The sequence below is a fragment of the Kitasatospora sp. NPDC034023 genome (assembly GCF_055575795.1).
In genome coordinates this window covers 510,772-626,114 of record NZ_JBVIRY010000001.1, presented here as the reverse complement: position 1 = coordinate 626,114, position 115,343 = coordinate 510,772, and the positions used below count along the sequence as shown (strand labels likewise).

General features: G+C 72.2%; 97 protein-coding genes and 4 tRNA genes (1 of these 101 running past the window's edge). 43 read left to right on the top strand and 58 right to left on the bottom strand.

Annotated elements, in window-relative coordinates; all coding sequences use genetic code 11:
* Positions 1-76: 76 nt before the first annotated feature.
* From ACZ52R_RS02775 to ACZ52R_RS02755, 5 genes are all read right to left on the bottom strand, one after another.
* On the bottom strand, positions 77-1,543 hold the full coding sequence (locus ACZ52R_RS02775) for a hypothetical protein (RefSeq protein WP_465752546.1): 1,467 nt from the start codon (positions 1,541-1,543) through the stop codon (positions 77-79).
* Between the two features lie 83 nt (positions 1,544-1,626).
* Complete coding sequence (gene thiC / locus ACZ52R_RS02770) at positions 1,627-3,435, bottom strand: phosphomethylpyrimidine synthase ThiC (RefSeq protein ID WP_465752544.1); 1,809 nt, start codon at positions 3,433-3,435, stop codon at positions 1,627-1,629.
* Positions 3,436-3,754: 319 nt separating this feature from the next.
* Positions 3,755-3,955: a DUF5326 family protein gene (locus tag ACZ52R_RS02765; protein WP_360498092.1), complete on the bottom strand. Its 201-nt coding sequence runs from the start codon at positions 3,953-3,955 to the stop codon at positions 3,755-3,757.
* Between the two features lie 282 nt (positions 3,956-4,237).
* Positions 4,238-4,906, bottom strand: a complete 669-nt coding sequence (gene tenA / locus ACZ52R_RS02760) for a thiaminase II (RefSeq protein ID WP_465661618.1) — start codon at positions 4,904-4,906, stop codon at positions 4,238-4,240.
* Positions 4,907-4,964: 58 nt separating this feature from the next.
* Positions 4,965-5,282: a cupin domain-containing protein gene (locus ACZ52R_RS02755; protein WP_360498096.1), complete on the bottom strand. Its 318-nt coding sequence runs from the start codon at positions 5,280-5,282 to the stop codon at positions 4,965-4,967.
* 108 nt (positions 5,283-5,390) lie between these two features.
* Here ACZ52R_RS02755 and ACZ52R_RS02750 point away from each other — a divergent pair, with 108 nt between their 5' ends.
* Positions 5,391-5,771 carry a phage holin family protein gene (locus ACZ52R_RS02750; RefSeq protein WP_465615501.1) on the top strand — a complete coding sequence of 127 codons (381 nt, stop codon included), beginning with the start codon at positions 5,391-5,393 and terminating at the stop codon, positions 5,769-5,771.
* A 94-nt stretch (positions 5,772-5,865) separates the two neighbouring features.
* Here ACZ52R_RS02750 and ACZ52R_RS02745 read toward each other — a convergent pair whose 3' ends face one another.
* The gene (locus ACZ52R_RS02745; protein ID WP_465752543.1) at positions 5,866-6,291 is read right to left on the bottom strand and encodes an SsgA family sporulation/cell division regulator; all 426 of its coding nucleotides are present in this window, start codon (positions 6,289-6,291) and stop codon (positions 5,866-5,868) included.
* A 175-nt stretch (positions 6,292-6,466) separates the two neighbouring features.
* Here ACZ52R_RS02745 and ACZ52R_RS02740 point away from each other — a divergent pair, with 175 nt between their 5' ends.
* Positions 6,467-7,009, top strand: a complete 543-nt coding sequence (locus ACZ52R_RS02740; RefSeq protein WP_465615497.1) for an NUDIX domain-containing protein — start codon at positions 6,467-6,469, stop codon at positions 7,007-7,009.
* Between the two features lie 12 nt (positions 7,010-7,021).
* Here the strand turns inward: ACZ52R_RS02740 and ACZ52R_RS02735 are convergent, their stop codons facing one another.
* The 4 genes from ACZ52R_RS02735 to pdhA all read right to left on the bottom strand — a co-directional run bounded on the left by ACZ52R_RS02735 (position 7,022) and on the right by pdhA (position 12,400).
* A complete protein-coding gene (locus ACZ52R_RS02735) occupies positions 7,022-8,650 on the bottom strand; it encodes a globin domain-containing protein (protein ID WP_465752542.1) in 1,629 nt (542 codons plus the stop codon).
* Between the two features lie 233 nt (positions 8,651-8,883).
* Positions 8,884-10,260, bottom strand: coding sequence for a dihydrolipoamide acetyltransferase family protein (locus ACZ52R_RS02730; RefSeq protein WP_465752573.1), 1,377 nt, complete (start codon positions 10,258-10,260; stop codon positions 8,884-8,886).
* A 5-nt stretch (positions 10,261-10,265) separates the two neighbouring features.
* On the bottom strand, positions 10,266-11,261 hold the full coding sequence (locus tag ACZ52R_RS02725; protein WP_360498106.1) for an alpha-ketoacid dehydrogenase subunit beta: 996 nt from the start codon (positions 11,259-11,261) through the stop codon (positions 10,266-10,268).
* Positions 11,261-12,400, bottom strand: a complete 1,140-nt coding sequence (pdhA, locus tag ACZ52R_RS02720) for a pyruvate dehydrogenase (acetyl-transferring) E1 component subunit alpha (protein WP_360498108.1) — start codon at positions 12,398-12,400, stop codon at positions 11,261-11,263. Before pdhA ends, ACZ52R_RS02725 begins: the two co-directional genes overlap by 1 nt.
* Positions 12,401-12,548: 148 nt before the next feature.
* Here pdhA and ACZ52R_RS02715 point away from each other — a divergent pair, with 148 nt between their 5' ends.
* Positions 12,549-13,019 (top strand): Lrp/AsnC family transcriptional regulator, encoded by a 471-nt coding sequence (locus ACZ52R_RS02715; RefSeq protein ID WP_360498110.1) that lies wholly within the window; start codon positions 12,549-12,551, stop codon positions 13,017-13,019.
* A 190-nt stretch (positions 13,020-13,209) separates the two neighbouring features.
* On the opposite strand, the gene ACZ52R_RS02710 is transcribed toward ACZ52R_RS02715, so the two are convergent.
* Positions 13,210-13,794, bottom strand: coding sequence for a TetR/AcrR family transcriptional regulator (locus ACZ52R_RS02710; protein WP_465615492.1), 585 nt, complete (start codon positions 13,792-13,794; stop codon positions 13,210-13,212).
* A 169-nt stretch (positions 13,795-13,963) separates the two neighbouring features.
* On the opposite strand from ACZ52R_RS02710, the gene ACZ52R_RS02705 reads away from it, so the two are divergent.
* From ACZ52R_RS02705 to ACZ52R_RS02695, 3 genes are all read left to right on the top strand, one after another.
* Complete coding sequence (locus ACZ52R_RS02705; protein ID WP_465752540.1) at positions 13,964-15,226, top strand: hypothetical protein; 1,263 nt, start codon at positions 13,964-13,966, stop codon at positions 15,224-15,226.
* A 168-nt stretch (positions 15,227-15,394) separates the two neighbouring features.
* Entirely contained in the window at positions 15,395-17,095 is a 1,701-nt protein-coding gene (gene paaN, locus ACZ52R_RS02700) for a phenylacetic acid degradation protein PaaN (protein WP_465752538.1), read from the top strand.
* Positions 17,096-17,242: 147 nt separating this feature from the next.
* Positions 17,243-18,733 carry an FAD-dependent monooxygenase gene (locus ACZ52R_RS02695; RefSeq protein WP_465615486.1) on the top strand — a complete coding sequence of 497 codons (1,491 nt, stop codon included), beginning with the start codon at positions 17,243-17,245 and terminating at the stop codon, positions 18,731-18,733.
* Positions 18,734-18,849: 116 nt separating this feature from the next.
* Here ACZ52R_RS02695 and ACZ52R_RS02690 read toward each other — a convergent pair whose 3' ends face one another.
* A complete protein-coding gene (locus tag ACZ52R_RS02690) occupies positions 18,850-19,416 on the bottom strand; it encodes a CGNR zinc finger domain-containing protein (protein WP_465615484.1) in 567 nt (188 codons plus the stop codon).
* A gap of 256 nt (positions 19,417-19,672) precedes the next feature.
* Between ACZ52R_RS02690 and ACZ52R_RS02685 the strand changes: the two genes are divergently transcribed.
* The 5 genes from ACZ52R_RS02685 to ACZ52R_RS02665 all read left to right on the top strand — a co-directional run bounded on the left by ACZ52R_RS02685 (position 19,673) and on the right by ACZ52R_RS02665 (position 26,452).
* Positions 19,673-21,832 (top strand): S53 family peptidase, encoded by a 2,160-nt coding sequence (locus tag ACZ52R_RS02685; RefSeq protein WP_465615482.1) that lies wholly within the window; start codon positions 19,673-19,675, stop codon positions 21,830-21,832.
* 338 nt (positions 21,833-22,170) lie between these two features.
* The gene (locus ACZ52R_RS02680; RefSeq protein WP_360498124.1) at positions 22,171-23,223 is read left to right on the top strand and encodes an XRE family transcriptional regulator; all 1,053 of its coding nucleotides are present in this window, start codon (positions 22,171-22,173) and stop codon (positions 23,221-23,223) included.
* Positions 23,224-23,445: 222 nt separating this feature from the next.
* Positions 23,446-23,916: a VOC family protein gene (locus ACZ52R_RS02675; RefSeq protein ID WP_465752536.1), complete on the top strand. Its 471-nt coding sequence runs from the start codon at positions 23,446-23,448 to the stop codon at positions 23,914-23,916.
* A 48-nt stretch (positions 23,917-23,964) separates the two neighbouring features.
* A complete protein-coding gene (locus tag ACZ52R_RS02670; RefSeq protein ID WP_465752534.1) occupies positions 23,965-24,876 on the top strand; it encodes a pyridoxamine 5'-phosphate oxidase family protein in 912 nt (303 codons plus the stop codon).
* 223 nt (positions 24,877-25,099) lie between these two features.
* Positions 25,100-26,452 (top strand): peptidoglycan-binding protein, encoded by a 1,353-nt coding sequence (locus tag ACZ52R_RS02665; RefSeq protein WP_465615478.1) that lies wholly within the window; start codon positions 25,100-25,102, stop codon positions 26,450-26,452.
* Positions 26,453-26,549: 97 nt separating this feature from the next.
* Here ACZ52R_RS02665 and ACZ52R_RS02660 read toward each other — a convergent pair whose 3' ends face one another.
* The 5 genes from ACZ52R_RS02660 to ACZ52R_RS02640 all read right to left on the bottom strand — a co-directional run bounded on the left by ACZ52R_RS02660 (position 26,550) and on the right by ACZ52R_RS02640 (position 32,821).
* On the bottom strand, positions 26,550-27,302 hold the full coding sequence (locus tag ACZ52R_RS02660; protein WP_360498131.1) for a TrmH family RNA methyltransferase: 753 nt from the start codon (positions 27,300-27,302) through the stop codon (positions 26,550-26,552).
* Between the two features lie 35 nt (positions 27,303-27,337).
* Positions 27,338-29,452, bottom strand: coding sequence for an FUSC family protein (locus ACZ52R_RS02655; protein WP_465615475.1), 2,115 nt, complete (start codon positions 29,450-29,452; stop codon positions 27,338-27,340).
* Between the two features lie 9 nt (positions 29,453-29,461).
* Complete coding sequence (locus ACZ52R_RS02650; protein ID WP_465661611.1) at positions 29,462-30,769, bottom strand: HTTM domain-containing protein; 1,308 nt, start codon at positions 30,767-30,769, stop codon at positions 29,462-29,464.
* Positions 30,766-31,428 carry a DUF5819 family protein gene (locus ACZ52R_RS02645; protein WP_465661609.1) on the bottom strand — a complete coding sequence of 221 codons (663 nt, stop codon included), beginning with the start codon at positions 31,426-31,428 and terminating at the stop codon, positions 30,766-30,768. The genes ACZ52R_RS02650 and ACZ52R_RS02645 overlap by 4 nt, the downstream gene beginning before the upstream one ends.
* A gap of 130 nt (positions 31,429-31,558) precedes the next feature.
* Entirely contained in the window at positions 31,559-32,821 is a 1,263-nt protein-coding gene (locus ACZ52R_RS02640; RefSeq protein WP_465752532.1) for a rhodanese-like domain-containing protein, read from the bottom strand.
* Between the two features lie 278 nt (positions 32,822-33,099).
* On the opposite strand from ACZ52R_RS02640, the gene ACZ52R_RS02635 reads away from it, so the two are divergent.
* Entirely contained in the window at positions 33,100-35,877 is a 2,778-nt protein-coding gene (locus tag ACZ52R_RS02635; protein ID WP_465752530.1) for an ATP-binding SpoIIE family protein phosphatase, read from the top strand.
* A 32-nt stretch (positions 35,878-35,909) separates the two neighbouring features.
* Here ACZ52R_RS02635 and ACZ52R_RS02630 read toward each other — a convergent pair whose 3' ends face one another.
* Together ACZ52R_RS02630 and ACZ52R_RS02625 are read right to left on the bottom strand one after the other, a co-directional pair.
* The gene (locus tag ACZ52R_RS02630) at positions 35,910-36,623 is read right to left on the bottom strand and encodes a hypothetical protein (RefSeq protein ID WP_360498143.1); all 714 of its coding nucleotides are present in this window, start codon (positions 36,621-36,623) and stop codon (positions 35,910-35,912) included.
* A 256-nt stretch (positions 36,624-36,879) separates the two neighbouring features.
* Positions 36,880-38,649, bottom strand: coding sequence for a phosphatidylglycerol lysyltransferase domain-containing protein (locus ACZ52R_RS02625; RefSeq protein ID WP_360498181.1), 1,770 nt, complete (start codon positions 38,647-38,649; stop codon positions 36,880-36,882).
* Positions 38,650-39,049: 400 nt separating this feature from the next.
* On the opposite strand from ACZ52R_RS02625, the gene ACZ52R_RS02620 reads away from it, so the two are divergent.
* Together ACZ52R_RS02620 and ACZ52R_RS02615 are read left to right on the top strand one after the other, a co-directional pair.
* Positions 39,050-39,703, top strand: coding sequence for a response regulator (locus ACZ52R_RS02620; protein WP_465661761.1), 654 nt, complete (start codon positions 39,050-39,052; stop codon positions 39,701-39,703).
* Positions 39,700-40,845: a sensor histidine kinase gene (locus ACZ52R_RS02615; RefSeq protein WP_465615464.1), complete on the top strand. Its 1,146-nt coding sequence runs from the start codon at positions 39,700-39,702 to the stop codon at positions 40,843-40,845. The genes ACZ52R_RS02620 and ACZ52R_RS02615 overlap by 4 nt, the downstream gene beginning before the upstream one ends.
* An 80-nt stretch (positions 40,846-40,925) precedes the next feature.
* Here the strand turns inward: ACZ52R_RS02615 and ACZ52R_RS02610 are convergent.
* Positions 40,926-41,009: transfer RNA gene (locus ACZ52R_RS02610), tRNA-Leu, on the bottom strand.
* A gap of 419 nt (positions 41,010-41,428) precedes the next feature.
* On the opposite strand from ACZ52R_RS02610, the gene ACZ52R_RS02605 reads away from it, so the two are divergent.
* The 6 genes from ACZ52R_RS02605 to pknB all read left to right on the top strand — a co-directional run bounded on the left by ACZ52R_RS02605 (position 41,429) and on the right by pknB (position 49,947).
* Complete coding sequence (locus tag ACZ52R_RS02605; protein ID WP_360498147.1) at positions 41,429-42,289, top strand: DUF3662 and FHA domain-containing protein; 861 nt, start codon at positions 41,429-41,431, stop codon at positions 42,287-42,289.
* Positions 42,290-42,335: 46 nt separating this feature from the next.
* A complete protein-coding gene (locus ACZ52R_RS02600; RefSeq protein WP_360498149.1) occupies positions 42,336-42,893 on the top strand; it encodes an FHA domain-containing protein FhaB/FipA in 558 nt (185 codons plus the stop codon).
* A gap of 53 nt (positions 42,894-42,946) precedes the next feature.
* A complete protein-coding gene (locus tag ACZ52R_RS02595; protein WP_360498151.1) occupies positions 42,947-44,593 on the top strand; it encodes a PP2C family protein-serine/threonine phosphatase in 1,647 nt (548 codons plus the stop codon).
* Between the two features lie 160 nt (positions 44,594-44,753).
* A complete protein-coding gene (locus tag ACZ52R_RS02590) occupies positions 44,754-46,130 on the top strand; it encodes an FtsW/RodA/SpoVE family cell cycle protein (protein ID WP_360498185.1) in 1,377 nt (458 codons plus the stop codon).
* Positions 46,127-47,584, top strand: coding sequence for a peptidoglycan D,D-transpeptidase FtsI family protein (locus tag ACZ52R_RS02585; protein ID WP_360498153.1), 1,458 nt, complete (start codon positions 46,127-46,129; stop codon positions 47,582-47,584). Before ACZ52R_RS02590 ends, ACZ52R_RS02585 begins: the two co-directional genes overlap by 4 nt.
* Positions 47,585-47,844: 260 nt before the next feature.
* The gene (gene pknB, locus ACZ52R_RS02580) at positions 47,845-49,947 is read left to right on the top strand and encodes a Stk1 family PASTA domain-containing Ser/Thr kinase (RefSeq protein ID WP_465752528.1); all 2,103 of its coding nucleotides are present in this window, start codon (positions 47,845-47,847) and stop codon (positions 49,945-49,947) included.
* Between the two features lie 157 nt (positions 49,948-50,104).
* Here the strand turns inward: pknB and ACZ52R_RS02575 are convergent, their stop codons facing one another.
* From ACZ52R_RS02575 to ACZ52R_RS02555, 5 genes are all read right to left on the bottom strand, one after another.
* Positions 50,105-50,929 carry a class E sortase gene (locus ACZ52R_RS02575; protein WP_465661600.1) on the bottom strand — a complete coding sequence of 275 codons (825 nt, stop codon included), beginning with the start codon at positions 50,927-50,929 and terminating at the stop codon, positions 50,105-50,107.
* A gap of 37 nt (positions 50,930-50,966) precedes the next feature.
* Positions 50,967-52,073, bottom strand: coding sequence for a class E sortase (locus ACZ52R_RS02570; RefSeq protein ID WP_396289017.1), 1,107 nt, complete (start codon positions 52,071-52,073; stop codon positions 50,967-50,969).
* Between the two features lie 5 nt (positions 52,074-52,078).
* Positions 52,079-52,741, bottom strand: coding sequence for an aminodeoxychorismate/anthranilate synthase component II (locus tag ACZ52R_RS02565; protein WP_360498159.1), 663 nt, complete (start codon positions 52,739-52,741; stop codon positions 52,079-52,081).
* Between the two features lie 68 nt (positions 52,742-52,809).
* Positions 52,810-52,989, bottom strand: a complete 180-nt coding sequence (locus ACZ52R_RS02560; protein WP_360498161.1) for a hypothetical protein — start codon at positions 52,987-52,989, stop codon at positions 52,810-52,812.
* Between the two features lie 68 nt (positions 52,990-53,057).
* Positions 53,058-53,813, bottom strand: a complete 756-nt coding sequence (locus ACZ52R_RS02555) for a DUF881 domain-containing protein (RefSeq protein ID WP_465615860.1) — start codon at positions 53,811-53,813, stop codon at positions 53,058-53,060.
* A 173-nt stretch (positions 53,814-53,986) separates the two neighbouring features.
* Here ACZ52R_RS02555 and crgA point away from each other — a divergent pair, with 173 nt between their 5' ends.
* A complete protein-coding gene (gene crgA / locus ACZ52R_RS02550; protein ID WP_360498163.1) occupies positions 53,987-54,235 on the top strand; it encodes a cell division protein CrgA in 249 nt (82 codons plus the stop codon).
* 335 nt (positions 54,236-54,570) lie between these two features.
* On the opposite strand, the gene ACZ52R_RS02545 is transcribed toward crgA, so the two are convergent.
* Positions 54,571-55,464 carry a rhomboid family intramembrane serine protease gene (locus ACZ52R_RS02545; protein WP_465752526.1) on the bottom strand — a complete coding sequence of 298 codons (894 nt, stop codon included), beginning with the start codon at positions 55,462-55,464 and terminating at the stop codon, positions 54,571-54,573.
* Between the two features lie 227 nt (positions 55,465-55,691).
* Here ACZ52R_RS02545 and ACZ52R_RS02540 point away from each other — a divergent pair, with 227 nt between their 5' ends.
* Positions 55,692-56,405, top strand: coding sequence for a DUF5324 family protein (locus ACZ52R_RS02540; protein WP_465615453.1), 714 nt, complete (start codon positions 55,692-55,694; stop codon positions 56,403-56,405).
* A gap of 90 nt (positions 56,406-56,495) precedes the next feature.
* Here ACZ52R_RS02540 and ACZ52R_RS02535 read toward each other — a convergent pair.
* From ACZ52R_RS02535 to dnaA, 13 genes are all read right to left on the bottom strand, one after another.
* Positions 56,496-56,568, bottom strand: a tRNA-Ala gene (locus ACZ52R_RS02535).
* A gap of 169 nt (positions 56,569-56,737) precedes the next feature.
* Complete coding sequence (locus ACZ52R_RS02530) at positions 56,738-56,866, bottom strand: DLW-39 family protein (protein ID WP_014137031.1); 129 nt, start codon at positions 56,864-56,866, stop codon at positions 56,738-56,740.
* A gap of 348 nt (positions 56,867-57,214) precedes the next feature.
* Positions 57,215-57,288 (bottom strand) — tRNA-Ile (locus tag ACZ52R_RS02525).
* 85 nt (positions 57,289-57,373) lie between these two features.
* Positions 57,374-57,450 (bottom strand) — tRNA-Ile (locus ACZ52R_RS02520).
* 16 nt (positions 57,451-57,466) lie between these two features.
* Complete coding sequence (locus ACZ52R_RS02515) at positions 57,467-58,861, bottom strand: class I SAM-dependent methyltransferase (RefSeq protein ID WP_465615451.1); 1,395 nt, start codon at positions 58,859-58,861, stop codon at positions 57,467-57,469.
* A gap of 259 nt (positions 58,862-59,120) precedes the next feature.
* Positions 59,121-59,843 (bottom strand): DUF3566 domain-containing protein, encoded by a 723-nt coding sequence (locus ACZ52R_RS02510; RefSeq protein WP_465661598.1) that lies wholly within the window; start codon positions 59,841-59,843, stop codon positions 59,121-59,123.
* Positions 59,844-59,994: 151 nt separating this feature from the next.
* A complete protein-coding gene (gyrA, locus tag ACZ52R_RS02505) occupies positions 59,995-62,559 on the bottom strand; it encodes a DNA gyrase subunit A (protein ID WP_465615858.1) in 2,565 nt (854 codons plus the stop codon).
* Between the two features lie 113 nt (positions 62,560-62,672).
* The gene (gyrB, locus tag ACZ52R_RS02500) at positions 62,673-64,688 is read right to left on the bottom strand and encodes a DNA topoisomerase (ATP-hydrolyzing) subunit B (protein WP_465615449.1); all 2,016 of its coding nucleotides are present in this window, start codon (positions 64,686-64,688) and stop codon (positions 62,673-62,675) included.
* Between the two features lie 268 nt (positions 64,689-64,956).
* Positions 64,957-65,505 carry a DciA family protein gene (locus tag ACZ52R_RS02495; RefSeq protein ID WP_360502540.1) on the bottom strand — a complete coding sequence of 183 codons (549 nt, stop codon included), beginning with the start codon at positions 65,503-65,505 and terminating at the stop codon, positions 64,957-64,959.
* Positions 65,506-65,626: 121 nt separating this feature from the next.
* Positions 65,627-66,760 carry a DNA replication/repair protein RecF gene (gene recF / locus ACZ52R_RS02490; RefSeq protein ID WP_360502537.1) on the bottom strand — a complete coding sequence of 378 codons (1,134 nt, stop codon included), beginning with the start codon at positions 66,758-66,760 and terminating at the stop codon, positions 65,627-65,629.
* 58 nt (positions 66,761-66,818) lie between these two features.
* A complete protein-coding gene (gnd, locus tag ACZ52R_RS02485) occupies positions 66,819-67,694 on the bottom strand; it encodes a phosphogluconate dehydrogenase (NAD(+)-dependent, decarboxylating) (protein ID WP_360502534.1) in 876 nt (291 codons plus the stop codon).
* A gap of 188 nt (positions 67,695-67,882) precedes the next feature.
* Positions 67,883-69,013 (bottom strand): DNA polymerase III subunit beta, encoded by a 1,131-nt coding sequence (gene dnaN / locus ACZ52R_RS02480; protein WP_360502531.1) that lies wholly within the window; start codon positions 69,011-69,013, stop codon positions 67,883-67,885.
* A 967-nt stretch (positions 69,014-69,980) separates the two neighbouring features.
* Complete coding sequence (dnaA, locus tag ACZ52R_RS02475; protein ID WP_465615445.1) at positions 69,981-71,828, bottom strand: chromosomal replication initiator protein DnaA; 1,848 nt, start codon at positions 71,826-71,828, stop codon at positions 69,981-69,983.
* A gap of 354 nt (positions 71,829-72,182) precedes the next feature.
* On the opposite strand from dnaA, the gene rpmH reads away from it, so the two are divergent.
* From rpmH to ACZ52R_RS02430, 9 genes are all read left to right on the top strand, one after another.
* Positions 72,183-72,320 carry a 50S ribosomal protein L34 gene (gene rpmH / locus ACZ52R_RS02470; RefSeq protein ID WP_030392420.1) on the top strand — a complete coding sequence of 46 codons (138 nt, stop codon included), beginning with the start codon at positions 72,183-72,185 and terminating at the stop codon, positions 72,318-72,320.
* A gap of 18 nt (positions 72,321-72,338) precedes the next feature.
* Positions 72,339-72,767 (top strand): ribonuclease P protein component, encoded by a 429-nt coding sequence (gene rnpA / locus ACZ52R_RS02465; RefSeq protein ID WP_097236931.1) that lies wholly within the window; start codon positions 72,339-72,341, stop codon positions 72,765-72,767.
* On the top strand, positions 72,764-73,135 hold the full coding sequence (gene yidD, locus ACZ52R_RS02460) for a membrane protein insertion efficiency factor YidD (protein ID WP_465615442.1): 372 nt from the start codon (positions 72,764-72,766) through the stop codon (positions 73,133-73,135). The genes rnpA and yidD overlap by 4 nt, the downstream gene beginning before the upstream one ends.
* Complete coding sequence (gene yidC, locus ACZ52R_RS02455) at positions 73,132-74,283, top strand: membrane protein insertase YidC (RefSeq protein ID WP_360502524.1); 1,152 nt, start codon at positions 73,132-73,134, stop codon at positions 74,281-74,283. Before yidD ends, yidC begins: the two co-directional genes overlap by 4 nt.
* A gap of 82 nt (positions 74,284-74,365) precedes the next feature.
* Complete coding sequence (locus tag ACZ52R_RS02450) at positions 74,366-74,896, top strand: Jag family protein (protein WP_360502521.1); 531 nt, start codon at positions 74,366-74,368, stop codon at positions 74,894-74,896.
* A 176-nt stretch (positions 74,897-75,072) separates the two neighbouring features.
* Entirely contained in the window at positions 75,073-75,897 is an 825-nt protein-coding gene (gene rsmG / locus ACZ52R_RS02445; protein WP_465615439.1) for a 16S rRNA (guanine(527)-N(7))-methyltransferase RsmG, read from the top strand.
* Between the two features lie 220 nt (positions 75,898-76,117).
* On the top strand, positions 76,118-77,167 hold the full coding sequence (locus tag ACZ52R_RS02440; RefSeq protein WP_396289032.1) for a ParA family protein: 1,050 nt from the start codon (positions 76,118-76,120) through the stop codon (positions 77,165-77,167).
* The gene (locus ACZ52R_RS02435) at positions 77,164-78,243 is read left to right on the top strand and encodes a ParB/RepB/Spo0J family partition protein (protein WP_465615437.1); all 1,080 of its coding nucleotides are present in this window, start codon (positions 77,164-77,166) and stop codon (positions 78,241-78,243) included. The genes ACZ52R_RS02440 and ACZ52R_RS02435 overlap by 4 nt, the downstream gene beginning before the upstream one ends.
* Positions 78,244-78,376: 133 nt before the next feature.
* Positions 78,377-78,994, top strand: a complete 618-nt coding sequence (locus ACZ52R_RS02430) for a GNAT family N-acetyltransferase (RefSeq protein WP_360502510.1) — start codon at positions 78,377-78,379, stop codon at positions 78,992-78,994.
* A 91-nt stretch (positions 78,995-79,085) separates the two neighbouring features.
* On the opposite strand, the gene trxA is transcribed toward ACZ52R_RS02430, so the two are convergent.
* The 7 genes from trxA to ACZ52R_RS02395 all read right to left on the bottom strand — a co-directional run bounded on the left by trxA (position 79,086) and on the right by ACZ52R_RS02395 (position 89,734).
* Entirely contained in the window at positions 79,086-79,412 is a 327-nt protein-coding gene (trxA, locus tag ACZ52R_RS02425; RefSeq protein WP_360502507.1) for a thioredoxin, read from the bottom strand.
* Between the two features lie 137 nt (positions 79,413-79,549).
* Positions 79,550-80,515 (bottom strand): thioredoxin-disulfide reductase, encoded by a 966-nt coding sequence (gene trxB, locus ACZ52R_RS02420; RefSeq protein WP_465615434.1) that lies wholly within the window; start codon positions 80,513-80,515, stop codon positions 79,550-79,552.
* 173 nt (positions 80,516-80,688) lie between these two features.
* Positions 80,689-81,678: a hypothetical protein gene (locus ACZ52R_RS02415; RefSeq protein WP_465661590.1), complete on the bottom strand. Its 990-nt coding sequence runs from the start codon at positions 81,676-81,678 to the stop codon at positions 80,689-80,691.
* Positions 81,675-82,391: an RNA polymerase sigma factor SigM gene (sigM, locus tag ACZ52R_RS02410; protein ID WP_360502500.1), complete on the bottom strand. Its 717-nt coding sequence runs from the start codon at positions 82,389-82,391 to the stop codon at positions 81,675-81,677. The genes ACZ52R_RS02415 and sigM overlap by 4 nt, the downstream gene beginning before the upstream one ends.
* Before the next feature lie 47 nt (positions 82,392-82,438).
* Positions 82,439-84,466 carry a protein kinase family protein gene (locus ACZ52R_RS02405; protein ID WP_465661589.1) on the bottom strand — a complete coding sequence of 676 codons (2,028 nt, stop codon included), beginning with the start codon at positions 84,464-84,466 and terminating at the stop codon, positions 82,439-82,441.
* A 300-nt stretch (positions 84,467-84,766) separates the two neighbouring features.
* Complete coding sequence (gene murJ / locus ACZ52R_RS02400; RefSeq protein WP_465661587.1) at positions 84,767-87,265, bottom strand: murein biosynthesis integral membrane protein MurJ; 2,499 nt, start codon at positions 87,263-87,265, stop codon at positions 84,767-84,769.
* Positions 87,266-87,322: 57 nt separating this feature from the next.
* Complete coding sequence (locus ACZ52R_RS02395; protein WP_465752523.1) at positions 87,323-89,734, bottom strand: DUF6049 family protein; 2,412 nt, start codon at positions 89,732-89,734, stop codon at positions 87,323-87,325.
* 312 nt (positions 89,735-90,046) lie between these two features.
* Here ACZ52R_RS02395 and ACZ52R_RS02390 point away from each other — a divergent pair, with 312 nt between their 5' ends.
* Positions 90,047-91,543 carry a CCA tRNA nucleotidyltransferase gene (locus tag ACZ52R_RS02390; protein ID WP_396289928.1) on the top strand — a complete coding sequence of 499 codons (1,497 nt, stop codon included), beginning with the start codon at positions 90,047-90,049 and terminating at the stop codon, positions 91,541-91,543.
* Between the two features lie 156 nt (positions 91,544-91,699).
* On the opposite strand, the gene ACZ52R_RS02385 is transcribed toward ACZ52R_RS02390, so the two are convergent.
* The 5 genes from ACZ52R_RS02385 to ACZ52R_RS02365 form a co-directional block, all read right to left on the bottom strand.
* The gene (locus ACZ52R_RS02385) at positions 91,700-92,704 is read right to left on the bottom strand and encodes an LppU/SCO3897 family protein (protein ID WP_465661583.1); all 1,005 of its coding nucleotides are present in this window, start codon (positions 92,702-92,704) and stop codon (positions 91,700-91,702) included.
* Between the two features lie 56 nt (positions 92,705-92,760).
* Positions 92,761-93,390 carry an LppU/SCO3897 family protein gene (locus tag ACZ52R_RS02380; RefSeq protein WP_465615423.1) on the bottom strand — a complete coding sequence of 210 codons (630 nt, stop codon included), beginning with the start codon at positions 93,388-93,390 and terminating at the stop codon, positions 92,761-92,763.
* A gap of 107 nt (positions 93,391-93,497) precedes the next feature.
* Positions 93,498-94,817, bottom strand: a complete 1,320-nt coding sequence (locus tag ACZ52R_RS02375) for an MFS transporter (protein ID WP_465615421.1) — start codon at positions 94,815-94,817, stop codon at positions 93,498-93,500.
* Positions 94,818-94,943: 126 nt separating this feature from the next.
* The gene (locus ACZ52R_RS02370) at positions 94,944-96,026 is read right to left on the bottom strand and encodes an inositol-3-phosphate synthase (protein ID WP_360502482.1); all 1,083 of its coding nucleotides are present in this window, start codon (positions 96,024-96,026) and stop codon (positions 94,944-94,946) included.
* A 127-nt stretch (positions 96,027-96,153) separates the two neighbouring features.
* Positions 96,154-96,855 carry a PadR family transcriptional regulator gene (locus ACZ52R_RS02365; RefSeq protein WP_360502480.1) on the bottom strand — a complete coding sequence of 234 codons (702 nt, stop codon included), beginning with the start codon at positions 96,853-96,855 and terminating at the stop codon, positions 96,154-96,156.
* A 516-nt stretch (positions 96,856-97,371) separates the two neighbouring features.
* Here ACZ52R_RS02365 and ACZ52R_RS02360 point away from each other — a divergent pair.
* Together ACZ52R_RS02360 and ACZ52R_RS02355 are read left to right on the top strand one after the other, a co-directional pair.
* Positions 97,372-99,813 (top strand): transglycosylase domain-containing protein, encoded by a 2,442-nt coding sequence (locus tag ACZ52R_RS02360; RefSeq protein ID WP_465615418.1) that lies wholly within the window; start codon positions 97,372-97,374, stop codon positions 99,811-99,813.
* Positions 99,814-99,972: 159 nt separating this feature from the next.
* A complete protein-coding gene (locus tag ACZ52R_RS02355; protein WP_465615416.1) occupies positions 99,973-101,550 on the top strand; it encodes a glycosyltransferase family 87 protein in 1,578 nt (525 codons plus the stop codon).
* A 12-nt stretch (positions 101,551-101,562) separates the two neighbouring features.
* On the opposite strand, the gene ACZ52R_RS02350 is transcribed toward ACZ52R_RS02355, so the two are convergent.
* From ACZ52R_RS02350 to ACZ52R_RS02340, 3 genes are all read right to left on the bottom strand, one after another.
* Complete coding sequence (locus tag ACZ52R_RS02350) at positions 101,563-102,597, bottom strand: alanine racemase (RefSeq protein WP_360502474.1); 1,035 nt, start codon at positions 102,595-102,597, stop codon at positions 101,563-101,565.
* Positions 102,598-102,610: 13 nt separating this feature from the next.
* Positions 102,611-103,729, bottom strand: coding sequence for a lipid II:glycine glycyltransferase FemX (locus ACZ52R_RS02345; protein WP_360502471.1), 1,119 nt, complete (start codon positions 103,727-103,729; stop codon positions 102,611-102,613).
* Positions 103,730-103,925: 196 nt separating this feature from the next.
* Positions 103,926-104,225 carry a hypothetical protein gene (locus tag ACZ52R_RS02340; protein ID WP_360502469.1) on the bottom strand — a complete coding sequence of 100 codons (300 nt, stop codon included), beginning with the start codon at positions 104,223-104,225 and terminating at the stop codon, positions 103,926-103,928.
* A 318-nt stretch (positions 104,226-104,543) separates the two neighbouring features.
* Here ACZ52R_RS02340 and rpsF point away from each other — a divergent pair, with 318 nt between their 5' ends.
* The 4 genes from rpsF to rplI all read left to right on the top strand — a co-directional run bounded on the left by rpsF (position 104,544) and on the right by rplI (position 106,319).
* Positions 104,544-104,834, top strand: a complete 291-nt coding sequence (gene rpsF, locus ACZ52R_RS02335; protein ID WP_360502466.1) for a 30S ribosomal protein S6 — start codon at positions 104,544-104,546, stop codon at positions 104,832-104,834.
* Positions 104,835-104,930: 96 nt separating this feature from the next.
* Positions 104,931-105,539 (top strand): single-stranded DNA-binding protein, encoded by a 609-nt coding sequence (locus ACZ52R_RS02330; protein ID WP_360502464.1) that lies wholly within the window; start codon positions 104,931-104,933, stop codon positions 105,537-105,539.
* A gap of 79 nt (positions 105,540-105,618) precedes the next feature.
* The gene (gene rpsR / locus ACZ52R_RS02325) at positions 105,619-105,855 is read left to right on the top strand and encodes a 30S ribosomal protein S18 (protein ID WP_030059640.1); all 237 of its coding nucleotides are present in this window, start codon (positions 105,619-105,621) and stop codon (positions 105,853-105,855) included.
* Between the two features lie 17 nt (positions 105,856-105,872).
* A complete protein-coding gene (gene rplI / locus ACZ52R_RS02320) occupies positions 105,873-106,319 on the top strand; it encodes a 50S ribosomal protein L9 (RefSeq protein ID WP_360502462.1) in 447 nt (148 codons plus the stop codon).
* 72 nt (positions 106,320-106,391) lie between these two features.
* On the opposite strand, the gene ACZ52R_RS02315 is transcribed toward rplI, so the two are convergent.
* Positions 106,392-107,741, bottom strand: a complete 1,350-nt coding sequence (locus ACZ52R_RS02315) for an MATE family efflux transporter (protein ID WP_465752521.1) — start codon at positions 107,739-107,741, stop codon at positions 106,392-106,394.
* Between the two features lie 451 nt (positions 107,742-108,192).
* Between ACZ52R_RS02315 and dnaB the strand changes: the two genes are divergently transcribed.
* Positions 108,193-109,821, top strand: a complete 1,629-nt coding sequence (gene dnaB, locus ACZ52R_RS02310; RefSeq protein WP_465615410.1) for a replicative DNA helicase — start codon at positions 108,193-108,195, stop codon at positions 109,819-109,821.
* Here dnaB and ACZ52R_RS02305 read toward each other — a convergent pair.
* Positions 109,788-110,060, bottom strand: a complete 273-nt coding sequence (locus tag ACZ52R_RS02305; RefSeq protein WP_465661579.1) for a hypothetical protein — start codon at positions 110,058-110,060, stop codon at positions 109,788-109,790. The two genes, dnaB and ACZ52R_RS02305, sit on opposite strands and share 34 nt — an antisense overlap.
* A gap of 107 nt (positions 110,061-110,167) precedes the next feature.
* Between ACZ52R_RS02305 and ACZ52R_RS02300 the strand changes: the two genes are divergently transcribed.
* Positions 110,168-111,133, top strand: a complete 966-nt coding sequence (locus ACZ52R_RS02300; RefSeq protein WP_465661577.1) for a LysR family transcriptional regulator — start codon at positions 110,168-110,170, stop codon at positions 111,131-111,133.
* Positions 111,134-111,251: 118 nt separating this feature from the next.
* Here ACZ52R_RS02300 and manA read toward each other — a convergent pair whose 3' ends face one another.
* Entirely contained in the window at positions 111,252-112,451 is a 1,200-nt protein-coding gene (gene manA / locus ACZ52R_RS02295) for a mannose-6-phosphate isomerase, class I (RefSeq protein ID WP_465615404.1), read from the bottom strand.
* A gap of 328 nt (positions 112,452-112,779) precedes the next feature.
* On the opposite strand from manA, the gene ACZ52R_RS02290 reads away from it, so the two are divergent.
* Positions 112,780-113,544, top strand: coding sequence for a polyprenol monophosphomannose synthase (locus ACZ52R_RS02290; RefSeq protein ID WP_360502449.1), 765 nt, complete (start codon positions 112,780-112,782; stop codon positions 113,542-113,544).
* Positions 113,545-113,665: 121 nt separating this feature from the next.
* Here the strand turns inward: ACZ52R_RS02290 and ACZ52R_RS02285 are convergent, their stop codons facing one another.
* The gene (locus tag ACZ52R_RS02285; protein ID WP_465615402.1) at positions 113,666-114,076 is read right to left on the bottom strand and encodes a winged helix-turn-helix transcriptional regulator; all 411 of its coding nucleotides are present in this window, start codon (positions 114,074-114,076) and stop codon (positions 113,666-113,668) included.
* 105 nt (positions 114,077-114,181) lie between these two features.
* On the opposite strand from ACZ52R_RS02285, the gene ACZ52R_RS02280 reads away from it, so the two are divergent.
* Positions 114,182-114,814, top strand: coding sequence for an FMN-dependent NADH-azoreductase (locus ACZ52R_RS02280; protein ID WP_465615400.1), 633 nt, complete (start codon positions 114,182-114,184; stop codon positions 114,812-114,814).
* 121 nt (positions 114,815-114,935) lie between these two features.
* Positions 114,936-115,343: the start of an MBL fold metallo-hydrolase gene (locus ACZ52R_RS02275; RefSeq protein WP_465615398.1), read on the top strand. 579 nt of this gene lie beyond the right edge of the window; the window shows 408 of its 987 coding nt (coding positions 1-408); its start codon is at positions 114,936-114,938; the stop codon falls past the right edge of the window.

Sequence of the window (115,343 nt, the reverse complement as noted above, 5' to 3'; positions counted from 1 at the left end):
CTGAATGCGCCGACGTGATGCCTTCTGGGCGGCATCGGGGCGCGACTCGGGGACGGCTCGGCGTGCCGTGGCAGGGTCAGCGCCGCGGGTAGACGAGGACGGGGCCGATGCCGGTGTCGGTGCCGAAGACCGCGGCGTCCGCACCGATCAGGTCCGGGACGAGTGTCCCGGCCGGGAGCGCGGATGCCTGGCCGGTGGCCAGGACGACCGAGGTCGGTGTATCGCTCAGGCCGCCGGTGTTCTGGTCGGGTGTCTTGGCGTTGCCGTACGCCGTTCCGTCCTTGTCCACCGTGGTCAGTTGAACGGGGTTGCGGGCGCCGGTCGCCTCGAAGCAGTAGCCCTTCTTCGCCTGAAGGTCGAAGACCGCGAAGTCGGCGATCAGGTAGCGGCCGTCGGACGACAGTCGGGGCGTGGCCTTCTTCCCCGTGCACTCGACCGTGGCGAGCACTTGGCCGGTCCCGCCGTCGTGCACGGCCCAGACGGACCTGTCGTTGTCGTGCCCGGTGGACGGCCACGCGGCCACGACATGGCCATCGGGTGATCCGTAGGCCGTCACTGTGCTGGAGCCCACGATGGCGCTCGCCCCTGCGGGTACCACGTCGCCGCTGAACCAGCCGCCGAGCGCCCAGAAGGCGCCCCGGCCCTGAACCAGCGGGCCGGCCGGGGTCAGCGCTGTGACGCCCGTACTGGTGTTGCAGGAGCCGAAGGCCAGCTCGCAGGGCTTGGGGGCGTTCAGGGCGGCGTTGTTCCGGTCGTACGTGGTGACCTGGCCCGAGAGCACGTCCACCACGGCCGTGGACCGGCCCAGTTGCACCGCGGTGAGGCCGCCGTCGCGCTGAACGCCGTAACCGGTGGCCTTGTCCGGAACCGTGGTCTCCTTGACCGGCGCCGCCTCACCGCTGGACGCCGTGTCGTACGCGGCAAGCCGTGTGACGCCGCTCGCCCGGTTCACACCGTCCCCGCCTTCGGTACCCGTGACCGCGAGGACCACGTATTCCTTACCGGCCTTGTGCGTGACGAACACCATGGCGTCGGCGTCCAGGCTGTCGCGCGTGGGATTCGCGACCGGCTTGCTCCGCCAGCGGATCGCGCCGGTCTTCGCGTCGTAGGCGAGGACGCTCGCGGTCTTCTTGTCCTCGGAGATCGAACGGAACAGGATCAGTCCCGCGTCGGATGCGACAGCCGGACCACGCAGGTTCCCGTCCTTGCCCGCCTCGACCTCCCATCCCCTTGTACTGTCGAACGCCGCCGGAATCGGTTTGGCCGGCGCGGCAGACCGGGACGGCACGGCAGACTGGGACGGCACGGCAGCCGAGGTCTGCGTCCGGGACTCCTTGGGATCACCTGGACCCGACGAACCTCCACACGCGGTGAGTGAGAGTGCCGCGAGCGTCACGAACGCTCCCGCCTTCGCCACTGATCCGACCATGCGCTTCCCCCAAAACCAGCTCTGCGCAGCCACTATGACGGTACGACAGGTTTCCCATTTCCAGCACGGAGAACCGTCCCACCATGGCAGCACCCGGCCGCCCGCCTCGTCCACGGGATTTCGGGTGCCCGGAGGCAGCCCCGGAAACAGCGGAGCGCCGCCCCGAGGTGATCGGGGCGGCGCTCAGGTGTCCTGGGTCAGTCGGCCATCGGCAGGTAGACCTTGTTGCCGTGGGCCTTGAACTCCTCGGACATGGCCTTCATGCCCTCGACAGCCGTCTCGTCGTACTCCGGCGAGGCCTGGCCGTTGCCGAACTTCTCATTGATGGTTTTGCTGATCTTCATCGAGCAGAACTTCGGGCCGCACATGGAGCAGAAGTGGGCCGTCTTGGCGGGTTCGGCGGGGAGGGTCTCGTCGTGGAAGGCGCGGGCGGTCTCCGGGTCGAGGGCCAGGTTGAACTGGTCCTCCCAGCGGAATTCGAAGCGGGCGTCGGAGAGGGCGTCGTCCCATTCCTGGGCACCGGGGTGGCCCTTGGCCAGGTCGGCGGCGTGGGCGGCGATCTTGTAGGTGATCACGCCGGTCTTGACGTCGTCCCGGTTGGGCAGGCCCAGGTGCTCCTTGGGCGTGACGTAGCAGAGCATGGCGGTGCCCCACCAGGCGATCATCGCGGCGCCGATGCCGGAGGTGATGTGGTCGTAGCCGGGGGCGACGTCGGTGGTGAGCGGGCCGAGGGTGTAGAACGGCGCCTCGTCGCAGATCTCCTTCTGGAGATCCATGTTCTCCTTGATCTTGTGCATCGGGACGTGGCCCGGGCCCTCGATCATGACCTGGACGTCGCGCTCGCGGGCGATCCGGCCGAGCTCGCCGAGGGTCTGCAGCTCGGCGAACTGCGCCTCGTCGTTGGCGTCGGCGATGGAGCCGGGGCGCAGGCCGTCACCGAGCGAGAAGGTGACGTCGTAGGTGGCGAGGATGTCGCAGAGTTCCTCGAAGTTGGTGTAGAGGAAGTTCTCCTGGTGGTGCGCCAGGCACCAGGCGGCCATGATCGAGCCGCCGCGGGAGACGATGCCGGTCTTGCGGCGGGCGGTGAGGGGGACGTAGCGCAGCAGCACGCCGGCGTGGACGGTCATGTAGTCGACGCCCTGCTCGCACTGCTCGATGATGGTGTCCCGGTAGACCTCCCAGCTCAGCTCCTCGGCCTTGCCGTCCACCTTCTCCAGGGCCTGGTAGAGCGGCACGGTGCCGATCGGCACGGGGGAGTTGCGCAGGATCCACTCGCGGGTGGTGTGGATGTTGCGGCCGGTGGAGAGGTCCATGACGGTGTCGGCACCCCAGCGGGTGGCCCAGGTCATCTTCTCCACCTCCTCCTCGATCGAGGAGGTGACGGCGGAGTTGCCGATGTTGGCGTTGATCTTCACCAGGAAGTTGGTGCCGATGATGGCCGGCTCCACCTCCGGGTGGTTCACGTTGACCGGGATGACGGCCCGGCCGCGGGCCACCTCCGCGCGCACGAACTCGGGCGCCAGGCCCTCGCGCAGTGCCACGTATTCCATCTCGGGGGTCACCACGCCCCGCTTGGCGTAGGCGAGTTGGGTGACGGCGGCACCGCCGCGGCCACGCAGCGGGCGGCGCGGGCGGCCGGGGAAGACGGCGTCCAGGTTGCGCAGGTTTCCGCCGCGCGGCGCGGTGTGCTTGATCCCGTCGTCCTCGGGGCGCGCCTCGCGGCCGTCGTACTCCTCGACGTCGCCGCGCTGGCGGATCCAGGCGTCGCGCAGCGCGGGCAGGCCGCGTCGGACGTCGGGCTCGTACGACGCGTCGGTGTACGGGCCGGAGGTGTCGTACAGCGGGACGGCCTTGCCGTTGGTGAGCCGCACCTCGCGGTAGGGGACCCGCAGGTCGGGGCGGGATCCCTCGCGGTAGGCCTTGCGCCAGGCCGGGGTCGGGTAGCCGGTGCGCTCACTGCTGGGGGTGCTCTGGGCAGGCTGCGGCTGTGCTTCGAACGTGGTCATCTGACCTCTACTCCCTACGCCGGCATTACCCGGTCCAGGTTCCTGCGGTCGACGCAGCCGTCGGTCCGTCCGTCGACGGTCCGGTCAGCGTCCTCTCAGCCCGGTGCTCCGAGCTCCCGCGTCGCAGGCGGTGTTGCCTGCACATGACGCCCAACACCGTAGCGAGCCGATCGCCGCAGGTCCAGAGGGGGTCCACGGGTGACGCCACGGGCGGAGCGACGGGCACGCCCACCGGCGGATCCCCTCGGCTCGGGGAACGCCCGAGGCCCGGCTCCCCGTGACGGGGACCGGGCCTCAGGGCGGCGATGGAGGAGCGGGGTCAGCTCTTGGCGGCCTTCTTCACCAGGATCACCACGGCGGCCGCGATGCCGACCACCACCAGCAGCTTGATCGCGATGCTCAGCAGCGCCCCGACGACGCCGAAGACGAAGGCGACGACGTTCCAGGCCAGCACCAGGACCAGCACCGGGATGACGATGTTGCGCACCCACGAGGGCAGCGACTTCCAGAGCTCAGCCATGTCCGTTCCTCTTCTCCCCTTGGGTCGGCCGCCGTCCGGTGCCGCATCCCGCTTGCTTTCGATACTTCGATCGTACGGGGGCCCGAGTGCCGGAACGAGGCCCAACGGCCCGGAGAGAACCCCGAGATCACCCCGACCCCGACCCCCGGGGACACCCTCCGCCGACCTCCGGGGAGATCCCCTAGAAGGCCCCCGAGGTGGCCCGCGCCGCACCGGCCGGGAACCGGTCCACCGCCGGTCCGCCGCTGGTCGGCGGCCGGTCAGACGCCGGTCGGACGCCGGTCAGACCGGCCAGCGCTCGCCGCGCCAGGCGGCGTCCCAGAACATCCACTCGTAGCGCGAGGTGGTCACGAAGTGCTCGACCACCTTGCGGCGTTCGACCGGGGAGAGCTCCTCGCCGAGCCGGTCGGTGAGCGCCAGCACCCGGCGGACCACCGACTGGAACGCCTCGTCGCCGTAGGTGGCGATCCACTGGGCGTAGAGCGGGTCGGGGGAGCCCTGGGCGAGCAGCGCCTCGCCGACCCGGGCGTAGATCCAGTAGCAGGGCAGTACCGCGCCGACGGCCTCGGCGAAGGAGCCGCCGTAGACGGTGGCCAGCAGGTAACTGGTGTAGGCCCGGGTGGTGGGCAGCACCGGTTCGGCGGCGGCCTGCGCGGCGGTGCCGCCGAAGGCGGTCAGGAACTCGGCGTGCATGCCCTGCTCGGCGGCCAGCGCGCCGACCGCGTCGTCGGCGAAGGCCCGGACGTCCTCCTCGCCGGGCGCCTTGGCGGCGCAGACGGCGAGGGCGCGGGCGTAGTCGCGCAGGTAGTGCGAGTCCTGGACGACGAAGTGGCGGAAGGCCTCGCGCGGCAGGGTGCCGTCGGTGAGGCCGGCGAGGAAGGGGTGGGCCAGGATCTCGGCGTAGACCGGCTCGATGGCCGCCCAGAGTTCTTCGGTGAGGCTGCGGGTCATACGAACGACCCTAGACGGCCGGGCCGAAGCCCAGGCCCCGGTGTTCAGTCCCCGGGGTTCAGGCCTCGGGCGGCGAGAACACGACCAGGACCCGCAGTTCCTCGGTGATGTGGTGGAACCGGTGCGGGGTGCCGGCCGGGACGTACGCCACGGTGCCGCGCGCGACGGTCGCGGTCTCGGTGCCGACGGTCAGCTCGGCCCGGCCGCTGATCACCTGGTAGATCTCGTCCTGGTCGTGCGCGGTCTGCGGGTCGGTGTCGCCGGGGGAGAGCGCGTACAGCCCGGCGGACATCCGTGGTTCGCGCAGGAACCGCAGGTACGCGCCGTCGTTGGCCGCCCGTTCGGCGTCCAGTTCGTCCAGCCGGAACAGCTTCACCGGCGCCGTCCTTCCTCGTTCGTCCACCTCCGGAACCAGGGGCATTCAACACCAACCCGCCGTGGGGTGGTTCCCCCGGGAGGGTGGTGCCTGCCAGGCTTGGGCGGCATGAAGGGTTTCGTCATCAAGACACTGATCAACGCGGCGGCCATCTGGGTCGCCGCCTGGATCGTCAGCGGCATCCAACTCGCCCAGGGCAAGGCCGACTGGCAGCACAAGGCACTCACGGTGCTCGGCGTCGCCGTCGTTTTCGGCGTCGTCAACTGGCTGATCAAGCCGGTGGTCAAGCTGTTCTCGTTCCCGCTGTTCATCCTCACGCTGGGCCTGATCACCTTCGTGATCAACGCTCTGATGCTGATGCTGACCTCGTGGGCGTCAGGGCGGCTGGAGCTGGACTTCCATGTGACCAACTTCGGGGCCGCACTGGTCGGTTCGCTGATCATCAGCCTGGTGGCCTGGGGCCTGCACCTGGCCCTGGACGACGACTGACCGCCGTCGTGCGCGTACGCGCGAGGGGCCCGCACCCGGTGGACCGACCGGGTACGGGCCCCTCCGTCGTTGCGGCGACCGCACCCTCGGCCGCTCACCCCGCGTTCTCGCGCCCTCTGAGGATCTCCGCGAGCTCGGCGTCGAGCTCCCGCCCGGTGAGCTCCTGCCCCATCGGCACCAGCCGGTCGGTGCGCGCCAGGAAGGCGGTCAGCGGCGCCGACGGGGTCCGCAGCACCGCCTCGCCGTGGGGGGAGCTCAGCACGATGCGGACCTCCGAGAGCTCCTCGCCGACCGGGTGGACGTGCACGTCGCCATCGCCCGCCGGGCCGCCGATCCCGTCGAGCAGCAGCTCCCGCGCGAAGAACCAGGTGACCGGCGCGTCACCGGGCAGGTGGAAGGCGAACCGGACCGCGTACGGATCGTCGGCCCGGTACGTCACCTCCGCCGGGATGCGGACGGAGAGCTCGTGCGAGACCACGAGGTTCATCACCAGGTGACCCTGGACTGTGCTGTGCTGCATGGCGCCAGTACCTCTCGTTCTGCCCGGACGGCCGGTACGCCGGGTCCGATGGCGGCCGGACACGGTTCGACGGTTTTACGACGGTTTCGCGACGGCGTTTCGACCCATTCCCCGGGTTTCGACGCATTCCCGGCGCGGGAGACTTCCGCACAACGCTCCTGCCCCGGAGGTGGCCATGGACCCCGAGAACCGCACCCCGCCACCGCGCCCGGTCGTGAAGCGCACCGCGCGGGCGATCCTGCTGGAGCTGGACCCGGACGATCCGTACGGCCCGGCCTCGATCGTGCTGATCCGGCGGGTCCGGCCGGGCGCGCCGCACCCGTACTGGATCACCCCCGGCGGCGGGGTCGAGCGCGGCGACCGGACGGTGGTCGAGGCGCTGCACCGCGAGGTGGACGAGGAACTCGGCGGCAAGATCGTGGACGTGGTGCCCGCCTTCGTCGACACCATCAGCCACACCCACCACGACGACGGCACGCTCCTGCACCCGCACGGGGTCAAGGTGCAGCACTTCTTCGTCTGCCGGCTCGCCTCGATGGACCTCAGCCGGCGGCACGGGCCGGAGGTGACGGAGCCGAACGGCGAGTACGAGGTGGTCCGGCTGCCGTTCACCCGCGAGGGAGTCACCTCGGTCAACGTCGTCCCACCCCGGCTGCGGTCGTACCTGGCGGCCAACATCGAGGGCATCCGCGCGCTCCTCGCACCCGATCTCGGGTGATCACCCGGGTCCTCAGCCCGCCGCCAGGTCGCCGACCAGGTCGTGCCGGATCCGCTCGGCCGGCACGCCCGACCGCAGCAGCACCCCGACGCCCCGGCGCACCATCGCGGGCGGTCCGCTGAGCAGCGCGTCCCGGCCCGTCCACGGGCCGAACCGGCTCACCACCTCGGGCAGTTCACCGGTCAGCGCGCCCTCGGCCGGGCCGGTGCCGGACAGCACCGGGCGCACCGTCAGCCAGGGGTGGGCCCGGGCCAGCTCGCGCAGCCCGTCCAGCTCGTACAGCTCGGCGGCGCGGCGGGCGCCGTAGAACACCTCGACCCGGCGGCCGGACGCGCCGCGCTCGGCGACCTCCTCGACCAGTGCGCGGATCGGCGCGATGCCGGTGCCGCCGCCGAGGCAGAGCAGGTCCGCGCCGGCGGTGTGGTCGACGGTCATCGAGCCGGCCGCCGGTCCCAGCCGCAGGACGTCCCCGGGCGCGGCCCGGTGGACCAGCGCGTTGCTCACCCAGCCCGCCTGGACGGCCTTGACGTGGAAGGTCAGCAGCCCGTCCGGGCGGGGGGCGGAGGCGAAGGAGTAGTGCCGCCAGACCCGTGGCCACCAGGGCGTCTCCAGGCTGGTGTACTGCCCGGCGCGGAACGGGTACGCCTGGTCCGGGCGCACGGTGATCACCGCGACGTCCCGGGTGCGGCGCTCGTGCCGGACCACCTCGCCCTGCCACCAGGGCGGCGAGGTGCGGGCGGCCTCGTCGGCGGCCTCGATCATGATCGAGGAGATCAGCCGGTAGGCGCGGCGCCAGGCCAGCTCGGTGTCGGCGTCCCAGCGGCCGCCCGCGTACCGGGCCAGCGCCTGCACCAGGCACTCCCCCACCGGGGCGTAGTGGCCGGTCAGCGTGCCGTACCGGCGGTGGCCACGGCCGAGCCCGCCCAGCCTGGCGCGTAGGGCCACCGGGTCCTCGGCGCCGCGCGCGGCGGCCAGCAGGGCACGGAACAGCCGGTCGCGCTGGACGTCCATGGCGGCGGGGAAGAGCGAGCGGACCTCGGGGTGGTGCAGGAAGAGCAGCGCGTAGAAGTGCGCGGTGGCCCGGTCGGCGACCGGCTCGACGGCGGCGAGGCTGGCCCTGATCAGCTCGATGTCCCGGGCGGTGAGCGGCAGTTCGACGGCGGGGACTTCCACGGCGGGGACGGAGTGCTCAAGGGCGGGGACGGCGGGCGGGCGGGGCTCGGCGGACACCGGTACCGCCCCCCAGGCGTCGCTCCAACTATCGCCCGGACCAGACCAGTTGAGCCCGGGCGCATCGGCGAACAGCGGACGGAAGGCGGGCGAGGTGCCGGTGGTCGAGACCGCCTCCGGGTAGGTCGGCGCCGGGACGGCCGACGGTTCGAACGGGACGGCCGGCGGCACGGATGGCATGGCCGGGATCGCCGGGTTCAGCGGGCGGACGGCCTCCAGGTTTCCCACCGGTTCCGCCACCGGCGGCAGGTCCGGCGGGTCCAGCGGCATCGGCGGCCGTACGGTCCCCTCCGTCGACGGCGCCTCCGTCACCATCACTCCCTCGGGCGGGAGCTCCGGCAGGCCCGGGACGGAGGCGACCCCCGCCGAGCCGTGCCCGGTGCGGACCAGAAGTGTTCTGCGGGACTTCACCGCTACGTTTCGAGTACCCAAGAGAATCGTTTCGCCTCCGGCCGGCCTGCGCCACCACCTGGCTTGTCTCTGCTGACGCCTAGGCAGCGTGGCACGCCCGAACTGCTCATCCGACAAATCACGCGAAGCCCGGACACCCGGTCCGGGAACGCGCTACTCTCACTCGATCGCGGTTGCCCTGGGTGGCCCCCCGTCCACCCTGGGCAACCGCCGTCTGCTCGCGGCGGGCGCCCTCAGAGCTGCCGCAGTAGCATCCCCGGCTGCTCCACGCAGTCGGCGACGAACCGCAGGAAGCCGCCCGCCGTTCCGCCGTCGCAGACCCGGTGGTCGAAGGTGAACGACAGCTGCGTCACCTCGCGCACCGCCAACTCCCCGTTGTGGACCCAGGGCTTGGCGACGATCCGGCCGACCCCGAGCATCGCCGCCTCGGGGTGGTTGAGGATCGGGGTGGAGCCGTCCACGCCGAACACCCCGTAGTTGTTCAACGTGAAGGTACCGCCGGTCAGTTCGGCCAGCGTGGCCGAGCCACTGCGCGCCGCCTCGGTCAACCGGCCCAGCTCCTCGCCGAGTTGCTCGGTGCTGCGGGCCTGCGCGTCCCGCACCACCGGGACGACCAGGCCGCGCTCGCCCTGCGCGGCGAAGCCCAGGTGCACCGCCGAGTGCCGGACGATCCGCGAACCGTCCTCGGTCACCGAGGAGTTGAGTTCGGGGAAGCGCGCCAGCGCGACCGTGCAGATCCGCGCCAGCAGCGCCAGCACGCTCACCTTCGGTCCCGGCGTCGCGTTCAACTGCCGCCGCAGTGCCATCAGTTCGGTGGCATCGGCGTCCACCCAGCAGGTCGCGGCCGGGATCTCCCGGTGGCTGCGGCTGAGCTTCTCGGCCACCGCCTTGCGCAGCCCGCGCAGCGGGACGACACCCTCCTGGACGGCCGCCGGGAGCACCGCGGCGGGAGCCGCCGGCGCGGCCACCTTGGCGGCGACCGCCCGTTCGACGTCCGCCCGCATGATCAGCCCGTCCGGCCCGCTCCCGGTGAGCGCGGCCAGGTCGACCCCCTGCTCCCGGGCCAGCCGCCGCACCAGCGGCGAGATCACCGGCACCACGACCGGACCGGCGGGGACCGCCGCGACCACGACCGGAGCAACCGGAGCAGCCGGAGCAACGGGAGCAACGGGAGCAACCGGAGCGGCTACCGCCGAACCCACGCCGACCCGGCGCCGGCGACCGCCCTTCCCGGTCTCCGCGACGCCGTACCCGACCAGCGGCCGCTCGACCTCGGCGGAAAGCCCGGCTGAGGACCCGGCGGAGGACCCGGCAGTCGACCTGGCAGGCGACTCGACAGCAGGCACCTCCGAGTCCCCGCCCGCCGACGCCACCGCGACCGTCACCAGCGGCGCGCCCACGGCGATCTCCTCGCCCTCCTCGCCGTACCGCGCGGTGACCACCCCGCCGTACGGGCAGGGCACCTCCACCACGGCCTTGGCGGTCTCCACCTCCACCACCGGCTGGTCGACCGCGATGACCTCGCCGACCTCGACCATCCAGCGCACCACCTCGGCCCCGGTGAGTCCCTCACCGAGGTCGGGCAACCGGAACTCCCGCACGACGGGCATCATGCTCAGTCCTCCCACTGCAGCCGGGCGACCGCGTCCAGGATCCGGTCCACCCCGGGCAGGTGGTGGTGCTCCAGCATCGGCGGCGGGTACGGGATGTCGAAGCCGGTGACCCGCAGCACGGGCGCGGCCAGGTGGTGGAAGCAGCGCTCGGTGACCCGCGCGGCGATCTCCGCGCCGGTGCCGCCGAAGCCGCTCGCCTCGTGCACCACCACGGCCCGGCCGATCGAGCGCACCACCCGGCAGACCGTCTCGTCGTCGAACGGCACCAGGGTGCGCAGGTCGAGCACCGCGAGGTCCCAGCCCTCGGCCTTCGCCGTCTCGGCCGCCTCCAGGCAGACCGGCAGCGAGGGTCCGTAGGTGATCAGCACGGCGGACGTCCCGGTGCGCCGCAGCACTGCTCGGCCGACCGGTTCGACCGGCGCCGCCGGGTCGAACTCGGTCTTGCCCCAGTAGAGCCGCTTGGGCTCCAGGAAGATCACCGGGTCGTCGGAGGCGATCGAGGCGCGCAGCAGCCCGTACGCGTCGGCCACCGTCGCGGGCGTGACCACGTGCAGGCCGGGGGTGCTGGTGTAGTACGCCTCGGAGGCGTCGCTGTGGTGCTCGACCCCGCCGATGCCGCCGCCGTACGGGACGCGGACGGTGATCGGCAGCGGGAGCCGGCCCGCCGTGCGGTTGCGCATCTTGGCGACGTGCGAGAACAGCTGCTCCAGCGCCGGGTAGGCGAAGGCGTCGAACTGCATCTCGACCACCGGGCGCAGCCCGTACATCGCCATGCCGATCGCGGTGCCGAGGATGCCGGCCTCGGCCAGCGGGGTGTCCAGGCAGCGGTCCGGGCCGAACTCGGCGGTCAGGCCGTCGGTGATCCGGAAGACGCCGCCGAGCGCGCCGACGTCCTCGCCGAGGACGTGCACCGCCGGGTCCTCGCGCATGGCGTCCCGCAGCGCGGAGTTCAGCGCCTGCGCCATGGAGGCGGTACGGGAAGAGACAGCTGTGGACATCAGTGCTGCACCTCGGCCTCGGCGGCCAGCTCGGCGGACAACTGGGCGGCCTGCTCCCGCAGCTGCGGGGTCGGCTCGGCGTAGACGTGGGCGAACAGCGACATCGGGTCGAGTTCCGGGTCCGCGTGGAACTCGGCCCGCATCCGGGCCGCCAGGGCCTCCGCCTCGTCCGCCGCGTCCTGCACCAGCCGGTCGTCCAGTGCGCCGAGTTCGCGCAGCGCGCGCTCCATCAGCAGGATCGGGTCGTGCTCCCGCCAGGCGGCGACCTCGGGCTCGGTGCGGTAGCGGGTGGCGTCGTCGGCGTTGGTGTGCGCCTCGATCCGGTAGGTCAGCGCCTCGACCAGGGTCGGGCCGCCGCCGGTGCGGGCCCGCTCGACGGCCTCGGCCAGCACGGAGTGCACGGCAGGGGCGTCGTTGCCGTCCACCAGCCGGCCCGGCATGCCGTAGCCGACGGCCTTGTGGGCCAGGCTGGGCGCGGCGGACTGCGCGCTGAGCGGGACGGAGATCGCGTAGCCGTTGTTCTGCACCAGGAAGACCACCGGCGCGTTGAGCACGGCCGCGAAGTTCAGCGCCTCGTGGAAGTCGCCCTCGCTGGTGCCGCCGTCGCCGAGCATCGCCAGCGCGACGGCCGGCTCGCCACTCAGCCGGGCGGCGTGCGCCAGCCCGACGGCGTGCGGGGCCTGGGTGGCGAGCGGGGTGCAGAGCGGGGCGGTGCGGGTGGCGCGCGGGTCGTAGCCGGTGTGGGCGTTGCCGCGCAGCAGGGTCAGCGCCTCCAGCGGGTCGACGCCCCGGGAGACCACGGCGAGGGTGTCGCGGTAGCTGGGGAACAGCCAGTCGCGCTCGCCGAGCACCAGCGCGGCGGCGACCTGGCAGGCCTCCTGGCCGGTGGACGCCGGGTAGACGGCGAGACGGCCCTGCTTGGTCAGGGTGGTCGCCTGCTGGTTGTAGCGGCGGCCGACGACCAGACGTCGGTAGAGCTCGCGCAGCAGCGCCGGCTCGTACTTCTCCAGCGCGGGGGTGCCGAGCACCCGGACGGGGGAGAGGTCCGGGAGTAGGGGGGCCGGGTCGGTGCGCGGGGCGGTGGCCCCGGGCGACCAGCCGGGCACGCCTGTGTGGTGTCTGTGGTCGAGAACGGTCATCTCGGGGCACCTCCGGGGGTTGCGGGGCTCCCTACCGATTGTTCGGTCGTCTGTTCATCTTGACCAGAAGCGTGACAAGGTGGTGGACATTCGGCCTGAGTGGCGGTCGACTGGTGGCAGTACGTCCAAACGGTGAGGGTGGGGGGTCATGTCGGCTGAACAGATGTCCAGGCTCGACCGGGTCGACCGGTCGATCCTGCGGCTACTGCAGCAGGACGGTCGCGCCTCGATCCGCTCGGTGGCCGAGCGGGTGCACGTGTCCCGGGCCAATGCGTACGCCCGGATCTCCAGGATGGTCGAGGACGGCATCATTCGCGGCTTCACGGCCAGGGTGGACCACGAACGGGCCGGCCAGGCCGCGTCCGCGTACCTCACCCTGAAGATCGTCCAGAACTCCTGGCGCACGGTCCGCGAGCAGCTGCTGGAGCTGCCCGGGGTGGCACACATCGCGCTGGTCGGCGGGGACTTCGACGTCCTGCTGCTGGTGCACACCGCCGACAACCGGGCCCTGCGGGAGCTCGTGCTCAACCGCATCCAGTCCATCCCCCAGGTGCTCGGCACCCGCACCATGCTGGTCTTCGAGGAGACCGACCAGGTCCCCCCGGATCCGGCGCTCTGATTTCTGCGCCCACTCGCCTCCGGGGCGCTCGGGCCCGGTGCCGACGGTCGGCGCTCCAATGCCCTTCGTTCCTCAGGGCTTCCTCGCTTCTCCCTTTCGGCACCGGCGCGCCCCTTCGGCTCGCGGGCGGGGGCTGGGGCGGGGAGCTGGAGCGTGGGCAGGGGTAGGGGCCGAGGTCGGGGGGCAGGGGCTACCGCGCCCGCAGCCCGTCGAAGGCCAGGTGCACCACCGCGTCCGCGACCCCGTCGGCGGACTTCAGCCCCGGCCGGTACCACTCCACGATCGAGTTGATCATCCCGAACAGCAGCCGGGTGGCCAGCCGCGGCTCCACGTCCGCGCGCAGCGAGCCGTTCGCGACCGCCGCCCGCAGCAGCTCCGCGACCTGGTGGTCGAAGTCCCGCCGCCGCTCCAGCGCCCACAGCTCGGTGGCCGTGTTGCCGCGCACCCGCAGCAGCAGCGTCACGTACGGCAGCTCCGCCAGCAGCACCTCGGCGGTGCGCCGCACCACGTGCTCCAGCCGCTCCACCGCCGGGCCCTCGACCGCCGCCGGCTCGGCCAGGATCGCGAACAGCCCGTCCAGCGCCCGCCCGACGGCCAGCCGCAGCAGCTCCTCCTTGCCGCGGACGTGGTGGTAGATGGAGGACTTGGAGATCCCGGCCGCCCGGGACAGGTCCTCCATCGAGGTGCCGTCGTAACCGCGCTCGTTGAAGACGTCGACGGTCACCGCGAGCAGTGACTCCACGGTGTAGGCGGTGCGCGTGGTGTGATCGGCCATCCTCCGAGTATCCCCGGCCGCCCCGCGCGGTACGCGATCGGGTCGTCCCGCTCCGCACCGGCCCCGGCCGAAGGTTGGGGGAGCGTCGCCACGCAGGCGGGGGTTCGAAGGCAGGCCCTAGACTCTGCGGACGATCCGTCCACGTCCAGCAGGCTGGGGTCCACGGCTGATGAACGTAATACCGGCAGTCGCCTCCGACGTGCCCGAGCAGCGCAGCGGGGAGCCGGAGGACCCGCGCACCTGGCAGGAGCGCGGCCGCGCCCTGGTGATCCGCTTCGGCCCGGCCGTGTGGTGCTACGCGGTGCTGAAGCTGATCGGCTTCACCGTGTTCATGAAGCTGCTCTCCTTCGCCGGTGACTACGCCAAGAAGCCCGCCCGGTTCGGCGGCGGCGCCAACCCGTGGGACGTGCTGGCCAGCTGGGACGGCTGGTGGTACCAGCAGGTGGCCCAGTTCGGCTACCACCCGGCGCTGGTCGCGATCCCGGGGCCCGAGGGCTTCAACGTCGAGCAGAACTCGGCCGCCTTCTTCCCGCTCTACCCGGGCCTGATGCGGCTGACCTCGGACGTCACCGGCCTCGGCCTGTACGGCGCCGGGATGCTGGTGTCGGTGGTGGCCTCGCTGTTCGCCGCCGCCGGGATCTACGCCGTGGTGGAGAAGCTGTCCGGGGACGTCCGGGCGGGCGTGATCGCGGCCGGGATCTGGGCGATCGCCCCGGGCTCGGGGGCCGAGTGGGCGGTGTACTCGGACTCCACGTTCGTCGCGCTGGCCGCCTGGGCCTGCTACTTCGTGATGACCAAGCAGTGGGTCACGGCCGGGGTGGTCACCCTGGTCGCGGGGCTGAACCGGCCGACCGCGGCGGCGCTGATCGGCGCGGTGGGCCTGGCGGCGCTGGTCGAGCTGTACCGGCGGGAGAGCGGTGTGCTGCGCCCGCTGGCCGCGATGCTGCTGGCCCCGCTCGGTCTGCTCGGCTACGTCGGCTGGGTGGGCTGGCGGATGGGCGAGTGGGGCGGGTACTTCCGGCTGCAGCACGACGCCTGGCTGCACTACTTCGACGGGGGCCAGGGCACCTGGCACGCGATCCGCGGCGTGCTGCTGGGCCGCGGCGACTACCCGTTCGCGTTCCCGGTGCCGGATCTGCTGGCGACCCTGATCGTGCTCAGCCTGCCGGTGCTGATCGTGTTGATGATCCGGCTGCGCCCGCCGCTGGTGGTGACCGCCTACACGGTGGCCACGATCGTCTCGGTGCTGGGCAGCCTCGGCATCTTCGGCAACACCTCGCGCTACCTGCTGCCCGCGTTCCCGCTGTTCGTCGCGCCGGCGATCGGGATGCGCAAGCTGAGCTGGCCGGTGCTGGCCGCCGTGCTGGGTACCGGCGCGATCGCTTCGGGCTGGTACGGGGGGTACGTGCTGTTCGAGCTGGGTGTGCCGTAAACCGGCCCCGACCGACAGGCCGGTTCGTCCGGGCCCACGGAGGGCGCGTCCGCCACGGACGCGCCCTCCGTCCGTTCCGGCGGATTCCCACCGCTGCACCCTCTTGAGCCGACCGATCGTTCGGTTACTCTGTGACGTGTCCCGTCCTCCCCTCTGAGGAGCGCACAGATGTCCGCAGCGGTCACCCACCCCCTCGTCAGCGAGCTGGTCGAGCGCCACCAGGCCACCCTGGACGCCGCGCTCACCGCCGCCGCCAAGCGCGACTACTGGTCGCCCTACCCCGAGTTCCCGAAGGCGTACGGCGAGAGCGGCCCGGCGGACGGCAAGGCCGCCTTCGACGCCCTGCTCGGCAAGCCCTTCGCCCTCGAGGGCCACCCCACCGACGGCGACCAGGTCGGCGGCGAGGCCTCCCCGTACGGCGTCGAGCTGGGCATCACCTACCCGCACGCCGACCCGGACGGGCTGATCGCCGCGCTCTCCGCGGCCCGCCCCGGCTGGGCCGCCGCCTCCCCGCTGGAGCGCGCCGCCGTCTGCCTGGAGATCCTGCACCGGATCAACGCCCGCTCCCACGAGTTCGCCCAGGCCGTCATGCACACCACCGGCCAGGCCTACGGCATGGCCTTCCAGGCCGGCGGCCCGCACGCCCAGGACCGCGGTCTGGAGGCCGTCACCTACGCGTACGCCGAGCAGACCCGGCTGCCCCGGCAGGCCGGCTGGACCAAGCCCCAGGGCAAGCGCGAGCCGCTGGTGATGACCAAGGAGTTCACCGTCGTCCCGCGCGGCCTCGCGCTGCTGATCGGCTGCAACACCTTCCCCACCTGGAACGGCTACCCCGGCCTGTTCGCCTCGCTGGCCACCGGCAACCCGGTGCTGGTCAAGCCGCACCCGCGGGCCGTGCTGCCGCTCGCGCTGACCGTCCGGACCGCCCGCGAGGTGCTCGCCGAGGCCGGCTTCGACCCCAACCTGGTCTGCCTGGCCGCCGAGCACGAGGGCGGCACCGTCGCCGCGACCCTCGCGGTCCGCCCCGAGATCAAGATGATCGACTACACCGGCTCGACCACCTTCGGCGACTGGCTGGAGGAGAACGCCAAGCAGGCCCAGGTGTACACCGAGAAGGCCGGCGTCAACGCGGTCGTCATCGACTCCACCGACGACTACAAGGGCATGCTGGGCAACCTGGCCTTCGCGCTCTCGCTCTACAGCGGCCAGATGTGCACCACCCCGCAGAACGTCCTGATCCCGCGCGGTGGCATCGGCACCGACCAGGGCGACAAGACCTACGACGAGGTGGTCGCCGACCTGGCCGGCGCGATCGAGGGCCTGCTCTCCGACGACGCCCGCGCCGCCGCCATCCTCGGCGCCGTGGTCAACCCGGGCGTGCTGCAGCGCTCGGCCGCCGCGGCCGGCGGCGAGTACGGCGAGCTCGCCCTCGCCCCGCGCGCGGTGACCTCGCCGGAGTTCCCCGGCGCGACCGTCCGCACCCCCGCCCTGGTCAAGCTGAACGCCGACAAGCCGGACGACCGCTCGGTCTTCCGCAGCGAGTGCTTCGGCCCGGTCTCCTTCGCGGTCGCCGTCGAGTCCACCGCCGCCGGCATCGAACTGCTGCGCACCACCGTCCGCGAGAAGGGCGCCATGACGGCCTCCGGCTACACCACCTCCCCCGAGGTGGAGGCGCTGCTGGTCGAGGCCGCGCTGGACTCCGGTGTCTCGCTCTCCCTCAACCTGACCGGCGGCGTCTACCCCAACCAGACCGCCGCCTTCTCCGACCTGCACGGCACCGGCGCCAACCCGGCCGCCAACTCCGCCTACTGCGACGGCGCGTTCGTCGCCAACCGGTTCCGCACGGTGGAGATCCGCCGGCACAGCTGAGCGTTCGCACCGGCACCCGCCGGGCCCCGGCGGTCACCCACCGCCGGGGCCCGGCGGTTCACAGCTCCCGCCGGGCCAGCGATGATGGAGGCTGGGAGAACGCCGGGAACGGCGTCCAACCGCCCTCCGAACAACGGGAGCTGATACATGGCCGTGAAGCCGACGACCGAAACCGACGTCCTGATCGTCGGTGCCGGACCCACCGGGCTGCTGCTCGCCGGCGACCTCGCCGCCGCCGGCGTCGGCGTCACCGTGCTGGAGAAGCGGGCCGCCGAGTCCAACCTCACCCGGGCCTTCGCCGTGCACGCCCGCAGCCTGGAGCTGCTGGACGCCCGGGGCCTCGCCGAGGACCTCATCGCCACCGGCCGCCCGCTCGGCTCGCTGAAGATGTTCGACCGCTTCACCGTCGACCTCGGCTCGCTGCAGACCCGCTTCCCGTTCGTCCTGATCACCCCGCAGTACAACGTCGAACGGCTGCTCCTGGAGCGCGCGGAGAAGGCCGGTGCCACGCTGCTGCGCGGCGCCGAGGTCACCGGACTGCGCCAGGACGCCGACGGCGTGACCCTGGAGACCGCCGACGGCCGGACCCACCGCGCCGCGTACGCGGTCGGCACCGACGGCGTCCACTCCGCTGTCCGCGACCTGCTCGGCATCCCGTTCCCCGGCGAATCGGTGGTCGACTCCGTGGTGCTGGCCGACGTCCGGCTGGACCGCGAACCCGCCGAGGCGATCACCGTCGGCGCCAACGAGACCGGATTCGCCTTCCTCGCCCCGTTCGGCGACGGCTGGTTCCGGATGATCGCCTGGGACCGCAACGAGCGCTTCCCGGACGGCACCGCCCCCACGTCCGAGCAGCTCACCGCCCTCGCCCGGGCCATCCTCGGCGAGGACTACGGCCTGCAGGACGTGCGCTGGAGCTCGACCTTCCACAGCGACGAGCGCCAGGCCCCCAACTACCGCTCCGGCCGGGTCTTCCTGGCCGGCGACGCCGCCCACTGCCACTCCCCGGCCGGCGGCCAGGGCATGAACACCGGCCTCCAGGACGCCGCCAACCTCTCCTGGAAGCTCGCCGCCGCCCTCCGCGGGCAGGCCACCGACGCCCTGCTGGACACCTACCAGACCGAGCGGCACCCGGTCGGCAAGACGGTCCTGCGCACCTCCGGCGCGCTGATCCGGCTCGCCCTCGCCGAGTCCGCCCCCACCCGCGCCCTGCGCGGGGCGCTCACCGCGCTGGGCGGCCACCTCGACCTGGTCAGCGAGCGCGGCGCCCGGCTGGTCTCCGGCATCGGCATCTCCTACCCCGCGCCCAAGGACGCCCACCCGCAGGTCGGCAAGCGCGTCCCGGACCTGCGGCTGACCGCCCTCAGCCAGCCCGTCGAGGGCGGCCCGGCCGCGCCCGAGCGGCTCTACGAGGCGCTGCGCGCCGGAAGGTTCGTCCTGGTCAGCAACGACGAGCTGGCCGCCGCCGAGCCCTGGGCCGACCGCATGGTCTCCGCCGCCCCCGCCGACCCGCACGGCAAGCTGCGCGACACCGTCCTGCTGATCCGCCCGGACGGCTACGTCGCCTGGGGCGCCGTCGACCCCGGCCAGGGCGAACTGCGCGCCGCCCTCACCACCTGGCTCGGCACCCCGGCCTGACCCCCGGTCCGGGCGGGCGCGCACCTTCCTCCGCGCGCCCGCCCGGACCACGCCGTTCGAACGCCGGGGCCCCGCCGCCCGAACCCCGCCGCCCCGACCATTCGTTCGGTCGTCCGTTAACCCCGGGCCTTCACATAGTGCCGCGCCGCCTTCGCGCGATTCCCGCACACCGCCATCCGGCACCACCGCCGACGCCCGTTCTGCGAGGCGTCGAAGAAATGCAGAATGCACGCCTCGTGCGCGCACTGCTTCACCCGCGGCGCCCCCTGCCCGAGCAGCGTGAGGAAGTCGTCCGCGGCCAGCCAGGGCGCCAGCCACTCCGGCCGGTCGGCCTCGACCCGGTCCTCGGCCCCGCCCGGTCCGGCCGTCCGCCGGATCCGCCCGTGCGCCAGCACCGCGTCCAGCCCGTCCCGCGCCCCGGTGCTCAACTCGCCTTGCTCACGGGCGTCCTGGGCTGCCACCAGGATCGCCTCGCGGGCCTGCCGGATCGCCGCCAGGCCCGCGTCGTCGGCCTCGCAGCGGCCGCCCAGTCCGGCGGAGGAGAGCCAGATCCCGTACCCTTCGACCCCGGCGAGCAGGTCGTTGACGGGTATCCCGGCCCAGCGCGTGTTGAGCAGGTCGAGCGCGAGCGGCTCGCCGATCAGCGGTCGCGGGTCCCTCGGGTCTGCCATCACGTCAGTCATCGTTCTCCCTCGGCTCCACCCGATTCTACGTCCGTGCCGTGCACCGGGAATTGGTATGGACCGTCCCGTGAATTCCGGTCATTCACTGTATGGACTCCCGGAGTTTCCGGCCCTCCACACTTGACTGTTTTTTAGCAACGAATTGCTTGATCATGAACCACTTCGCACACCGGTTCTGTCATGTTCGAGCCAGCGTTCTCGACCCCGGAACGCCTGGCCCCTTGCCGGCCCCCACAGCCGGCCAGAGGAGGATCCGTTGCGCCCCCGTTCCCTTGCTCTCGCCGCCGCGATAGCCGTGCTTCCGCTGACCGCCGTCTCGCTCGGCGTCTCCGCCGCGCAGGCCGCCACCCCCAACGCCGCCCCGCGCGTCGCCCTGCCGAACACCGTCAACCCGGCGGTGGCCCACTCGGACAAGAAGGGCGACGTCCCGGCCGAGCAGCAGATCTCGGTGGCCGTCAGCCTGAAGCTGCGCAACGCCGACGCCCTGGACCGCTTCCTCACCGCGGTGGCCACCCCGGGAACCCCGGAGTTCGGCAAGTACCTGACGCCGGAGCAGTTCACCGCCCAGTTCGGCCCGACCCAGGCCGACGTCGCCCAGGTCAAGACCTACCTGGCCGCCCAGGGCCTGACCGTCTCCGACGTCAGCGCCAACCGCCAGGTCGTCAACGCCCACGGCACCGCCGCGCAGGTCTCGCAGGCCTTCGGCACGCACGAGAGCTCCTACGTCGACCCGCAGCTGCAGCGCGCCTTCTTCGCCAACGACGCCGCCGCCTCGATCCCGGCCGACCTGGCCGGCGTGGTACAGGGCGTCAGCGGCCTGGACAACCACGCGGTGCGCAAGAACCGCCTGGCCACGCCGAACGCGATCGCCCCGAACGCCGCCACCGCCACCCCGAACGGCATGGCCCCGGCGCAGTACACCGGCGCGTACAACCTGAACAAGACCGGCGCCGACGGCACCGGCACGACCGTCGCCCTCTGGGAGTTCGACGGCTACAGCAAGACCAACCTGACCACCTACGACTCGCAGTACGGCCTGACCGGCCCGGCCGTCTCCACGGTCTCGGTCGACGGCGCCAACTACGACTCGAAGCCCGGCCAGGGCCAGGGCGAGGTCGAGCTGGACAGCGAGATCGTCCGCGGCGCGGCGCCCAAGGCCACCCAGCTGGTCTACGAGGCCCCGAACAGCGACCAGGGCGAGATCGACATGGCCAACAAGATCGTGGCCGACAACCGCGCCTCGGTCATCTCGATCTCCTGGGGCTCCTGCGAGCCGGACACCACCGCCGCCTCGATGACGGCCGTCGACAACGCCTTCAAGCAGGCCGCCGCCCAGGGCATCTCGATCTTCTCCGCCTCCGGTGACGACGGCTCGCGCGACTGCACCCGCTCCACCAGCGGCTCGACCGTCAAGGCGGTCGACTTCCCGGCGTCCAGCCCGCACCAGACCGGTGTCGGCGGCACCAACCTCAAGGTGAGCAGCAGCAACACCTACTCCTCGGAGAGCGCCTGGAGCACCGCCGGCGGCGGCGTCTCCACCGTGTTCAGCAAGCCGAGCTGGCAGACCGGCACCGGCGTCAGCGGCACCATGCGCACCGTCCCGGACGTCGCGTCCAACGCCGACCCGCAGAGCGGCTTCGCGATCTACACGGCCGGCGGCTGGCAGGTCTACGGCGGCACCAGCGCGGCCGCGCCGCTCTGGTCGGGCTACGCGGCCCAGTTCAACCAGAAGGCCAAGGCCGCCGGGCAGCCGGCCCTCGGCGAGGCGAGCCCGCGGCTGTACACGGTCGCGAACAGCAGCAGCTCCGGCAGCGTCTTCCACGACGTGTCCACCGGCTCCAACCAGGACTTCCCCGCCAAGGCCGGCTACGACCAGGTCACCGGCTGGGGCTCCCCGGTCGCCGACGCGCTGACCACCGCCCTGCTCGGCGGCGGCGGCACCACCACCCCGCCCGGCGGCTGCACCGCCACCCAGCTGGTCGGCAACGGCGGCTTCGAGACCGGCACCGCCGCCCCGTGGACCACCTCCAGCGGCGTGGTCGACAACAGCTCCTCCCAGGCCGCCCACGCGGGCAGCTGGAAGGCCTGGATGGACGGCTACGGCTCGTCCCACACCGACACCGTGTCGCAGACCGTCTCGATCCCGGCCGGCTGCGCCTCCGCGAAGCTGACCTTCTGGCTGCACATCGACACCGCGGAGACCGGCTCCACCGCGTACGACAAGCTGACCGTCCAGGCCAACAGCACCACGCTGGCGACGTACTCCAACGCGAACGCCGCCGCCGGCTACGTGCAGCGCACCCTGGACCTGACCTCCTTCGCCGGCCAGACCGTGACCATCACGTTCACCGGCACCGAGGACTCCTCCCAGCAGACCAGCTTCGTGCTGGACGACGTCGCGCTGAACATCAGCTGATCACCCACCGGTAGCGCTCGGTAACCCCGGGTCGCGCCGAGCACCACATCGATACCCCCGCCGGGGCGGCGCCGAGAGGGCCCGCCCCGGCGGTGTCACGTCCGGCCGGCAGGCCCCGCCTCGGCCCCGGGGCCGGGCCCCGGTAAGCGCCGTGTTTCCGGACTGTTTCAAGATCGATAACCATCCGGTTGACCTGCCGTGACCACTGTCATACGCACGACTGATGACGTAGCCTCTCGACCGTGCATAGGGTTCCCCAAAGCTCGGTGAAGTCGCTGGCGGCGCGCCCCGGCGTCGGTCCGGTCCCACCGAACTCACCTGGTGGGGAGGGTCACCGTATGGCCGCACAGCAACCTCAGGACGCCGCGCGGCTGCGGCTGGTCGGGTCGCACGCAGAGCGCCCCGAGCCGCCCGCACCCGCGCCGACCGCGCCACCGACGCCGGCCACCACGCCGACGCCGGCCGTGCCGCCGACGCCGTCCCCCGGCCGGCTCGCCCCGGTCGGCGGCTTCGCGGACACCCTGCACCTGGCCATCGAGGCCAGCGGCCTCAGCCTGGACCGGATCCGCGCAGCCCTCGCCCAACGCGGCGTCAGAGTCAGCGTCACGACGCTGAGTTACTGGCGACGCGGCCGCAGCCAGCCCGAGCGGGCCAGCTCGCTGCGCGCCGTCCACCTGCTGGAAGAGCTGCTCGGGCTGCCGCACAGCGCGCTCTCCTCGCTGCTCGGCCCGCCCCGCCCGCGCGGCCGCTGGGCCGCCACGGCCAACACCCTGCACCTCGGGCTGGAGGACGTCTGGCCGGGCGAGCAGGAGATCTCCTCGATCTTCGCCGAGCTGGACGCCCCGCCCGCCGGCGAACTGGAGCGCCTGAGCATCCACGACTCGTACTACGTGGACGCCGAGCGGCGGGCCAACCTGCTGCGGATGCGCCAGGTGGTGCGCGCCACCGTCGGCGGCGTCGGCCGCTGCCTGGTCGTGCACAAGGCCGACGAGGAGGCCACCGGCTGCCCGGAGATCACCTCGGTGCGGCACGGCCGGCTGGGCCGGGTCCGCCGCCGCCCGGAGGTCGGGCTGACCGTCGCCGAGCTGATGCTGGACCGCCCGCTCGGCCTCGGCGACAGCACGGTCTTCGAGTACGAGGTGGAGATCCCACCCGGCGGCCCGACGCTGGAGTACAGCCGCCGCTTCGCCACCCAGGTGCGCGAGTACGTGCTCCAGGTGCACTTCGACCCGGCCGCCGTCCCGGCGCACTGCGAGCGCTACGACCGCGAGCCGGGCGCCGACGTCGACCACCGCCGCGAGCAGCTGTGGATCGGCGCCTCGGCGAGCGCCCACGTCCTGGCCCCGGACCAGCAGCCGGGCCACATCGGCATCCGGTGGGAGTGGGCGTAGCCCGGCCCACCTCCAAGCCCCCACCTCCAAGCCCCCACCTTCCGCCTTCCCGAGCCCCGTCGGACCGTCAGGTCCGGCGGGTTTTTCGCTTTCCCGCCCCCACAGGCCTAACCACTTCAACACCACGCACCGGTTGACGGATCATCACCTAACTCCTACTCTCATGAATACCGGTTAGGCATGAGCCCCGCCGGAAGCCCCAGCCTCCGGGAGTGACCAGGCATGTCCAGCACCACCCTGCTCCGCACCCTGCAGACCGGCCACGTGGGCCTGAACGTCACCGACCTGGCCCGCTCGATCGACTTCTACCGCGCGGTCCTCGGCCTCCAGGTCACCCACGAGGGCACCGACCCCGAGCGCCGCTTCGCCCTGCTCGGCCGTGACGGCCGCCTGGTGGTGACCCTCTGGCAGCAGAGCGCCGGCACCTTCGCCACCGCGAACCCCGGCCTGCACCACCTCTCCTTCGAGGTCGAGAGCCTCGACGAGGTCCGCGCCACCGAACGGCTGCTGCGCGAACTCGGCGCCGAGTTCGCCTACGACGGCGTCGTCCCGCACAACGAGGGCTCGGCCTCCGGCGGCATCTTCTTCACCGACCCGGACGGCATCCGGCTGGAGGTCTACACCCGCACCGGCGTGGACGAGACCGAGGCCGCCGCACCCACCGCCGGCGCCCCGACCTGCGGCTTCTTCTAGACCACCACTGTCCGACCGAGTCCGACCAGCCCCCGGGAGGAGCCGACCATGACCACCATCAGCACGCCGTACCACGCCGGCGAGCGGGCCGCCCAGGCCCGGGCCGGCCGGACCGAGCGGGCCGACCACGCCGGGCGGTCGATCCGCAGCACCATCCCGGCGGTCGCCGCCCGCTTCCTGACCGAGCGGCGGATGCTGGTCGTCGGCGCCGCCGACCCGGACGGCCGGGTCTGGGCCACCCAGCTGGCCGGCCCGGCCGGCTTCCTGCGGGCGGCGGACGAGCGGACGATGTCGGTCGCCGCCCGTCCGGCCGAGGCCGACCCGCTGGCCGAGGCCCTGGACCGACCGGCCCGGGTCGGCACCATCGCCCTGGACCCGGCCGGCCGGCGCCGGATGCGGCTCAACGGCGGCTCCGTCCCGGACGGCCGGGGCGGGCTGCTGGTCGGCGCCGACGAGGTGGTCTCCAACTGCCCGAAGTACATCCAGCGCCGCACCCCGCTGGACCGCCCGGCCGCGGGCCCGCCCCGGACGGTCGCCGCGGGCCCGCGGCTGACCACCGCACAGCGCCTCCTCGCGGCCACCTCGGACACCTTCTTCATCGCCACCACCGGGCCGGACGGCAGCGTCGACGCCTCCCACCGCGGCGGCTTCCCCGGCTTCCTGGAGGCGGTGGCCCCGGACCGGCTGCGCTGGCCGGAGTACCCCGGCAACAGCATGTTCATGACCCTCGGTAACCTGGAGCTGGACCCGCGGGCCGGCCTGCTGCTGCCCGACTGGGAGACCGGCGGGGCACTGCTGGTCACCGGTGAGGCCCGCACCGACTGGTCGCAGGAGGCCCGGCAGGCCGCCCCCGGCGCCGAGCGGATGGTCGAGCTGGCCGTCACCGGCGTGGTCGAACTCGCCGACGCCACCCCGCTGACCTGGACCGACCCCGAGTACTCGCCCGCCATCCCGCGCTGATCCCGCCTCAGGTTCGCACCGGCACTACCGGCTGCCGCCCTTCCGCGCCACGCCCGGGAGCCGAACGGCTGTCACCCGCGCAGCTCAATCCGCCGCGCCGCACTCCGTCCGTTTTGGGACTTTGGTCCCGATAACACGCGGAGCCGGCCCGGGAAGGCCAGTCCTGTCACGCCATCAGTCCGTCAGGCCGTGACCGGGAAGGACCGCAGGAAAGAGGCGGAGCATGACCGTTACCGACCCCCTGTCCCCGCTCATCGAGTTCGACGAGGTCGAACCGGAGGAGGACTGCATATGCGGGGGCTGCCGTGCCCGCCGCCGCGCCCGGCTGCACGCGGCGCCGGTCCACGAGGGCGGACACGCCGCGGCCCGCAGCATCCGCCGCCGGGCCGCCGTGCTGATGGCCGCCGTCGGCACCGCGATCGGCGGCGGAACGGCCGCCGCCGGCTCGGCCGCGGCGGCCCCCGCCCCCGGCCCCACCCCGGGCGGCAGCAGCACCGCCCAGCCCCCGCAGACCCCCCAGGGTGAGGTCACCGGCCCCTACGGCCAGGCCGCCGACACCGACGACCGCGCCTACGCCACCCCCGGCGCCGCCCAGCCGCTCAGCCGGGCCCAGGTCATCCGGCGCGCGCAGAGCTGGGTCGACCAGCGCGTGCCGTACAGCATGAGCCGCTACTGGTCGGACGGCTACCGCCAGGACTGCTCCGGCTTCGTCTCGATGGCCTGGGGCCTCGGCAGCAGCCAGACCACCTGGACCCTGCCGGACGTCGCCGAACGGATCGGCAAGAACGACCTCCAGCCCGGCGACGTCCTGATCTACAACAACCCGGCCAACCCGCAGGCCGGCTCACACGTGACGATCTTCGGCGGCTGGACGGACTCCTCCCGCACCAAGTACGTCGCCTACGAGCAGACCTCCCCCGGCACCAGGAAGCGCTCCACCCCGTACGCGTACTGGAACAACTCCGGCTCCTACGTCCCGTACCGCTACACCGGCCCGTCCGGCGGCAGCACCGACGGCGCCGGCAACGACGGCAGCTCCGCGACCGCCTTCCCCGGCGCCGACAAGTTCGGCCCCGGCGCCGACAACGCGTACGTCACCAAGCTCGGCCGGCTGCTGGTGCAGCGCGGCGGCGCCCGCTTCTACACCGAGGGCCCCGGACCGCGCTGGGGCGAGGCCGACCGCAAGGCCACCCAGGCCTTCCAGCTCGCCCAGGGCTGGCGCGGCAGCGAGGCCGACGGCATCCCCGGCAAGGGCACCTGGGACTACCTGGTCAACGGCAAGGGCCGCAACATCGACGGCGGCACCCCGCTGTCCCCGCCACCACCCGTCACCGGGGCACCCGCCTTCCCCGGCACCGACACGTTCGGCCCCGACACCGACAACGCGTACGTCAAGAATCTCGGCGAGCAGCTAGTCCTCAAGGGCTTCGGCGGGTCGTACGCCGTCGGCCCGGGCCCGCACTGGAGCGAGAGCGACCGGCGGGCCGTCCAGGCCTTCCAGCTCGCCCAGGGCCGGCGCGGCGCCGAGGCCGACGGCTACCCGGGCCCGGACACCTGGCGCCGGCTCTTCTCCTGACGCCCCGATCGCCCTGATCGCCCTGAGCACCCCTGAGCACCCCTGAGCGTCCCTGACCGTCCCGCCGACGCACGGTGCCCGACCCCGGCGCCGCGCCTCAGCGCTTCCCGGACATCCAGTGGAACAGGCCCATCGCGACGCTGGTCGCCAGGTTGAAGCTGGACACCCCCGGCTGCATCGGCACCGCCACCAGCTGGTCGGCGCGCGCCTTGAGCTCCGCCGACACGCCGTGCCGCTCGGTGCCGAAGGCGAGCAGCGCGTCGTCCGGGAACGGCAGGTCCCGGATGTCCGCGCCCTCCGGGTCCAGGACGTACAGCGGCCCGGCGGGCAGCTGCGGCAGGGTCAGCCGCTCGACGGCGGTGGCGAAGTGCAGGCCCGCGCTGCCGCGCAGCACCGTCGGGTGCCACGGGTCCAGGTCACCGGTGGTCACCACCCCGGTGGCGCCGAACCCGGCCGCCAGCCGGATCACCGCCCCGACGTTGCCCAGGTTGCGCGGGTTCTCCAGCAGCACCACCGGCGCCCGGCGCGGCCGCTCGGCCAGGGCCGCCAGGTTGGCCTCGGGGGAGGGCCGCACGGCCAGCGCGATCACCCCGGTCGGGTGCGGCCGGGGCGCCAGCGTCCGCAGCACCGCCTCCGGCAGCTCCACCGCGAGCCCGTCCAGCGCCGGAACCACGTCCCCGGCCAGCTCGGCGGCCAGCGCCAGCAACGCGACCCGGTCGGCGGTCACCACCCGCCGGACGTCACCGCCGAAGCGCAGCGCGTGCTTCAAGGCGTGGAACCCGTCCAGCAGCACCGCCCCCGGCTCCCGCTCGGCCACCCGCCACGCCCGCACCAGCTCGTCGTCACCCATACCGCCCACTCTCCCACCCTCCCGAAAGCCCCCGTCTAACGAGCCTCCGCGCTCCCCCGCAGGGCCCGTTCCAGATCCCGCAGCGCCTGCCCCACCAGCCGTGTCCCCGCCCGCACCACGTCCCGCTGCACCCCCGCCGGCGCCTCCGCCAGCCGTTCCTCCAACCGCGCCTGGGCGTCCCGCATCGCCCCGAACTCCACCGGTCGCCCCGTGAGCAGCGCCCCCGCCGCGAGCGCCGTGGCCAGCCGCAGCTCCTCCGCGTAGTCCCCCGTCCCCGCGACCGGTTCGGCGTCCGCCGCCGGCAGGTGGGCCTCCAGCAGCACCGCCGCCCGCCCGAGGTGGCCGACCGCCGCCCGGGCCCGGTCGATCTGGCGCCGGCTCACCCCGGTCAGCCCGGACTCGTGGCGCCCCGGTTCGGCGTCGGCCCGCTGCATCGCCTGGACCAGTTCGGACCGGGCTTCCCGCGAGTCCAGCAGCGCGCTCCGTACGGCCCGTCCGCGCGGCGCGGCCGGCTTCTCGTAGCAGGCGATCACCGCCCCCGCGTAGCGCCCGGCCCCGGCCAGCCATTCGGCGAGCCGTTCCCCGAGGCGGGCGGTCTGCCAGGTCGGGAACAGCGCGTACGTGAGGAGTGCGAGGGACCCGCCGAGCAGGGTGAGCCCGACCCGTTCGACGGCGGTCACCAGCGGGTCGCCCGCCTGCAGTCCGAGCAGGAACACCACGTAGGTCGAGATGCCGACCGTGGTCAGCGCGTACCCGGTCCGGAAGGCGAGGTAGGCTCCGCCGATGCAGAGCACGGCGAGCGCGGCCAGCACCCATTCGCCGGGGTGGGCGAGCTGCACCACCAGGGTGGAGACGGCGACCCCGACGACCGTCCCGGCGAGCCGGGCGACGCCCCGGCTGTAGGTCTGCGCGAAGTCCGGCCGCATCACCATCGCGGCGGTCATCGGCGCCCAGTACCCGTGGTGGAACCCTGCGAGCCGGGCCAGCAGGTAGGCGACGGTGACCACCCCGGTGAGCCGGACGGCGTGCTGGAAGATCGCCGAGCGGGGCTGCAGCTGGCGGCGGACGGCCCGCAGCGCGACCGGCAGCATCCGGACGATCGACGGCTTGTGCAGCGCCCCGCCGGCCCCGACCACGGGCGTGGTGATGGTGTCCTCGTCGCTGCGGTCGAGGGTGTCCGCGGCCTTGCGCAGCAGCCCGCCGAGCCGTCGGGCGGAGCGCCGGGCGGCGCCCTGCAGCCGGGGTCCGTCGTCGTCGGGCCGGACCAGGGTGAGCGAGGGCGCGGACCGGGGGAGCCGGACCGGGTCGCCGGTGCGGATCGCCCGGGCGAGGGAGTCCATGGCGTCGGCGGAGGCGGCCAGCACCTCCCGGGCCCGGTCGCGTTCCGGTCCTTCCTCGGGGGCGCCGACCTTGGGGTCGGCGAGCGCGGCGAGGGTGGGCCGGATCCGTTCGGCGATGCCGCGCAGGCCCCGCAGTTCGGGCGGCCGGTGGCGGTCCTGCCAGGGGGTGAGGGCGGCCGCGTGCCGGGCGGTCATGAACGGCTCCGGGTCCACGTGCGCGGTGGGGTCCTGCCGCAATCGGCGGGCGTAGTCGGCGAGTTCGGCGTAGGTGTCGGCGAGGGCGTCGCGTTGGGCGGTCCAACTGCCGATCGGCCAGAGGGTGATGACGGCGGCCTGGGCGACTCCGCCGAGGGCGGCGACCAGCCCGTGGCCGAGCGCGGCGGTGGCGCTGACGGGCAGCTGCACGACGATCAGCATCACCGAGACGGTGTTGGTCGCGACCACCCCGGCGGTGGGTCCGATCGCCCAGGCGAGCCCGGCGCCGAAGGCCCACACCGCGAGCAGGACGGGGAACAGGCCGGGGACCCCGGCGGCCAGGTAGCCGAGGAAGGTGCTGATCCCGAGTCCGGCTCCGGCAGCGACGGCGAGGCTGGCCCGGGGGCGGAAGCTGCGCTGGAAGGTGGCCGAGCCGGCGATGAACGCGCCCATCGCGGCCGAGGTGGCGAGGGCGACTCCGCCGAGTGCGAGCGTCGGGAAGAGCACCAGCGCCACGGCGACCGCCCCGCGCACGGCCCGCTTGGGGTCGGTGAGCGCCCGGTCCAGGGTGAGTCCGGTCCGCGCGGTGTCACGAAGCGCAGCGAACCAGGACATACCGACATCCTAGGGTGCGGGCTCCCGCCGGATCCGACGGGTCCGGATCCGGCTCACTCGCGCCGCCGTCCACAGCAGTGCGCCGGTCGGCAGGAACACCGCGTCCGCCGCGATCATCGCGAGCGAGAACACCGGCAGCCCGAGCACCACCGCGATCCCCGCGTGCTCCAGCATCATGACGGCCAGCAGCACGTTCTTGACCCGCCGGTTGAGCAGCGTGAACGGGAAGGCGACCTGCACGATCACGGTGCCGTACGAGATCAGGAAGACCGGCAGCAGCGCCGAGCCGACCAGCGCGGACAGCCCGGGCCAGGGGGCGAAGTAGTCCAGGTGCAGCGGGTAGTAGAGCGCGGTGCCGTCCTGCCAGCGCGTGCCCTGCACCTTGTACCAGCCGGCCGTGGCGTAGATCAGCACCACCTCGACGGCGATCACCAGCATCGCGCAGTTGTGCACCATGGTGGCCAGCGCGTCGAGCAGGGCCCGCGGCTCGCCGTCCGGCCGCAGCCGCCCGAGCGTCCACCAGGTCCCGGCAACCGCCCAGAGTCCCCAGAACAGCGGCGACCAGCCGAGGTGGGGGAAGGTCCGGCTGGTCCAGGTCAGGCTCTCGCCGGAGAAGCCGCCGAACTGACAGGCCGCCAGGGCCGCCCCGAGGACGGCCCAGAGCGCCACGCCGGTCCACCCGGACCACCCGCCGGACCGCCCGGTCCGCGCCCGCCGGGCGTCCAGCGACCAGACCTCGGCGCAGCGGGTGAAGACCAGGTAGACCGCCATCAGGTGGACGACGTTGTCGCCGCCGTCGCCGAGGAAGACGTCGCGGTTCTGCAGCGACAGCACGGTGACCAGGAACAGCACGGTGCTCGCCCTGGTGCGCCAGCCCAGCAGCACGGCGAGGGCCGCCAGCACCGCCAGGTGGTAGACCAGTTCGAACCAGGGCCGGCCGCCGAACCAGGGCAGCACGGTGAACGCCCCGTCGTCGCCCAGCAACCGCTCGGCCAGCTCCATCGACCAGGGGGAGCGGTCGCCGTACAGCACCCGCCGGTTGGGCCACTCGCGCAGCAGGTAGGCGAGCCAGACCAGTCCGAACCCGATCCGCACCACCGCGGCCTGGTGCCGTCCGAGCACCCGTCCGGTGAAGGCCTCGACGGCCCGTCCGAGCAGCTCGGCCGCCCCCGGCCCGCGCGGCGCCGGCGCGTGCGGCTGCCCGGCACCGGCCTGTCGGGGGATACCGTCCGCCGGTACGACTCCGTCCGACGGCGCCTCCCCGTCCGACCGCACCGCCGCGTCCGGCCGGGGATCCCGCGCCGACACCTCGTTCATCCGAGCAGCCCCCGGTAGTCCTCGTCCGCCACCGGCCACCACGGCAGCTCCCGCACCTTGGGCGCCGGCGGCGCGGCCTCACCGTTCCAGGCCGGCGGCGGGACGGTGGCGGTGGTCACCCGGAACCGGATCTCCAGGATCCGCTCGCCGTCCGCCTCCCGGCCGATCCGCTGCAGCGCGATCCGCTTCAGGTACTGCTCGGCGAGCTTGCCGCGCGCGTTGGTCGGCGCCTCGTCCTGCGGGTTGTGCGAGCTGTCGTAGAAGTCCCAGGCCCGGCGCAGCAGGTTCTGGTCGACGTGGCTGGGCGCCGGGTTGCCCCGTATCGCGGCGATGTCCCGCGCGGTCAGCCCGGTCCAGTCGCGGGTGGTGGTCGTCCCGCCGGCCGCGACGGTCCGTACCTGGGCGTCCAGGCTGACGTTCTGCTGCAGGGGGTTGGGCGCGAAGAGCTTCCAGTTCTGCTCGAACTCCGGGTACACCACGCCGTCGATCGCGTTCCGGTACTGCCGGGACAGCGAGTTGGCAGGCGCGACGTGCAGGAACACCGCGGCGAGGAACAGCCCGGTGCCGCCGATCAGTGCCACCCCGGCGAGGCCGAGGACGAGCTGCGCGGGCCTCGACCAGGCCCGCCCCCGGGCCGGCCGGTCCGTCGTCTCCGTCATGGCCTCCCCAGCCCGGTCGGCGGGCGGCGCCCGGCCCGGTACCGGCGCACTCGCGCGCCCATCCTGCCCTACCGGGCGACCGGCCCGGGAGGACGGGAGGACGGGAGGCCTCCTCGGAAGCTCCGGCGCCTCAGAGGACGAAGGCGTCCTGGCCGGTGCTGCTCACCATCGGACGGCCGGCGCCCTCCCAGGCGTACATCCCGCCGTCCACGTTCACCGCGTCACGGCCCTGCTGCACCAGGTACTGGACGACCTGCGCGGAGCGGCCGCCGACCCGGCAGAGCACGTACAGCTTCCCGTCGGGCAGCTCGTCGAGCCGGCCGATCACCTGGCCCAGCGGGATGTGCAGTGCGCCGTCCACGTGGCCGGCGTCCCACTCGTCCTGCTCGCGGACGTCCAGCAGGACGGCGTCGGCGGGCACGGCGGCGGCTTCGGCGGTGGGGATCTGCGCGAACATCGTGTGGCTCTCCTGAGGGGGGTACCTCCCGGCCGAAGGCTGGGGGTCGGTCGGGTCCGTGCCATTGTCGCCCACCGGCGCCGGGCCGTGGCTCTCCACCGAGCCGTGGTCCTCCGCCGCCGGGCCGTGGCCGCCGAGCAGCCGCTCCAGCTCGGCCTGCCGGTCGGCGGCCTTGGCCAGCAGTTCCTCGGCGAGCTGCTCGAGCAGCCGGTCCGGGTCCTGCGGGGCGAGGGCGAGCAGCTCGCCCATCGGGGTCTGCTCCAGCCGGACCTGCTCGGTGGCGGTCTCGGCGATCTTGGCGGTCAGCCAGTCCAGCCGGCGGCGCAGCCAGTCCGACCGGTCGGCGGAGTCGAGGGCGGGCGCGGCCTCCGGCGCGGTGGACCACTCGGCGGCCAGGCCCTCCAGCGCGGCGGCGTCCCCGAACGCGTAGGCCTCGTTGACCCGGGCCAGGAAGGCGGCCCGGCGCTGCTGCTCGGCCGGGTCGGTGGTGAGGTCGGGGTGGGCGCGGCGGACCAGCTCGCGGTAGATCCGCTGGGCGTCCTTGCCGGGCCGCACCCGGCTCGGCGCGGCGGGCGGCGGCGGGGCCGCCTCCTCCCCCTGGCCGGACTGCTCCCGCTGCTCCTGCACGGAGTCGAACAGCGCGTCCAGGTCCGGCAGTTCCTCGACCTGCTGCCGTGCCTCGGCGGCCCGGCGCTGGTCCTCGGGCAGTCCGGTGCGGGCCGCGATGGCCTCGGCGACCAGCGCGTCCAGCTCGTCCAGCCGGGCGTAGAGCGGGCCGAGCAGCTGGTGGTGGATCAGGGCGAAGTTGTCGATCTCGACCCGCAGCGTCTGGACGTCCACGTCCATGCTGAGCCAGGCGAGCTCGGCGGCGGCGACCCGCTCCTCCAGCTCCTGCTGCTCCGGGTCCGTCCAGCGGGCGGGGCTCTGCGCGCTCACTTCTCGCCTCTGTCTCGTCCGGCCGGCTGCGTCCTGCGGGTCCGCCGCACGGGCGGTCCGGCCTGCCACCCTACCGCCGCGCGCGAAAGCCCCGTCCGGGTGAACCGGAGGTACGGACCGGCGCGCGCCGCACGACACGCAACCGATACTGATGAATCTCCCCGTTTCGGTATCAAGCCCGGCCCGGTCCGTGCTTCGCTGGTATCCGCACAGCGAGCCTTCCTCCGGAGAGACGGCCGCCTCCAGGCGTGGCGGCCAGGCGGGAGCAGAGCGAATCCATGGTGGCCGAGTCCAACTCCACACCGCGTCCGGCGGCCGACGGGACCGAACCGGGCGACCACCCGACGGGCGTGGCCGCCCTGGTCCGGCTCGCCCTCGTGCTGGTCGACCGGTCCGGCCGGATCGCGCAGTGGGGCCGGGCCGCCGAGGAGCTGTTCGGACACCGCGCCGAAGTCGCCCACGACCGCCCCGCCTCCGGCCTGCTGCCCGCCGTGGAGTCGCGGGTGCTCGGCCGGTGCGCCGTCCGCCGCGCCTGCGACGCGTTCGACACCCTCGCCGAGCTGACCGCGGCCGGCCGTCCCTGGGCCGGCCGGCTGACCGTCACCGACCGCGAGGAGCACCAGCGCGACGTGCTCTGGTGGGCCTACCCGCTGCCCGGCCCGTCCGGCGGGCTGCTCGCGCTGGCCGCCGACGCCCGCCCGCTGCGCACCACCGGCCCCCGGCTCGCGCTCGGCGAGCGGCTGCTGCCGTTCGCCGCCACGCCCGCCGCCCGGGGCGGCTTCCACGGGCTGACCGCAGCACTCACCCCACCCGCCGACCGGGTGCCCGAACCGCTGGCCCGGCTGCTGCCCGCCGGCCACCGCACGGCGATGGCGACCGCGATCGGACTCGGTGGACTGCCCGCCCTGCGGCTGGACGCGGTCACCGTGCTGCCGGTGCTGCCCGCCGACGCGCAGACCGGGACGGCGCACGCGGCCGCCGGTCTCGGCCGCCGCTACCCGACGCCGCAGCAGCGCGTCTCCCGGGTCGGCCCGCCGCCGCAGCCCGAGCAGACCGCGCCCGGCCGCCGTTCGCCCGCCCCGCTGCCCGCCCCGCGCGAGGCAGCGCAGCGCGAGGCCACCGAGCTCCCCGTCCCCCAGCCCGTCGCCGCCGTCAGCGGCGCCCCGGCGGGCGGCGGCCCGTCCGTCCCTCCCCCAGCCTCCGGCCGGGAGGTACCCCCACCCACCGGAGGAGGAGCCGCCATCGACCGAGCCGCCGTCGAGTCGTCCGCCAAGGGCCACCCGCCGCTCCGCGCCGACCAGGCCCCGCCCGCCGCCATGCCCGTCCCGCTCCCCGCCCCCGCGAGCCCCGAGGCCCCGCCGCCCGGCCGGCTCAGCCCCTTCCTCACCAACGGGCAGGCCGGCGAGCAGCTGGCCCTGCTGAACGAGGTCGGCGGCAAGGTCGGCACCACCCTGGACCTCGGCTTCACCGCCCACGAGCTGTGCCACGTGCTGGTCCCCCGGGTCGCCGACTTCGCCTGCGTGGACCTGGTGGACGGGCTGATCTCGGACTCCGAGCTGCCGGTCGGCCGCCCGGACGACGCCACCATGCTGCGCCGGGTCGCCCTGGTCTTCAACGAGACCGGCGGCGCCTGGGACCACGTGCTCACCGAGGGCTCGCTGGTCAGCATGCCCCGCCGTACCCCGCCCGGGATGGCCCTGCAGCTGAACCAGCCGGTGCTGGTCCCGGTGATCAGCGCGGACGTCGCGGTCGACTACGCGATCGCGCTCGGCGGCGCCCGGCTGGCCCCGGTGGTCTCCGGCCGTTCGATGCTGGTCGTCCCGCTCTCCGCCCGGGGCACCGTGCTGGGCATCCTCAAGCTGCTCCGGCTGCCCGACCGCGCCCCCTTCGACGAGAGCGACGCCGCGACCCTCAAGGAGCTGGCCGTCCGCGCCGCGCTGTCGCTGGACAACGCCCGGCTACACCGCGCCGAGGCGAGGGTCGCCACCACCCTGCAGCGCTCGATGATCCCGACCCGCCCGCCGCAGATCCCCGGCGTGCAGATCGCCCACCGCTACCTGCCGGGCGACCCCAAGGCCGAGGTCGGCGGGGACTGGTTCGACGCGATCCAGCTGCCCGGCAGCCGGGTCGCCCTGGTGGTCGGCGACGTGATGGGCCACGGCATCCACTCGGCCGCCGCGATGGGCCGCTTCCGCACCGCCATGCAGACCCTCGCCGCCCTGGACCTGCCGCCCGGCCAGCTGCTGCGCCACCTGGACAACCTGGCCCACAAGCTCGGCGACGACCACCTCGCGACCTGTCTGTACGCGGTCTACGACCCGATCAACCGGACCTGCGAGCTGGCCAGCGCCGGCCACGTCCCGCCCGTCCTGGTGCACCCGGACGGCACCGGCGAACTGTTGGAGATCCCGGCGGGCGCGCCGATCGGCGTCGGCGGGGTGCCGTTCGTCGCCAAGACCATCGACGTCTCGGACGGCTCGATGCTGGTGCTGTGCACCGACGGCCTGGTCGAGGTCCGGGGCGGGGACATAGGGGCGGGCCTCGCCGCGCTCTGCGGCAACCTGATCGACCCGCAGCAGAGCCCCGAGCAGGCCTGCGACGAGGTGCTGCGCCGACTGCACACCGACGACCGCAAGGACGACGTCGCCCTGCTGGTGGCCCGCTTCGACGGGGTCGCCCCGTCCGAGGTCGCCACCTGGGACCTCACGGTGGACCACCGTGAGGTGCGCCGAGCCCGGTCGCTGGTCCGCGAGCAGCTGGCCGCCTGGCACCTGGAGGCCCTCAGCGACACCACCGAGCTGCTGGTCAGCGAGCTGGTGACGAACGCCGTCCGGGTCGCCCGGGACCGGGTCCGGCTCCAGCTGATCCGGGTGGACAAGCTGCTGGTCGAGGTCAGCGACGACAACCACAACCTGCCCTCGCTGGAGCCGGCCGAACAGCTCGGCGAGACCGGCCGCGGCCTCACCCTGGTCACCAAGCTCGCCGAACGCTGGGGCACCGCCCGCAAGGCGGTGGGCAAGGTGGTCTGGTTCGAACTGGCCCTCCCACACGCCTGACGGCCGCCCCACCCTTGAGGCGAGCGGGCGAATCAGGGAATAACGGCCCCGGCCGACCGGCGCCGCCGGGCTTCCACGGCGACCTCCCGCGAGGCGGCCGCGGCCACCGAGGTGGCGGCGCCGACCCCGGCCAGCACCCGAGGCCAGAAGTCCCCGAAGACCTCGACCGCGACGGCGATCAGCAGCGCGGTGATCACCGCGACCACGTGCTCCAGGCCCGCCAGGTTCGGCAGTATGACCGCCTCGCCGACCATCACGGCCACCACCAGGCCGGCAGTGAACCAGGCCCGGCACCGGAAGGCGATGCAGATCGCCAGCGCCACCACCGCGGCCGACGGCCCGGTGTCCCGCACGTAGGCGACCCACTTCGGGAAGCCGAACAGGTGGCCCGGCCCGACCGCCACGCCGACCCGGGCGAACAACGTGCCCGCCAGGGTGCAGGCGTAGGCGACCACCAGGGTCATCCGCCGGCCGAGCACGATCTCGGCGATCGCGAAGACCACGAACACCTGGGCCAGCGCCCCCCAGACCGGCAGGTCCAGCGCCGGAACGTACAGCGACAGCGGGGTCCGCAGCAGCGAGACCTCCAGCGGCAACGCCGCCCGCACCACCCCGATGTGGCTGACGAAGTGCTCACCGCCCGGCAGGTGCTGGACGATGCTGAACAGCAGGATCAGAAACGTCGCCAGCGTGGCCAGCGGAACAGCGGCGAACTTCTTTCGCGCCACCGTGTTCCGAACCGTCACGAACAACGTTCCCCACTCGGCGACAGCGGCCGTTCTGGCTAGCGCCAGCGGCCCCTTTCGCACGCCCCCCGCGTGGGTCCTGTAAATCACAACCGTTTCTCCGAATCCCCGAACCTTCTACTACTCCAACATTAGAAGCCTGTTAACAATGGGCACATCGGCAGGGATGGGGATAAGGGTCATCCTCAGGGGGGAGAGCGATCCCCCCTCCGGACCCCCATCCGGCTACCGGCCCCCTCCGCCCCCCGACGGAGGGCTACCCCTTCCCGTCCCGGGCCGCCACCGGGACCCGGGGCGCCACCACGGGTGCCCCGGCGTGCCGGCGTCGGAACAGGGCGGGCAGGCTCGGCGCGACGATGAAACCCTCGGCGCGCGCGCTCGCGATGCCGATCCGCGGAATCTCGCTGCTCTTCTCGAACAGCAGGTAACGCGGCTCCCAGATCGGCCGGTACTTGGCATTCGCCCGGTACAGCGACTCGATCTGCCACCAGCGCGAGAAGAAACCCAGGGTGGAGCGCCACAGCCGCAGCACCGGTCCGGCGCCCAGGCGCGAACCGCGCTCGAAAACGGACCGGAACATCGCGAAGTTCAACGACACCCGCTTCAGCCCGACCTCCTCGGCGCGCTGCAGCAGCTCGATCACCATGAACTCCATCAGGCCGTTCTCGGTGTCGCGGGCCCGGCGCATCAGGTCCAGCGAGAGCCCGTCCGGGCCCCACGGGACGAAGCTCAGCAGCGCCTTCAGCTCGCCCTCGCCGTCACTGCACTCCAGCATCACGCAGCGGCCGTCGCCGGGGTCGCCGAGCCGGCCGAGCGCCATCGAGAAGCCGCGCTCGGTCGCCCCGTCGCGCCACTCGTCGGCCTTGGCCACCAGCTCGGCCATCTCGGTCTCCGAGATGTCCTCGTGGCGGCGGATCCGCACCGTGTACCCGGCCCGCTTGACCCGGTTGTACGCCTGCCGGACCACCCGCATCGCGCGGCCGTCCAGCGAGAACTCGTCCAGCTCGACGATCGCCTCGTCGCCCAGCTCCAGCGCGTCCAGCCCGTGCCGGGCGTAGATCACTCCGGCCTCCTCGGAGGCGCCCATCACGGCCGGCGCCCAGGCGTGCTCGCGGGCTTCGGACAGCCAGGCGTCGATCGCGCCCGGCCAGGCCTCCGGGTCGCCGATCGGGTCGCCCGAGGCGAGCGAGACGCCGCCGATCACCCGGTAGGTGACCGCCGCCTTGCCGCTGGGGGAGAAGATCACCGCCTTGTCCCGGCGCAGCGCGAAGTAGCCGAGCGAGTCCCGCTCGCCCTGCTTCTCCAGGAGTCCGCGCAGCTTCGCCTCGTCCTCCGGGTTGAGCAGCTCGGTGCCCCGCGGGCTGCGGAAGGCCACGTACAGCACCAGCAGGAAGAGCGCCCCGCCCATCGCGTTGATCGCGGCGTTCACCCAGGTCGGCGCGGCGATGACCGAGCGCAGGTGCTCGGACGGGGTGATGGTGATCATCCGGCCGACCGAGTACCGGAAGAGGTCCCAGAAGCCCGCGCCGGTCAGCTCGTTGGTCAGCCAGACCAGCAGCGCGCCGACCCCGCCGCCGAACACCAGCCCGCCGACGAAGGTGGCCGCCGCGGTCTTCGGGTTGGAGCTGTCGCCCTTGGACGTGAACTCCTTGCGCCCGATCAGCAGCGCCAGCACGAACAGGCAGGTCAGGATGGTGGAGAAGTAGTTGAGCGGGTGCTCGTGGAACCGCTCGTCCGGCAGCACCATGAGCGCCAGGTAGAGCAGTGCGAACAGGCCGCCGAGCGCCGCGTTGAAGATCCACGCGGCCCGCTTGCGCCGCCGCATCGCGACGGCGAGGAAGATCGACAGCACCGCGCTGGCCAGGCCCGAGGTCATCAGGTACGGGGTGAAGTACTCACCCTCGTTGTGCTCGCTGACCTGGTTGCGGAAGGGCACCAGCAGCACCGTCGCGACGTTCAGCAGGGCGATCAGCCGCAGGTACCAGACGGAGGCCACGGCGGCCCGCGGGCGCCAGCGGTCGAGCACGCCGACGGGCCGGGGCCCGGGTGACGTGGCGGACGGCTCCGACTTCACAGTGGACGACACAGCTCAATTCCAAACGATCAGATGGTGGGGCGCATCCGCGTACGGCCCGGCGGCGGGCGCCCGCACGGGCCCGACGGACTGACCGGCGACACCCGTCCGACCGTCCGCCCAGGTGAGGGAGTGGGCCGGAAAGGCTCAGCCAACTCCATGGTTCCCCACCAAGCCTGAGAATTACGTGAACCGGGTAGCGGATTCCCACCCCCGCCGAACGGCGGGGGTCGCCACCCCCCGGGCGTTCGGCGCCCCGCCCCGGCTACCCCTACCCTCGGAAACGACCCACGCGGACCGCCCCCACCCGGCCGCCCGAACCGAGGAGGCACCAATCACCACCACCCGCGTGCTGATCGTCGACGACGAGATCCTGGTCCGCTCCGGCCTCGGTCTGATCGTCGGTTCCGCCCCCGACCTGGAGGTGGTCGGCGACTGCTCCGGCGGCCAGGCCGAGGAGCACGTCCAGCGCCTGCGCCCGCACGTGGTGCTGCTCGACATCCGGATGCCCGACCTGGACGGCATCTCGGTGCTGCGCCGGCTGCGCGCCCTGCCCGACCCGCCCGCCGTGGCGATGCTCACCACCTTCGACACCGACGAGTACATCGGCACCGCGCTGCGGGCCGGCGCCGTGGGCTTCCTGCTCAAGGACACCGCCCCCGAGCAGCTGGTGCACGCCGTCCGGGTGCTCGCGGCCGGCGGCAACATCCTCTCCCCGACCGTCACCCGCACCGTGATCGGCGGCTACGTGGACGGCGGCGCCCCGGACGCCGAGGCCACCTCACTGGCCCGCACCCTCACCAGCCGGGAGCTCGACGTGCTCGCGCTGCTCGGCGAGGGCCTGTCCAACGCCGAGATCGCCGACCGCCTCTTCCTCGGCACCGGCACCGTCAAGGACCACATCAGCGCGATCCTCGGCAAACTCGGCGCCGCCAACCGGGTGCAGGCCGCGGTCCTCGCCCACCGGGCCGGCCTGGTCCGGCCCAAGCCCGGCGACGGAGCATGACGACCGCCGACCAGCTGCCGTCCGGACGGCTGCCGGCCTGGTGCACCGCCCCCTGGCTGATGCTGCTGCTGCCCGTCCTCTACTCCCTGCTGGACGCCGCCCTGGTGGCCCGGGACGCCACCTGGTGGCAGGTGACCCTCTCCACGCTGGCCGCCGTCGCGCTGTTCTGGCGCCGCCGCTTCCCGGTCGTGGTGCTGCTGCTCACCATGCCCGGCAGCTGGGTGGACGAGATCTGGCTGGCCCCGATCACCGCCGTCTACACAGTGGCCGCCGAACGTCCCCGCCCGCGGTTCGTGATCCCCTGCGGTGTCCTCTTCACCCTGGTCGAGTTCTTCCACTGGCCGCTGCCCGACAACGTCTTCAACCTGAGCCGGGCCACCGCCCTCGACGCCATCCAGGCCGTGATGCTGGCCGCCGGCCCGGCCGCCACCGGCCTGCTCTCCCGCACCCGGCGGGAGCTGGCCGCCCGCCTGGACGAGCTGACCCGCGGCCAGGAGCGGGAGAGCCGGCTGCTGGCCGAGCGGGTGCTGATCACCGAGCGCGGCCGGCTCGCCCGGGAGATGCACGACGTGGTCTCGCACCAGGTCAGCCTGATCAGCATCCAGGCCGGCGCGCTCCAGGTCAGCTCCACCGACCCGGCCGCCGTGACCACCGCCCGCACCATCCGCGAACTGTCCGTTCGGACCCTGGACGAGCTGCGCCAGATGGTCGGGGTGCTGCGCGGCACGAGCGGCCGGCTGCCGGACGCCCCGCTCGCCCCGCAGCCCCGGCTGGCCGACCTGCCCCGGCTGATCGAGGAGAGCGGCCTGGCCGCCGACGCCGAGCTGAACCCCGGCGGCCCGTGGCCGGAGGCGGTGCAGCGGGCCGCCTACCGCACCGTGCAGGAGGCGCTGACCAACATCACCAAGTACGCCCCGGAGGCGCGGGTGCACGTGAAGGTCCGGGCGAAGGGCCGCCTGCTGCGGGTCGAGGTGCGCAACGACGCCCCGCCGGTCCACCCGGCCGAGCCCCTCCCGGGCGGCGGCCACGGCCTGGTCGGTCTGCGCGAGCGCGCCCAGCTGCTGGGCGGCACCCTCACCGCCGGCCCCACCCGGGACGGCGGTTTCGAGGTCCGCGCCGAGCTGCCCGCCACCCGTTCCTGAGCCACCGCGCCCCACTCCGGCAAGGACCGGTGGGACGACAAAAAAGCCCCGCAGATCCGTAGATCTGCGGGGCTTCGCTGTGCGCGAGGGGGGAGTTGAACCCCCACGCCCTTTCGGGCACTGGAACCTGAATCCAGCGCGTCTGCCTATTCCGCCACCCGCGCATGGGTGTTGTCCTCGTTGCCGACCGATCTTCCGAACCGCTCGGTACCATGAGGCCTTCGCGCTTCCTTGGACCGGCCTCCCTTCCGGGCGGCCCTTCCGACGTGGAAAACATTAGCACGACCTGCGGGGCTGCTCCGAATCGGTTCACCGACGAGACCGACCGCATCCGAACGGACGTACGCCGAACGCGTGCGCGAGGGAGGGGCGGCCGCTCCGACGGGCACACCTGGCGTGCCGTACCCGGAATGCGTCACCCTGTGTGTCCGAGCCCACCCCCGGGCACCACACGGTCCGGGAACCGTACGGAAGGGCCCGGCGTGGATACGATCAGTACGGAAGTACCGCAAGTAGGCACGGCCGGTTCGCGGGCGGGATCCGGTCGGCAGGCAGGCGAACGAACCCTGGAAGGGGGTGCCCCATGGGAGTGCTGAAGAAGTTCGAGCAGCGACTTGAGGGTCTCGTCAACGGCACCTTCGCCAAGGTGTTCAAGTCCGAGGTCCAGCCCGTGGAGATCGCCGGTGCGCTGCAGCGCGAGTGCGACAACAACGCGAGCATCTGGAACCGCGATCGCACCGTCGTGCCGAACGACTTCATCGTCGAGCTGAGCCCGCACGACCACGAGCGCCTCAGCCCCTACTCCGGGCAGCTCGGCACCGAGCTGGCCGGCATGGTCCGCGAGTACGCGGAGGCCCAGCGGTACACCTTCCTCGGCCCGCTCCAGGTGAACCTGGAGAAGGCCGACGACCTCGACACCGGCCTGTACCGGGTGCGCAGCCGGACCCTCGCCGCCGAGGAGCCCCAGCAGTACTCCCCGCCGCAGCCCGGCTACGACCGCCCGCCGGCCGCCCCGGCCCCGGGCGCACCGTGGCAGCAGCCCGGCGCCGGCCAGTACAGCGCGCCCCCGCCGCCGGCCACGCCCCCCGCGATGCCCCCGGGCCCGCCCGCGCCCGCCGGCGGCAACGTCCGCAACCTCCCCGGCGCCGGCCACGGCGGCACCTCGGTCCGCCGCTGGGTCGAGGTGAACGGCGCCCGCCACCAGATCACCGGCTCGGCCTGCGTGCTCGGCCGCTCCACCGAGGCGGACGTGCGGGTCGACGACCCCGGGGTCTCCCGCAAGCACGCCGAGATCCGGCCCGGCAGCCCTTCGATGGTGGTCGACCTGGGGTCCACCAACGGCATCGTGGTGGACGGACAGCACACCCAGCGCGCTACGCTCCGCGACGGCTCGCGAATCGTCGTGGGCTCCACCACCATCGTCTACCGGCAGGTCGAAGGGTAGTGTCCGAATTGTTCGCGCGCCTCGCTCACCGACTGGCGGGACGGTCATGTCAGAACTGACCCTCACGGTCATGCGGCTGGGATTCCTGGCCGTTCTGTGGCTGTTCGTCATCGTCGCTATCCAGGTGATCCGCAGCGACCTCTTCGGCACCAAGGTGAACCCGCGCTCCTCCCGTCGCGGCGCGTCCGCCACGGCAGGCGGCGGTGCACCCGCCCAGGCCGCGGGTCGCCCCACGCCTGCGCCGGCCGCTGCCGCCGCTGCCGCGTCGGCGGCGACCGTGGCCCAGCCCGGCGGCGGACGCCGTCGCGGCGCCCCGAGCCAGCTCGTCGTGGTGCAGGGCTCGCTGGCCGGCACCACCGTGGCGCTGCAGGGCCAGACCATCACGCTCGGCCGCGCACACGACTCCACCATCGTGCTGGACGACGACTTCGCGTCCTCCCGGCATGCCAGGATCTATCCGGATCAGACTGGGCAGTGGACGGTCGAGGATCTAGGCTCCACCAACGGCACCTATCTGGACCGGCAGCGCCTGACCGCGCCCACCCCGCTCCAGCCGGGCACGCCGATCCGTATCGGCAGGACCGTCATCGAACTGCGGAAGTAGTAGCGCATGAGGGACAGCATCCCGTCCATGACCCAGAGGGGGGCACAGGTCGCATGACCCTGGTGCTGCGCTTCGCCGCCGGCTCCCACAAGGGACTGATCCGGGAGGGGAACGAGGACTCCGGCTACGCCGGGCCGCGGCTGCTGGCCGTGGCCGACGGCATGGGCGGCGCCGCGGCCGGTGAGGTCGCTTCCTCCGAGGTGCTCGGCTCGATCGTCCGGCTGGACGAGGACGTGCCGGGCGCCGACCTGCTGACCCTGCTGGGCGACGCCGTCCAGGGCGCCAACGACCGGCTCCGGCAGATGGTCGAGGAGGACCCGCAGCTCGAGGGCATGGGCTGCACGCTGACCGCCATGCTCTGGACGGGCCAGCGGATGGGCATGGTGCACGTCGGCGACTCCCGCGCCTACCTGCTGCGCGACGGTTCGCTGGTGCAGATCACCCAGGACCACACCTGGGTGCAGCGCCTGGTCGACGAGGGCCGGATCACGCCCGAGGAGGCCGAGACCCACCCGCAGCGCTCGCTGCTGATGCGGGCGCTGGACGGCCGCGGCCAGGTCGAGCCCGACCTGTCGATCCGCGAGGTCCGGGCCGGCGACCGCTACCTGATCTGCTCCGACGGCCTCTCCGGCCCGGTCAGCCACCAGACCCTCCAGGACACCCTCGGCAGCTTCTACTCGCCCGAGCAGACCGTGCAGGAGCTGATCCAGCTCGCGCTGCGCGGCGGCGGTCCGGACAACATCACCTGCATCGTGGCGGACGTCATCGACGTCGGCGCCACGGACACCATGAGCGGCCAGTTCAACGACGTCCCGGTGGTGGTCGGCGCGGTCGCCGACGCCCCGCCGTCCTCGGCCGCCGCCGACCGCTCGATCGCGGACACCCCGGCCGGCCGCGCGGCGGGCCTCGGCCGCGGCCCGCAGGGCGCCTTCGGCCCGGCCGAGGGCTACGAGGCCGGCCACGACCCGTCGGCCGGCTTCGGCCCCGCCGAGGGCTACCAGGGCGCGTACGGCTCCGCCGAGCCCTCGGTGTACGGCACCGAGGACTTCGACGAGGAGAAGCCCCCGAAGCGCAAGCGCAAGGGCCTGACCGCCTCGGTGGCCGCCCTGGTCACGCTCGGCCTGCTCGGCGGCGCCGGCTACTTCGGCTACCAGTGGACCCAGGACCAGTACTACATCGGCGAGGACGGCGACCACGTCGCGGTCTACCAGGGCATCAACCAGAGCCTGGCCGGCCTGAGCCTGTCCTCGGTGCACGACTCGTACAGCGGCATCCAGCTCAAGTGGCTGCCGCAGGACCAGCGCGCCCACGTGAACAAGACCATCTCGGTCAGCAGCCTGAACGACGCGCAGACGACCGTCCAGGAGCTCGACGGCTGGGTCCAGCTCTGCCAGCGGGCCGCCAAGGCGGCGGCACCGGCGCAGGGCACCCAGGCGACGCAGGCCACCCATGCCGCGTTCCTGGCGACCACGCCGACCCCGGGCGAGAAGAACCGCGGCCCGGCCGCGGCGGCCCCGACCGCCGCGCCCTCGACCACGCCGACCCCGACGGCCCCGGGCACGACCCCCCCGAGCACGCCCACGCCGGGCGCGACCGCGCCCGCACCGAACGCCACTCCTCCGGCGGCCGGCGCGCAGGGCGACCAGAACCCGCTGACCGAAGACGAACTCAGCCGGGCCAACTCTTGCCCGAAGCAGTGACGTCCGTGATCCGACATAGGACCGCCCCGAGCGGGCTTGCCGGCCGTCAGGGAGCGGTCACCACGTGAGCAGCTACAACCTGAGCGAAGACAGCGAGCGGTCCGGTCGGCGCCGGGCGTCGGCCGAGCGGGCCGTCCCCCGTCGACGGGGCAACACCACCATCTCCCCGCAGGAGGCGCCGAACCGGCGCAACACCGAGCTGGCCCTGCTGCTCTTCGCGGTACTGCTGCCGGTCCTCGCGTACGCCAACGTCGGCCTGGCGATGGACTCCAAGCTGCCCGCGGGCATGCTCGGCTACGGGCTCGGCATGGGCGCCCTGGCGCTGGTCGCGCACCTGCTGGTGCGCCGCTTCGCGCCGTACGCGGACCCGCTGATGCTGCCGATCGCCACCCTGCTGAACGGCCTCGGGGTGGTGATGATCTGGCGGCTGGACAAGGCCGGGAAGCTGCTCAGGGGCAACTACCCGGCGGCCGAGAACCAGCTGATGTGGTCGGGCCTCGGGATCGCCGGCTTCATCGCGGTGATGGTCCTGCTGAAGGACCACCGGGTGCTCCAGCGCTACACCTACATCTCGATGGTGGTGGCCCTGGTCCTGCTCGCCGCGCCGGCCTTCTTCCCGTCCCGGGACGAGGACTTCGGCGCCAAGATCTGGATCCGGATGGGCAGCTTCTCCATCCAGCCCGGCGAGTTCGCCAAGATCATCCTGACGGTGTTCTTCGCCGGCTACCTGATGGTCAAGCGGGACGCCCTGGCGCTGGCCAGCCGCCGCTTCATGGGCCTCTACCTGCCGCGCGGCCGCGACCTCGGCCCGATCGTCGTGATCTGGCTGCTCAGCCTGCTGATCCTGATCTTCGAGAACGACCTGGGCACGTCCTTCCTGTTCTTCGGCCTGTTCGTGGTGATGCTCTACGTCGCCACCGAGCGGACCAGCTGGATCCTGTTCGGCCTGCTGATGTCGGTCGGCGGCGCGGTGGCGGTCGCCTCGACCGCCGACCACGTGAAGGTCCGCATCAACGCCTGGCTCGACCCGATGGCCGCCTTCGGCCCGCACCCGCCGAAGGGCGCCACCGAGCAGATCGGCCAGTCGCTGATGGCGCTCGGCTCCGGCGGGGTCACCGGCTCGGGCCTGGGCCAGGGCCGCTCCTGGCTGATCGCCTTCGCCGCCAAGAGCGACTTCATCCTGGGTTCCTTCGGCGAGGAGCTCGGGCTCACCGGCCTGATGGCGATCTTCCTGCTGTACGCCCTGCTGGTCCAGCGCGGCCTGCGCACCGCGATCGCCGCCCGCGACCCCTTCGGCAAGCTGTTCGCCGTCGGCCTCGCCTCGGCGATGGCGATCCAGGTGTTCGTGGTGGCCGGCGGTGTCACCGGGCTGATCCCGCTCACCGGTATGACCATGCCGTTCCTCGCTCAGGGCGGTTCGTCCGTGGTCGCCAACTGGGCGCTGGTCGCGATCCTGCTGAAGATCAGCGACAGCGCCCGCCGACCCGGGGCCGAACCGGCCCCGGCCACCGAGGGCCAGGGAGGACCCGCCCGATGAACAAGCCGATCCGCCGGGTCTCGATCTTCTGCCTCGTACTGATCCTGGCCCTGATGGTGCGCACCAACTGGGTCCAGGGCGTCCAGGCCGAGTCCTGGGCGAACGACAAGAACAACAAGCGCCAGGTGTACGACCGCTACGCCCACCCGCGCGGCAACATCATCGTCAGCGGCCAGCCGGTCACGAAGTCCGACTTCGTCAACGGCCTGCGCTACAAGTACAAGCGCTCCTGGGTCGACGCCCCGATGTACGCCCCGGTGACCGGCTACTCCTCCCAGGTCTTCGGCTCCAGCCAGTTGGAGAACCTGGAGGAGGGCATCCTCTCCGGGACCGACGACCGGCTGTTCTTCCGCAACACCCTGGACATGCTGACCGGTGAGCAGAAGCGCGGCGGCGACGTCCTCACCACCATCGACGCCAAGGTCCAGAAGGCCGCCTACGACGGCCTGGGCAACAAGAAGGGCGCGGCGGTCGCGATCGACCCGAAGACCGGCGCGATCCTGGCGCTGGTCTCCACCCCGTCCTACGACCCGGGGACCTTCTCCGGCAGCGACTCGGCCGACTCCAAGGCCTGGACGGACCTCAACGCGGACCCGAACAAGCCGATGCTCAACCGGGCGCTGAAGGAGACCTATCCGCCCGGCTCGACCTTCAAGCTGGTCACCGCGACCGCGGCGTTCGAGAACGGCCTCTACCAGAACGTCGACGACACCACGTCGACCCCGGAGCCGTACACGCTGCCCAACACCACCACGCAGCTGAAGAACGAGAGCCCCAACGAGCGCTGCGAGAACGCCACCGTCAAGTCCGGGATGGACCAGTCCTGCAACACGGTGTTCGCCAAGATGGGCGCCGACCTGGGCAAGGAGAAGATGCGGGCGCAGGCCGAGAAGTTCGGCTTCAACAGCACCGTCGACACCCCGGTCCGCTCGGAGAAGAGCATCTTCCCGGACAGCGCCAGCCTGGACGGCACCGCCCAGGACTCGATCGGCCAGCACGACACCCGCGCCACCCCGCTGCAGATGGCCATGGTCTCCGCCGCGATCGCCAACAACGGCAGCCTGATGCAGCCGTACCTGGTCGACCAGGAGCGCTCGGCCTCGCTGACCACCATCTCCAAGCACACCGAGAAGCAGTTCTCCCAGGCGATGAGCCCGGCCACCGCGCAGAAGATGCAGGACCTGATGGTCTCGGTGGTCGAGAGCGGCACCGGCACCAACGCCAAGATCCCCGGTCTGCAGGTCGGCGGCAAGACCGGCACCGCGCAGCACGGCGAGGACAACGCCGGACTGCCCTTCGCCTGGTTCACCTCGTGGGCCAAGGCCTCGGACGGCCGGTCGGTCGCGGTCGCGGTGGTCGTCGAGGACGGCTCCCAGAACCGCGACGGCATCAGCGGCGGGCGGCTCGCGGCCCCGATCGCCAAGGCGGTGATGCAGGCCGCACTCGGCAAGTAACGAGCCGGGTCGCGGGTGAGGGGAATGTCACGATCGGCACCCCCGTCCGGATACCGGTCTGATATCGGCCGACGGCTGACTCCGGTCCGATGGGGTGCGACCGGTAGCGTATCCGCCAGCAGCGGGTGTGCCCGTTGCCGCCCGCGAGGCACCGAACGGCCCGGCCGGAGAACCGGTAGCGGACCGCGCGGCGTCACCCAGAGCGTGCGGGGACACCTACGTCACAACCTCACCGGCGGGTGAGGGAGAGGGTCGGAACTATGGAAGAGCCTCGTCGCCTAGGCGGCAGGTACGAGCTCGGCGGCGTCCTCGGACGCGGCGGCATGGCCGAGGTTTACCTCGCCCATGACACCCGGCTCGGCCGTTCCGTCGCAGTGAAGACGCTCCGGGCCGACATGGCCCGGGATCCGTCGTTCCAGGCCCGCTTCCGCCGCGAGGCACAGTCGGCGGCGTCCTTGAACCACCCCGCGATCGTCGCCGTGTACGACACGGGCGAGGACTACATCGACGGCATCTCCATCCCGTACATCGTGATGGAGTACGTCGAGGGGTCCACGCTGCGCGAGCTGCTGCACTCCGGCCGCCGGCTGCTGCCCGAGCGGGCGCTGGAGATGACCATCGGCATCCTCCAGGCCCTGGAGTACTCGCACCGGGCCGGCATCGTGCACCGCGACATCAAGCCCGCCAACGTGATGCTGACCCGGCAGGGCAACGTCAAGGTGATGGACTTCGGCATCGCCCGCGCGATGGGCGACGCCGGGATGACCATGACGCAGACCTCTGCCGTCATCGGCACCGCCCAGTACCTCTCCCCCGAGCAGGCCAAGGGCGAGCAGGTCGACGCCCGCTCCGACCTCTACTCCACCGGCTGCCTGCTCTACGAGCTGCTGACCGTCCGGCCGCCGTTCGTCGGCGACTCGCCGGTCGCGGTGGCCTACCAGCACGTCCGGGAGGAGCCGCAGCCGCCGTCGGTCTTCGACCCCGAGGTGCGCCCCGAGATCGACGCGATCGTGCTGAAGGCGCTCGCCAAGGACCGCGACTACCGCTACCAGAGCGCCGACGAGATGCGCGACGACATCGAGCGCTTCCTCGACGGCCTGCCGGTGGCGGCCGCCCAGCAGGCCGCGTACGGCATGGGCGCCGGCTACGGCTACGACCAGAACGGCTACCCGCAGCAGCACGACCCGTACGGCCAGACCAACATGCTGCCGCAGCAGCCCGGCGGCGGCCCGACCACCGTCCTGCCGCAGGCCGGCGGGCAGCCCGGCTACGGGCAGGGCGGCTACCAGGACGACGGCTACGGCCAGACCCACGGCGGCGGCGCGGGCGGCGACGACGGCTACGGCCAGGGCGGCGGCCGGCGCGGCGAGGACCGGCCGAAGAAGAGCAACACCTCCTGGATCGTGCTGGCGGTGGCCGCCGTACTGGTCCTGGTCGGCACCTTCTTCGTGGCCCAGGCGATGTTCGGCAACGACAAGGGCAAGGACGCCGCGAAGGTCACCGCCCCGAACCTGGTCGGCAGGAGCCTGGCCGAGGCCAAGACCGCCGCCGCGGCGGCCGGTGCCAAGCTCGTGGTGACCGAGGGCGAGAAGATCGCCTGTCCTGACGCCGCCGTCAAGAAGGACCAGGTCTGCACCCAGAACCCGACGGCCGGCAGCCAGATCGCCGAGACCGCGACCATCACGGTCCAGGTCTCCACCGGCCCGGCCAAGGCGCAGGTCCCGAACGTGGTCGGCAAGCCCAAGGACCAGGCGCTGCAGGCCCTGGCCGCGGCCGGCTTCACCAACGTCGGCACCCCCGAGTACAAGGACGACGACTCCGCCCCGCAGGACACCGTCACCGGCCAGGACCCGGCGGCCAACCAGACCGCGGACCCGACCGCCCCGATCAAGCTGACGGTCTCGCAGGGCAAGACCAAGATCAACGTCCCGAACGTGGTCGGCGCCCAGAAGGAGGCCGCGGAGAGCACGCTGACGGGCCTCGGCTTCCAGGTCGACTCCTCGAAGACGGCGGCGGCCCCCGACCCGTCCAAGATCAACACCGTCGCCGCGCAGTCCCTCCAGGCCAACTCCAAGGCCGCGGCCAACACGAAGATCGCGCTGACGATCTACAAGGCCCCGGACAAGGCCCAGGTCCCGCCGGTGCAGAACCTCAAGCTGTCGGACGCCATCGCGGCGCTGTCGAAGGCCGGCCTCGGCTACAGCGTGATCGGCCCTCAGGACCCGAACGCGATCGTCCAGATGAGCACCCCGGGGGCCGGCACCCCGCTGGACCCGAACACCCAGGTCCAGCTGCTCACCAAGCCGGCCGACCCCCCGAAAGGGGGCGACCCCACCACCCCACCCGCCAAAGGGGACCACTAGGCCTCCGATATTCCCCTGGTTCAACTGAACCGGGGACCCGGAGCCCGGTAGGGCCGGACAGCGACGCCCGAGGGCCCGCCGCAGCGGATGCGGCGGGCCCTCGGGCGTTCTCGACCCCCATGACGCCCCACGAGGCCCCACCAGACCTCACGAGGCCTCAGGAGTGGCGCAGCTCCGGCGGCGGAGTGCGCTTGGCGTCCATGTCGTCCACCCGCACCAGGCTCCCCCAGACCGCCATCCGGTAGCGCGAGGTGTAGACCGGCGTGCAGGTGGTCAGGGTGATGTAGCGGCCGGGGACGGCGTACCCGGAGCGGGCCGGGACGGGCGCCACGATGCCGGTGTCGAACTTGGACGTCTCCGGCAGGGTGCTGTCGACCTTGTAGACGTACCACTTGTCCTTGGTCTCGACGACGACCGCGTCGCCCTTGTGGACGGCGTCCAGGTCGTGGAACTTGGCGCCGTGGCCGTCCCGGTGGGCGGCCAGCGCGAAGTTGCCCGCCTGGTCCCAGGGCAGCGCGGCCTTGTACGGCTGCTCGTAGACGCCCGCCACACCCTCGTCCAGGACCTCGGTGGAGGTGCCCATCCGGATCAGCACCTGGAAGTCCCTGCCCATCGCCGGGACGTGCAGGAAGCCCACGTCGTCCCCGGCCGCGAACTGCGCCGGCCCGGGCGGGGCGCCGGGGGCGGGGGTGGTCCCGGGCGCGGCCGAGGGGGCGGCGGTCGGGCCCGCGGCCCAGGCGCCGCGCAGCCGGTCGGCGGCCTCCGACGCCGAGCGGTCGGCCTGCACGTTGGTCCACCACAGCGAGTAGGCCACGAACAGGCCGAGCACCAGGCCCAGGGTGATCAGCAGCTCGCCGAACACCCCGAGCGCGGCCAGCGCCCGGCGCCTCCCGCGCCCGGCCCGCTGCCCGGGCTGCTGCCCGGGCGGGGGGAAGGCGTCCTGCCCCGGTTCGGCCGACTGCGCGGCCTCGTCGTCCTGCATGTGCGGTGCTCCCCCTCCGGGCCGGGCGTCCGGGCGGCTACCCGCCCGTGATCGCCGCCGGCTTGCCTTGGCTGCGCGGCCGTTCCTCGATCATCTTCCCAAAGACGATGAGACGGAACTTGGAGGTGAACTCCGGGGTGCAGGTGGTCAGCGTGATGTAGCGGCCGGGGCCGGCGTACCCGGCGCCGTTCGGCACCGGCTTGATCACGCTCACGTTGCTGGGGGAGGTCTCCGGGATGCCCCCGGTGATCTCGTAGGTGTAGTACCCGGCGGCGGTCTCCACCACGACCTTGTCGCCCTTGGAGAGCTGGTTGATGTACCGGAACGGCTCGCCGTGGGTGTTGCGGTGGGCGGCCAGCGCGAAGTTGCCCGCCTGGTCGCCGGGCATCCCGGTGCCGGGGTAGTGGCCGACCAGGCCCTTGTCGAGCACCGCCGACTTGGAGGTGCCCTCGGCGATCGGGAACTTCAGCCCCAGCTTGGGCAGGTAGATGATGGCGAAGCCCTTGCCGGGCTCGAACACCTCGGGCTTGTTCGGGTCCGGAGCCGGCTGCCCCGGCTGCGCGGGTGCCTGGGCCGCGTCGAACTGCTGCTCCAGCTGGTTGCGGGCCCCGCTGGCGGCCGCGTCGGCCTGCACGTTGGTCCACCAGAGCTGGTAGGCGACGAAGAGCAGCATCACCACGCCGAGCGTTATGCACAGCTCGCCGACGGCTCGGGCGGCCACGACGACCGCGGACTCCTTGGGGCGCACCCGTCCGGCGGCCCGGCCGCCCGCCCGGCGCCGCCCGTTGCCCGACCGGATCGCCGGACGGCCCTGGGCGGCCCGTCGACGCTCGGCCCGGCCGCCGGTGGGCGGGGCCGGCTCGGCGGCCGACGCGCCGACCCCGGCGGGCAGTCGCAGCTGGAGGGTCTGGTCGGGCAGCCAGGGGTACTCGGGCCCGCCCGCGAGGGGCTCCTCGGCCTGCTCGTAGACGCCCCAGGCGTCCTCGGGCGCGGTCTGGGCCGGGAACGCCTGCTGGTACGGGGCGGTGCCGGTGCCGTCGCCGTACTGCGGGCCCGCATACGGCTGGGCGCCGTCGAACTGCCGCGCGCCGCCGTACGGGTCCGCCTCCGGCTGGTAACGCCCCTCCGGACGCAGCGTGGTCACGCCGCTCAGCCCCGGCCGATCACCGGGGCGAGCCCGGCCGACCGGTCCACGGCCTGCGGGAAGCCGCACTCGGCGAGCCAGTTGGCGAGCATCCGGTGCCCGCCCTCGGTGAGCACCGACTCCGGGTGGAACTGCACGCCCTCGACCGGCAGTTCACGGTGCCTCAGGCCCATGATCACACCGCTCTCGGTCCGCGCGGTGACCACCAACTCCGCCGGAACGGTGGACGGTTCGACCGCGAGCGAGTGGTAGCGGGTCGCGGTCAGCGGCGAGGGCAGGCCCTCGAACACCCCGCCGTCCTCGTGCTCGACCAGCGAGGTCTTGCCGTGCAGCAGCTCAGGCGCCCGGCCGACCACCGCACCGTACGCGACCGCGAGCGACTGCAGGCCCAGGCAGACGCCGAACACCGGCAGCCCGATCCGCGCGCAGTGGTGCACCATCTCGATGCAGACCCCGGCCTCCTCCGGCGCGCCGGGCCCGGGGGAGAGCAGCACCCCGTCGAAGCCCTCCGCCCCGGCGCGGCGGACGGCGTGCTCGACGGTCACCTCGTCGTTGCGCACCACCTCGCAGGTGGCACCGAGCTGGTACAGGTACTGGACCAGGTTGAAGACGAAGCTGTCGTAGTTGTCCACCACCAGGATGCGGGGCGGGTTCGACTGGGTGGTCATGCGCGCGTGGTCTCCGTGGGATGCGGTGCCGGATGGCGGTGCTGGATGGAGGTGCCGGGGCCGCCGGTTCAACCGGCCGCGGCGCCGTCGCCGCCGTCCACTGTGACGTCACCGAAGGGGAGCAACGGTTCCGCCCACGGGAAGACGTAGGTGAAGAGCAGGTAGACGATCCCCAGGATGAGGAGCACCGAAAGGACGGCCTTGATCAGGGTGTTCCCCGGGAGGTGACGCCAGATGAAGCCGTACATGGTGCTCCCTCGTCGTAGCAGGCTGGGTCAAGAGTAGACCCGGCTTCCACGGCCGCGAGGCCGGTCCGCTACTGCCCGCCCGCCGACCGCAGCTCGGTGGTGCCGGAGTAGCCCGGCAGTGTCAGGTCGCCGCTCTCCTGGACCTTCCAGCCCAGCCCGTACGCCTGGACGTACTTCAGGTAGTTGCGGATCGTCGGGTCCGCGTCGACGGCCGAGCGCAGCGCCTCGGTCTTCCCCACCGCCTTGACCACGTACGGCGGGGAGTAGACCCGGCCCTGCAGCAGCAGGGTGTTGCCGACGCAGCGGACGGCGCTGGTGGAGATCAGCCGCTGGTCCATCACCTGCACGCCCTCCGCGCCGCCCCGCCACAGCGCGTTGACCACGGCCTGGATGTCCTGCTGGTGGATGACCAGGTCGTTGACGCCGGGCTCGGGAACGCCGGGGATGCGCGCGGTGGCGTTCGGCGGGGCGTCGTTGAGGGTGACGCTCAGTCCGCCGCCCTGCAGCGGCTCCAGGGCGGCGCCGAGCCGCAGGCCGTCCAGCTGCGCCGCGTCGGCGGGGCTGTGGCCCTGCTGCTCGGTGAGGTCCTGGGCACGGGCCTGGAGGTCGGCGAGCTGGGACTGCGCCTGCTGGTTCTGCGCGCTGCGCTGGCGGATCACGTCGCCGAGGCTCAGCAGCGAGTTGTCGGTCCGCAGGTCGGTGCCGCGGGCGGTCTGCGCGCTGATGTAGAAGAGCAGTCCGGCGAGCGCGAAGACCGCGCAGGTCAGGGCACGTCCGACAATTCGGATATCGGAGCGGCGGGTACGGACCGGCTCAGGGGGAATCGACAAATTAGTCACCGTACCCTTATCTCCTCAGGACCCGCCGAGCCACTACGCTAACGGACGCCGGTGGCACGTGCGGAGCGTCCCTCAGTGCGTTCCCACGGCCGACCGCCGACCGACTCACCCGCTGCACCCCTGCGCGGTCTTCCAGCGCATCGACAGGAGAACCCCTCGTGCCGAAGTCTCGACTCCGCAAGAAGTCCGACTACACCCCGCCGACCGCGGCCGCGGTGAAGATCAGCTCGGGCCGCGGTTGGGTCGCGCCGCTGATGCTGGCACTGTTCCTGATCGGCCTGGTGTGGATCGTCACCTATTACGTGACCAGCGGCACCTACCCGGTCGAGAGCTGGCGGAACTGGAACATCCTGGTCGGCTTCGGCTTCATCGCCGCGGGGTTCGGCGTCTCCACCCAGTGGAAGTGACGACCCGCTCGTCCTGAGGCCCGGAAGGGCCGATTCCCGCCGCTCCGGATCGCTCGTCCCGGGGCGGCGGTCAGGCGTGCCCGGACGCGGGCGGGCATCCGGTCGGTTATCCCCACCATCGGACTGTCAGGCTTATCCACATGGTTATCCACACTGGGGAAAAGTCTCCCCAGCCTGTGGATAACTTTCCCGGGGGAACCGCCCACAGCCGTGCGCACCATCCCGGGAACCGGGGAAATCGCACAGCAGGACACGCGTAGAACAGCCGTCCGCACCGGGGGCGACGCACAGCCTGTGCACAACCCCGCACCCGCTGTGGACAAACGCCCGAGTCCTCAGGCGCCGTAGAGCGACATCCCGATCAGCAGCATCCCCGCCTCCAGGGCCAGCGCCCCGGCCACCGTCAGCCCCTGGACCAGGCCGCGGCGCTCGCGCGGGGCGTACATCAGGCCGGCCGCGGTCAGCGCGCCCACCGCCAGGCCGCCCAGGTGCGCCCGCCAGTCGATGCCGGGACGCGAGAAGGTGACGACCAGGTTGAAGACCAGGAACGCCATCACCATGGCCAGCGGGCCCTTGTTCCGCAGCTGCATCACGATCGTGGCGCCGATCAGCCCGAAGATCGCCCCGGACGCCCCCACCGAGTTCATCAAGTCGCCGGCCACCAGGAAGCCGAAGGTGCTGCCGCCCAGACCGGAGAGCAGGTAGAGGGCCAGGAAGCGGAGCCGGCCGAGCGCCTCCTCGAGCGGCGGACCGAGCCGGAGCAGCACCAGCATGTTCAGCCCGATGTGCCACCACTCCAGGTGCAGGAAGGTGGCGGTCAGCAGCCGGTACCACTGCTCCGGGCCGTCGGCGAGGCCGGCCGGACCGCCGAGGACGTCCCGTCCGGCGCTGAACAGCGACCAGGTCTGGCCCAGCCGTGGCGTGAGCACGTAGGCGGCCAGCAGCCAGACCACCACGTTGGTCCCGATCAGCAGCCTGGTGACCAGCCCGCCGTCGACGGTCGGCGCCCCGCCGAACCGGGTGGTCGCCCGCCGGGTCCCCGCGTGCCCCGTGCCGACGCACTCGGGGCACTGGAAGCCCACCGCGGCGGTCACCATGCACTGCGGGCAGATCGGCCGCTCGCAGCGGGTGCAGGAGACCCCGGTGGGCACCTGGGGGTGTCGGTGGCAGCCGGGCAACCCGGCCTCCGGGGACCGATCGGCCGACGACCGCGGCTCGTCCGGGCGCATCAGCGGGTCCCCTTCCGGTTCACGACCTCCAAAAAAGTCAGCCTACTGCCGCACCCCCGCCCCACGGCCCGCTCCGCCGCATCCCGCCCCACCCGAACGCCCCACCGAGCCACAGCTCCCGGGGGACCGCGTACGGCCCACCCGACGTGCCATCGGACAAATCAGGATGCATGATCAGCATTCAGGTGGATATGTGCATAAAGGACGCCACCCAGGAGGAGAGACTCGTGAGCTTTTCGGACTCAGCCCGTGAGACGGCCACCAGGACCCGGGACACCGCCGCACAGGTCGCGGAGGGCGCCAAGCAACGCCTCGGCCCCGCCCTGGACGCCCTCGGACCGATGGCCACCCAGGCCGGCCACAATCTCCGCGTTCAGTACGACAAGCACCTCGCCCCACAGTTCGGCCATGCCTTCGCCAGCCTGCCGCCGGAGGCCCAGCAGCAAGCCCTGAAGGCCCTCCACCGGGCCCAGGAGGCCGCCCTGGCGGCCCGCATCTCCGCCGCCCGGGCCGCGGACCAGGCGCGCACCACGGTCGTCCCCAGGGTGGCCCAGGCGGTCGACGACGCCCGCGCCGCGGTCGTCCCGGTCGCCCAGGAGGCCCAGACCCGGGGAGCCGCCGCGCTGACCGCCCTGCACGGCCACGTCAGCTCGGCCGAGATCAGCGAGCTGGCCGCCCGGAACGCCCGGAAGGAACGGTGCAACGGCTGGGCCACCGGCCTCGCCGTGGCCGGCCTTGTGGCGATCGGCAGCGGCCTGGTGGCCTGGCAGTGGTGGCGCCGGCACAGCAACCCGGAGTGGCTGGTCGAGCCCCCGGCGGCGCAGGAGTCCCGGCCGGCCGGCGCGCACGCCGCCACCGCCCCGGTGAACGGCTCCGGTCCCGAGGCCGAAGCCGTCGAGCCCGGCAAACCCGTCGACGACGAGGGCCCCACGACGGACTGACCGTGCGGAAGACGCGGCGAGGCCCGGAAACGCCGATCGGCCGCTGACCAGGATCCTGGTCAGCGGCCGATCGGCGACTGCTGTGAACTGTGGAGCATAGGAGACTCGAACTCCTGACATCTGCCTTGCAAAGGCAGCGCTCTACCAACTGAGCTAATGCCCCTCGACGGCACCGCCGGTGCCAACGGGCACTAGCGTACCGGGTTCCGGCGCGTTTCCCAGCGCCGTCCCCTGAAGGGGACCGGCCGGTCCGGTCGGTAGACCGGGCCGGCCGGCCCGGGAGGCGCGGGTCGGCGCCTCCGAAGACCGTCGATCGTCAGATCGCCCGGGGCTCAGCGACCGGCCGGGACCGGGTCGGTGGCCTCGGTCCACAGGTCCTGCTCGGCGCGGTCCGCCTGGACCTGACGGTAGACAAAGAAGCCGCCGAGGGCGACCAGGGCGACCAGGAGAAGCTTCTTCACCGCGGGACCTCGTCCTTCTTGCGTTGACGGACTCAAGAGCCGGATCCGGCCGGATTGACCGGTCCGACGAGTCCAGATGTGTTTCGAGCGCAAACGGGCGGCCGGGTGCCAGACTGCCCTTGCGGCCGATGATACACACCGGTATCCCAATCGTGACCAGCCACCGGTGCGGCCAACCCGGCGGTCCGGTCCGAGGATTGACGCAGCACCTTCTGCCGGGCGCCGCGCCGGCGTGCGGCCGGCCCGGGAATCCCCGGTCAGGCCCGGTCCGCCGAGCCTCCCGAGGGGCACGAGCGGGCGGGAACGTCGAAGGGCCCGGAGTGGATCACTCCGGGCCCTTCGGGGAGGTGGGCCTAACAGGACTTGAACCTGTGGCCTCTTCCTTATCAGGGAAGCGCTCTAACCGTCTGAGCTATAGGCCCTCGCCGAACAGAGAGCGTACCGGAATCCGCCCGATCCGCGAAAACGTCGAAGGCCCCGGAGTGGATCACTCCGGGGCCTTCGCGGTGGTGGGCCTAACAGGACTTGAACCTGTGGCCTCTTCCTTATCAGGGAAGCGCTCTAACCGTCTGAGCTATAGGCCCTTGCCGCACTGAAAGATTAGCGGACCGACGGCCGATCCCCCAAATCCGGGTCGGCCCGGCCTGCGGCGTGGATCCCGGCGGTCGGCCGCGGCGGGAGGGCGGCGGGTCGCAGCAGCCACTGCTCGCGGGTCGACGGGAGGCCCGCCGCGCCCTCCTCGGTGCTGCGGACGGCGAGGACCTGGTTGATCCCGATCCGGTTCTGCTCGAAGGCGAGCGCGCAGGCCGTCATGTACAGCCGCCAGACCCGGGCCCGGCCGCGGCCGACCAGCCGGACCGCCTCCGTCCAGTGCGCCTCGAGGTTGGCCACCCATTCGCGCAGGGTCAGCCCGTAGTGCTCGCGCAGCGACTCGACGTCCCGGACCTCGAAGCCGGCCTCCTCGAGCCGGGCCACGGTGGAACCGACGGGGGAGAGCTCACCGTCGGGGAAGACGTAGCGGTCGATGAAGGGGCTGGCGCGGTACGGCTCACCGGGGTGGTCGGGGCGGCGGGCGATCTGGTGGTTGAGCAGCCGGCCGCCGGGCGCCAGCAGCCGGTACAGGCCCTCGGCGTAGACCCGGTACTGCTCGGCGCCGACGTGCTCGGCCATCCCGACACTGGAGATCGCGTCGAACGGCCCGTCGGTGATCTCCCGGTAGTCCTGGAGGCGGACCTCGACCCGGTCGGCCAGGCCGGCCTCCTCGACCCGCGCACGGGCCAGCGCGACCTGTTCCCTGGAGATGGAGACGCCGACCGCGGTGACGCCGTAGTGCTCCGCCGCGTGCAGCAGCAGCGATCCCCAGCCGCAGCCGACGTCGAGCAGCCGCATCCCGGGCCGCAGGCCGAGCTTGCGGCAGATCAGGTCGAGCTTGGCCTCCTGGGCGGCCTCCAGGCTCTTCGCCTCCGGCGTCCAGTAGGCGCACGAGTAGACCATCGAGGGGCCCAGCACGAGGCCGTAGAAGTCGTTCCCGACGTCGTAGTGGTGGCTGATGGCCGCACGGTCCCGGTGGCGGCTGTGCAGCCGCCCCTCGGCCTTCCTGACCTCCTCCTGGGGCGGGGCCGGCTCGGGGCCGAGCGCCCCGGCCCGCAGGAGGGCCGCGAGGACCTGTCGGCCCTTGGCGCCGACGACGTCGCGCGGCCCGAGGTGGAGCGTGCGGATCTCCGGCCGCTCGGCGAACCGACCGACCACCGAGAGCACCTCGTAGAGGTCGGTGCCGGGGGCGATCTCCAGGTCCCCCGAGACGTAGGCCCGGGCCAGGCCCAGCTCGCCCGGCTGCCAGAGCAGCCGGCGCAGTGCCCGGCGGTTGCGCAGGACCACGGTGGGGGCCCCCGGCGGCCCGGCGACGCTGCCGTCCCAGGCCTGCACCCGCAGCGGTGCCGGGACCCCCAACAGCCCGTCCAGGGCCTCGACCAGTTGACCTGCGAGCTTCGCCACCGCGCGCCTCCGTCCAGTCGTCCTGCTGAACCTCTCCTGACCCGGCCGTACGGACCGGGGGCGGCCTGCGGCACTCCCAGGCGCGGAACGGGCGCCACCCAGCAAATCCCACCGCGGCCGACCGGATTCCGGGCGGCACGCCGCGGGGTGCCGGCTGTCACCCGAATGCCGACGGGCCCCACCGGCTGCAACAGTCGGTGGGGCCCGTACATTCCGTCCGTGGACGGGAAACTGAGTGTGAGTCAGGATCCGGCCGGGATCAGTCCTCCTCGGCCAGGGTCAGCTCGATGCCGCCGGTGAAGCCGGCCGCCGCGTTGTAGATGAACGCGGAGAGGGTGGACAGGGCGGTCAGCAGGACGACGTCGACCACGGCGATCAGCGTGGTGAAGGTCATCACCTTGCCGAAGCCGACGTAGTCCATCAGGTTGAGGCCGCCGTTGCTGTCCGAGCCCGTGACGTCCTTGAGGGTCTTGGTCAGCGAGTCGAAGACGCCGAGCGAGTCCAGCGTCATCCACAGCACCGCCGAGGCCACGATGATGATGATGCCGACGGCCAGCGACAGCAGGAAGCTGACCTTCATCACCGACCACGGGTCGACCTTGGTCACCCGCAGCCGGGCCTTGCGGGTCCGGCCGAGGCCCGCGGCGGCGGCCGCCGCCGCGGGCGGGGCCGCGGGCGCTCCGGCGGGGCGGCGCGCCGCCCCGGGAACGGGGGTGCCCCGGGGCGGGGTCGGCTGCCCCTTGGCGTACGTGGTCGGCTGGGAGAAGCCCCCCGAGCCGGCCGCCGGGGAGCCCCCCGGCGGCGGGGGCGTCTGGCCACCGTAGGCCGCGCCGCCCTGACCCGCGCCGCCGGCCTGCGGCATCAGCGAGGTGGACGCGGTCGAGTGCTCGGTCGGCGGCTGCGGGACGCCGTACGAACCCCCGCCCTGCGCGCCCGGACGGCCGCCGGAGGTCCCTCCCGCAGCACCCGTGGCTCCACTCACCTGGTCCTCCCGCACTTCCCACCAGGGCGGCGGCGCCGCCCTGCTTCGTCACTCGTCATCCAGCGCCCGGCGGGATTGCCCGGAACTGGTCGGCGTCCGGTGTCGCCACGCCCACTGTGGGGGACGCGGCGACACCGGTCTGCGGTTCGGTTCAGGCCTCGACGTCTCCGTCGACCGCCGTCTCCGCACCCTCGGCCGGCTCGGTGGACTCGGTGCCGGCGATCTCGTCCTCCGCCGGCTCCTCGTCCTCGGCTTCGGCGTTGCGGGCCATGCCCACGACAGCGTCGCGCTTTCCGAGGTTGATCAGTTGGACGCCCATCGTGTCACGTCCGGTTTCACGAACCTCGGAAACCCTCGTGCGGATCACCCCACCCGAGAGGGTGATCGCCATGATCTCGTCGGTTTCGTCGACCACGAGCGCGCCGACGAGCGAGCCCCGGCCCTCGACGATCTTCGCCGCCTTGGTGCCGTAGCCGCCGCGTCCCTGGACACGGTACTCGTCCACACCGGTGCGCTTGGCGTACCCGCCGTCGGTGGCGGTGAAGACGTAGGTTCCCGGGCGGACGACGTTCATCGAGAGCAGCTCGTCGTCCTCGCGGAAGGCCATGCCCTTGACGCCGGAGGTGGCGCGGCCGGTGGAGCGCAGGGCGTCGTCGGTCGCGGTGAAGCGGATCGACTGGGCCTTCTTGGAGACCAGCAGCAGGTCGTCCTCGGCGGAGACCAGCTCGGCGCCGATCAGCTCGTCGTCCCGGCCCTCCTCGTCCTGGCGCAGGTTGATCGCGATCAGGCCGCCGGAGCGCGGGGAGTCGTAGTCCTTCAGCGCGGACTTCTTCACCAGACCGGCCCGGGTCGCGAGGACCAGGTACGGCTTGTCCTCGTAGGTCCGGACGGCCATCACCTGGGCGATGTGCTCCTCCGGCTGGAAGGCCAGCAGGTTGGCCACGTGCTGGCCGCGGGCGTCGCGCCCGGCGTCCGGCAGCTCGTAGCCCTTGGCGCGGTAGACCCGGCCCTTGTTGGTGAAGAACAGGATCCAGTTGTGGGTCGTCGTCACGAAGAAGTGGTCGACGATGTCGTCCTGCTTCAGCTGGGCACCGCGCACGCCCTTGCCGCCGCGCTTCTGCGAGCGGTAGAGGTCGGAGCGGGTCCGCTTGACGTAGCCGCCACGGGTGATCGTGACGACGATGTCCTCCTCGGCGATGAGGTCCTCGATGGAGAGGTCGCCGTCGGAGGGGATGAGGGTGGAGCGCCGCTCGTCGCCGTACTTCTCGACGATCGCGGTGAGCTCCTCGGAGATGATCTCCCGCTGGCGGGTCGGCGAGGCCAGGATCGCGTTGTACTCGTCGATCTTGCGCTGCAGCTCGTCGTGCTCGTCCATGATCCGCTGGCGCTCGAGGGCGGCCAGGCGGCGCAGCTGCATCTCCAGGATGGCGTTGGCCTGGAGCTCGTCGATGTCGAGCAGGCCCATCAGGCCGGTGCGGGCGGCGTCGGCGCTCGCCGAGGCCCGGATCAGCGCGATGACCTCGTCGATCATGTCCAGGGCGCGCAGCAGCGCGCGCAGGATGTGGGCGCGCTCCTCGGCCTTGCGCAGGCGGAAGGTGGTGCGTCGGACGATGACGTCGACCTGGTGGTTGACCCAGTGCCGGATGAAGGCGTCGAGCGAGAGCGTGCGCGGCACGCCGTCGACCAGGGCCAGCATGTTGGCGCCGAAGTTGGTCTGCAGGTCGGTGTGCTTGTAGAGGTTGTTCAGCACGACCTTGGCGACGGCGTCGCGCTTGAGCACGATCACCAGGCGCTGGCCGGTGCGCGAGGAGGACTCGTCGCGGACGTCGGCGATGCCGGCGACCTTGCCGTCCTTGACCAGGTCGGCGATCTTCAACGCGAGGTTGTCCGGGTTGACCTGGTACGGCAGCTCGGTGATCACCAGGCACTGGCGGCCCTGGATCTCCTCGACCTCGACCACCGCGCGCATGGTGATCGAGCCGCGCCCGGTGCGGTACGCCTCCTCGATGCCGCGGCGGCCGACGATCAGGGCGCCGGTCGGGAAGTCCGGGCCCTTGATCCGCTCGATCAGGGCGTCCAGCAGCTCCTCGTTGGAGGAGTCCGGGTGCTCCAGCGCCCAGAGGGCACCGGAGGCGACCTCGCGCAGGTTGTGCGGCGGGATGTTGGTGGCCATGCCGACCGCGATGCCGGTGGCACCGTTGACCAGCAGGTTGGGGATGCGCGCGGGCAGGACGGTGGGCTCCTGCGAGCGGCCGTCGTAGTTGGCGGCGAAATCGACGGTCTCCTCGTCGATGTCGCGCATCATCTCCATGGCCAGCGGCATCAGCTTGCACTCGGTGTAGCGCATGGCCGCGGCCGGGTCGTTGCCCGGGGAGCCGAAGTTGCCGTTGCCGTCCACCAGCGGCATCCGCAGCGACCACGGCTGGGCCAGGCGGACCACGGTGTCGTAGATCGAGGTGTCGCCGTGCGGGTGGTAGTTGCCCATCACGTCGCCGACGACGCGGGCGCACTTGTAGTAGCCCTTCTCGGGGCGGTACCCGCCGTCGTACATCGCGTAGAGCACGCGCCGGTGCACCGGCTTGAGGCCGTCGCGGACCTCGGGCAGCGCGCGGCTCACGATGACGCTCATCGCGTAGTCGAGGTACGAGCGCTGCATCTCGGTCTCGAGCTCGATCGGCTCGACCCGGGACACGAAGCCCGCCTCGCTGTCAGACAGGGTGGTGGCGGTGCTGGCGTCCGGCTGCTCGCCGTCGGGACGGTTGTCGTCGACCACTGGTGGTCAGTTTCCTTTCACGCGTGACTGGACCGTGCTGGCAGGGGCGGGCCCCGTCACACGTCCAGGAAGCGGACGTCCTTGGCGTTGCGCTGGATGAAGGAGCGGCGGGCCTCGACGTCCTCGCCCATCAGGACGGAGAAGAGGTCGTCGGCACGGGCCGCGTCCTCCAGGGTGATCTGCTGCAGCAGGCGGTGGGCCTGGTCCATGGTGGTGATCCGGAGCTCCTCGGCGTTCATCTCGCCGAGACCCTTGAAGCGCTGGATCGCGTCGTCCTTGGGCAGCCGGCGCCCGGCCGCGACGCCTGCCGCGATGGTGGCGTCGCGCTCGCGGTCGGAGTAGACGTAGTCGAAGTCGTCCTTGCCCCACTTGATCTTGTACAGCGGCGGCATCGCCAGGTACACGTACCCGGACTCGACCAGCGGCCGCATGAAGCGGAACAGCAGGGTCAGCAGCAGGGTGCGGATGTGCTGCCCGTCGACGTCGGCGTCCGCCATCAGGACGATCTTGTGATAGCGGAGCTTGGACTCGTCGTAGTCCTCCTGGATGCCGCAGCCGAAGGCCGAGATCAGCGCCTGGACCTCGGTGTTCTGCAGCACCTTGTCGATCCGGGCCTTCTCGACGTTCAGGATCTTGCCGCGGATCGGGAGGATCGCCTGGATGCGCGGGTCGCGGCCCTGCTTGGCCGAGCCGCCTGCGGAGTCACCCTCGACGATGAAGATCTCGCACTCGGACGGGTCCTTGGACTGGCAGTCGCTCAGCTTGCCCGGCAGCGAGGCGCTCTCCAGCAGGCCCTTGCGCCGGGTCAGGTCGCGCGCCTTGCGGGCGGCGACGCGCGCGGTGGCGGCCTGGATGGACTTGCGGATGATGTCCGCGGCCTCGTTGGGGTTGCGGTCCAGCCAGTCGTTCAGCTGCTCGTGGACGACCCGCTGGACGAAGGTCTTCGCCTCGGTGTTGCCGAGCTTGTCCTTGGTCTGGCCCTCGAACTGCGGCTCGCCGAGCTTGACCGAGATGATCGCGGTCAGACCCTCGCGGATGTCCTCGCCGGAGAGGTTGTCGTCCTTGTCGCGGAGCAGCTTCTTGTCCCGCGCGTAGCGGTTCACCAGGCCGGTCAGCGCGGCGCGGAAGCCCTCCTCGTGGGTACCGCCGCCGTGCGTGTGGATGGTGTTGGCGAAGCTGTAGACCCCCTCGGTGTACGAGGAGTTCCACTGCATGGCGACCTCGACGGAGATCGTCTTGTCCTTGTCCTCCGCCTCGAAGTCGATCACCGAGGGGTGGATCACCTCGCCCTTGCGGGAGTTGAGGTGGGTGACGAAGTCCGCGATGCCGCCGTCGTACTTGTAGGTGACGGAGAGCGGGTTGCCGTCCTCGTCCGCGTGCTCCGGGCGCTCGTCGGTCAGCGAGATGGTCAGGCCCTTGTTGAGGAACGCCATCTCCTGGAAGCGCCGGGAGAGCGTCTCGAAGGAGTAGACCGTGGTCTCGAAGATGTCCGGGTCGGCCCAGAACGTAACGATGGTCCCGGTGCGCTCGGTGGCCTCGCCCTTGACCAGGGGGGCGACCGGCGCGCCCATCTTGTAGTCCTGGGTCCAGCGGTGGCCGTCCCGGAGGATCTCGACCGCGAGGCGGGTGGAGAGCGCGTTCACCACGGAGACGCCGACGCCGTGCAGACCGCCGGAGACCGCGTAGCCGCCGCCGCCGAACTTGCCGCCCGCGTGCAGCACGGTGAGCACGACCTCGACGGCCGGCTTCTCCTGCCCGGGGACGATGTCGACCGGAATGCCTCGGCCGTTGTCGACCACCCGGACCGCGCCGTCGGCCATGATCGTGACGTCGATGGTGTCGGCGTACCCCGCCATCGCCTCGTCGACGGAGTTGTCCACGACCTCCTGCACCAGGTGGTGCAGGCCGCGCTCGCCGGTGGAACCGATGTACATGCCGGGGCGCTTGCGGACGGCGTCGAGGCCTTCCAGCACCTGGATGTTGCTACCGGTGTAGGAAGCCTGGTCGGACTGGTCTGGGGTCTGGCTGGGGTTGCCGGAATCGGCCACGAAGCGCCCTCTCTGGCACAGCACGGGCCGCATCCCCGCCCCGTGCGGGCGAGCGTGCGACCACGGCGTTTCGACTCGGTTGCCACTAGCAACAGTGTTTGGCTTTCAGTCTACCGGTACGACTGACAGAGATGGGCGTTTGGCAGCCCTTGAAGGCAGATACGCCGCCCTGAATCCCCTCTGCACATGTCCCGATACTCGCCCGGGGGCCCCAGAGCTCCTGGGAGGGCTGTCAGGGGTTCCGGAAGATCGCCGTCCGATCCGCGCCGCCGCCGACGGACCGGCGTTCCGGTCACCCCCAGGTGTCGCCCGGCCCCTTGCTCCCCGGCGCACGCAGCCGGCCGTAGCCGCGGGCGGGCGCCGCCGGGCCCAGCACCTTGATGGTCTTGACCGTGCCGTGGCCCAGCTCGTGATTCAGACGGGCCACCAACTGCCGCGCCAGCCACCGCAGTTGAGTGGCCCACGCGGTGGAGTCGCACTGCACGGTGAGCACCGCGGCGGCCTCGTCGTAGGAGGAGGGGTGGCAGTGCGCGGCGATGTCCGGGCCGACGATCTGCGGCCAGCGGCCCATCACCCCGCCGACGGCGGCCGAGGACTCCCAGCCGCGCTCGGTCAGCAACCGGTTCAGCGCCGCGCCCAGTGGGACCGGGTCGCGTCCGTCCGAACGGGCCCCGCTGCGCAGGCCGTGCCGCTTGGCCTCGCGCTTCTCCCGGACCTGCTCGCCGCGCTGGCGGGCCTGGGCGCGGGCCGCCCGCAGCGCGGAGCGGGCGAGATCGGCACCGGTCGGCTCGGGGGTACCGGGGGTGCCGGGCTGGGGGGAGTTCTCCGCCGGCTCGCTCACGGCGATCTCCTTTCCCCAGCCTGTGGACAACGGTCGCGGTCGCACGCCCGCCGAGCCCTCCAGCCTACGGGAGCGCTCGGCGCCCGCGGATCGCGGCGGGGGGCGTGGAACGGGTGCGCGGTCAGGCGTCGATGCGGCGCACGGCGCCGTCGGAGACCGTGAACCGGGCACCGGCCAGCGCCTTCGGCACGTCCTCGGCGACCGCCGCGGTCACCAGCACCTGCTCGCCGTCGGCCACCAGTTCGGCCAGCCGGTCCCGGCGGGCCGCGTCCAGCTCGGCGAACACGTCGTCCAGGATCAGCACCGGCTCACCGCCGTCGGCGCGCAACAGCTCGTACGAGGCCAGCCGCAGCGCGAGCGCGTACGACCAGGACTCGCCGTGGCTGGCGTAGCCCTTGGCGGGCAGCGGGCCGAGCTTGAGCACCAGCTCGTCCCGGTGCGGGCCGACCAGCGTGAGGCCGCGATCGACCTCCTGCTTGCGGGCCGCCTGCAGCGCCCCCAGCAGCTGCTCCTCGGCCTGCTCGCGGCTGGTCGGCAGCTCGCCCTCGAAGGAGCTGCGGTACTCCAGGGTGGTCTCGCCGCCGCCGGGGGCCAGCTGCCCGTACGCGGCCGTCACCAGCGGCTGCAGGGCGGCCACCAGCTGGATCCGGAAGGCCGTCAACTCGGCGCCGGCGCGCGCCAGGTGACCGTCCCAGACCTCCAGGGTGGACAGGTCCGCGCCCTTGCCGCCACCGGCCCGGCGGGCCATCGCGGCGGTCTTCAGCAGGGCGTTGCGCTGCTTGAGCACCCGCTCGTAGTCCTGCCGCACGCCGGCCAGCCGGGGCGCGCGGGCGGTCAGCAGCTCGTCCAGGAAGCGCCGGCGCTCGCCCGGGTCGCCCTTGACCAGGCTGAGGTCCTCGGGGGCGAACAGCACGGTGCGCAGCAGGCCCAGCACGTCGCGCGGGCGAACGTTGTCGGAGCGGTTGATCCGGGCCCGGTTGGCCTTGCCCGGAGTCAGCTCCAGCTCGACCAGGGTGGATCGGCCGCGGTCCACCACCGAGGTGCGGATCACCGCCCGCTCGGCGCCCAGCCGGATCAGCGGGGCGTCGGTGGCGACCCGGTGGCTGCCCAGGGTGGCGACGTAGCCGATCGCCTCGACCAGGTTGGTCTTGCCCTGGCCGTTGGGCCCCACGAACGCCGTCACGCCCGGGTCGAGGGGCACCTCGACCCGGGCGTACGACCGGAAGTCGGCGAGCGACAGATGCGCGACGTGCATGGCTGTGGACTGCGCCCGCCTTCTGTGGATGGAGCCGGGGCCTGCGCCCCGATAGGGACTACTTCGACTCGACCGCGTGGCCGCCGAACTGGTTGCGCAGCGCGGCGATCATCTTCATCTGCGGCGAGTCGTCCTGGCGGGAGGCGAAGCGGGCGAACAGCGAGGCGGTGATCGCCGGCAGCGGCACGGCGTGGTCGATCGCGGCCTCGACGGTCCAGCGGCCCTCGCCGGAGTCGGCGGCCCAGCCCTTGAGCTTGGCCAGGTGCTCGTCGTCGTCCAGGGCGCGGACGGCCAGGTCCAGCAGCCAGGAGCGGATGACGGTGCCCTCCTGCCAGCTGCGGAAGACCTCGCGCACGTCGGTGACCTCGGGGGCGGCCTCCAGCAGCTCCCAGCCCTCGGCGAAGGCCTGCATCATCGCGTACTCGATGCCGTTGTGGACCATCTTGGCGAAGTGGCCGGCGCCCACCGCGCCCGCGTGCACCGAGCCGAAGTCGCCCTCGGGCTTGAGCGCGTCGAAGACCGGCTTGGCCTTGGCGACGTGCTCGGCGTCGCCGCCGTACATCAGCGCGTAGCCGTTCTCCAGGCCCCAGACGCCGCCGGAGACGCCGCAGTCGACGAAGCCGATGCCCTTGGCGGCCAGCGACTCGGCGTGCTTGATGTCGTCCGTCCAGCGGGAGTTGCCGCCGTCGACCACCACGTCGCCGGGGGAGAGCAGCTCGGCGAGCTCGTCGACGGTCGCCTGGGTGGCGGCGCCGGCCGGGACCATCACCCAGACCACGCGCGGGCCCTGCAGCTTGCTGACGAGCTCCTGCAGGCTCTCGACGTCGGAGATGTCCGGGTTGCGGTCGTAGCCGATGACGGTGTGGCCGGCGCGGCGGATCCGCTCGCGCATGTTGCCGCCCATCTTGCCGAGACCGATGAGGCCGAGCTCCATGACCAAGTCCTTACCTGTGGTGACGTGCCTGCCGGCGGCGCCGTTGCCGCGCTCCTTGAGCCTACGCGCTGAACCGCCGTGGCCCGCCTGCGGTCGGGCCGACCGGGGGAGACGTCCACAGGCTGTGCACAGCGGGTGTGCACAGCCTGTGGACGGTCACGCGGAACGGGATCAGCCGATCCTCGGCATCAGCCGGAGAGGCGGACCGGCATGATCAGGTACTGGTAGGCCTTGTCCTCCTCGGCGTCCACCGAGACCTTGCCGCTGAGCAGTGCGGGCTTGGTCGGGGTGGTGAAGCTGAGCTGGGCGTAGGCGGAGTCGATGGCCTTGAGGCCCTCCTCCAGGTAGCCCGGGTTGAAGGCGATCGAGATGGCGTCGCCCTCCAGGGAGGCCTCGATGCGCTCGGTGGCCTGGGCGTCGTCGCCCGAACCGGCCTCCAGGGTCAGCACGCCCTCCTCGAAGTTGAGGCGGACCGGGGTGTTGCGCTCGGCGACCAGCGAGACGCGCTTGAGCGCCTCCAGGAAGGGCTGGGTCTGGATCGCGGCGATCGCGTTGAACTCGGTCGGGAAGAGGCTGCGGAACTTGGGGAACTCACCCTCCAGCAGCCGGGTGGTGGTCCGGCGGCCGGCGCCCTCGAAGCCGATCAGGCCCTCGCCCGCGCCGCCCGAGGAGAGCGCGATGGAGACGGTGTCGCCGCTGCCCAGGGACTTGGCGATGTCCTGCAGGGTCTTGGCGGGGACCAGGGCGACTGCGGAGATGTCCGACTGCTCGGGCTTCCACAGCAGGTCGCGGACGGCGAAGCGGTAGCGGTCGGTGGCGGCCAGGGTGATCCGGTCGCCCTCGATCTCGACCCGGACGCCGGTGAGCACCGGCAGGGTGTCGTCCCGGCCAGCGGCGACGGCGGCCTGGCTGACCGCGGAGGCGAAGACGTCCCCGGAGACGGTGCCGGTGGCGGTCGGCATCTGGGGCAGGGCCGGGTACTCGTCCACCGGGAGGGTGGGGAGGGTGAAGCGGGAGCTGCCGCAGACCACGCTGACCCGCTGGCCGTCGGTGGAGATCTCCACAGGCCTGTTGGGAAGGTTGCGGGAGATGTCGTTCAGCAGTCGACCGGAGACCAGGACGGTGCCGGCCTCCTCGACGTCCGCCTCGAGCTCGACCCGGGCCGAGACCTCGTAGTCGAAGCCGGACAGGGCCAGGCTGCCCTCCTGTGCCGTCAGCAGCAGGCCGGCCAGCACCGGCACCGGCGGCCGTGCCGGGAGGCTGCGGGCAGCCCAGGCCACCGCCTCCGCGAGGACGTCACGCTCCACCCGGAACTTCACCGGTAACCGCCTCCTGGATCGAGCGCTCCCGCTCGCACTCTGGTTCGTCTGATCTTGATCGTCGGTTGGGCTGTCCGCCGAGCTCTGCTCACTCCGCTTCCAGTCGCAAGGACAGTCTGACGTACTCCGCCGACAGACGGGGCAGACGGGCGGAAGCAACCCGAACAGATGTCGGGGAGCGGTTGTCCACAGATTTGGGGCCCACCCACTTTGAAAGCAGGTTCATGGTCTAACTGTGTAGTGGTAGTAGTAGGGCCTGTGGAAACCGTGGATAACCTCGTTTCCGCAGGTCAGGGCCCGAATTTTGTCCACAGCGGGTGTGGACGGCGGCTGTGGACGGGCAGGCCGCGCTGTGGACAGCCGAGCGTTACCCACAGGGCACGCTGGGTATCCACAGGTTATCCCCAGGGCTATCCCCAGATCCGGGCCCGGTTATCCACGGGCGCCGGTCAACTTTTCGTGACGCCTTTCACACCAGGGTATGAACACCGGCACACGGTTGTCGAACTGTGGACGATGCTGTGGACAACCTGGGGATAACCGCCTCCAGCCTGGGGACAACCGGTGGACAACCCGGATGGCCCACTGGCAGGCCGTCAATTGTCCACACCCTGTGGATAACCGTTGTGCACAAGTCCACAGGCACCTGACCTGCGCGGAAGAGCGTAGCGGCGACCGGCCTGTGGACGAATTCTGGATAACTCCGGACGCCCCGGCCTGTGGACTACGGGGAAGGCGTCCGTCCTGTGGACAACGGCCTTGCGCGCCCCGGGTTTTCGAATCACCGGTCAGTTGTTCGGCGCGGGCTGTGGACTGGCACATCATCCGTCGACCACATCCCTGCCCAGCCGGCGCCGCATACACACCCGTGGATATGCCGAAAGGGCGTCAGGATCGCTCCTGACGCCCTCCGGGCAGCGCTGTGCGGAGGTGTCGCGGCGGGTGTCGCGACGGTGTGCCGCGGCGGCTAGCTCTTGATGCGGTTGGTGAGTTCGGTGACCTGGTTGTAGATCGAGCGGCGCTCGGCCATCAGCGAGCGGATCTTGCGGTCCGCGTGCATCACCGTGGTGTGGTCGCGGCCGCCGAACTGCGCGCCGATCTTCGGCAGCGACAGGTCGGTGAGCTCCCGGCACAGGTACATGGCGATCTGGCGGGCCGTCACCAGCACGCGGCTGCGCGAGGATCCGCAGAGGTCGTCCACGCCCAGGCCGAAGTACGCGGCGGTCTGCTGCATGATGACCTGCGCGGTGATCTCCGGGCCGGCGTCCTCGTCCCCGCCCGGGATCAGGTCCTTGAGGACGATCCCGGCCAACTCCAGGTCCACCGGGGCCCGGTTGAGGTTGGCGAAGGCGGTGACCCGGATCAGGGCGCCCTCCAGCTCCCGGATGTTGCGGGTGATCCGGGACGCGATGAACTCCAACACGTCGGCGGGAGCGTTGAGTTGCTCCTGGATCGCCTTCTTGCGCAGGATCGCGATCCGGGTCTCCAGCTCCGGCGGGGTGACGTCGGTGATCAGACCCCACTCGAAGCGGTTGCGCAGCCGGTCCTCCAGCGTGGTCAGCAGCTTGGGCGGCCGGTCCGACGAGAGGACGATCTGCTTGTTCGCGTTGTGGAGGGTGTTGAAGGTGTGGAAGAACTCCTCCTGCGTGGACTCCTTGCTCGCGAGGAACTGAACGTCGTCCACGAGCAGGATGTCCATGTCCCGGTAGCGGCGGCGGAAGGTGTCCGCCTTGCCGTCCCGGATCGAGTTGATGAACTCGTTGGTGAACTCCTCCGAGGACACGTAGCGCACCCGGGTGCCCGGGAAGAGGCTGCGCGAGTAGTGCCCGATGGCGTGCAGCAGGTGGGTCTTGCCCAGCCCGGACTCGCCGTAGATGAAGAGCGGGTTGTAGGCCTTGGCCGGAGCCTCGGCGACCGCCACCGCCGCCGCGTGCGCGAAGCGGTTGCTGGCGCCGATGACGAAGGTGTCGAACAGGTACTTGGGGTTCAGCCGGGCGGCCGGCTCGTCCTTGCGGGAGCCGCCGGCCGGGGGAGCGCCGGGCGGGGCGGGCACGCCGGGGACGCCGGGACGGTCGCCGGACCGCTCCGGGCCGGCCTTCTCCGCCGGGCGGCCGCCGGAGGGCCGGGAGCCCGCGGACCGGCGACCGGCGCCGCCGCGGGGCTGCTCGTTCGGGCCGGGGCCGTAGGCGCCGCCGAAGAGGTCGCCCTGGGTGGTCGCGGGCGGGCCCGGGAGGGGGCGCGGCGCCGGACGGGCCGCGGGCTCGTCGGACTCGTAGTGGCCGGGCCCCTGCTCCTGGTAGCCAGGCCATCCCTGCGGGCCGCCGGACGGGCCGCCGTACGGTGCCGGGCGCTGCTCGTAGCCGCCGGTGTCGTAGCGGGGCCGCTCGTAGTCCTGCCCGTAGGGCTGGTCCTGCTCGTACGGCTGGCGCTGCTCGTAGGGCTGGTCCTGCTCGTACTGCTGCTGGTAGTCCTGGCCGCCGTAGCCGCCGGTGTCCTCGGCCGGGCCCGGGTACGGCTCAGGGGCCTGGGGGGCGGGGGTGGTCGGTACGGCGTTGGCGTCGACCATCACGGCGATCCGGACCGGTCGGCTGAGCTCGCGGCTGAGGGCCTCGGTCAGCTGCGGCAGCAGCCGGCCCTCGAGCACCTGCTTGGCCCGCTCGTTCGGGGTCGCCAGCAGGGCGGTGTCGTGCATCATCCACATCGGCTGGGTGCGCTGCACCCACTGCTTGTCCATCTCCCCGACATCGGGGTCGTTGACCAGCCGCTCGACGACCCTGGCCCAGACCGGGACGAGGTCGCTGTTGACATCAGCCACTGGTGCACGCTTTCCAAGAACAAACCAGACAAGTTCTGCAACGGTAGTCAGCGAACAGGGCCGGATCAAGTCGTTGTCCACAGGCTGTGGGTAAAGCGGGTCGCAGACGGCTGGTTTGACCCTCGGCCCTCGTCCCGCGTACCGTAACCAGGTCGAGTTGTCGATGGCCGCTGCCGCATGTCCGCGGGTCCACCCGCTCCATAAGGCGCGCAGCACGGGCGCCGTGGATTGCCTCAAACCCCAGCCGAACTGGGGCGATGGGCCGGATTTCCGATATCAGGGGAGATCACGCGGACGCACGGTGACGGCCAAGCGACTTCCCGTCATCCTACGATTCACCTCAGGAGCCCCCGAGTGAGCAAGCGCACCTTCCAGCCGAACAACCGTCGCCGCGCGAAGACCCACGGCTTCCGGCTGCGTATGCGTACCCGCGCCGGCCGTGCCATCCTGGCCGCCCGCCGTGGCAAGGGCCGCACCAGCCTGTCCGCCTGATCCGCGCCAGAGTCTGTTGTGCTGCCCTCCGAGAATCGGCTGCGGCGGCGCCAGGACTTCGCGACCGCGGTGAAACGCGGTCGCCGGGCAGGTCGGCCCCTTCTGGTCGTCCATCTCAGCAGAGATGGTGACCCCCAGGGGCAGACCGACCGGACCAGCGACTCCCGCCCGCACGTCGCCGAGGGGACTCCTTCGGCGCGTGCGGGTTTCGTCGTGAGCAAGGCCGTTGGCCCGGCGGTCGTCCGCAACCTGGTGAAGCGCAGGTTGCGCCATCTCGTTCGTGATCGTCTGTCCAGGCTGCCCGCCGGTAGCCTGATAGTGGTGCGTGCGCTGCCCCAGGCCGCGTCCGCCTCGTACCAGGATCTCGAGCGTGACCTGGACGCGGCGCTGAAGCGGTTGCTGAAGGCCGAGCCCGCTGCCACGGCGCCGACGGGAGCAGGGCGATGAAGTACCTGCTGATGGGTCTGATCAGGGTCTACCAGTGGACGATCAGCCCACTGCTCGGTCCGGTGTGCCGCTACTACCCCTCCTGCTCGCACTACGGCTTCGAGGCCGTGAAGGTGCACGGGGCGGTCAAGGGCGGCGGACTGACCGCCTGGCGCATCCTGCGCTGCAATCCGTGGACGCCCGGCGGGGTCGATCACGTCCCGCCGCGTAAGCATCCGGTGTGGCACCGGCGGTTGCGAGACTGGCTGAAGAGCCGGTCCGCCACCGGAGATCCGGTGACCGCCACCCCCGCCGGTCCGGACCCCGAGGGCCCGGCGACCATTGGTCCCGTGCGGCCAATCCACCTGTCCAAGGAGCCTGACCGGTGACCTTCTCCTTCCTGAATCCCCTGTACACAGCGGTGTCCTGGATCATCGTCCAGTTCCACTCGCTGTACAGCAACGTCTTTGACCCGGACGGTGGCTGGGCCTGGGGTCTGGCCATCGCCTCGATGGTGGTCGTCATCCGGATCTGCCTGATCCCGCTCTTCGTGAAGCAGATCAAGGCGACCCGGGCCATGCAGGCGATCCAGCCGAAGATGAAGGCCATCCAGGAGCGCTACAAGAACGACCGGCAGCGCCAGTCCGAAGAGATGATGAAGCTGTACAAGGAGGCGGGTACCAACCCGTTCTCCAGCTGCCTTCCCATCCTCGTGCAGGCGCCGTTCTTCACCGCCCTCTACGGCGTGCTCGCCAAGGTCGCCAAGGGCCACGACATCGGCGTCATCCACGGCGACCTGCTGGTGAGCGCCGGCAAGGCACACATCTTCGGTGCCCCGCTCTCCGCGACCTTCGTCAGCAGCAGCGAGACCAGTGTCAAGATCGTCACCGCGGTGATGATCATCATGATGTCGCTGTCGCAGTTCGTCACCCAGCGCCAGCTGATGACCAAGAACGTCGACCTCACGGTGAAGACGCCGTTCATGCAGCAGCAGAAGATGCTGATGTACGTCTTCCCGGTCATGTTCGCCGTGATGGGCATCAACTTCCCGGTGGGTGTCCTGGTCTACTGGCTGACCACCAACGTGTGGTCGATGGGCCAGCAGCTGATCGTCATCCACAACAACCCGACCCCGGGCAGCAAGGCCTTCCAGGAGCGCCAGGCGCGGCTGAAGAAGGCGGGCCGACTGCGTCCGGACGGCACGGAGATCAAGGGCGCGCTCTGGGGCATGCTGCCCCCGTCCAAGGAGGCCATCACCGCTGCGGCGACCGCCTCCGCGGTGGTCGAGGAGTCGGTGCAGGCACGTCGCCAGCAGCCCCGCCGGCAGTCCAAGTCGCAGCGCCAGCAGGGCGGACACCCGACGGCCGAGCTGAGCAAGGACACCGAGGCCGAGGAGCCCGTCGACGCCGTCCCGGTCGAGCCGGAGGCCAAGCCTGAGGCCGCCAAGCAGGGCGCGGCCAAGCCGACCGGTACCAAGCAGGGCACCCGGCAGCAGCCGAAGCGTGGCGGCGGCCAACGGCCGAAGAGGAAGTCCTGACCGGCCCCGGGCCGGTCAGGACAGCCGCGAAGAGCTTCGTTCCCGGCCCGCCAGACGGGCCCATCTCCGAAGGAGTCCATCAGTGACGGAAGGCACCACCTCCGCCGTCGAGGCCGAGGCCGTCGCCAGCGCCGACGAGAGCATCATCACCCGCCTGGAGCAGGAGGGGGACATCGCGGCGGACTACCTGGAGGGTCTGCTCGACATCGCCGACCTCGACGGTGACATCGACATGGACGTCGAGGGCGACCGCGCCCTGGTCTCCATCGTCGGCGACGGCAACGACCGCGCGCTGCAGCGCCTGGTCGGCCAGGACGGCGAGGTGCTGGAGGCGCTGCAGGAGCTGACCCGGTTGGCTGTCCACCGGGAGACCGGCGAGCGCAGCCGCCTCATGCTGGACATTGCCGGCTTCCGGGCCCGCAAGCGCACCGAGCTGGCCACGCTCGGCGCCGAGGCCGCCGAGCAGGCGAAGAGCAGCGGCGAACAGGTCAAGCTGCGTCCGATGACGCCGTTCGAGCGCAAGGTCGTCCACGACGCGGTCGCCGCGGCCGGTCTGCGCAGCGAGTCCGAGGGCGAAGAGCCCCAGCGGTGCGTGGTCGTGCTGCCGGCCTGAGGCCGGCTGTCGATGACCGGCCGCCGAGGCGGCCGGAGAGCTTCACCGGACGCGACCCCGTCCGCCTCGTGCGGGCGGGGTCGTCGTCCCTTCCGCGGGGAGCGACCCGCGGGAGACGTTTCACGTGAAACAGTGCGTTGAGCGGGTCGGTGGATCCGGGGATCGGAGAGGTCGAGATGGACACGGAGAACGCGGCTGCCGGCCGGCCGGGGGCGGACGTGGACCCGGCCGCCGAGGTGGCTGAGCCGAGCGAGGTGGCCGGGCCGGGTGAGGCGCCGGCCGCCGCCCAGGAGGTCTTCGGCGATCGCTTCGACGCCGCGGTCCGCTACACGGAGCTGCTGGCCACCGCGGGTGTCCAGCGCGGGCTGATCGGGCCGCGCGAGGTGCCCCGGCTCTGGGACCGCCACGTGCTCAACTGCGCGGTGCTGGCCGAGCTGCTTCCCGGCGGCATCACCCTGTGCGACGTCGGCTCCGGCGCCGGGCTGCCCGGCATCCCGGTGGCGCTGGCCCGTCCGGACGTCTCGGTGACGCTGCTGGAGCCGCTGCTGCGCCGGACCACCTTCCTGGAGGAGGTCGTCCGGGAGCTCGGGCTGGACAACGTCACGGTGCTGCGTGGTCGCGCCGAGGAGATGGTCGGCAAGCTCGCGGTGGACGTGGTGACCGCCCGGGCGGTGGCGCCGCTGGAGCGGCTGGCCGGCTGGGGCATGCCGCTGCTGCGCCCGCACGGTCAGATGCTGGCGCTCAAGGGGGACAGCGCGGAGCAGGAGCTGGCCGACTCGCGCGCCGGGCTGGCCAAGCTGGGCGCGGTCGAGTGGAGCGTGATCTCGGTCGGCGAAGGCACTCTGGAGACTTCGACCCGGGTGGTCCAGGTCAAGGCGGGGGAGAGCCCCGGCGGTGTGAAGGCCGCGACCCGGCGGGCCAAGGCGGCCCGGGCGGGCCGCAACGCGACCGCCCGCAACGGCGAGCGGGGCGCCCGGGGCGGGCGGCGCCGCACCCGCTGATCCGGGCGACACCGGACACGAATGGAGACGGGCGGACGGGCCTCCTGAACGGGAGGAGCGTCCGCCCGTCGTCGTTCGGGTGACCGACGGACCCGGTCTCCCCAGGCCTCCGGCCGGGAGGTGCCCCGGGGAGACCGGAGTGTCGCAACGTCAGATTTCCGGCATAGCGGGCATGGTGTTTCACGTGAAACGTCGCTCCTTGCTCTCGGACAGTCTTGATCTGCGGCTCCGCCGCGGGCTCGGCCTCTTCCGGGCGGCGACTGTTGCCGCTCCGGTTTCACGTGAAACACTGACCCCCATGCAGGACTCGGAGACCATCGACCAGATCGATGACACGCCCATCGCACGGGCTGCCCAGGCTGCGGTTCAGGCGATCGGCCGAGCGGGTGAGGGGCTGCCCCGGCCCGCCGCGACCCGGGTGATCGTGGTCGCCAACCAGAAGGGCGGGGTGGGCAAGACCACCACCACCGTGAACATGGCCGCCTCGCTGGCCATGCACGGGCTGCGCGTCCTGGTCGTCGACCTCGACCCGCAGGGCAACGCCTCCACGGCGCTGGGCATCGACCACCACGCCGAGGTGCCGTCCATCTACGACGTCCTGGTGGAGGGCAAGCCGCTGGCCGACGTGGTGCAGCCGGTGCACGACGTCGAGGGACTGTTCTGCGTCCCCGCCACCATCGACCTGGCCGGCGCAGAGATCGAGCTGGTCTCCCTGGTGGCCCGGGAGAGCCGGCTCCAGCGTGCCATCGCGGCCTACGAGCAGCCGCTCGACTACATCCTGATCGACTGCCCGCCCTCACTGGGCCTGCTGACGGTCAACGCCCTGGTCGCCGGCCAGGAGGTGCTGATCCCGATCCAGTGCGAGTACTACGCGCTGGAGGGCCTCGGCCAGCTGCTGCGCAACGTCGAGCTGGTGCGCGCGCACCTCAACCCCGCGCTGCACGTGTCGACGATCCTGCTCACCATGTACGACGCCCGGACCAGGCTGGCGGCCCAGGTCGCCGAGGAGGTCCGGACCCACTTCCCGCAAGAGGTGCTGAGCACGGCGATCCCGCGCTCGGTGCGCATCTCGGAGGCGCCCAGTTACGGGCAGACGGTGCTCACCTACGACCCGGGCTCGACCGGGGCGCTCTCCTACCTGGAGGCCGCCCGCGAGCTCGCGCTGCGTGCGGTGGGCGAGGGCGGCTCGCTGGTGAGTCAGCGGCGGGACGGCCAGCAGGGGCACGGCGCCCCGGTGGCACAGCACGGCACGACGGAGGGTCATCAGTGAGTGGTCGCAGGGGTCTGGGTCGAGGGCTGGAGGCGCTGATCCGCCCCGCCGCGCCGGTGGACGGCGAGGCGGCGGCGAAGTCTGCGACAGCCGCGCCCGCACCGGCCCCGGTGGGGGCGAACGGCGGGACGGCGCCGGCCTCGGTGCCGCCGCTGCCGAGTGGCCGCGGCACGGTGGCGGCCCGGGCGGCCGCGGAGAAGCAGGCCGAGCAGGCCCAGCCGGCGGGTGCCTACTTCGCCGAGCTGCCGCTGGACGCGATCACCCCCAACCCGCGCCAGCCGCGTGAGGTCTTCGACGAGGACAAGCTGGCCGAGCTGGCGACCTCCATCAAGGAGGTCGGTCTGCTCCAGCCGATCGTGGTGCGCCAGGTCGGTGTCGACAGCTTCGAGCTGATCATGGGCGAGCGCCGCTGGCGTGCCTCCCGGGAGGCCGGGCTGGAGCGGATCCCGGCGATCGTCCGGGCCACCGAGGACGACAAGCTGCTGCTGGACGCCCTCCTGGAGAACCTGCAGCGCGCCGAGCTGAACCCGCTGGAGGAGGCCGCCGCCTACGACCAGCTGCTGCGGGACTTCTCCTGCACCCACGACCAGCTGGCCGACCGGGTCGGTCGCTCGCGCTCGCACGTCTCCAACACGCTGCGGCTGCTGAAGCTGCCGCCGACCGTCCAGACCAGGGTGGCGGCCGGCACCGTGATGGCCGGGCACGCGAGGGCGCTGCTGGGCCTGTCCGCCCCGGAGCGCCAGGAGCAGGTGGCGGCCCGGATCAACGCCGAGGGCCTGAGCGTGCGCAACGTCGAGGAGATCGTCATGATGATCAATTCGGCGGCGGAGACCGAGGCGGACAAGCCGAGGCGCCAGGCCCCCAAGGCGGGCAAGCTGCTCTCCCCGGCCTTCAACGACCTCGCGAGCCGGCTGTCGGACCGTTTCGACACCCGGGTCAAGGTCGAGGTCTCGCAGCGTGGCGGCAAGCTGGGCAAGGGCAAGGTGGTGCTGGAGTTCGGTTCGGTGGAGGACCTCAACCGGATCCTGGACAGCATGGCCCCCGGCGAGGACGGTCTGCGGCTGTCGCAGGGTTGAGCCGGACTTCGGGGCCGAGGGCACCGACCCGATGGGTGCATGCTTCACGTGAGCGCTGTTTCACGTGAAACATGCACCCATCGGTGTTCGTGGGGGAATGCTCGACGGTGAGGTGGAGGAGGAGGTACGGGCAATGGGACGCCGGATGGCTCCGCTGACGCTGGACAACCTCGGGGACCTGCCGAACGGCTGCCGTTCCTGTGTGTTCTGGGAGCTGGACCCGGTCAGTGCGAAGGAGGCGGTGGAGTCCGGGAAGCCGGAGCTGGAGAAGGAGGGGTGGATCTCCACGGTGCTGCTGGAGTGGGGCTCCTGCGGTCGGATCGTCTATGTGGACGACCAGCCCGCGGGGTTCGTGCTCTACGCGCCGCCCGCTTACGTCCCCCGCTCGCAGTCCTTCCCGACCAGCCCGGTCTCGCCGGACGCCGTTCAGCTGATGGTCAGCCGGGTGCTGCCGGGCTACCAGCGCCAGGGGCTCGGCCGGGTGCTGGTGCAGACGGTGGCCAAGGACCTGATCGGGCGCGGGGTGCGGGCGATCGAGGCCTTCGGCTCGGCCGGACGGCTGCCGACCAGCTGTGTGCTGCCGGCCGACCACCTGCTCGCGGTCGGCTTCAAGACCGTCCGGCCGCACGTCCGCTACCCGCGGCTGCGGCTGGAGGCGCGGACCACGCTCTCCTGGCGGGGGGACGTGGAGGGGGCGCTGGAGCGGCTGCTCGGCGGCGGGCGCAAGGAGCCGGCGCTGCGACCGTTCTGAGCGCGGGCGGTGCGGGAGGCGGAGGAACGAGAACGGCGGCGGGGGTCCCGGATGGGGAGCCCCGCCGCCGTGCGGTCGACGGTCCGACGACCTAGATGAACTCGGCCAGCTCGCGCAGCAGCGCCGCCTTCGGCCGGGCACCGGTGATGGACTTCACCGGCTCGCCGTTCTTGTAGACGATCAGGGTCGGGATCGAGATGACGCCGTACTTGGCGGCGGTCTCCTGGTTGGCGTCCACGTCGAGCTTGGCGATGGTCAGCTTGTCGCTGTGCTCGGCCGCGATGTCCTCCAGGACCGGGGCGACCTGACGGCACGGGCCGCACCAGGTGGCCCAGAAGTCGACCAGCACGGGCTTGTCGCTGTCCAGGACGTCGGACTGGAACGTCGCGTCGGTGACGGTGGTGGTGGCGCCGGCCACGGGAACTCCTCGGGTTAGGACGGAGGGGGCTGCTGCCAGGAGAACAACGGGTGGGCCCGTTCTGTTTCTGCCTGGCCGGGGCGGGGGTGTCACGTGGAACACAACACCCCCGCGAGGGTGGGTCGGTGGCCCGGGGGTCAGACCGCCACGACGGCGGCCTTGGCCTCCAGGTCGTCCAGCGCGGCCAGGTAGCGCTCGGCGTCCAGCGCCGAGGAGCAGCCGGTGCCGGCGGCGGTGATGGCCTGGCGGTAGGTGTGGTCCACGACGTCGCCGGCGCCGAACACGCCCGGGATGTTGGTCCGGGTCGAGGGGGCCTCGACCTGGAGGTAGCCCTCGGCGTCGAGGTCCAGCTGGCCCTTGAACAGCTCGGTGCGCGGGTCGTGGCCGATCGCGATGAACAGACCGGTGACGGCCAGCTCGCGGGTCTCGCCGGTGGTGGTGTCGCGCAGGGTGACGCCGCTCAGCTTCGGGTCGCCGTGGATGGCCTCGACCGCGCTGTCCCACTCGAAGCGGATCTTCTCGTCGGCGAAGGCACGCTCCTGCATCGCCTTGGAGGCGCGCAGGGTGTCCCGGCGGTGGATGATCGTGACGCTCTTGGCGAAGCGGGAGAGGAAGGTCGCCTCCTCCAGGGCGGTGTCCCCGCCGCCGACCACCGCGATGTCCTGGTCGCGGAAGAAGAAGCCGTCGCAGGTGGCGCACCAGGAGACGCCGCGCCCGGAGAGCTTGTCCTCGTTCGGCAGGTCGAGCTTGCGGTGCTGGGAGCCGGTGGTGACGATCACGGCACGGGCCTTGTGCACGTTGCCCTCGGAGTCGGTGACGGTCTTGATGTCACCGGTGAGGTCTACCGCGACGATGTCGTCGGGGATCAGCTCGGCGCCGAAGCGCTCGGCCTGGGCCCGCATGTTGTCCATCAGCTCGGGGCCCATGATGCCGTCCCGGAAGCCCGGGAAGTTCTCGACCTCGGTGGTGTTCATGAGCGCACCACCGGCGGTGACGGCCCCCTCGAAGACCAGTGGCTTGAGGGAGGCACGGGCCGTGTAGAGCGCTGCCGTGTACCCGGCCGGGCCGGAACCGATGATGATCACGTTACGGACGTCGCTCACTGCTTCTCCTGGTTCGCATCGCGACCCGCGTTAGCTGCGGGGAGGGCGGTCCTGCTCCGCCGCCCGGGACAACGACTGACCAGTGTCTCGCATTCCCAGGCGGATCAGTACCAGGTGCCCGAACTCCGGAAGCGGCGTGCCGTGCTGGGCGTGGATCGCATGGGAACCACTGGTCAGCGACTGGGAACGCTCTGGTGCAGGACGACCTGGCCGCAGTCGGGGGCGCGCAGGTAGACGTCCACGAGGTCGGGCCGGCCGGGCACCGGGTAGACCAGGACGTCCACCGGGGCGCCGTCGTAGCTGCCCCGGTCGGTGGCCAGCGGGGCGCCGGAGGCGGGGGGCGGGCAGGACGCCGAGGGGGCCGGGGAGGCGGAAGCGGAGGGGGACGGGGAAGCCGGGGAGGAGGGCTCCGGCCGGGCGCCCTCGGCGGGCAGGACGCTCTCGGGCTTGGCCTGCCCGGTCGGCCGCAGCCCCGGAGCGCTCTCCGAGCGGGCCAGCAACTGCTGGATCTGGGTGGCGAGGCGGTCGGCGCGGTAGTCGGTGCCGGCGCTCGCCCCGTGCGGGGCGCGTCCCGGGGCTGCGGCGGCGGTGGTGCCCGCAGGGGCGCCCGCGGTGACCGCGGGGCCGCCGGCCCCGTCGTCGGGGTGCAGCAGCAGCGCCCCGCCGAGTCCGAGGGCAGCCAGGGCGGCGGCGCCGAGCAGCAGGGCGAATCGACGCCGGGGGCGCGGGCGGCCGGGGCCGGTGGCGGCGGCGGGCCGGGCCGAGGGCCGGGAGGGCGGCGTGGAGGGCCCCGTGGCGGCGCGTACGGGCGAGGCCGGGGTGCCGGACCGGCGGGCGGCGGCAGGGGCCTCCTGGGGGCGGGCGAGGGCCTTGCGGTCGTTCCCGGAAGCGGTTGCCGGGGCCTCGGCGGCGGCCTGGGCCAGAGCGGCGTCCAGCCGGTCGGCGATGTCGGCGGGCATCGGCGGGGTCTCGACGCCGCCGAGCAGCGCCTGGACCTCGGCGAGCGCGTCGACGGTCTCCCGGCACTCGGCGCAGCCGGCCAGGTGCCGTCGCAGCGCCGCGACGGCCTCGGGGGAGTCGACCAGCCCCTCGGTGAGGTCGGCGAGCTGCTCGACCGGGGGGTGGTCCCCGGTGTGGTCGGGCGAGAAGGGGTTGGCGGTCATCGTGTGCTCGCGTCTCCTTCCAGCATCGTCCGACCGGTGCTCGGGCCTGTCCCTGTGACGGTGCGGGGGGCCGTCGGGTTCCCCCGGGTGCCCCGCACCGGTGGGGCCGAGCCGTGGCCGCCCGGTGTTTCACGTGAAACATCCGGCCCGCCGTCGCTCTCCCGCAGGTGCCGTACGAGCGGGAGCAGCCGCGCCCGGCCGCGCGCGCAGCGGCTCTTCACGGTGCCCACCGGGACGCCCAGCAGCTCGGCGGCCTCGGCGACCGGGTAGCCCTGCATGTCGACCAGGACCAGCGCGGCCCGCTGCTCGGCGGGCAGCTCGCCGAGGGCCGCGGTCACCTCGCGGTGCAGCTCGGCGCGGACCACCGGGGAGTCGGCCGGCTCGGCGGAGCCGACCAGGGTGTCGAGCCGCTGCGGGTCCTCGTCGAGCGGGGTGGTGCGGCGGGTGGCGCTGCGCCGGGCGCGGTCCAGACAGGCGTTGACCACGATCCGGTGCAGCCAGGTGGTGACGGCCGAGCGGCCCTGGAAGCCGGCGGCGGCGCGGAAGGCGGAGACCAGGGCGTCCTGGAGCGCGTCGGCGGCCTCCTCGCGGTCGCCCAGGGTGCGCAGGGCGACCGCCCAGAGCCGGTCGCGGTGCCGGTTCACCAGCAGGCCGAAGGCCTCCTGGTCGCCGGCGACGTGCCGGGCGAGCAACGCCGCGTCGTCGTCCGCCACTGTCACCCCTTGACCTCTGCCGTCGTTCCGGTGCGCGAGCCGTGCGGTCAGCCGGAGACCTTCACCTCGGCGACGTGGCCGCGGTACCTGGTGTCGCCATCCTTGGTCAGACCGGTCAGCCAGATCAAGAGGTAGCGCGTGGTGACCGGGGAGTCGAGGGTGTACTCGACGTTCGTCCCGGCCTTCTTGCCGACGATGCTGAAACTCTCCGGCTTGGCCTGCATCGGGTTGGTGGTGGCGGCCCCGGTGGGCACCCGCAGCTCCGCCGTCTGCTCGCCGCCGAGGAACTGGACGTTCACCGAGGAGACCGACTGCTGGGTGCCGAGGTCGATCAGCAGGCCGGTGCCCGACTTGAGGGCGGGCGCCTTGGGGCCGAACTGGTCGACGTACCAGCCGGTGGTCCAGGCGGAGTTCGGGTCGCCGTCGATGGCCTTCCCGATGCTCTCGGTGCCCTCGGGCCCGTCGCCCAGCGGGTTGTACGACTGCGCCTCCTTGATGGCGATCGGCACCGGGTTGTGGGTGCTGGCGTGCGGGCTCGGCGAGGAGCTGGTGACCGTGGGCTGCGGCGCGGCGGCGGACGACTCGGGGTGGCGCAGGCTGCCGACGAACTGCCAGGAGGCGACGCCGATCGCGCCCAGGGCGACCGTCCAGGCGGTGGCCTTGACGACCCGGCGCAGCCGCCGCTTCGTCCGGCGGGAGGCGGTGGGCCGCGACGAGGCGGGCAGCGGGGCGACCGCCGGGTCGGCCACCCGGGTCGGGTTGGGCGCGGTGGGCAGGGCGTGGGTGTTGTGCCGGGGCGGGACCGGGAAGGCGGGCAGCTCCGGCTCGGGCTGGCGGATCCGGGGCATCTGCGCGATCGCCCGGACCAGCTCCTCCGGGGTGGTGATCGGCTCGGCGTGGTGCGGCGGGTGGTCGAACAGGGCCCGTGAGGCGAGCTCGGACAGGCCCTTGTGGACCCCGGCGCGGACCTGGTCCGGCGCGGCGTTCTGGAGGCCCTTCGGCAGGCCCCGGAGGTCGTAGCGGTCCTCCGGGTACGGCCAGCGGTGGGTGAGCGCGGCGAACAGCAGGGCACCGATCGCGCGGGTGTCGGTGCGTTGGGCGTCCTCGGTGGTGCCCTCGACGGGCAGCCCGCGCAGGGCGGCGTCGACCGCGATGCCGTTGATCCGGTACTGGCCGCTGTCGGTGCGCAGCACGCAGCGCGGGGTGAGCCGCAGGTGGGCCTGGCCGCGCCGGTGGGCGGCGGCGACCGCGTCGGCGACCTGGCGGACCATCTGGTACGCCTCGTGCGGCTCCATCGGGCCGTTCGCGAGCAGCTTGGCCAGGTCGGAGGAGTGCGGCAGCCACTCCCGTACGACGTAGACCAGCTCGCCCTCCTGGACGGCGTCCAGGACCTGGACGAAGCGCGGGTCGCCGAGCAGGGCGGCGGACTTGGCCGCGGCCAGCACCTTGCGGGCGCGCTGGTGGCCGGAGGCCATCAGGTGGACGCCGACGGCCCGGCGCAGCTTCTCGTCGACGGCGCGCCAGCTGCTGAAGGTGTCGCTCTGGGAGATGCACTCCTCGAGCAGGTACCGGTGGCCGATCATGTCGCCGCTGCGCCGCTGCGGCGCGGGGAGGGTGCGCGGGAGGGTGGCGGTGTCGCGCGGGTCGACCGTGGGCTGCGGGTCGGTGGGGCGGCGCTTGGCGGGCGTCGGCGCGGGGGCGGGCTTCTTCGGGGCGGAGCCGGCGGCCAGTTCGGCGGCGATCTCCCGGACCGAGAGCGGGGCGGTGATCTCCGAGGTCTCCTCGCTCACGGAGGCTTCCGGGGCGGCGGCCGGCGGGTCCTCCCGGTCGGTGTCCCCGTCGGAGGCCTGGCCGGAGTCCCGGTCGGAGGCCTCGTCAGCGTCCCCCTCGACGTCCCCGCTGTTCTCCCCGGGAGCGGCGGCAGCGGTGGAGGCGCCCTTGCCGCCGTCGGCGGAGGCACGCCCGTCGGCGTCCTTCGCGACCGCGAACTCGTCGATCGCCGCGGCCAGCGCGGCTTCGTCCGCCGCCGCGTCAGCTGTTGACGTGTCGACGACCGCCTTGGTGCCATCAGCCACCGTGGTCCTGCCTCCCCTTGTGTCGCCCCGGCCGAGAGTCGCTGGAGCCCGCGGGTTGGCGGCCCTGTGCTCCAGGACAATTGTGCCCACTCTTCTCCACCGGGTACGACCGCTGAGGGGTCCACTCGGTTGCGTACGGGTGGAGAGATGTGGTGCAGATAGGACACCGGGTCGCCATCCGGCCGCCGGGCGGGCCCGGGGCGGCTGGCAACCCAGCAGTCGGCCGGACGAGCCGAGGAGCTGTCCGCTCCGGTTGACGCCCGGTCAGGGCGCCCGCTCGTCCGGCCGTCGAAGGGACGGTCAGCGGCCCAGTCGGCCGCGGACCATGCCCAGCATGGCGTTCAGTTCCTCGATCCGCAGGCGCTTCGCGATCAGCACGAAGACACTCATCTGCAGGCCGCCCGCCACGACGAGGGCGGCCACGCTGCCCGTCCAGCCACCGAGCACCTGCTGGATCCCCAGGCTGGCGCCGAGACCGACCAGCGCGGCCGGGACGCACGCGGCGGCCAGCCGGCTGTAGGTCTTGCCGATCCGCTTGGTGTCCAGCCCGCCGATCTTCTTCTTCAGCTTCGGCAGGGCCACCGCCACCCCGATGGCGTACCCGAGGCCGTAGCCGAACGCCATGCCGGTCACCGTCCATTCGGCGGGCAGCAGCAGCCAGCACAGCAGGGAGAAGGCGGCCTGGCAGACCGCGACCCAGACGGTGTTGGAGAACGGCGTCCGGGTGTCCTCGTAGGCGTAGAAGCCGCGCAGCATCACGTACTGGGCCGAGTACGGGATCAGGCCCAGGGCGAAGGCGGAGAGCATCAGGCCGACGTTGGTCGCGCCGCTCAGGACGCTCGCGTCGCCACCGACGGCGTAGATCGACCGGCCGATCACCGGGCCGAGCGCCAGGAAGAGGAAGGCCGCCGGGACGACCGCCACCGCCGTGGTGCGCAGACCGTAGGAGATGTCGTCGCGGACGGCACCGGCATCCTCGTCGGCGGCCGCCCGGGACAGCCGGGGGAGCACCGCGCTCATGATCGAGACGGTGATCACGGCCTGCGGGAGCTGCCAGATCAGCAGGGCGTTGGAGAACGCGGCCAGGCCGACACCGTCGTGACCGGCCGCGGCCGCGGCGGCGCCGGCCTTGGTGGACAGCTGGGTGATCACCAGGTAGCCGGCCTGGTTGGCGAGCACGAAGAAGAACGTCCACTTGGCCAGCCGGGCGGCCTTGCCCAGGCCGTGGCCGCGCCAGTCGAAGCGGGGCCGGTAGCGGAAGTCGGCCGCCCGCAGGTACGGGATCATCGCCAGCGACTGGACGACCAGGCCGATCAGGGTGCCGAGGCCGAGCAGCCGGACGCCCTCGGGCGAGATGGACTCCGGGGTGACGTGGGTGGTGCCGAACCCGCCGTAGACCCAGATGTAGGCGGAGAAGGTGAAGATCACCACGACGTTGTTCAGGACCGGCGTCCACATCATCGCGCCGAACCGGCCGCGGGCGTTGAGGACCTGGCCCATCACCACGTGGATGCCCATGAAGAAGATGGTCGGCAGGCAGTAGCGGGCCAGCGCCACCGTGGTGGCGGCCCGCTCCGGGTTCGCCATCATCGGGTGGGCGATCAGCTGGACCAGCACGGGCGCCCCGAGCACCGCCAGGAACACCACGCCGGCCAGCCCGACCATCACCAGGGTGAGCAGCCGGCTGGCGTACGCGGTGCCGCCGTCCTCGTCGTTCTTCATGCTGCGCACCAGCTGCGGCACGAACACCGCGTTCAGCGCGCCGCCGCCGATCAGGATGTACAGCAGGGTCGGCAGGGTGTTCGCCGCGTTGTACGAGTCGCCCATCACGCCGACGCCGATGGCCGTGGTGATCACCATGGTCCGGACGAAGCCGGTGCCGCGGGAGACCAGCGTGCCGGCCGCCATGATCGCGCTGGAGTTCAGCAGGCTCGCGACCTTGCCGCCCCCGCCGCCGGCCGCCGGGGCCGCCGCGCCCGCGGACTCCGGCGGCGCGGCCTGCTCCTCGGCGGCGAGGTCCGCCGGCGGCTCGACCGCCGGGGGCACCGCGACGGCGGCCACCTGCATGGTGGCCTCCTCCTCGGAGAGCGGCGGGTCGAACTCGATCGGCGGCACGAAGGGGCGCTGCCCGTGCGGGCCGACGTGCTGCGGCTGCCCCGGGTAGCCGCCCATCGGCGGGTACGGCGCGGGGCCGGGCGGCGGCACGGGCGCGCCGGGCGGCACGGCTCCGTGGGCACCCGGCGGGGTGGTCTGCGGGGCCGGGGCGGGCTGCGGTACCGGCGGCGGGGCCGCGGCCTCCGCCTGGCGGCCGCCGAACAGCGCGTCCACCCCGACGTACTCGGTGGTCTCGGAGTCCCAGGCGGAGTGCGCCGGGCCGGGCTCCCACTGCTGCTGCGGCTGCTCGGCACCGCCCCACGGGCCGCGGGCCGGAGCCGGGGCCGGCTCCGGCTGCCAGCCGGCCTGCCCCGGGGTGTCCCAGCCGGGCTGCACCGGCGGCACCGGGGGCGAGAAGTGGTCCGCCGCCGGGTAGGGGGCGGGCGGCACCGGCGTCGGATAGCCGCCGCCCTGCGGCGGCAGCTGCGGCGGCACGTCGTACGCGGCGGCCGGCTGCTGCGGCGCGGCCGGTCGGCCGGCCCGCAGACCGTACGGGTCCTGGCCGTCCTGCGGGTTCCCGTACGCGTCGGCCGCGTACGGGTCCTGGGCGTAGGTGTCGGCCACGTACCAGTCGCCGGACGGCGACTCGGCACCCGGCCGGCTCTCACCGCGGCCCGGCTGCCGCTCCTCGCTGCGCCCGGTCATGTCACCTCTTCGCTGTCGTGGGGGAGGCCGGCCCGGCGTCACGGGGGGTCGGCGGTATCAAGGACCAACCTTCTCATCACTGGCGGCCCGATCCCGGCCATCCGGGCTGCTGCCGCGCGGTGTCTGCGCGGGAGCGTCACCAGCGGCGTCGCCCGCCGGCCCCTCCCCGTCGGCCCGGGCGGCGGCTTCGGACCCCTCGGCCCCGTCCGCCTCGTCCGCCTTGTCCGCCGTCGGCTCCTCGGCCGCGGCCCCGCCCGTCGCCGGGGCGTCCCCGACCGGCTGGTCGCCGTCCTCGTGCGGCTCCCCGCCCCGCCGCTTGCGCTGGCGCATGAAGCGCAGCGCGGCCAGCAGCAGCAGCAGGCCGGCGCCCGCGAAGACGTACAGCACGCCGTTGGTCACCGAGGTGACCTGCACCGTGAACGGCTGGGCCGCACCGTACGGCCGCGAGTCGGGGCCGGTGGTCCACAGCTGGGCGGTCATGCCGACCGGCCCGTTGTTGTGCGCCTCGGCCTGGAAGCGGAGGGTGGCGCTCTGCGAGGCCGGGAGGACCAGCTCCTCCTCCCGGCGCACGTTCAGCCGGTTCGGCTGGGTCGAGGTGAGCACCAGCTTCAGGTTGGTGACCGCCTGGGTCAGGTCGTTGCGGACGCTGACCTGGAGCAGACCGGTGTCGCCGGCCAGCGTGACCACGGTCTTCGGCGGCACCTGGACGGCCTTGGTCAGCTCCTGCAGGTACTGCGTGACGCCGGCGCGGTAGGCGCCGCCGGCCGCGGCCTGGCTGCGCCACTCGGTGGACAGCGACCGGACCATGGCGGCGTTGAACGGGCCGCGCACCCGCTGCGGCAGGGTGAGCACCCGCATCAGCGTGTCCAGGTCGTACTGGATCTTGTTGGTGCCGATCAGATCGGCCGCCGACAGCTCCGAGGCGCGGGCCTGGGTCGGGTAGTCCGCGGCCGCCGGGACGCCCGTGTTGGCCTTCTGGTCCGCCGGGGCCTGGGCCACCGCGTCCAGCTTGACCGGGGAGATCCACTTGCCGGACGCCGCCTGCAGGGCGCTCGCCAGCACCTTCGCGGTGTTGACGCTCAGCTCGCGGGGCGGCATGACCAGCAGGCCGCGCTGGTTCTGCGGCTGCTCGTGGGTGATCGCGAAGGTCTCGGCGAGGAAGCGCTGGGTCGCCTCGGTCTGGTCCTTCGCGGTGCTCAGGTCCCTCTGGAAGAGCCCGGAGACCGTCTCGTCGGCGACCACGGCGCTCTGCCCGTTGCCGATCGGGCGCACCGCGGTCGGGGTGTAGTTCAGCGAGTCCGGCTCCGGCAGGCTCGCCCCGTTGGCCAGCACCAGGCCGCTGCCCGCCTGCTGGGCGAGCCCGGCGATCTGCTGGTCGACGTAGCCCTGGTACGGCCAGGCGACATCGGAACGGGTGTCCACGGAGAGCCGGCCCTCGACGGTCAGCCGACCGGCCGTGGCGGCCTTGTTCAGCGCGGTGGTCATGCCGGGCAGGTCGGCGCCGTTGTGGGCGATCGACGCGAGGTCCGGGTCGGCGTACGGCAGCGCGACCACCTGGCTGTCCGGCTTGGCGACCGCGGCCCGCAGCTTGTCCAGCCAGGCGGTGGCGGCGGCCGAGCCGTTGTTCACGACGGTGTTGTCGTCCCTGGCCGACTTGCCCGCGGACTCGGTGCCCGGCTTCTGCACCCGGTACGGCTTGGTCATCGCGAACGCGGCGTCCAGCAGGTCCGGGTCGACCACCCAGGTCAGCCCGGACAGCTTGGAGCCGGTGTCGACCAGCTCGTACAGCCGGCCGCCCGGGGCGAACTCGGCCGCCAGGCTGTCGTCGCGCAGCACCGGGACGGACTGGTCGTTGTCGGCGACGGTCTGCGCGGCCAGCACCGGCGCGTGCACCAGCGGCCAGAGCGTGGCGACCTTCGTCGGCTGCGCCTCGGCACCGCCCGGGTTGTACGGCAGGAAGCTCCGGGCGATGCCCAGGGCCCGGTCGTGCGAGTTGTCGGCGGTCGAGCCCCAGGCGTCCACCGCGAGCTCGTACACCCCGCTCGAGGACAGCCCGAGGTCGTTCACCGCGACGCTCAGGGTGTACGGCAGGGTCTGGCCGGGGTTCAGCTCCGGCAGGGCGTACTGCGGGCTGTCCAGCTCCACGCCGTCCTTGCCGTCCGGCGCGGAACGGCCGGCCACGTTCGCCAGATCGCTGCGCCGGTCCAGCGGCTTGCCGGAGAAGGGCTTGCGGACCGCCGCGTGGGCGCCCTTGAGCGCCGACTTGCCGGCGTTGGTGACGTGTCCGGTGATCGTCACGGTGCCGTTGGGGGCGGCCACCTGCGGGGCCAGCGACTCGATGGTCAGCACCACCGGGTACTCGGCCGAGGCGATGTCGCCGCCGGCCGGCAGCGCACCGGCCGGGGCGGCCGTGAAGAGGGTCAGGGCGGCCGCGCAGGCGGCGGCGAGGCGCAGGCCCGCCCGGCGCACCGGATGACGCCCCTCGGCCGGGCGTTCGGCCCGTCCAGGCTGTCGGTGCGCCCCCAGGCCCGAGTGCCGTGCCGGCTCGCTCACTCGCTTCGCCCTCGCCGTTCTCGATCGCTCGCTGCTGATGCTGTTCGTCCCGTCCGGCGCGGTCCGCCCGACGGTCTTCGCTTGGACACCGTGTCCCCTGTCCGGTGCCCGAGACCCGTCCACCGGCATGGTAACGATGCAGCCCGCGGTGCAGTGTTGCGGGCTGTGGGAAGAGACGCCCAAAACGCGCGGGCGGTTGACCTGCCGGGGCACGTACCCTTGTGAGCCGTGTCCACTGCCAATGAGCCCACCGCGCGCACCGATCGTCCCAGCACCGCCCTCCAGGCCGTACCAGGCCTGAGCGAGGCCCAGACCCTGGGCCTGCAAGAGCTGCTGCGGGTGTCGCCGGTCGCCGACGAGATCGCCGACCGCTTCCAGGCGGCCGGTCACCGGCTGGCGCTGGTCGGCGGCTCGGTCCGGGACGCGCTGCTCGGCCGGCTCGGCAACGACCTGGACTTCACCACCGACGCCCGCCCGCAGCAGGTGCTCAAGCTGGTCAAGGGCTGGGCGGACGCGATCTGGGACGTCGGCATCGCCTTCGGCACCGTCGGTGCCCGCAAGGACACCCCCGAGGGCTCCTTCCTGATCGAGATCACCACCTACCGCTCCGAGGCTTACGACCGCACCTCCCGCAAGCCCGAGGTGACCTACGGCGAGACCATCGAGGAGGACCTGGTCCGCCGGGACTTCACGGTCAACGCGATGGCCGTCGACCTGCCCGGCCGCGGCTTCGTCGACCCCCACAACGGCCTGGAGGACCTGGAGGCCCGGGTGCTGCGCACCCCCGCCACCCCCGAGGAGTCCTTCTCCGACGACCCGCTGCGGATGATGCGGGCCGCCCGCTTCGCCGCCCAGCTCGACTTCGAACCGGCGCCCGAGGTGGTCGCCGCGATGACCGCGATGGCCGAGCGGATCACCATCGTCTCGGCGGAGCGGGTCCAGGCCGAGCTGAACAAGCTGCTGCTGGCCAAGCACCCGGTGAAGGGCCTGCGCCTGCTGGTCGACACCGGCCTGGCCGGGTACGTGCTGCCCGAGCTGCCCGCACTGCGGCTGGAGCGCGACGAGCACCACCGGCACAAGGACGTCTACGAGCACTCGCTGACCGTCCTGGAGCAGGCCGTCGACCTGGAGCAGGACGGCCCGGACCTCACCCTGCGGCTGGCCGCGCTGCTGCACGACATCGGCAAGCCGCGCACCCGCCGCTTCGAGTCGGACGGCCGGGTCTCCTTCCACCACCACGAGGTGGTCGGCGCCAAGATGACCCGCAAGCGGATGCGCGAGCTCAAGTACTCCAAGGAGCTCACCGAGGACGTCTCGCGCCTGGTCGAGCTGCACCTGCGCTTCCACGGTTACGGCGGCGGCGAGTGGACCGACTCCGCGGTGCGCCGCTACATCACCGACGCGGGGCCGCTGCTGGAGCGCCTGCACAAGCTGACCCGCTCCGACTGCACCACCCGCAACAAGAAGAAGGCGGCCGCGCTCTCGCGCACCTACGACGGCCTGGAGACGCGGATCTCCGAGCTGAAGGCGCAGGAGGAGCTGGACGCCGTCCGCCCGGCGCTGGACGGCAACCAGATCATGGAGCTGCTCGGCCTCAAGCCCGGTCCGCAGGTCGGAAAGGCGTACAAGCAGATGCTCGAACTCCGGCTGGAGCACGGCCCGATGGAGCACGACGAGGCGGTCGCGGCGCTGCGCGCCTGGTGGGCCGAGCAGCAGCAGGGCTGACGCCGGCTCCGGCTCCGGCTCCGGCTTCGGTGCCGGCTTCGGCTTCAGCTTCGGCTATGGGTCCGGACCGGCTCCGGACACGACGCGAGGGGTGGTCCCGGCACTCGGCCGGGGCCACCCCTCGCGTGCTGCGGCGGGCTGCCTGAGCTGCGTGAGCTACTTGAGCTTCTTGAGGCAGAGCACGTAGTTCAGGGCCGGGAAGTTGGTGTAGGTGCGGGTGTACCAGCTGTCCGCCTTCGGCTGCTTCTCGCAGACCTTCTCGTCGGACGTGGCGAGGTACTTGTAGATCACCTTGTACTGCGCCGTGGCGTCGGTGCAGGGCAGCACCGAGACCTTCGGGTGGGTGTCGGTGGTCGCGCCGGCCGGGCCGTTGTCGTTGTGCAGGCAGTCGCCCGCCTTGGCCGAGTCCACGGCGTCCGTGTCGTCGGTCGGGGTGGTGACCGGCGGGAGGGTGATGCTCGGCACCGACGGGATCGTGAAGGTCGGCGAGGGGAAGGCCGGCGGCGGCGAGGGCGTGAAGGTGAAGGAGGAGGGCGTCGGCGCCGGGGCCGCGGTGATCGGGTCGGACGGGCCGTTGTCCTTCGTCGGGCCGAGCACCCCGGTGGCGGCCAGGACGATGGTGACCGCCAGCGAGACCGGCACCACCAGCATCGCGATGTGCGGACGGCGGGTCAGCGGGACGCCCGGGGCGAGCTGCGGCCCGTGGCTGCCCGGGACGGGCGGCTGCAGCTGCTTGAACCGGTTGTGCGGGCCGAGGTTCAGCAGCAGCGTGATCGGGGTCAGCAGCCACGACACCAGGCTCCACCAGCCCTGGACCAGCGTCCGGGCGGACATGTCGCGCACGGTGGCCGTGCCGCAGGTGCGGCAGAACGGGCCGGACATCCGCAGCATCCGGTAGGCCACGAGCAGGCCCTGGTGGCCGCGGACGGTGGCGTTCACCGCCGGGTAGCCGCCGCAGAACCGGCAGGTCAGGCCGTCCGTCGGGCCCTGCGGCGGGTACCCGTAGCCGGGTGCGGGCTGCGGGTAGCCGTACGGCTGGCCGGGCGGCGGCGGGGCGCTGGGGTACCCGTACCCGGGCTGGCCGGGCGGCGGGGGCGGAGCGCCGTAGGCGCCGCCGGAGGAGTAGGGGTTGCCGTCGCCCGGCGGCGGACCGTACGGCATCTGGGGCGGAGGCGGAACGGACAAGTGGTCCCCCGGGGACGGAGTGGCGGAAGAGTTCAGGACTTCTTCACCGGCGGGAGGCCGGTGGTGGCGGGTGCCATCGGACCGAGGCAGAGCACGTACCGCTTCTTGTTCCAGCGGCGGCCGCTCTTGCCCGAGACGGCACTCGTGGTCTGCGGCGTCTGCTTGCAGCGGTTCACGTCGGTGGTGCCTTCGAACTTCGACAGTACGCGGTAATTCGCTGTGGAATCAGTGCACTTGGCGATTTCGACAGAGCGGGAGCCGCTCACCCGCACACAGTCGCCGGGCTTGGCACTGCTGACGCTCGGCCCGGCGACGAAGTACCCGACCGCCAGGGCCACGCAGCCGCCCGCGAGGCCGACCATCTTCAGCTTGGAGATGCCGCTGCTCTTCTTGGCCGGCGGTGCGCTCGGCGTCGGTGCGGCGGGCTGCGGGTAGCCGTACGCCCCGGCGGGCGGCTGCTGTCCGTACGGCACCTGCCCGTAGGGCTGCTGCTGCCCGTACGGGGACTGCCCGTACGACGGCGGCTGCCCGTACCCGGCCGGGGCCGGCTGCGGGGGCTGCCCGTAGGCGGGCGGCGGTCCGTACGGGGCGGCCGGCGGGGGAACCGGCGCACCGTACGGCTGTACGACCGGTGGCCCGTACGGATTGGGCGGTGTGCTCATCAGTTCGTCCCCCGAGACAGAGTGCTGTCGCTCCGACAGGTCTGACACCTTAGCGACTCGGTCGGACGCCATCGGTCCCGAGTCCCGGGGGATGTGTGGAGAGACGGTCAGGGGTGCGGTCGGCGGCGGGCGGCGCGCAGGTAGACGACCGCCGTGCCGGCGTACACCGCGGCGACCCCGACGACCACCGGGACCGAGCGGCCGGACAGCGGCAGCACCAGTGCGGTGACCATGGCGGCGGCCACGAAGGCGACGTTGAACAGCACGTCGTAGATGGCGAAGACCCGGCCGCGGTACTCGTCCTCGACCGACTCCTGCACCACGGTGTCGGCGCAGATCTTGGTGCCCTGGGTGACCACTCCGAGCAGCAGGGCGGCGATCAGGCACGGCACCAGCGTGAAGCCCAGGCCGAGCGCCGGGACGAAGACCACCGGGGCGACCAGGCAGGCCGTCATCCAGCCGGTCAGCCCGAGCTTGCGGGTGCACCAGGGGCTGACCACCGCGGCGACGAAGAACCCGGCGGCGGAGAGGCCGACCGCCTGGCCGAGGGTGACCAGGCCGGCCGCACTGTCGGCCGGGTCGTTGAAGGTGTAGCGGGCGAGCATCACCACGACCACGATCAGCACGCCGTAGCAGAACCGGGCCGCGGTGACGGCGGCCAGCGCGTGCACGGCGGGGCGGCAGTCCCGCACCAGGTGGCGGACGGCGGCGCCGAGTTCGACGGTGGCCCGCACCAGCGCCTGGCCGAGTGCCGGGCGGTCGGCGTGCTGCTCCGGGCCGAGCAGGTCGCGGTCCATCCGCCGGGCGGCCAGCGCGGCCGACAGGTAGAGCAGCGAGGCGACCGTGACCAGTGCGGCGTCCGCGGTGGGACCCGGGGTCATCACCTGGTGCAGCAGGAAGCCGATGCCCCCGCCGCAGGCGGCGGCGACCGTCCCGAGCGTGGGGGAGAGCGCGTTGGCGGTGACCAGTCGGTCCTGCTCCACCACCCGGGGCAGGGCGGCGGACAGGCCGGCCAGGATGAACCGGTTGAGCGCGGTGACGAGCAGGGCCGACGCGAAGAACAGCTGGGTCGGTGCCTTGGCCAGGAGCAGCGCGCCGGTGCCCAGGCCCAGCCCGAAGCGGGCCAGGTTGCCGAAGTACAGCACCTGGCGGCGGCGCCAGCGGTCCAGCAGCACCCCGGCGAACGGGCCGATCACCGAGAACGGCAGCAGCATCACGGCCAGCACCGAGGCGATGTCGGCGGGGGAGGACTGCTTCTCGGGGGAGAAGACCACGTAGGCGGCGAGCGAGACCTGGAAGACGCCGTCGGAGAGCTGGGAGAGCACCCGGGCGGTCAGCAGCCGCCGGAAGTCGTGGCCCCGGAGCAGATCGACGAGCGTGGCGCGGTGCGCGGACTGGTGGGTGCTGCCGTTCTCGGTGATCGCCACCCGCCCAGAGTGCCATGGAACCGGTTGCTGTTTCACGTGAAACATTGGCCGGAAAATGGTGAAGAGCCCACGATCCGGTGATCGTGGGCTCTTCGGAGCGGCTACGCGCGGCTAGGGGCCGTCAGCTCAGCGCTCGACCTCACCGCGGATGAACTTCTCGACGTTGTCGCGGGCCTCGTCGTCGAAGTACTGGACCGGCGGGGACTTCATGAAGTACGAGGAGGCCGACAGGATCGGGCCGCCGATGCCGCGATCCTTGGCGATCTTGGCGGCGCGCACGGCGTCGATGATGACACCGGCGGAGTTCGGGGAGTCCCAGACCTCGAGCTTGTACTCCAGGTTCAGCGGGACGTCACCGAACGCGCGACCCTCCAGGCGGACGTAGGCCCACTTGCGGTCGTCCAGCCAGGCCACGTAGTCCGAGGGACCGATGTGGACGTTGTTGGAGCCCAGCTCGCGGTCGCGGATCTGCGAGGTGACGGCCTGGGTCTTGGAGACCTTCTTGGACTCCAGGCGCTCGCGCTCGAGCATGTTCTTGAAGTCCATGTTGCCGCCGACGTTCAGCTGCATGGTGCGCTCGAGGAGAACACCGCGGTCCTCGAACAGCTTGGCCATCACGCGGTGCGTGATGGTGGCGCCGACCTGGGACTTGATGTCGTCACCGACGATCGGCACGCCGGCCTCGGTGAACTTGTCCGCCCACTCCTTGGTGCCCGCGATGAACACCGGGAGGGCGTTCACGAAGGCGACCTTGGCGTCGATGGCGCACTGGGCGTAGAACTTGGCGGCGTTCTCGGAGCCCACCGGCAGGTAGCAGACCAGGACGTCGACCTGCTGGTCCTTGAGGATCCGGACGACGTCGGCCGGGGCCTCGTCGGACTCCTCGATGGTCTCCCGGTAGTACTTACCCAGGCCGTCGAGGGTGTGGCCGCGCTGGACGGTGACGCCGGTCGGCGGCACGTCGCAGATCTTGATGGTGTTGTTCTCGCTGTTGCCGATGGCGTCGGCCAGGTCGAAGCCGACCTTCTTGGCGTCGACGTCGAAGGCCGCGACGAACTCCACGTCACGGACGTGGTAGTCACCGAACTGGACGTGCATCAGCCCGGGGACCTTGCCGGCCGGGTCGGCGTCCTTGTAGTACTCGACACCCTGCACCAGCGACGCGGCGCAGTTGCCCACGCCAACGATGGCTACGCGAACCGAACCCATTTCCGGTTGCTCCCTGTGATCTCATGAGGACCGCCGGAACCGGCGGAACTCGTCCTGCTTCTTCGATGACTGCTTGTAAGGGCGCGAGGCGCCCACTCCTGCCGCGCGGCACAGGGCTGGCGCGGTGTCAGCGCTCCTGGGCGGAGCGCCCCGGGCGGTCGTACGGTGGCCCGGACGGGTCCGAGGACCCGGTCTCCTGGCCACGGCCGTCCGAAGTCTTGGGGGGTACGGCGGTGGAGTCGCCGCCGGTGGCGGGACCGGTCCGGCCGGTGCGGTTGGACCGCTCGGTCTCGATCAGCTCGTTGAGCCAGCGGACCTCGCGCTCCACCGACTCCAGTCCGTGCCGCTGGAGTTCGACGGTGTAGTCGTCGAACCGCTCGCGGGCACGGGCGAGCGAGTTGCGCATCCGCTCCAGGCGCTCCTCCAGCCGGCTGCGGCGTCCCTCCAGGACGCGCATCCGGACGGCCCGGTCGGTCTGGCCGAAGAACGCGAAGTGGACGCCGAAGTGCTCGTCCTCCCAGGCGTCCGGGCCGGAGTCGGCGAGCAGCTCCTCGAAGCGCTGCTTCCCCTCGGCGGAGAGCCGGTAGACGATCTTGGACCGCTTGCCGTTGAGCGCGGTGGCCGGGACGTACTCGACGTCCGGGTTGTCCTCGACCAGGAAGCCCTGGGCGACCAGGCTCTTCAGGCAGGGGTAGAGCGTTCCGTAGGAGAGTGCCCGGAACGTACCGAGCAGGATGTTGAGCCGCTTGCGCAGCTCGTAGCCGTGCATCGGGGCGTCATGGAGCAGGCCGAGAACGGCGAACTCCAGCACTCCTGAGCGCCTGCCCACTGCCGTGGTCCTCCTCCCTCTCGGCCCTCGTCCGGCCGCTGCATCCGGCGGTATTCCGCTTCGATGTATCGGCTCGATATATCGAGAACAGTAAACCCGACCCCCGGAACGGGCAAGGGGGGCACGCGTGAATGTGATCACAAGCCGACGCGCGGGTGAGGTTGGCAACGGCCGTGTAATGATCTGTCGCCGTTTTGCGGTTATTGGCGACTGATGCCCGATTAGTTGTATTTCTGTGCTGCGTACGCTGTCGCGTGTGCACGAAGACCACCTCCGGGGTTAGGGCGGTTTGCGGGCATCGGACGTGAACCCCTGCCTTCAGGCTGGAGACGCCTGGCGAGGAGTGGCTGGAAGATGAGCGAACGACGGCGAAGGACGCCCGACCCGGGCGGTGACGGGCAGCAGCCCCCGGGAGGCGGCGGCCGTCGGGGAGGGCCGGGTCCCGACGAGTTGAACTCGGACGGGATCGGGCGCCGGCGCCCGCCGGGCGTTCGGGAGACCGCCCGGCAGCCCCGGATGACCCGTGCGGAGATGCGCAAGGCCGGGCAGAAGAAGGACAAGGGGGGCGGCCGGAGCGGTGCCGCCGCGGCTTCCGGGCCCGGCAAGAAGCGCTTCATCGACTACCCGCGGTTCGGCAAGACCGGGGTCCGGCGCTGGCTGCCGTCCTGGAAGCAGTGGCTGAGCGGCTTCCTGCTCGTCTTCGGCTGCTTCGTGGGCCTGGTGTTCTACCTGTACCAGACCACCGAGGTCCCGGAGCTGAACAAGCTGGTGCAGGGCCAGAACACGATCTACTACTGGTCCGACGGCTCCGAGATGACCCGCAAGGGCCAGACGAACCGTCAGATCGTCGAGCTCTCCGACATCAGCCCCAACCTGCAGAACGCCGTGATCGCGGCGGAGAACCAGGACTTCCGCACCGACAGCGGCATCGACCCCAAGGGCATGCTCCGCGCCGTCTACAACATGGCGAAGGGAGGTGAGACCCAGGGCGCCTCGACCATCACCCAGCAGTACGTGAAGAACGCCTACCTGAGCCAGGAGCAGACCCTCAGCCGCAAGGTGAAGGAGTTCTTCATCACGCTGAAGATCAACCAGCAGAAGGGGAAGCCCGAGATCCTCAAGGGCTACCTGAACACCAGCTGGTTCGGTCGCGGCGCGAACGGGGCCCAGGCCGCCGCCCAGGCTTACTACGGGGTGGACGCCAAGGACCTCAACCTCTGTCAGAGCGCCATGCTGGCGGGCCTGCTCAAGGGCGCGGCGTACTACGACCCCACCAACCCGGCCAACAAGGACCGGGCCCAGGGGCGTTGGTCCTGGATCCTCGACAACATGGTGAAGACCAAGGCCGTCACCGCCGAGGAGCGGGCCAAGTGCAGTGCCTTCCCGGATCCGATCCCGCTGAAGCCCAGCTCCAACATGAACGGTGAGATCAGCTACCTGGTCGACACCGCCAACAAGTACGTCATGAACAACGACAAGACGATCACCCAGCAGGTGATCGACAAGGGCGGCCTGAAGATCTACACGACCTTCGAGAAGGACAAGGTCGACGCCCTGAAGAAGGCCGTGGACGACGTCAAGGCGGAGAACCTCAACCCGCAGAAGCGCCCGGACAACGACACCAACATCCAGTTCGGCTCCGCCAGCATCCGCCCCAGCGACGGCGCGATCATCGCCCTCTACGGCGGTGACGGCGTGGAGAACGGACACTTCGACAACAACGCCGACGCCTCCGGCGTCCAGGTCGGCTCGACCTTCAAGCCCTTCGTGCTGGCCACCGCGATGCAGGTCGGCGTGCAGACCGCGAAGGGCGACGACGGCAAGCCGAAGCGGATCAACGCCGACAGCCGCTACCTGGCCGACGACATGTCCGAGATCCGCAAGCCGGACGGCTCGCTGGTGATCGGCGACGACGGCAAGCCGTACCACCAGAAGAACGAGGACGCCAGCAAGCACGGCTACGTCTCGCTGCGGCAGGCCATGCAGTACTCGTACAACGTGCCCTTCGTCCAGCTCAACCAGGACGTCGGCGGCCAGAACGTGGCCGACATCGCGGTGCAGATGGGTGTCAAGAAGGAGAGCCTCGCGGACCCGAAGACCGCGACCTTCCCGCTCGGCACCTCCACCATCAGCCCGATCCGGATGGCTACCGCCTACGGCACCCTGGCGGCCAGCGGCAAGGAGTCCGAGCCGTACTCGGTCACCAAGGTCGAGCTGAACGGCGTGGATCGCCCGGGCTTCGGCAAGAAGGACGCCAAGGTCGCGCTGGAGCCGACGGTCGCCGACAACGTCACCGACGTGCTGGTGAACGTGGCGGCGAAGGGTACCGGTACCAAGACCAAGGACCTGGGCCGCCCGGTCGCGGGCAAGACCGGTACCACCGACCAGAACAAGTCGGCCTGGTGGGTCGGCTACACCCCGCAGCTGGTGACCAGCGTCGCGATGTGGCGCGAGGACCCGAACAAGCACGAGCGGCAGTCGCTCAACGGCACCGGCGGCAAGGAGTCCATCCACGGTGGTGACATCCCGACCGATGTCTTCACCCGGTACATGAAGGTCGCGCTGGCCAACGAGAAGAAGCTGGACTTCCCGACCCCGCAGCCGGTCGGCACCGAGGTCGACTCCTCCGGTGCGCCGTCCACGGCCACGCCCGTGCCGACGCCGACCATGAGCGACAGCCCGGCGGCCCCGACGCAGACCCAGCCGCCGGCGCAGCCCACCCAGCCCCTGCCGCCGCAGCCCACCCTGAACTGCGTGCCGGGCGTGGACTGCCCCGGCGACCCGCAGCCGACCGCGACGAAGACCAAGACCCCGCACCCGACCAACAGCTGCCTCCCGGTGATCGGCTGCCCGACGCAGCAGCCGACGCCCACCGACAGCTCCACACCGGGTGGCGGCGGCAAGCCGACCGGCAAGCCGACGCCGACGTCCACCGGCGCCCCGCCCGTCGGGGGGTAGCACCCCCGACGTGAAGCGCCGACGGCGGTGGCGGTCCTCCTCGGAGGGCCGCCACCGCCGTTTTCGTCGGGTTTCGCGGACCCGGCCGCCCGCGGACCTCCGCAGACCGTTGCGGGGTCCTCCTCGTCCCGGCGCGGATGGTGCGGCAGGATGTCCGGCATGACGTCGAGCGATCGTGACGAAACCGCCGGACCGGCCGGGCCCGGCGCCGCCGCAGGGCCCACCCCGGCAGCCGTCGCCACGGCCGCGCCGCTGCCCGACACCGTGGTCGTTCCGGCCGACGAGGACCCGGTGGCGGCGGCCGGCAGCGAGGTGATCGGCGGGCCGCCCGGGCGCCGGGCACTGCTCGGTGTCTCCTGGTGGATCCCGGCGCGCTTCCTGGCGCTCGCGGTGATCGTGGTCTCGGTGCTCGGCATGGCGCAGAAGCTGCCCTGCTACGAGCAGGCCTGGTTCCAGCCGGGCTCGCCGCAGTACATCCACTCCTGCTACAGCGACATCCCGCACCTGTTCTCCGGACGCGGCTTCGCGGCCGGACTGCACCCGTACGTGGACCGCATCCCGGGCTCGTCGGGGGACCTGCAGTACCTCGAGTACCCGGTGCTGACCGGCCTGTTCATGCAGGTCGCGGCCTGGCTGACGCCCGGCGGGGGCAACCAGCAGAGCCAGGAGCAGTGGTTCTGGGCGATCAACGCCGGGCTGCTGATGGCCTGCGCGGTGGTCGCGGCCGTGGCGCTCACCCGCACCCACCGCCGCCGCCCCTGGGACGCGCTGCTGTTCGCGCTCGCGCCCGTCCTGCTGCTCAACGGCACGGTCAACTGGGACCTGCTCGCGGTCGCCCTGGCCGCCGTGGCGATGGCCTGGTGGGCCCGCTCCCGGCCGGGCTGGGCCGGCGTCTTCATCGGCCTGGCCACCGCCGCCAAGCTCTACCCGGTGCTGCTGATCGGCCCGCTGCTGGTGCTCTGCTGGCGGGCCGGCAAGTGGCGCGAGTTCCGGGTGATGCTCGGCGGCGCGGTGGGCTCCTGGCTGCTGGTCAACCTGCCGATCATGCTCGCCAACTGGCAGGGCTGGTCGACCTTCTACGTGTTCAGCAAGCACCGCGGCGAGGACTACGGCTCGTTCTGGCTGATCCTGATGCAGACCCGCGGCGTCGGGCTGGCCGACCTCGACCTCTACATCGGTGTGCTGATGGTGCTGGGCTGCCTGGCCCTGGCGCGGCTCGGCCTCTCGGCGCCGCGCCGCCCGCGCTTCGCGCAGCTGGCCTTCCTGGTCGTCGCACTGTTCGTGCTGGTCAACAAGGTGTACTCGCCGCAGTACGCGCTCTGGCTGCTGCCGCTCGCGGCGCTGGCCCGGCCGCGCTGGCGGGACTTCCTGGTCTGGCAGGCCTGCGAGGTGCTCTACACCCTGGGCATCTGGTCCCACCTGGGCTTCGTCACGGGGCCCAAGCAGCACGGGATCGGCGAGGCCTGGTACCACTTCGCGATCGCGCTGCACCTGATCGGCACGCTCTACCTGGTCGCCCTCGTCGTCCGCGACGTCCTCTACCCGGACCGCGACCCGGTCCGCTGGGACGGCAGCGACGACCCCTCCGGCGGGGTGCTCGACCACGCCCCGGACGTGTTCGTGCTGGGCACCGCCCGGCGGCTGCGCGAGGAGGAGACCTACGCCGCGTACGCGCCGGCCGGCCCCGAGCAGTGGCTCGGTGAGCCGGAACTGTCGGAGCCGGCCGAGAAGCCGTGACCCGTCCCGCTGCTAGCGGTCCACCACGCGGTCGAAGTGCGTGGTGGTGTGACGGACCTGGAGACCGAGCTCCTCGCCGATCGCGGGGGCCCCGGTCTCGCCGTCCAGGAACAGCAGCGAGACCTGCATGTGCGGCGGCTCGGCGAACCAGAGCTGCTTGCCGGCCCAGTGGAACGGCGACTTGGTCTTGTTGACCGTCGCCAGACCGGCCCGGGCGATGCCCTTGGCCCGCGAGGCCATGCTCTGCACGTACTTGGGCGCCTCCAGGCCGATGCCGTGCGCGGTGCCGCCGGCGACCACCAGGATGTGGCCGTCGGCGGGCGCCGGGTGCTGGCGGTAGCCGTAGCGGTCGCCCTTCTTCACCGGGGTGACGTCCAGGACGGTGGCCCGGACCTCCAACGCGGCGTGGTCGCCCAGCCAGAGCCGGGTGCCGATCCGGGCCCGGAAGACGGTCTCCGGGTAGCGCTGGGCGAGCTGCTCCATGCCGGCCGCGCCGAGGTGGCTGACGAACACGGTGTGGACCGGGATGCCGGCCGCACGGGCGGTGTCCACCCAGTACGCGACCTCCTCGACCGGGCTGGAGCCGTCCGGCCGGTCCATCGGCAGGTGCAGCGCCAGGCCCTCGAAGCTGACGCCCTCGAGCTCGGCGGCGACGGTGCTCAGGTCGGCGGCGCTCACACCGTGGCGGCGCATGGTGGTCATGCACTCCAGCACCACCCGGGTGCCGTGCAGCGTCCGCAGGGCGTCCACGCCCGCGACCGTGCGGATCACCCGGGCGTGCGGCATCGGGAGGACCTCCTCGCCGACCCGGTACGGGGTGAGCACCAGCAGCTCGCCGCCGTACCACTCGGCGGCGTCGGCCGCCTCGTACGCGGTACCGACGGCGAGCACACCGGTGCCCAGCAGCGTCGCCTCCTCGGCCAGCCGGTGGTTGCCCAGGCCGTAGCCGTTCCCCTTGGCGACCGGCACCAGGCCGGGGAACTCGGCGAGGACGGAGCGCTGGTGGGTGCGCCAGCGTTCGGTGTCGAGGTAGAGCGACAGCGTCATCGGGTCAGCCTCCTCAGCGGCGGGACATGTAGAGGTCGAGGGCCTTGTGCAGCAGCTTGTTGAGCGGGAAGTCCCACTCGCCGAGGTACTCGGCAGCCTGGCCGCCGGTGCCGACCTTGAACTGGATCAGGCCGAACAGGTGGTCGTTCTCGTCCAGGGTGTCACTGATGCCGCGCAGGTCGTACACACCGCCGCCGAGGGCGTAGGAGTCGCGCATCATCCGCCACTGGATGGCGTTGGACGGCTTGACCTCGCGCTTGTGGTTGGCCGAGGCGCCGTAGGAGTACCAGACGTGCTCACCGACCACGAGCATCGTGGTGGCGGCCAGCGGCTCGCCCTCGTGGTAGGCGATGTAGAGCCGCATGCGGTTCGGGTCCTCGGCGGTGAGGGCCTTCCACATCCGCTGGAAGTAGGACAGCGGGCGCGGGGTGAAGCGGTCGCGCTCGGCGGTGACCAGGTAGAGCTGGTGGAAGATCGGCAGCTCGTCGTAGCCGCCCTGGAACACCTCGACGCCGCTCTTCTCGGCCTTCTTGATGTTGCGGCGCCAGAGCTGGTTGAAGTTCTTGTGGATGTCGTCCAGCGAGCGGTTGGCCAGCGGCACCTGGAAGACGTAGCGCGGCTGGACGTCGCCGAAGCCGGCGCCGCCGTCCTCGCCCTGCAGCCAGCCGGCCTTGCGCAGCCGGTCGGCCACCTCGAAGGCGCGCGCCTCGTACCAGTCGGCCTCGACGTCGCGCAGGCGCTTGGCCTGCTTGGCGGCGATGGCCTCCTTGATGGTGGGGGCGTTCCAGCGGCGGATGACCACCGGCGGGCCCATCTTCACCGAGAACGCGCCCTGCGACTTCAGGTGCGCCAGCATCGGGGAGAGCCAGCGGTCGAGGTCGCGGTCGAACCAGTCGATGACCGGGCCCTCGGGCAGGTAGGCGAGGTAGCGCTTGAGCTTCGGCAGCTGGCGGTAGAGGACCAGGCCGGCGCCGACGAGCTGGTCGGCGTCGTCGAACCAGCCGATCGACTCGGACCGCCACTCGGCCTTGACGTCGCCCCACGACGGCACCTGCATGTGGCTGGCCGAGGCGCGGCTCCTGATGAAGGCGAGGTGCTCCTCGCGGGTGATCGTCCTCAGGCGCAGGCTCATTGCTCGGTGCTCCTCGTCGGTCGGGCTGCGGTGGGCCCCGGGTTCTCGGGCTGACCCTACCGTCCGGGGCCCTCGGTGCCCCCGTCGCGGCGGGCACGACGGCGCCCCCGTCGGGTACCTGTCCTCTTGCAGATACGCGGCGGGGGCGCCGAGGGTTCCGGAGGGGCCGGGGCGGTCCGGCCCCGGAGGCGGCGGCTCAGCCCCAGAGGCCGCCCCGGGCGATGCCGAGGTAGAAGCCGACCGCGGAGGCGCCGAGCGTGATCATCAGGACGAAGCGCTCGGCGGTGGTGACCGAGACGAACATCCCCCAGAGCCCCGTGATGATGCCGGCCAGGCCGGTCCACGAGGTCATCAGATGCAGGTTGTGGAAGAACGAGGTGGTGAAGGCGATGACGCCCAGGACGGCGGTGAGCGCCACCAGGGTGTTCTCGCGGGGGTGCGGGTGGCCGTCGGTGTTCAGCGTGAGCGCGGGCATGCGGTGGACGGACTGGGCCATGAGTCCCACCTCCTGGCGTGGAGACGAACGGGCAGGAATCCCGTTCCGTCCAGATTGCGGCGGTTGGGTCGGTCTCACAACCCCTATGCGTTTTGTTCGGCCGTCCGGGTGCGGGTAGGCTGTGCCGTCTGCACTGGTGTAGTTGTGCCCCCTTGCGCCCTCTTTCGGGCGACACCCCTCCGGGGTGGACGGGGGCCGATTGTCGGACCCGGCCGCTACGGTGGGCCGGAGTCGTCACCGCGCCGGTGCCGACGCTACGCACAACCCTCCTGCCACGGAGAGACCGTGGCCGCTGAGTCCAAAGGAGGTGGGTTACTCATGCGTCACTACGAGCTGATGGTCATCCTCGACCCCTCGGTCGAGGAGCGCGCTGTCGCCCCCCTGATCGAGAACTTCCTCACTGTCGTCCGCAACGGCGGCGGCAAGGTGGAGAAGGTCGACACCTGGGGTCGTCGCCGTCTGGCTTACGAGATCAACAAGCAGTCCGAGGGCATCTACTCGGTCATCGACCTCAAGGCCACGCCTGAGGTCGTCAAGGAGCTCGACCGCCAGATGGGCCTGAGCGAGTCGGTTCTGCGGACCAAGGTCCTGCGCCCGGACACCCACTGAGCCACCTCTGAGGCCTTCGGGTCTCGGGTAGCTCGCGTCCGCTGTTTCACGTGAAACAGCGGTGAACGGACATCTTCCCGAGAGGTCATCACCACCATGGCAGGCGAGACCGTCATCACCCTCGTCGGCAATCTCGTCGACGACCCCGAGCTGCGCTTCACCCCGTCGGGTGCGGCGGTCGCGAAGTTCCGCATCGCGTCCACCCCCCGCACCTTCGACCGTCAGACGAACGAGTGGAAGGACGGCGAGAGCCTCTTCCTCACGTGCAACGTCTGGCGGCAGCCGGCGGAGAACGTGGCCGAGTCGCTGCAGCGCGGCATGCGCGTCATCGTGCAGGGCCGACTGCGCCAGCGGTCTTACGAGACCAAGGAAGGCGAGAAGCGGACGGTCTTCGAGGTCGAGGTCGACGAAGTCGGCCCGAGCCTGCGCTCGGCGACCGCCAAGGTCACCCGGGCCAACCGCTCCGGCGGTCCTGGCGGCCCCGGTGGCGGCTTCGGCGGCCAGCAGGGCGGCGGCCAGGGCGGTGGCAACTGGGGCGGCGGTGGCGGCCAGCAGGGCGGCAACTGGGGTGGTAACTCCGGTGGCCAGTCCGGCCCCTCCGAGGACCCCTGGGCCTCCAGCGCCCCGTCCGGTGGAAACCAGGGCGGCAGCTGGGGCGCCCCGTCCGGCGGTGGCGGCGGCTTCTCGGAAGAGCCCCCGTTCTAAGAGCTGACAGATTTCGTGCGGCCCGGCCGCAGGCGTCCCCGGACGCCGGCCGGGCCGTGAACCCCAAATGGAGCACACAATGGCGAAGCCGCCTGCTCGCAAGCCGAAGAAGAAGGTTTGCGTCTTCTGCAAGGACAAGGTCAACTACGTTGACTACAAGGACACGAACCTGCTGCGGAAGTACATCTCCGACCGCGGAAAGATCCGTGCCCGCCGGGTCACCGGCAACTGCACCCAGCACCAGCGTGACGTCGCCACGGCCGTGAAGAACAGCCGTGAGATGGCGCTGCTGCCCTACACCAGCACCGCGCGCTAAGAGAGGGTGACCAAGTAATGAAGATCATCCTCACGCACGAGGTGCCGGGTCTCGGCTCCGCCGGCGAGGTCGTCGAGGTCAAGGACGGCTACGCCCGCAACTACCTGGTCCCGCGTGGCTTCGCCATCCGCTGGACCAAGGGCGGCCAGAAGGACGTCGACGCCATCCGTCGCGCCCGCAAGATCCACGCGATCCAGACCCTCGAGGCCGCCAACGAGGTCAAGGGCAAGCTGGAGGGCGTCCAGGTCAAGCTGGCCGTCCGTTCGGGTGAGGCCGGCCGTCTGTTCGGCTCGGTGACCCAGGCCGACGTCGTCGAGGCCATCAAGGCCGCCGGCGGCCCGGCTGTGGACAAGCGCGCTGTCGCGATCGCCTCGCCGATCAAGACCGTGGGCACCCACAAGATCTCGGTCAAGCTGCACTCCGACGTCCAGGCCAACCTGGACATCGCGGTCGTCGCTGCCTGAGTTCCCCCCGCAGTGGCCTGAGGGCCGGACTCCTCCGGGAGTCCGGCCCTCGGTCGTTCCCGGGCGCGCGGGCTACCCGCGCACGGCCCCGGTGACCAGCCACTTGCCGCCACGGGCGCGCCAGACCAGGAAGGCGGCGCGGACCAGCATGAACAGGTTCATCGCCCACCAGAGCCCAGCCAGCCCGGCGCCGTTGGCCGGGACGGCGAAGGCCGCCGGGGCGAACACCGCCAGGGTCGCGAGCGCCGCCCAGGCCAGGTACGGGCCGTCCCCGGCTCCCATCAGCACCCCGTCCAGCACGAAGACCAGGCCGGCGACCGGCTGGCTCAGCGCCAGCAGCAGCAGGGCGGTGTCCAGCTGCGCCCGGACGGCCGGATCGGGCGTGAACAGCGGGACGTACAGCGGGCGGGCGGCGACCACCAGCAGGCCGAGCACCACCCCGGAACCGACGCCCCACTCGACCATCCGCCGGGTGGCGGCCCTGGCACCCGGGACGTCCGAGGCGCCCAGGTAGCGGCCGATGATGGCCTGGCCGGCGATCGCGATGGCGTCCAGCGCGAACGCCAGGAAGCTGAACAGCGTCATGGTGATCTGGTGCGCGGCCACCTGGTCGTCGCCCAGCCGGGCGGCCACCGCGGTCGCGATCATCAGCACCGCGCGCAGGCTGATCGTCCGGACCAGCAGCGGGCCGCCGGCCTTGGCGCAGGCCTGGATGCCCGTCGCGTCCGGCCGCAGTGAGGCCCGCTCCCGGCGGGCGCCGCGGACCACCACGACCAGGTAGACGGCGGCCATCGCGGTCTGCGCGAGCACGGTGCCCCAGGCCGAACCGGCCACCCCGAGGCCGGCGCCGTACACCAGACCGACGTTCAGGCCGATGTTGGCGGTGAAGCCCGCGACGGCCACCAGCAGGGGCGTCCGGGTGTCCTGGAGTCCGCGCAGCACGCCGGTGGCGGCCAGCACCATGAGCATCGCCGGGATGCCCAGGGAGCTGATCCGCAGATACGTCACTGCGTAGGGCGCGGCGGTCGGCGAGGCACCCAGGACGTCGGCCACCCAGGGAGCCGCCAGCACGGTCAGCAGGACCACCGGGACGGCCAGGCTGAGGGCGAGCCAGATGCCGTCGATGCCCTGCTGCACGGCGCCCCGGCGGTCCCCGGCCCCGATCCGGCGGGCGACTGCCGCGGTGGTGGCGTAGGCGAGGAAGACGAACACGCCGGTCGCGGTGGTGAGCGCGGCGGAGGCGACGCCCACCCCGGCCAGCTGGGGGGTGCCGAGGTGGCCGACGATCGCCGAGTCGGCCATCAGGAAGAGCGGCTCGGCGACCAGTGCGCCGAAGGCCGGGACGGCCAGGGCGAGGATCTCCCGGTCGTGCCGGCGCCGGTCGGGGGCCGACGATGTGTCGTTGGGCGGCGAGGCGGTCATGGGCTCCAGGCTACTCATCCACAGGTAATTGATGACAGTGGGTCGTGACCATTACTCGAAGTCCTGAGCGACGCTGTTCGCACGCTCCGTGCCCACAGCCGTTCGGAGGTGTGTGAAGAATTTCTCATGCACAGGCCTCGGAAGGGGTAATCCCAGGTCAGCAAGTTGACGGTGGATCGATCGTCTGGTTATCCACAGGGACGTCCACAGGGGTGTCCACAGCTTTGCGGCAGTTCTCCACAGGTCGGGGCCGCTCATCCACACCCCCTGTGGATAACCGCCTTGGCGCAAGGCCGTCCGGCGCCTTAGCGTGGGCTCTCCGCCCGACACTCCCACCGCCCCGGCGTCCGATTTGTCGGGGCCGTGGCGTACAAAGAGGAGCGGATCCGATCCACCCAGCCACCGGCAAGCCCGCTCCAAACTCGCACCACTCGCTGATCGGGGAACACGCGTGACCGGCCCCCAGTACGACGACCACGACGCCCCGCCGCCGGAGGAGGACTGGCAGACCGCAGAGGACCCCTTCCCGGCCACCGCCTTCGATGACGCGCCCTTCCCGGACGGCCCCGGCGACCGGCTCCCGGTCTCCCACAGCCGCGGCGGCCAGGGTGGCAAGGGCGGCGGCCGCGACGGCTTCCAGAAGGGCGGCTCCCAGGGCGGCAAGGGCGGCCGGAACGGCTCCTCGCGCGAGGGCGGCCAGCGGGAGGGCGGCTGGCAGCGCCGTGGCGAGGGCGACGGCGAAGGCGGCGTGGACGGCTTCGAGCGCGTCCCCCCGCAGGACCTCGCCGCCGAGCAGTCCGTCCTCGGCGGCATGCTGCTCTCCAAGGACGCCATCGCCGACGTGGTCGAGGTGCTCAAGCCCGCCGACTACTACCGGCCCGCGCACGAGATGGTCCACGGCGCGATCCTCGACCTCTACGCCCGGGGCGAGCCGGCCGACCCGATCACCGTGGCCGGCGAGCTGACCAAGCGCGGCGAGCTGCAGCGGGTCGGGGGCGCCTCGTACCTGCACACCCTGGTCAACTCCGTCCCGACCGCGGCCAACGCCGAGTACTACGCCCAGATCGTCCACGAGCGGGCCGTGCTGCGCCGCCTGGTCGAGGCGGGCACCCGGATCGCCGGCATGGGCTACGCGGCCGAGGGCGACGTCGACGAGATCGTCAACGCCGCCCAGGCGGAGATCTACGCCGTCACCGAACAGCGCACCAACGAGGACTACGCGCCGCTCGCCGACATCATGGAGGGCGCCCTCGACGAGATCGAGGCGATCGGCTCCCGGCAGGGCCAGATGTCCGGCGTGCCGACCGGCTTCGCCGACTTCGACGCGCTCACCAACGGCCTGCACCCCGGCCAGATGATCGTCATCGCGGCCCGCCCCGCCATGGGTAAGTCCACCCTCGCGCTGGACTTCGCCCGGGCCTGCTCGATCCAGAACAAGCTGCCGAGCGTGATCTTCTCGCTCGAAATGGGGCGCAACGAGATCGCCATGCGTCTGCTCTCCGCCGAGGCCCGGGTGGCGCTGCACCACATGCGCTCCGGGAACATGACGGACGACGACTGGACGAGGGTCGCCCGCCGGATGCCCGACGTCAGCGAGGCGCCGCTGTTCATCGACGATTCGCCGAACCTGTCGATGATGGAGATCCGCGCCAAGTGCCGCCGGCTCAAGCAGCGCAACGACATCAAGCTGGTCGTCATCGACTACCTCCAGCTGATGCAGTCCGGCGGCTCCCGCCGGGCCGAGAACCGCCAGCAGGAGGTCTCGGACATGTCCCGAAACCTCAAGCTGCTGGCCAAGGAGCTGGAAGTCCCCGTCATCGCGCTCTCCCAGCTGAACCGTGGCCCCGAGCAGCGCACCGACAAGCGGCCGATGGTCTCGGACCTGCGTGAGTCGGGCTCGATCGAGCAGGACGCCGACATGGTCATCCTGCTGCACCGCGAGGACGCCTACGAGAAGGAGTCCCCGCGCGCCGGCGAGGCCGACCTGATCGTCGCCAAGCACCGTAACGGTCCGACCGCGACCATCACGGTGGCCTTCCAGGGCCACTACTCGCGCTTCGTCGACATGACCCGGGACTGACCCGGGTTCGAGCTCTGCTTCGGCGCGGTTCCGGGGGAGTGCTTCACCAGAACGGCGGACAGCCCGGCCGCAGCGGCCGTGGACCACAGCAGGAAGCCGGTGGCGTCGCCCGCGAGCGTGCCTCGGAGCGTGTGTCGGCCGCCTTCCAGGACCTGGCGGATCATCAGGGCCTGGCTGGCGCCGGGCAGCATCGCCAGCAGCAGCGTGGTGGCGATGAGAACGGGCACGTGCGTGGGCATGGGCAACGAGCCCTTCCGGGATTGCGGTCGACGGGTGCACGCCAGGCTTCCTCCCAGGCAGTCCTAAGAGAAGTTGAGAGCGATTGGTGCAGCGTTAAGATCGGTGAATGGTGGTGGACCCGGGACAGCTGCGGCTTCTCGCATTGATCGAGCGCCACGGCTCCCTGACGGCAGCGGCCCACGCGCTCCGGCTCACACCCGCGGCGATCACCCAGCAGGTGGCCAGGGCCGAGCGCGACTGGCAGGTGCCGCTGGTCGTCCGTGGTCCTCGCGGAGCAACGCTCACCCCGGCCGGCGCGCTGCTCGCCTCCCACGGCCGCACTGTGGAGGAGGCCTCGGACAAGGCCGAGACGGAACTGGCCGCACTGCTCGGCCACCTCTCGCTGCGCCTGCGGATCGGTACGTTCCAGGCGGCTGCCCTGCACCTCCTCCCGCCGGCCCTGACGGCTCTGCGGCACCGCCATCCGGACGCCGACGTGTCCGTCGTGGACGTGGTCTCCGGACTCGGAGCGGACGAGATCAGCGCGGGGCACCTGGACGTGGCCCTCGTCGCGTCCTGGGGCAAGCCACTCGCACCGCCCCCGCAGGTACGAGCCCACCCGCTCCTGCTGGACCCGATGGTGGTGGTCCTGCCCGACGACCACCCACTGGCCACCGGACAGCCCGCGGACACCAGACTCCGCCTGGAGCAGCTGCGCGACGAGTCGTGGGTGTCCATCCTGGCCGGCCACGCCGCCCGCGAACAGTTCCACGACGCCGCCCGCGAGGCCGGCTTCGCTCCCACCGTGCGGTTCGAGACGGAGTCCTACGATGTCGCCCAGGCCCTCGTCGGCACCGGTATCGCCGTGGCCCTGGTCTCCCGCCTGGCCCTGACCCACGCCCCCGGCACCACCCACCGCGAACTGGCCCGGCCCAGGCCCTACCGCCAGATCTACGCCGTGACCAAGTCCGACGCCGGCCTCACCCCCCTCGCGGACAAGCTCGTCGACCTCCTGCACGACGTCGCCCGCGACACCACCGCCACCTGGGAGGCACCCCCGCAACGCACACCCGACCCACCGGGCGGAGCCTGACGAAGCCCCGGCTCGGACGTCCCCGAAGGCTCCGACACCTTCGCGAGACGGACGGCGGCCGCCACGACCACCCCGGCCGGGGCGGCCGGGGCGGCCGGAGGGTGGTTCAGACGGTTACTCAGACGGTGACGGTGGCGCGGAAGAGCGTGGTGCCGGTGCCGGAGAGGCGGGTCGCGGTGCCGGTGGCGGGGACGAAGGCGGACTGGCCGCGGGCGAGGTCCAGGACGGTGCCGTCGGTGGCGGTGAGGCGGGCGCTGCCCTCGGTGCAGAGCAGGATCTGCGGGGTGCGGCCGTCGATCGCGCGCTCGACGCCGTCCAGCGCGAAGCGGGACAGCCGGAACTCGTCGATCGGGACGGGGTAGAGCTCCTCGCCCGGGGTGGCCTCGACCGGGACGGGGGCCGGCACCTCGGGGTCGCCGGCCTCGAAGACCACGACCTTCAGCAGCTCCGGCACGTCGATGTGCTTCGGCGTGAGGCCGGCCCGCAGCACGTTGTCGGAGTTGGCCTGCAGTTCGACGCAGACGCCGGACAGGTAGGCGTGCGGCACCCCGGCGCCCAGGTAGAGCGCCTCGCCGGCCCGCAGCCGGAAGTGGTTGAGCAGCATGCCGGCGATCAGGCCGCGGTCGTCCGGGAAGTCCTCGGCGATCCGGGCGTACGGCGCGTAGTACCAGTCCGGATCGCGGGCGTCGCACTCCGCCAGCACCTCGGCGGTCTCCCGGACGGTCTTCCGGGCGGTCTCGTCGTCCATGGTGAGGATGGCGGCCAGCGTGCCGCGCAGCGCCTCGGACTCGTCCTCGACGCACAGCAGGTCGATCAGCGGGTCCAGTCCGGGCACCCCGAGCCGGGCCATCAGCTCGGCCGCCTCGGCGGGCCGGCGGAAGCCGCACAGGCCCTCGAACTCGCCCAGCGCGCAGACCATTTCGGGCTTGTGGTTGGCGTCGCGGTAGCTGCGCTCGGGGGCGTCCAGCGGGATGCCGAGGGCGTTCTCGGCGGCGAAGCCGGCGCGGGCCTGGTCGAGCGTGGGGTGGGCCTGGATGGACAGCGGGGTGCCCGCGGCGAGGACCTTGAAGAGGAACGGCAGGGTCGGGCCGAACCGGGCCACGCTCGCGGCGCCCAGCTCGCCCTCGGGGTCGGCCGCGATCAGTTCGTCCAGCCGGCGCGGGCCGTCCCCGCGGTCGGCGCGGGACGGGTCGCCGGGGTGGGCGCCCATCCACAGCTCGGCCTGCGGTTCCCCGGTCGGCTGCTGCCCGAGCAGCTCGGGCAGGGCCGTGAGCGACCCCCAGGCGTACGGGCGGACGGTGTTGACGAGCCTGTCCATGCGCGCGGTCCTACTCCTTCGCTGTCTGGCGGGTGTGCCGGATCGCCGGGGGCGGGCCCGGCGGTGCGGGCGGTCCGGGCACGGGCAAGGGCATCGACCCTAGCCGAACGGTGTCACCCACGGGGAAACGGTGGGCGTCAGGTGGGAGTGCCGTGGTCGGACCGGTGGTTCCCGGGCGCGGTAGTAGGATGCCAGGACGCAGTAGTCTCCGCCCTGCGCGCAGTTCTCCATCGTGGTCACCCCGCCGGAGGGCTGCCGGTGGAGCCGCGTTCCAGAGTGCGGGCGACGGTGTTCTGAGATTCCCCGCCATCGGCCGAGAGGTTTGTACGTGACCGTGAACCAGCAGAGTTTTGCTGATCTCGGCAGGGTCCTGGTGATCATCCCGACCTACAACGAGGCGGAGAACGTCGAGCGGATCGTCGGCCGGGTCCGTGCCGCGGTGCCCGAGGCGCACGTCCTGGTCGCCGACGACAACAGCCCCGACGGCACCGGTGAGCTCGCCGACAAGCTGGCCGTCGAGGACCCCCACGTGCACGTCATGCACCGCAAGGGCAAGGAGGGCCTGGGCGCCGCCTACCTCGCGGGCTTCCGCTGGGGCATCGACAACGGTTACGACGTCCTGGTCGAGATGGACGCGGACGGCTCGCACCAGCCCGAGGAGCTGGACCGGCTGCTGGGCGCGCTGCGCGGCGCCGACCTGGTGCTGGGCTCGCGCTGGGTGCCGGGCGGCCGGGTGGTGAACTGGCCGAAGTCGCGGCTGCTGCTCTCGCGCGGCGGCTCGACGTACTCCCGGCTGATGCTGGGCGTGCCGATCAAGGACGTCACCGGCGGCTACCGGGCGTTCCGCAAGGAGACCCTGCTGGGCCTGGGCATGGACGAGGTCGCCTCGGCCGGGTACTGCTTCCAGGTCGACCTGGCCTGGCGCACGGTGAAGGCCGGGTTCAAGGTCGCCGAGGTGCCGATCACCTTCGTCGAGCGCGAGCTGGGCGCGTCCAAGATGAGCCGCAGCATCGTGGTCGAGGCGCTGTGGCGGGTGACCTCCTGGGGTCTCGCCGACCGGCTGGCCCGGCTGCGCGGTGCGAAGAAGCGCTGAACGACTGACCGATTCGCTCGGGTGAAGGGCCCGTCTGCTGGTGACAGCAGGCGGGCCCTTCCGCATGTCCGGGGACGGAATCTCCAGGGGCGGGACGTCCGGGGGCGGACGGCCCCGAGGGTCAGCAGCCGCCGCTCTTGAGGGCGCTCTCGGGCAGGTGGCGGTCGGCCCAGACGGCCAGTTCGTGGAGGGCGGGCTTGAGCGCGACGCCGCTCTCGGTGAGCCGGTAGCTGACTCGCAGCGGCGGGCCGGCGTCGACCTCGCGGACCAGCAGCCCGGCCTCGGCCAACTCGGTCAGCCGGTCGGAGAGCATCCGCTCGCTGATGCCCGGGACGGCGCGGCGCAGTTCGGAGAAGTAGGCCGGGCCGCTGTTGTTGAGCACGCCCAGCAGCATGCCGGTCCAGCGCTTGCCGAGCAGGGTGAACACCCGGCCGAGGGCCAGGTCGATGTTCTGGCAGGCGCCGTGGGCCGCGACGTCGCACGCGTCGGTGGCGGTCGGGGCTCCGTCGGTGACTACCTCGTGCTGGGCCATGGATCCAGCGTACTCGACCGTCACTAGTGACTGCAGAAAAGTAAGCTGCTACCTTACTTGCAGCTGCAGCGAAAACAGCAGCTACTAATTCTCTGGAGGTCAGCCATGCCCACGCTTCTGCACATCGACTCCTCCGCGGTCGCCGACGGCTCCGTCTCCCGCGAGGTCACCGCCGCCTTCCGGGCCGCCTGGCAGGCCCAGCACCCCGAGGGCACGGTGATCTACCACGACCTCGCCGCCGACCCGATCCCGCACCTGGACGTGCACGGCATCAGTGCCGGATTCGCCCCGGCCGAGACCCACAGCGCCGAACAGGCCGCCGCCTTCGCGCTGCGCGAGGAGCTGATGGGCGAGCTGGAGCGGGCCGACGCCGTGCTGATCGGCAGCCCGATGTACAACTTCACGATCCCGTCGACCCTCAAGGCCTGGCTGGACCAGGTGATCCTGGTCGGCCGCACCGCCGGCGAGGCGCCTTCCGCCAAGGGCACCCCGGTCACCGTGGTCGCCTCCCGTGGCGGCTCGTACGCGCCCGGCGCCCCGCGCGAGCCGTTCGAGTTCGTCACCACCTACCTGGAGAAGGTGCTGACCGCGCTCGGCCTGGAGGTCGACTTCATCGTCCCGGAGTTCACCATGGCCCCGGTCGTCCCGGCGCTGGCCGAGTTCATCCCGAACGCCGCCGAGTCCAAGGCCCGGGCCCTGGAGCAGGCCGCCCGCCGGGCCAAGGAGCTCGCCGCCTGAGCCACGGCGTGACGTGAGCCGGATGGCGCGCCCAGCCGGGCGCGCCTTCCGTGGAATCGGGCACCGGTACTCCCATGCTGAGGGCGCAGGAAATCCGACCGCCGTGCAGAGGGAGCAGCCCGTGACGTCGTCCCCGCCCGAGGAGAGCGCCGGCGCGGAGCCCGCGGACACCTCACCCGCAGCGTTCCCGGAGGCCGAGCGGCCCGCCCGGCCGCTGGAGGTCGCCGTCTTCACCGGCCCCGAGTCGGCCTTCTTCGCCACCTCCGCGCTGATCCTCGGCGAGCAGGCCGCGATCCTGGTGGACGCCCAGCTCACCCGCAGCGCCGGACGCGAACTGGCCGAGTGGATCGCCGGCAAGGGCCGCCGGCTCCTCGCCATCGTGGTCACCCACCAGCACCCCGACCACTACTTCGGCGCCGAGGAGGTGCTGAAGCTCTTCCCCGACGCACGGCTGCTGGCCGCGCCGGCGGTGGTCGAGGGCATCCGGCGCACCGCCGCCGCCAAGGTCGCGCAGTGGAAGCCGGTGTAC

Bases quoted from the DNA above. Each gene is read 5' to 3' on its own strand.
- recF (WP_360502537.1), bottom strand. From the start codon at position 66,760: ATGCACGTCGCGCATCTGTCGCTCGCCGACTTCCGGTCGTACGCCCGG.
- murJ (WP_465661587.1), bottom strand. From the start codon at position 87,265: ATGACCGGGCGCAGCGAGGAGCGGCAGCCGGGCCGCGGTGAGAGCCGG.
- ACZ52R_RS02765 (WP_360498092.1), bottom strand. From the start codon at position 3,955: ATGGCTGAGCTCTGGAAGTCGCTGCCCTCGTGGGTGCGCAACATCGTC.
- pknB (WP_465752528.1), top strand. From the start codon at position 47,845: ATGGAAGAGCCTCGTCGCCTAGGCGGCAGGTACGAGCTCGGCGGCGTC.
- ACZ52R_RS02300 (WP_465661577.1), top strand. From the start codon at position 110,168: ATGGTGGTGGACCCGGGACAGCTGCGGCTTCTCGCATTGATCGAGCGC.
- ACZ52R_RS02680 (WP_360498124.1), top strand. From the start codon at position 22,171: ATGGCCGCACAGCAACCTCAGGACGCCGCGCGGCTGCGGCTGGTCGGG.
- rplI (WP_360502462.1), top strand. From the start codon at position 105,873: ATGAAGATCATCCTCACGCACGAGGTGCCGGGTCTCGGCTCCGCCGGC.
- ACZ52R_RS02750 (WP_465615501.1), top strand. From the start codon at position 5,391: ATGAAGGGTTTCGTCATCAAGACACTGATCAACGCGGCGGCCATCTGG.
- ACZ52R_RS02670 (WP_465752534.1), top strand. From the start codon at position 23,965: ATGACCACCATCAGCACGCCGTACCACGCCGGCGAGCGGGCCGCCCAG.
- ACZ52R_RS02695 (WP_465615486.1), top strand. From the start codon at position 17,243: ATGGCCGTGAAGCCGACGACCGAAACCGACGTCCTGATCGTCGGTGCC.
- ACZ52R_RS02660 (WP_360498131.1), bottom strand. From the start codon at position 27,302: ATGGGTGACGACGAGCTGGTGCGGGCGTGGCGGGTGGCCGAGCGGGAG.
- ACZ52R_RS02330 (WP_360502464.1), top strand. From the start codon at position 104,931: ATGGCAGGCGAGACCGTCATCACCCTCGTCGGCAATCTCGTCGACGAC.
- ACZ52R_RS02380 (WP_465615423.1), bottom strand. From the start codon at position 93,390: ATGAGCACACCGCCCAATCCGTACGGGCCACCGGTCGTACAGCCGTAC.
- ACZ52R_RS02585 (WP_360498153.1), top strand. From the start codon at position 46,127: ATGAACAAGCCGATCCGCCGGGTCTCGATCTTCTGCCTCGTACTGATC.
- ACZ52R_RS02600 (WP_360498149.1), top strand. From the start codon at position 42,336: ATGTCAGAACTGACCCTCACGGTCATGCGGCTGGGATTCCTGGCCGTT.
- ACZ52R_RS02740 (WP_465615497.1), top strand. From the start codon at position 6,467: ATGGACCCCGAGAACCGCACCCCGCCACCGCGCCCGGTCGTGAAGCGC.
- rpsF (WP_360502466.1), top strand. From the start codon at position 104,544: ATGCGTCACTACGAGCTGATGGTCATCCTCGACCCCTCGGTCGAGGAG.
- ACZ52R_RS02385 (WP_465661583.1), bottom strand. From the start codon at position 92,704: ATGCCGTACGGTCCGCCGCCGGGCGACGGCAACCCCTACTCCTCCGGC.
- ACZ52R_RS02565 (WP_360498159.1), bottom strand. From the start codon at position 52,741: ATGACCACCCAGTCGAACCCGCCCCGCATCCTGGTGGTGGACAACTAC.
- ACZ52R_RS02730 (WP_465752573.1), bottom strand. From the start codon at position 10,260: ATGCCCGTCGTGCGGGAGTTCCGGTTGCCCGACCTCGGTGAGGGACTC.
- ACZ52R_RS02705 (WP_465752540.1), top strand. From the start codon at position 13,964: ATGAACGTAATACCGGCAGTCGCCTCCGACGTGCCCGAGCAGCGCAGC.
- ACZ52R_RS02725 (WP_360498106.1), bottom strand. From the start codon at position 11,261: ATGTCCACAGCTGTCTCTTCCCGTACCGCCTCCATGGCGCAGGCGCTG.
- ACZ52R_RS02655 (WP_465615475.1), bottom strand. From the start codon at position 29,452: ATGTCCTGGTTCGCTGCGCTTCGTGACACCGCGCGGACCGGACTCACC.
- ACZ52R_RS02360 (WP_465615418.1), top strand. From the start codon at position 97,372: ATGACCCGTGCGGAGATGCGCAAGGCCGGGCAGAAGAAGGACAAGGGG.
- tenA (WP_465661618.1), bottom strand. From the start codon at position 4,906: ATGACCCGCAGCCTCACCGAAGAACTCTGGGCGGCCATCGAGCCGGTC.
- ACZ52R_RS02575 (WP_465661600.1), bottom strand. From the start codon at position 50,929: ATGCAGGACGACGAGGCCGCGCAGTCGGCCGAACCGGGGCAGGACGCC.
- ACZ52R_RS02595 (WP_360498151.1), top strand. From the start codon at position 42,947: ATGACCCTGGTGCTGCGCTTCGCCGCCGGCTCCCACAAGGGACTGATC.
- ACZ52R_RS02745 (WP_465752543.1), bottom strand. From the start codon at position 6,291: ATGCAGCACAGCACAGTCCAGGGTCACCTGGTGATGAACCTCGTGGTC.
- ACZ52R_RS02340 (WP_360502469.1), bottom strand. From the start codon at position 104,225: ATGGCCCAGTCCGTCCACCGCATGCCCGCGCTCACGCTGAACACCGAC.
- ACZ52R_RS02370 (WP_360502482.1), bottom strand. From the start codon at position 96,026: ATGGGTTCGGTTCGCGTAGCCATCGTTGGCGTGGGCAACTGCGCCGCG.
- ACZ52R_RS02615 (WP_465615464.1), top strand. From the start codon at position 39,700: ATGACGACCGCCGACCAGCTGCCGTCCGGACGGCTGCCGGCCTGGTGC.
- ACZ52R_RS02355 (WP_465615416.1), top strand. From the start codon at position 99,973: ATGACGTCGAGCGATCGTGACGAAACCGCCGGACCGGCCGGGCCCGGC.
- yidD (WP_465615442.1), top strand. From the start codon at position 72,764: ATGAAGTACCTGCTGATGGGTCTGATCAGGGTCTACCAGTGGACGATC.
- ACZ52R_RS02345 (WP_360502471.1), bottom strand. From the start codon at position 103,729: ATGAGCCTGCGCCTGAGGACGATCACCCGCGAGGAGCACCTCGCCTTC.
- ACZ52R_RS02415 (WP_465661590.1), bottom strand. From the start codon at position 81,678: ATGACCGCCAACCCCTTCTCGCCCGACCACACCGGGGACCACCCCCCG.
- paaN (WP_465752538.1), top strand. From the start codon at position 15,395: ATGTCCGCAGCGGTCACCCACCCCCTCGTCAGCGAGCTGGTCGAGCGC.
- ACZ52R_RS02715 (WP_360498110.1), top strand. From the start codon at position 12,549: ATGTCGGCTGAACAGATGTCCAGGCTCGACCGGGTCGACCGGTCGATC.
- gnd (WP_360502534.1), bottom strand. From the start codon at position 67,694: ATGGAGCTCGGCCTCATCGGTCTCGGCAAGATGGGCGGCAACATGCGC.
- ACZ52R_RS02710 (WP_465615492.1), bottom strand. From the start codon at position 13,794: ATGGCCGATCACACCACGCGCACCGCCTACACCGTGGAGTCACTGCTC.
- ACZ52R_RS02350 (WP_360502474.1), bottom strand. From the start codon at position 102,597: ATGACGCTGTCGCTCTACCTCGACACCGAACGCTGGCGCACCCACCAG.
- ACZ52R_RS02635 (WP_465752530.1), top strand. From the start codon at position 33,100: ATGGTGGCCGAGTCCAACTCCACACCGCGTCCGGCGGCCGACGGGACC.
- ACZ52R_RS02315 (WP_465752521.1), bottom strand. From the start codon at position 107,741: ATGACCGCCTCGCCGCCCAACGACACATCGTCGGCCCCCGACCGGCGC.
- ACZ52R_RS02665 (WP_465615478.1), top strand. From the start codon at position 25,100: ATGACCGTTACCGACCCCCTGTCCCCGCTCATCGAGTTCGACGAGGTC.
- ACZ52R_RS02545 (WP_465752526.1), bottom strand. From the start codon at position 55,464: ATGCGCCCGGACGAGCCGCGGTCGTCGGCCGATCGGTCCCCGGAGGCC.
- manA (WP_465615404.1), bottom strand. From the start codon at position 112,451: ATGGACAGGCTCGTCAACACCGTCCGCCCGTACGCCTGGGGGTCGCTC.
- ACZ52R_RS02645 (WP_465661609.1), bottom strand. From the start codon at position 31,428: ATGACGGAGACGACGGACCGGCCGGCCCGGGGGCGGGCCTGGTCGAGG.
- ACZ52R_RS02605 (WP_360498147.1), top strand. From the start codon at position 41,429: ATGGGAGTGCTGAAGAAGTTCGAGCAGCGACTTGAGGGTCTCGTCAAC.
- ACZ52R_RS02280 (WP_465615400.1), top strand. From the start codon at position 114,182: ATGCCCACGCTTCTGCACATCGACTCCTCCGCGGTCGCCGACGGCTCC.
- ACZ52R_RS02675 (WP_465752536.1), top strand. From the start codon at position 23,446: ATGTCCAGCACCACCCTGCTCCGCACCCTGCAGACCGGCCACGTGGGC.
- ACZ52R_RS02650 (WP_465661611.1), bottom strand. From the start codon at position 30,769: ATGAACGAGGTGTCGGCGCGGGATCCCCGGCCGGACGCGGCGGTGCGG.
- thiC (WP_465752544.1), bottom strand. From the start codon at position 3,435: ATGACCACGTTCGAAGCACAGCCGCAGCCTGCCCAGAGCACCCCCAGC.
- ACZ52R_RS02285 (WP_465615402.1), bottom strand. From the start codon at position 114,076: ATGGCCCAGCACGAGGTAGTCACCGACGGAGCCCCGACCGCCACCGAC.
- ACZ52R_RS02560 (WP_360498161.1), bottom strand. From the start codon at position 52,989: ATGTACGGCTTCATCTGGCGTCACCTCCCGGGGAACACCCTGATCAAG.
- ACZ52R_RS02690 (WP_465615484.1), bottom strand. From the start codon at position 19,416: ATGACTGACGTGATGGCAGACCCGAGGGACCCGCGACCGCTGATCGGC.
- pdhA (WP_360498108.1), bottom strand. From the start codon at position 12,400: ATGACCGTTCTCGACCACAGACACCACACAGGCGTGCCCGGCTGGTCG.
- ACZ52R_RS02430 (WP_360502510.1), top strand. From the start codon at position 78,377: ATGGGACGCCGGATGGCTCCGCTGACGCTGGACAACCTCGGGGACCTG.
- rsmG (WP_465615439.1), top strand. From the start codon at position 75,073: ATGGACACGGAGAACGCGGCTGCCGGCCGGCCGGGGGCGGACGTGGAC.
- ACZ52R_RS02305 (WP_465661579.1), bottom strand. From the start codon at position 110,060: ATGCCCACGCACGTGCCCGTTCTCATCGCCACCACGCTGCTGCTGGCG.
- rpsR (WP_030059640.1), top strand. From the start codon at position 105,619: ATGGCGAAGCCGCCTGCTCGCAAGCCGAAGAAGAAGGTTTGCGTCTTC.